Origin of the sequence: Streptomyces agglomeratus (assembly GCF_001746415.1) — a bacterium.
GTDB lineage: Bacteria > Actinomycetota > Actinomycetes > Streptomycetales > Streptomycetaceae > Streptomyces > Streptomyces agglomeratus.
Genome location: NZ_MEHJ01000001.1, coordinates 4,197,187 through 4,287,500, shown reverse-complemented (window position 1 = coordinate 4,287,500; position 90,314 = coordinate 4,197,187). Strand labels below are relative to the sequence as shown.

General features: G+C 72.0%; 79 protein-coding genes, 11 tRNA genes, 1 other RNA gene, 3 pseudogenes and 1 riboswitch (1 of these 95 running past the window's edge). Of the genes and pseudogenes, 42 read left to right on the top strand and 52 right to left on the bottom strand.

Features of this window, described 5'->3' with window-relative positions; genetic code table 11:
* Both AS594_RS18645 and AS594_RS18640 read left to right on the top strand, forming a co-directional pair.
* Nucleotides 1-973: the 3' portion of an MFS transporter gene (locus AS594_RS18645; protein ID WP_069928118.1), read on the top strand. 320 nt of this gene lie to the left of the window's left edge; 973 of the gene's 1,293 nt are visible here — the last part of the coding sequence; the start codon falls outside the window, past its left edge; the stop codon is at nucleotides 971-973.
* A gap of 129 nt (nucleotides 974-1,102) precedes the next feature.
* Entirely contained in the window at nucleotides 1,103-2,539 is a 1,437-nt protein-coding gene (locus AS594_RS18640; protein ID WP_079144626.1) for an IS1380 family transposase, read from the top strand.
* A 154-nt stretch (nucleotides 2,540-2,693) separates the two neighbouring features.
* Here AS594_RS18640 and AS594_RS18635 read toward each other — a convergent pair whose 3' ends face one another.
* Together AS594_RS18635 and AS594_RS18630 are read right to left on the bottom strand one after the other, a co-directional pair.
* The gene (locus AS594_RS18635; RefSeq protein WP_069928117.1) at nucleotides 2,694-4,370 is read right to left on the bottom strand and encodes an ATP-binding SpoIIE family protein phosphatase; all 1,677 of its coding nucleotides are present in this window, start codon (nucleotides 4,368-4,370) and stop codon (nucleotides 2,694-2,696) included.
* 176 nt (nucleotides 4,371-4,546) lie between these two features.
* The gene (locus AS594_RS18630) at nucleotides 4,547-5,887 is read right to left on the bottom strand and encodes an NAD(P)/FAD-dependent oxidoreductase (RefSeq protein ID WP_069932565.1); all 1,341 of its coding nucleotides are present in this window, start codon (nucleotides 5,885-5,887) and stop codon (nucleotides 4,547-4,549) included.
* A 331-nt stretch (nucleotides 5,888-6,218) separates the two neighbouring features.
* On the opposite strand from AS594_RS18630, the gene AS594_RS18625 reads away from it, so the two are divergent.
* Complete coding sequence (locus tag AS594_RS18625) at nucleotides 6,219-7,088, top strand: TetR/AcrR family transcriptional regulator (protein ID WP_069932566.1); 870 nt, start codon at nucleotides 6,219-6,221, stop codon at nucleotides 7,086-7,088.
* Nucleotides 7,089-7,407: 319 nt separating this feature from the next.
* The gene (locus AS594_RS18620) at nucleotides 7,408-9,357 is read left to right on the top strand and encodes a sigma-70 family RNA polymerase sigma factor (protein ID WP_069932567.1); all 1,950 of its coding nucleotides are present in this window, start codon (nucleotides 7,408-7,410) and stop codon (nucleotides 9,355-9,357) included.
* 32 nt (nucleotides 9,358-9,389) lie between these two features.
* Here AS594_RS18620 and AS594_RS18615 read toward each other — a convergent pair whose 3' ends face one another.
* The gene (locus AS594_RS18615) at nucleotides 9,390-11,588 is read right to left on the bottom strand and encodes an asparagine synthase-related protein (RefSeq protein ID WP_069928113.1); all 2,199 of its coding nucleotides are present in this window, start codon (nucleotides 11,586-11,588) and stop codon (nucleotides 9,390-9,392) included.
* 623 nt (nucleotides 11,589-12,211) lie between these two features.
* Here AS594_RS18615 and AS594_RS18610 point away from each other — a divergent pair.
* The 4 genes from AS594_RS18610 (at nucleotide 12,212) to AS594_RS18595 (ending at nucleotide 17,744) form a co-directional block, all read left to right on the top strand.
* Complete coding sequence (locus tag AS594_RS18610; protein WP_069928112.1) at nucleotides 12,212-13,645, top strand: NsdA family TPR-like regulatory protein; 1,434 nt, start codon at nucleotides 12,212-12,214, stop codon at nucleotides 13,643-13,645.
* Between the two features lie 237 nt (nucleotides 13,646-13,882).
* Nucleotides 13,883-15,091, top strand: a complete 1,209-nt coding sequence (gene lhgO, locus AS594_RS18605) for an L-2-hydroxyglutarate oxidase (protein WP_069932568.1) — start codon at nucleotides 13,883-13,885, stop codon at nucleotides 15,089-15,091.
* A 222-nt stretch (nucleotides 15,092-15,313) separates the two neighbouring features.
* Nucleotides 15,314-16,108: a tRNA (guanosine(46)-N7)-methyltransferase TrmB gene (trmB, locus tag AS594_RS18600; RefSeq protein ID WP_069932569.1), complete on the top strand. Its 795-nt coding sequence runs from the start codon at nucleotides 15,314-15,316 to the stop codon at nucleotides 16,106-16,108.
* 187 nt (nucleotides 16,109-16,295) lie between these two features.
* Nucleotides 16,296-17,744: a PrsW family intramembrane metalloprotease gene (locus tag AS594_RS18595; RefSeq protein ID WP_079148165.1), complete on the top strand. Its 1,449-nt coding sequence runs from the start codon at nucleotides 16,296-16,298 to the stop codon at nucleotides 17,742-17,744.
* Nucleotides 17,745-17,865: 121 nt separating this feature from the next.
* Here the strand turns inward: AS594_RS18595 and AS594_RS18590 are convergent, their stop codons facing one another.
* From AS594_RS18590 to AS594_RS18545, 10 genes and pseudogenes are all read right to left on the bottom strand, one after another.
* Entirely contained in the window at nucleotides 17,866-18,963 is a 1,098-nt protein-coding gene (locus AS594_RS18590; RefSeq protein WP_069928110.1) for a M23 family metallopeptidase, read from the bottom strand.
* Nucleotides 18,964-18,974: 11 nt separating this feature from the next.
* A riboswitch (cyclic di-AMP (ydaO/yuaA leader) is annotated at nucleotides 18,975-19,120 on the bottom strand.
* A 375-nt stretch (nucleotides 19,121-19,495) separates the two neighbouring features.
* A pseudogene (locus AS594_RS18585) lies at nucleotides 19,496-20,787 on the bottom strand (PP2C family protein-serine/threonine phosphatase).
* Nucleotides 20,788-20,962: 175 nt separating this feature from the next.
* Nucleotides 20,963-21,036 (bottom strand) — tRNA-Met (locus tag AS594_RS18580).
* Nucleotides 21,037-21,090: 54 nt separating this feature from the next.
* Nucleotides 21,091-21,291, bottom strand: coding sequence for a DUF5988 family protein (locus tag AS594_RS18575; protein ID WP_069932570.1), 201 nt, complete (start codon nucleotides 21,289-21,291; stop codon nucleotides 21,091-21,093).
* A 160-nt stretch (nucleotides 21,292-21,451) separates the two neighbouring features.
* Nucleotides 21,452-21,524 (bottom strand) — tRNA-Lys (locus tag AS594_RS18570).
* A 189-nt stretch (nucleotides 21,525-21,713) separates the two neighbouring features.
* Nucleotides 21,714-23,999: a DEAD/DEAH box helicase gene (locus AS594_RS18565; RefSeq protein ID WP_069932571.1), complete on the bottom strand. Its 2,286-nt coding sequence runs from the start codon at nucleotides 23,997-23,999 to the stop codon at nucleotides 21,714-21,716.
* A gap of 227 nt (nucleotides 24,000-24,226) precedes the next feature.
* A complete protein-coding gene (locus AS594_RS18560; protein ID WP_069932572.1) occupies nucleotides 24,227-24,802 on the bottom strand; it encodes a hypothetical protein in 576 nt (191 codons plus the stop codon).
* 133 nt (nucleotides 24,803-24,935) lie between these two features.
* Nucleotides 24,936-25,298: a fluoride efflux transporter FluC gene (locus AS594_RS18555; RefSeq protein WP_069932573.1), complete on the bottom strand. Its 363-nt coding sequence runs from the start codon at nucleotides 25,296-25,298 to the stop codon at nucleotides 24,936-24,938.
* The gene (locus AS594_RS18550; protein WP_069928105.1) at nucleotides 25,295-25,771 is read right to left on the bottom strand and encodes a fluoride efflux transporter FluC; all 477 of its coding nucleotides are present in this window, start codon (nucleotides 25,769-25,771) and stop codon (nucleotides 25,295-25,297) included. Before AS594_RS18550 ends, AS594_RS18555 begins: the two co-directional genes overlap by 4 nt.
* Complete coding sequence (locus tag AS594_RS18545) at nucleotides 25,768-26,130, bottom strand: metallopeptidase family protein (RefSeq protein ID WP_028815096.1); 363 nt, start codon at nucleotides 26,128-26,130, stop codon at nucleotides 25,768-25,770. The genes AS594_RS18550 and AS594_RS18545 overlap by 4 nt, the downstream gene beginning before the upstream one ends.
* Nucleotides 26,131-26,287: 157 nt before the next feature.
* On the opposite strand from AS594_RS18545, the gene AS594_RS18540 reads away from it, so the two are divergent.
* The 4 genes from AS594_RS18540 (at nucleotide 26,288) to AS594_RS18525 (ending at nucleotide 28,185) form a co-directional block, all read left to right on the top strand.
* Nucleotides 26,288-27,820: a metallophosphoesterase family protein gene (locus AS594_RS18540; protein WP_420877802.1), complete on the top strand. Its 1,533-nt coding sequence runs from the start codon at nucleotides 26,288-26,290 to the stop codon at nucleotides 27,818-27,820.
* 79 nt (nucleotides 27,821-27,899) lie between these two features.
* Nucleotides 27,900-27,972 (top strand) — tRNA-Glu (locus tag AS594_RS18535).
* 39 nt (nucleotides 27,973-28,011) lie between these two features.
* Nucleotides 28,012-28,086, top strand: a tRNA-Asp gene (locus AS594_RS18530).
* A 22-nt stretch (nucleotides 28,087-28,108) separates the two neighbouring features.
* Nucleotides 28,109-28,185, top strand: a tRNA-Phe gene (locus tag AS594_RS18525).
* Between the two features lie 95 nt (nucleotides 28,186-28,280).
* Here AS594_RS18525 and AS594_RS18520 read toward each other — a convergent pair.
* The 3 genes from AS594_RS18520 to AS594_RS18510 form a co-directional block, all read right to left on the bottom strand.
* Nucleotides 28,281-29,117 (bottom strand): cytochrome c biogenesis CcdA family protein, encoded by an 837-nt coding sequence (locus AS594_RS18520; protein ID WP_069932575.1) that lies wholly within the window; start codon nucleotides 29,115-29,117, stop codon nucleotides 28,281-28,283.
* Nucleotides 29,114-29,869 carry a DsbA family protein gene (locus AS594_RS18515; RefSeq protein ID WP_069932576.1) on the bottom strand — a complete coding sequence of 252 codons (756 nt, stop codon included), beginning with the start codon at nucleotides 29,867-29,869 and terminating at the stop codon, nucleotides 29,114-29,116. Before AS594_RS18515 ends, AS594_RS18520 begins: the two co-directional genes overlap by 4 nt.
* 222 nt (nucleotides 29,870-30,091) lie before the next feature.
* Entirely contained in the window at nucleotides 30,092-30,460 is a 369-nt protein-coding gene (locus AS594_RS18510) for a hypothetical protein (protein ID WP_141747170.1), read from the bottom strand.
* A 190-nt stretch (nucleotides 30,461-30,650) separates the two neighbouring features.
* Between AS594_RS18510 and hrpA the strand changes: the two genes are divergently transcribed.
* From hrpA to AS594_RS18495, 3 genes are all read left to right on the top strand, one after another.
* Nucleotides 30,651-34,571 carry an ATP-dependent RNA helicase HrpA gene (hrpA, locus tag AS594_RS18505; RefSeq protein WP_069932578.1) on the top strand — a complete coding sequence of 1,307 codons (3,921 nt, stop codon included), beginning with the start codon at nucleotides 30,651-30,653 and terminating at the stop codon, nucleotides 34,569-34,571.
* Nucleotides 34,572-34,664: 93 nt separating this feature from the next.
* Nucleotides 34,665-34,739 (top strand) — tRNA-Asp (locus AS594_RS18500).
* A gap of 126 nt (nucleotides 34,740-34,865) precedes the next feature.
* Nucleotides 34,866-35,057 carry a DUF6274 family protein gene (locus tag AS594_RS18495; protein WP_069928099.1) on the top strand — a complete coding sequence of 64 codons (192 nt, stop codon included), beginning with the start codon at nucleotides 34,866-34,868 and terminating at the stop codon, nucleotides 35,055-35,057.
* Nucleotides 35,058-35,476: 419 nt separating this feature from the next.
* On the opposite strand, the gene bldC is transcribed toward AS594_RS18495, so the two are convergent.
* Nucleotides 35,477-35,683: a developmental transcriptional regulator BldC gene (bldC, locus tag AS594_RS18490; protein WP_003949541.1), complete on the bottom strand. Its 207-nt coding sequence runs from the start codon at nucleotides 35,681-35,683 to the stop codon at nucleotides 35,477-35,479.
* A gap of 469 nt (nucleotides 35,684-36,152) precedes the next feature.
* On the bottom strand, nucleotides 36,153-37,004 hold the full coding sequence (locus AS594_RS18485; RefSeq protein WP_069932579.1) for a DUF8083 family protein: 852 nt from the start codon (nucleotides 37,002-37,004) through the stop codon (nucleotides 36,153-36,155).
* A gap of 198 nt (nucleotides 37,005-37,202) precedes the next feature.
* Here AS594_RS18485 and AS594_RS18480 point away from each other — a divergent pair, with 198 nt between their 5' ends.
* Nucleotides 37,203-38,285 carry a Leu/Phe/Val dehydrogenase gene (locus AS594_RS18480; RefSeq protein WP_107358086.1) on the top strand — a complete coding sequence of 361 codons (1,083 nt, stop codon included), beginning with the start codon at nucleotides 37,203-37,205 and terminating at the stop codon, nucleotides 38,283-38,285.
* Between the two features lie 310 nt (nucleotides 38,286-38,595).
* Nucleotides 38,596-38,856, top strand: a complete 261-nt coding sequence (locus tag AS594_RS18475; protein WP_069928096.1) for a DUF3073 domain-containing protein — start codon at nucleotides 38,596-38,598, stop codon at nucleotides 38,854-38,856.
* Between the two features lie 86 nt (nucleotides 38,857-38,942).
* On the opposite strand, the gene purM is transcribed toward AS594_RS18475, so the two are convergent.
* Complete coding sequence (gene purM / locus AS594_RS18470) at nucleotides 38,943-40,037, bottom strand: phosphoribosylformylglycinamidine cyclo-ligase (protein WP_069928095.1); 1,095 nt, start codon at nucleotides 40,035-40,037, stop codon at nucleotides 38,943-38,945.
* Nucleotides 40,038-40,072: 35 nt separating this feature from the next.
* Complete coding sequence (gene purF, locus AS594_RS18465) at nucleotides 40,073-41,596, bottom strand: amidophosphoribosyltransferase (RefSeq protein ID WP_069928094.1); 1,524 nt, start codon at nucleotides 41,594-41,596, stop codon at nucleotides 40,073-40,075.
* Nucleotides 41,597-41,711: 115 nt separating this feature from the next.
* Between purF and AS594_RS47935 the strand changes: the two genes are divergently transcribed.
* From AS594_RS47935 to AS594_RS18455, 3 genes are all read left to right on the top strand, one after another.
* Complete coding sequence (locus AS594_RS47935) at nucleotides 41,712-41,804, top strand: putative leader peptide (protein ID WP_369522843.1); 93 nt, start codon at nucleotides 41,712-41,714, stop codon at nucleotides 41,802-41,804.
* 146 nt (nucleotides 41,805-41,950) lie between these two features.
* A complete protein-coding gene (locus AS594_RS18460) occupies nucleotides 41,951-43,384 on the top strand; it encodes a sulfatase family protein (RefSeq protein ID WP_079148166.1) in 1,434 nt (477 codons plus the stop codon).
* A gap of 96 nt (nucleotides 43,385-43,480) precedes the next feature.
* Nucleotides 43,481-44,551, top strand: a complete 1,071-nt coding sequence (locus AS594_RS18455; protein ID WP_069935173.1) for a metallopeptidase domain-containing protein — start codon at nucleotides 43,481-43,483, stop codon at nucleotides 44,549-44,551.
* A gap of 178 nt (nucleotides 44,552-44,729) precedes the next feature.
* Here the strand turns inward: AS594_RS18455 and AS594_RS18450 are convergent, their stop codons facing one another.
* From AS594_RS18450 to purS, 6 genes are all read right to left on the bottom strand, one after another.
* Nucleotides 44,730-45,602, bottom strand: a complete 873-nt coding sequence (locus AS594_RS18450) for an META domain-containing protein (RefSeq protein WP_338120171.1) — start codon at nucleotides 45,600-45,602, stop codon at nucleotides 44,730-44,732.
* A gap of 84 nt (nucleotides 45,603-45,686) precedes the next feature.
* On the bottom strand, nucleotides 45,687-46,487 hold the full coding sequence (locus tag AS594_RS18445) for a putative protein N(5)-glutamine methyltransferase (RefSeq protein ID WP_069932582.1): 801 nt from the start codon (nucleotides 46,485-46,487) through the stop codon (nucleotides 45,687-45,689).
* Between the two features lie 170 nt (nucleotides 46,488-46,657).
* Nucleotides 46,658-47,461 carry a maleylpyruvate isomerase family mycothiol-dependent enzyme gene (locus tag AS594_RS18440; protein ID WP_069932583.1) on the bottom strand — a complete coding sequence of 268 codons (804 nt, stop codon included), beginning with the start codon at nucleotides 47,459-47,461 and terminating at the stop codon, nucleotides 46,658-46,660.
* An 88-nt stretch (nucleotides 47,462-47,549) separates the two neighbouring features.
* Entirely contained in the window at nucleotides 47,550-49,799 is a 2,250-nt protein-coding gene (gene purL / locus AS594_RS18435; protein WP_069932584.1) for a phosphoribosylformylglycinamidine synthase subunit PurL, read from the bottom strand.
* Nucleotides 49,796-50,476: a phosphoribosylformylglycinamidine synthase subunit PurQ gene (purQ, locus tag AS594_RS18430; RefSeq protein ID WP_069928088.1), complete on the bottom strand. Its 681-nt coding sequence runs from the start codon at nucleotides 50,474-50,476 to the stop codon at nucleotides 49,796-49,798. The genes purL and purQ overlap by 4 nt, the downstream gene beginning before the upstream one ends.
* Nucleotides 50,473-50,724 (bottom strand): phosphoribosylformylglycinamidine synthase subunit PurS, encoded by a 252-nt coding sequence (gene purS, locus AS594_RS18425; RefSeq protein ID WP_069928087.1) that lies wholly within the window; start codon nucleotides 50,722-50,724, stop codon nucleotides 50,473-50,475. The genes purQ and purS overlap by 4 nt, the downstream gene beginning before the upstream one ends.
* Nucleotides 50,725-51,048: 324 nt before the next feature.
* Between purS and AS594_RS18420 the strand changes: the two genes are divergently transcribed.
* The 8 genes from AS594_RS18420 to AS594_RS18385 all read left to right on the top strand — a co-directional run bounded on the left by AS594_RS18420 (nucleotide 51,049) and on the right by AS594_RS18385 (nucleotide 55,763).
* The gene (locus tag AS594_RS18420; RefSeq protein ID WP_079144525.1) at nucleotides 51,049-51,366 is read left to right on the top strand and encodes a histone-like nucleoid-structuring protein Lsr2; all 318 of its coding nucleotides are present in this window, start codon (nucleotides 51,049-51,051) and stop codon (nucleotides 51,364-51,366) included.
* A gap of 156 nt (nucleotides 51,367-51,522) precedes the next feature.
* Nucleotides 51,523-51,594, top strand: a tRNA-Gly gene (locus AS594_RS18415).
* A 53-nt stretch (nucleotides 51,595-51,647) separates the two neighbouring features.
* Nucleotides 51,648-51,723, top strand: a tRNA-Gly gene (locus AS594_RS18410).
* A 150-nt stretch (nucleotides 51,724-51,873) separates the two neighbouring features.
* The gene (locus tag AS594_RS18405; protein ID WP_069932585.1) at nucleotides 51,874-52,860 is read left to right on the top strand and encodes an ABC transporter ATP-binding protein; all 987 of its coding nucleotides are present in this window, start codon (nucleotides 51,874-51,876) and stop codon (nucleotides 52,858-52,860) included.
* A complete protein-coding gene (locus AS594_RS18400) occupies nucleotides 52,857-53,624 on the top strand; it encodes an ABC transporter permease (RefSeq protein WP_069932586.1) in 768 nt (255 codons plus the stop codon). Before AS594_RS18405 ends, AS594_RS18400 begins: the two co-directional genes overlap by 4 nt.
* A gap of 43 nt (nucleotides 53,625-53,667) precedes the next feature.
* On the top strand, nucleotides 53,668-54,888 hold the full coding sequence (locus AS594_RS18395; RefSeq protein WP_069932587.1) for a sensor histidine kinase: 1,221 nt from the start codon (nucleotides 53,668-53,670) through the stop codon (nucleotides 54,886-54,888).
* A gap of 131 nt (nucleotides 54,889-55,019) precedes the next feature.
* A complete protein-coding gene (locus tag AS594_RS18390) occupies nucleotides 55,020-55,661 on the top strand; it encodes a response regulator transcription factor (protein WP_069928082.1) in 642 nt (213 codons plus the stop codon).
* Nucleotides 55,662-55,690: 29 nt separating this feature from the next.
* Nucleotides 55,691-55,763: transfer RNA gene (locus AS594_RS18385), tRNA-Gly, on the top strand.
* Nucleotides 55,764-55,809: 46 nt separating this feature from the next.
* Here the strand turns inward: AS594_RS18385 and AS594_RS18380 are convergent.
* The 6 genes and pseudogenes from AS594_RS18380 to ffs all read right to left on the bottom strand — a co-directional run bounded on the left by AS594_RS18380 (nucleotide 55,810) and on the right by ffs (nucleotide 64,313).
* Nucleotides 55,810-56,859, bottom strand: coding sequence for a phosphoribosylaminoimidazolesuccinocarboxamide synthase (locus tag AS594_RS18380; protein ID WP_079148714.1), 1,050 nt, complete (start codon nucleotides 56,857-56,859; stop codon nucleotides 55,810-55,812).
* Nucleotides 56,795-58,302, bottom strand: a pseudogene (locus tag AS594_RS18375) (N,N-dimethylformamidase beta subunit family domain-containing protein). Before AS594_RS18375 ends, AS594_RS18380 begins: the two are co-directional and overlap by 65 nt.
* A gap of 495 nt (nucleotides 58,303-58,797) precedes the next feature.
* A complete protein-coding gene (locus AS594_RS18370) occupies nucleotides 58,798-60,432 on the bottom strand; it encodes a M48 family metalloprotease (RefSeq protein ID WP_069932588.1) in 1,635 nt (544 codons plus the stop codon).
* A 252-nt stretch (nucleotides 60,433-60,684) separates the two neighbouring features.
* Nucleotides 60,685-61,938 carry a phosphoribosylamine--glycine ligase gene (gene purD / locus AS594_RS18365; RefSeq protein ID WP_069932589.1) on the bottom strand — a complete coding sequence of 418 codons (1,254 nt, stop codon included), beginning with the start codon at nucleotides 61,936-61,938 and terminating at the stop codon, nucleotides 60,685-60,687.
* 41 nt (nucleotides 61,939-61,979) lie between these two features.
* The gene (locus AS594_RS18360) at nucleotides 61,980-64,172 is read right to left on the bottom strand and encodes a DNA polymerase III subunit gamma and tau (protein WP_069932590.1); all 2,193 of its coding nucleotides are present in this window, start codon (nucleotides 64,170-64,172) and stop codon (nucleotides 61,980-61,982) included.
* Nucleotides 64,173-64,214: 42 nt separating this feature from the next.
* Nucleotides 64,215-64,313, bottom strand: an RNA gene (gene ffs / locus AS594_RS18355) — signal recognition particle sRNA small type.
* Nucleotides 64,314-64,411: 98 nt separating this feature from the next.
* On the opposite strand from ffs, the gene AS594_RS18350 reads away from it, so the two are divergent.
* A tRNA-Ser gene (locus AS594_RS18350) sits at nucleotides 64,412-64,496 on the top strand.
* 110 nt (nucleotides 64,497-64,606) lie between these two features.
* Nucleotides 64,607-65,260 carry a GOLPH3/VPS74 family protein gene (locus AS594_RS18345; RefSeq protein WP_107357919.1) on the top strand — a complete coding sequence of 218 codons (654 nt, stop codon included), beginning with the start codon at nucleotides 64,607-64,609 and terminating at the stop codon, nucleotides 65,258-65,260.
* Nucleotides 65,261-65,397: 137 nt separating this feature from the next.
* Here AS594_RS18345 and AS594_RS18340 read toward each other — a convergent pair whose 3' ends face one another.
* The 15 genes from AS594_RS18340 to AS594_RS18275 form a co-directional block, all read right to left on the bottom strand.
* The gene (locus AS594_RS18340; protein WP_069932591.1) at nucleotides 65,398-65,691 is read right to left on the bottom strand and encodes a hypothetical protein; all 294 of its coding nucleotides are present in this window, start codon (nucleotides 65,689-65,691) and stop codon (nucleotides 65,398-65,400) included.
* A gap of 14 nt (nucleotides 65,692-65,705) precedes the next feature.
* On the bottom strand, nucleotides 65,706-68,330 hold the full coding sequence (gene lanKC / locus AS594_RS18335; RefSeq protein ID WP_069932592.1) for a class III lanthionine synthetase LanKC: 2,625 nt from the start codon (nucleotides 68,328-68,330) through the stop codon (nucleotides 65,706-65,708).
* A 65-nt stretch (nucleotides 68,331-68,395) separates the two neighbouring features.
* Nucleotides 68,396-70,036 (bottom strand): daptide biosynthesis intramembrane metalloprotease, encoded by a 1,641-nt coding sequence (gene mpaP / locus AS594_RS18330; protein WP_069932593.1) that lies wholly within the window; start codon nucleotides 70,034-70,036, stop codon nucleotides 68,396-68,398.
* A 13-nt stretch (nucleotides 70,037-70,049) separates the two neighbouring features.
* Nucleotides 70,050-70,793, bottom strand: a complete 744-nt coding sequence (locus AS594_RS18325; protein WP_069928058.1) for an ABC transporter permease — start codon at nucleotides 70,791-70,793, stop codon at nucleotides 70,050-70,052.
* The gene (locus tag AS594_RS18320) at nucleotides 70,786-71,598 is read right to left on the bottom strand and encodes an ABC transporter ATP-binding protein (protein ID WP_069932594.1); all 813 of its coding nucleotides are present in this window, start codon (nucleotides 71,596-71,598) and stop codon (nucleotides 70,786-70,788) included. Before AS594_RS18320 ends, AS594_RS18325 begins: the two co-directional genes overlap by 8 nt.
* Nucleotides 71,595-71,804 (bottom strand): hypothetical protein, encoded by a 210-nt coding sequence (locus AS594_RS18315; protein ID WP_069928057.1) that lies wholly within the window; start codon nucleotides 71,802-71,804, stop codon nucleotides 71,595-71,597. Before AS594_RS18315 ends, AS594_RS18320 begins: the two co-directional genes overlap by 4 nt.
* 135 nt (nucleotides 71,805-71,939) lie before the next feature.
* Complete coding sequence (locus AS594_RS44710) at nucleotides 71,940-72,107, bottom strand: daptide-type RiPP (RefSeq protein WP_167368030.1); 168 nt, start codon at nucleotides 72,105-72,107, stop codon at nucleotides 71,940-71,942.
* A gap of 114 nt (nucleotides 72,108-72,221) precedes the next feature.
* On the bottom strand, nucleotides 72,222-72,419 hold the full coding sequence (locus tag AS594_RS18310; RefSeq protein ID WP_069928056.1) for a daptide-type RiPP: 198 nt from the start codon (nucleotides 72,417-72,419) through the stop codon (nucleotides 72,222-72,224).
* A gap of 73 nt (nucleotides 72,420-72,492) precedes the next feature.
* Nucleotides 72,493-72,690 (bottom strand): daptide-type RiPP, encoded by a 198-nt coding sequence (locus AS594_RS18305; RefSeq protein WP_069930594.1) that lies wholly within the window; start codon nucleotides 72,688-72,690, stop codon nucleotides 72,493-72,495.
* Between the two features lie 109 nt (nucleotides 72,691-72,799).
* Entirely contained in the window at nucleotides 72,800-74,014 is a 1,215-nt protein-coding gene (gene mpaC / locus AS594_RS18300; RefSeq protein WP_069932595.1) for a daptide-type RiPP biosynthesis dehydogenase, read from the bottom strand.
* The gene (mpaD, locus tag AS594_RS18295) at nucleotides 74,011-75,321 is read right to left on the bottom strand and encodes a daptide-type RiPP biosynthesis aminotransferase (RefSeq protein ID WP_069932596.1); all 1,311 of its coding nucleotides are present in this window, start codon (nucleotides 75,319-75,321) and stop codon (nucleotides 74,011-74,013) included. Before mpaD ends, mpaC begins: the two co-directional genes overlap by 4 nt.
* A complete protein-coding gene (gene mpaM, locus AS594_RS18290) occupies nucleotides 75,318-76,175 on the bottom strand; it encodes a daptide-type RiPP biosynthesis methyltransferase (protein WP_240509045.1) in 858 nt (285 codons plus the stop codon). Before mpaM ends, mpaD begins: the two co-directional genes overlap by 4 nt.
* A 5-nt stretch (nucleotides 76,176-76,180) precedes the next feature.
* The gene (mpaB, locus tag AS594_RS18285) at nucleotides 76,181-77,323 is read right to left on the bottom strand and encodes a daptide biosynthesis RiPP recognition protein (protein ID WP_069932598.1); all 1,143 of its coding nucleotides are present in this window, start codon (nucleotides 77,321-77,323) and stop codon (nucleotides 76,181-76,183) included.
* A gap of 265 nt (nucleotides 77,324-77,588) precedes the next feature.
* Complete coding sequence (locus AS594_RS18280) at nucleotides 77,589-78,566, bottom strand: LLM class flavin-dependent oxidoreductase (protein WP_069932599.1); 978 nt, start codon at nucleotides 78,564-78,566, stop codon at nucleotides 77,589-77,591.
* Between the two features lie 65 nt (nucleotides 78,567-78,631).
* The gene (locus tag AS594_RS18275) at nucleotides 78,632-79,015 is read right to left on the bottom strand and encodes a hypothetical protein (protein ID WP_069932600.1); all 384 of its coding nucleotides are present in this window, start codon (nucleotides 79,013-79,015) and stop codon (nucleotides 78,632-78,634) included.
* A 259-nt stretch (nucleotides 79,016-79,274) separates the two neighbouring features.
* On the opposite strand from AS594_RS18275, the gene AS594_RS18270 reads away from it, so the two are divergent.
* The gene (locus tag AS594_RS18270; RefSeq protein ID WP_141743756.1) at nucleotides 79,275-80,288 is read left to right on the top strand and encodes a helix-turn-helix transcriptional regulator; all 1,014 of its coding nucleotides are present in this window, start codon (nucleotides 79,275-79,277) and stop codon (nucleotides 80,286-80,288) included.
* Between the two features lie 48 nt (nucleotides 80,289-80,336).
* Here AS594_RS18270 and AS594_RS18265 read toward each other — a convergent pair whose 3' ends face one another.
* From AS594_RS18265 to AS594_RS18250, 4 genes are all read right to left on the bottom strand, one after another.
* Complete coding sequence (locus AS594_RS18265; RefSeq protein WP_079144530.1) at nucleotides 80,337-80,894, bottom strand: GNAT family N-acetyltransferase; 558 nt, start codon at nucleotides 80,892-80,894, stop codon at nucleotides 80,337-80,339.
* Nucleotides 80,891-81,448: a helix-turn-helix domain-containing protein gene (locus AS594_RS18260; protein ID WP_069928050.1), complete on the bottom strand. Its 558-nt coding sequence runs from the start codon at nucleotides 81,446-81,448 to the stop codon at nucleotides 80,891-80,893. Before AS594_RS18260 ends, AS594_RS18265 begins: the two co-directional genes overlap by 4 nt.
* A 120-nt stretch (nucleotides 81,449-81,568) precedes the next feature.
* Nucleotides 81,569-81,814, bottom strand: a complete 246-nt coding sequence (locus tag AS594_RS18255) for a hypothetical protein (RefSeq protein WP_069928049.1) — start codon at nucleotides 81,812-81,814, stop codon at nucleotides 81,569-81,571.
* Between the two features lie 113 nt (nucleotides 81,815-81,927).
* Nucleotides 81,928-82,443 carry a hypothetical protein gene (locus AS594_RS18250; RefSeq protein WP_079144531.1) on the bottom strand — a complete coding sequence of 172 codons (516 nt, stop codon included), beginning with the start codon at nucleotides 82,441-82,443 and terminating at the stop codon, nucleotides 81,928-81,930.
* A 237-nt stretch (nucleotides 82,444-82,680) separates the two neighbouring features.
* Between AS594_RS18250 and abc-f the strand changes: the two genes are divergently transcribed.
* The 4 genes from abc-f to AS594_RS18230 all read left to right on the top strand — a co-directional run bounded on the left by abc-f (nucleotide 82,681) and on the right by AS594_RS18230 (nucleotide 86,174).
* Nucleotides 82,681-84,315, top strand: coding sequence for a ribosomal protection-like ABC-F family protein (gene abc-f / locus AS594_RS18245; RefSeq protein WP_069932601.1), 1,635 nt, complete (start codon nucleotides 82,681-82,683; stop codon nucleotides 84,313-84,315).
* A 10-nt stretch (nucleotides 84,316-84,325) separates the two neighbouring features.
* Nucleotides 84,326-84,916, top strand: coding sequence for an HhH-GPD-type base excision DNA repair protein (locus AS594_RS18240; protein ID WP_069928047.1), 591 nt, complete (start codon nucleotides 84,326-84,328; stop codon nucleotides 84,914-84,916).
* A 199-nt stretch (nucleotides 84,917-85,115) separates the two neighbouring features.
* The gene (locus AS594_RS18235) at nucleotides 85,116-85,418 is read left to right on the top strand and encodes a type II toxin-antitoxin system VapB family antitoxin (protein ID WP_069928046.1); all 303 of its coding nucleotides are present in this window, start codon (nucleotides 85,116-85,118) and stop codon (nucleotides 85,416-85,418) included.
* A gap of 123 nt (nucleotides 85,419-85,541) precedes the next feature.
* Nucleotides 85,542-86,174, top strand: a complete 633-nt coding sequence (locus tag AS594_RS18230; RefSeq protein WP_069932602.1) for a LytR C-terminal domain-containing protein — start codon at nucleotides 85,542-85,544, stop codon at nucleotides 86,172-86,174.
* A gap of 13 nt (nucleotides 86,175-86,187) precedes the next feature.
* Here the strand turns inward: AS594_RS18230 and upp are convergent, their stop codons facing one another.
* On the bottom strand, nucleotides 86,188-86,823 hold the full coding sequence (gene upp / locus AS594_RS18225) for a uracil phosphoribosyltransferase (protein WP_069928044.1): 636 nt from the start codon (nucleotides 86,821-86,823) through the stop codon (nucleotides 86,188-86,190).
* Nucleotides 86,824-86,931: 108 nt separating this feature from the next.
* On the opposite strand from upp, the gene AS594_RS18220 reads away from it, so the two are divergent.
* From AS594_RS18220 to AS594_RS18195, 7 genes and pseudogenes are all read left to right on the top strand, one after another.
* Nucleotides 86,932-87,129, top strand: a complete 198-nt coding sequence (locus AS594_RS18220; RefSeq protein ID WP_176733114.1) for a hypothetical protein — start codon at nucleotides 86,932-86,934, stop codon at nucleotides 87,127-87,129.
* Between the two features lie 184 nt (nucleotides 87,130-87,313).
* Complete coding sequence (locus AS594_RS18215; protein WP_069928042.1) at nucleotides 87,314-87,871, top strand: tRNA adenosine deaminase-associated protein; 558 nt, start codon at nucleotides 87,314-87,316, stop codon at nucleotides 87,869-87,871.
* Nucleotides 87,872-87,945: 74 nt separating this feature from the next.
* Nucleotides 87,946-88,374 carry a tRNA adenosine(34) deaminase TadA gene (gene tadA / locus AS594_RS18210; RefSeq protein WP_079148456.1) on the top strand — a complete coding sequence of 143 codons (429 nt, stop codon included), beginning with the start codon at nucleotides 87,946-87,948 and terminating at the stop codon, nucleotides 88,372-88,374.
* A 129-nt stretch (nucleotides 88,375-88,503) separates the two neighbouring features.
* A tRNA-Ser gene (locus AS594_RS18205) sits at nucleotides 88,504-88,590 on the top strand.
* Nucleotides 88,591-88,684: 94 nt separating this feature from the next.
* Nucleotides 88,685-88,849 (top strand): hypothetical protein, encoded by a 165-nt coding sequence (locus AS594_RS44705; protein ID WP_167368029.1) that lies wholly within the window; start codon nucleotides 88,685-88,687, stop codon nucleotides 88,847-88,849.
* A gap of 9 nt (nucleotides 88,850-88,858) precedes the next feature.
* The gene (locus AS594_RS18200) at nucleotides 88,859-89,152 is read left to right on the top strand and encodes a Dabb family protein (RefSeq protein ID WP_069932603.1); all 294 of its coding nucleotides are present in this window, start codon (nucleotides 88,859-88,861) and stop codon (nucleotides 89,150-89,152) included.
* Between the two features lie 180 nt (nucleotides 89,153-89,332).
* Nucleotides 89,333-90,191 (top strand): annotated as a pseudogene (locus AS594_RS18195) (RNA polymerase sigma factor SigF).
* The last annotated feature ends 123 nt before the right edge of the window (nucleotides 90,192-90,314 follow it).

Here is a 90,314-nt window from a genome sequence, read left to right as displayed (position 1 = left end):
CGCCGGTACAGCGGTCGTCCAGCCGGCACTCGCCACGATGATCGTGTGGTGCTCGACGCCCGCCACCCGTACGCGGGCCTTCGCTATGCAGTTCTTCCTCGCCAACCTCGGCCTCGGCATCGGCGGGCTCATCGGCGGTCAACTCGTCGACGAGAGCCGGCCCGGCAGCTTCCTGCTCCTCTTCGCCATCGAGGCCGTGATGTTCCTGGTGCTCGCCGGAATCGGCGCGAGTGTCCGGCTGCCGCGCGCCCCTGTCATCCCCGGCGCCATGCCGCAGGACGACGCCGCTCCCAAGGGCGGACTGCGGGCGCTGCTCAGGCACCGGGCGATGGTGCAGCTGTGCGGGCTCGGGTTCGTACTCTTCTTCGCCTGCTACGGGCAGTTCGAGTCGGGGCTCGCCGCGTACGGCACCGAGGCGGCCGGGATCCAGCCGTCCACGCTCGGCATTGCGCTCGCGGCGAACACCGCCGTCATCGTGCTCGCACAGTTCGTGGTGCTGCGGCTGGTCGAGCGCCACCGGCGTTCACGCGTCATCGCGCTCGTCGGGCTGATCTGGACCGTCGCGTGGATCGTGGCGGGTTACGCCGGGCTCGGGCACGGCAGCCAGACGATGGCCACGGCCGCGTTCGTGTCGACGTACGCGCTGTTCGGGCTCGGCGAGGCGATGCTGTCGCCGACCGTCGCGCCGCTGGTGGCCGACCTGGCGCCGGAGTCGATGATCGGGCAGTACAACTCGGCCTTCGCGCTGGTGAAGCAGCTCGCCCTGGCCGTCGGGCCGGCGGTGGGCGGGCCGATGGGCGCGTCGCTGCACGCGCCGTACATCCTCACCTTCGTCCTCTTCTCGCTGGGCATCAGCGTGCTGGCGCTGCGGCTCGGCAAGCAGCTGACCCCGGCGCAGGACAAGCCGCTTCCGGCCAGGTCGCGGGTCGTCGCCTCCGGGGCGCCCCAGAAGGATCTCGCTCCGGCCGGCTGAGCCGTCAGAGCGTCGGCAGCGCGGCGGCAGGGCTTAGCCTCGCCGTTTCGGTTGGGGTGCGGCTGAGGGGTTGGGTAGAAGCGCAAAAGTGCCTTCCTGAGCTGGGACGATGGACCTTGTCTAGGGGTTCTGTCGTCGCCAGAGGAAGGCACTTTCTGCGTGAAGGATATCGGTTCACGGCCCCGGCTTGTGGTGTCCACCGACGGGTCGGGGGTGGTCGGGCACGCCGGAGCACGTTTGCTGGCGGACCTCGCCGAAGCGACCAGGCTGACGGCGGCCTATTCCACCGTGCTCCGGCCGCTTCGGCCGCGCGGCACCGGCCATGACCCAGGCCGGATCGCCACCGATCTCGCAGTGATGCTCGCCGACGGCGGCGAGGCGATCGCGGATCTGGCCGTTCTGCGGGACCAGCGCGAGGTGTTCGGACCGGTAGCCTCCACCCCGACGGCTTGGCGGCTGCTGGCCGCCGTCGACGAACGCATACTGGACCGCCTGCGGTCGGCCCGCGCCGCAGCCCGGGAGGTGGCCTGGCTACAGGCCGCCGAGACCCGCACCGCGATACCCGCAGTGAAGGCCGGCGGACGCGAACTGCCCGGCCTGGTCCTGGACCTCGACGCCACGCTGGTCACCTGCCACTCCGAGAAAGACCAGGCCGCACCCACCTACAAAGGCGGCTTCGGGTTCCACCCGTTGCTGTGTTTCCTGGCCAACACCGGCGAGGCGATGTCCGGGCTGCTCCGGCCTGGCAACGCCGGAGCCAACACCGCCGCCGATCACATCACCGTGCTCGACCAGGCCCTCGCGCAGATCCCCGACGCCCACCGGCACGGCACCGACATCCTGGTCCGCACCGACAGCGCGGGCAGCGCAAAGGCGTTCCTCACGCATCTACGCGCCTTGCGTGACAACGGCCTTCACCTGCGTTTCTCGGTCGGATACGCCGTCACCGCACCGGTCCGCCGCGCGATCCGCGCCCTGCCCGAACAGGTCTGGCACCCCGCCCTGGACGCCGACGGGACCCTGCGTGAGTCCGCCGAGGTCGCAGAGCTGACCGGCATGGTCGACCTGAACGGCTACCCGGCCGGCACCCGCATCATCGTGCGCCGCGAACGCCCGCACCCCGGCGCCCAGCTGTCCCTGTTCGACAGTGACGAGGGCCTGCGGCACCAGGTCTTCCTCACCGACACCCCGTACTCCGGCGGCGGCTCGGCCCAGTTCCTGGAGATCCGCCACCGCGGACACGCCACCGTCGAGGACCACATCCGGTGCGGCAAGACCACCGGCTTCGGACGCTTCCCATCCCGCCTGTTCTCCGTCAACGCCGCCTGGCTCGAGCTCAGCCTCGCGGCCATCGACCTTCTGGCCTGGACCCGCGTCCTGCTGCTGGATGGCGAGCTGGCTATCGCCGAACCCAAGAAACTCCGCTACCGGATCCTGCACGTCGCTGCCCGTCTCACCCGCGGCGGCCGTCGCCTCCACCTGCGGATCGCAGCAACCTGGCCCTGGCGACACCAACTCGCCGCCGCCTTCCACCGTCTGGCCGCCCTACCCCGCCCCGCCAACTGACCAGCCGCCCCGGCCACCTACGACACGAAAGACCTTGGAGAACCCGACCAACGCGCCGGGTCCCCACCATGCCCACCGCCCGATACCACCTCGATCGACCCCACAGCGCCACCTCGTCACCCCAAGCGAAACAGCGAGGTTAGGCAGGGCGCCGTCAGGGCGTCGGCAGGGCGAATTCGCACCAGACGGCCTTGCCGCCGCCCGGCGTGCGGCGGCTGCCCCAGGACGAGGCGATCGTCGCGACGATCGAGATACCGCGGCCCGCCTCGTCCACCGGCTCGGCGCGGCGGCGGCGCGGCAGGTGGTCGTCGCCGTCCGTCACCTCGATGATCAGGCGGCGGTCGGTGCGGCGAAGACGCAGGCGCATGGGCGGGGTGCCGTGCTGGAGGGAGTTGGCCACCAGCTCGCTCGCCGCCAGTACGCCCAGGTCGCACAGCTCCACCGGGAAGCGCCACGAGGCGAGGACTCCGGTGGCGAAGGCGCGTGCGCGGGGGGCCGCCTCGATGCCGCCGAGCAGCTCCAGCGCCGCGTTGTGGAACAGCTCCGCGTCCGGTCCGGTGCGCGTGGGGTGCTGGAGGACCAGTACCGCCACGTCGTCGTCGTGGTCGGCGGTGACGCCCAGCGCGCGGATCAAGCGGTCGCAGACGATCTGCGGGGTTCCGGTGGCGCCGGACAGGGCGCGCTCCAGGGCTGCCACGCCCTCGTCGATGTCCTCGCGGCGCCGTTCGACGAGACCGTCCGTATAGAGGACAGCCGTCGAGCCCGGCGGGAGGGCGATCGTGCCCGAGGTGTGCATCCAGCCACCGGTGCCGAGCGGAGGGCCCGTGTGGTCCTCGGCGCGGCGGACCGTGCCGTCCTGGTCGCGGACGAGGATCGGGAGGTGACCGGCGGAGGCGTAGACGAGCCGGCCCTCGTTGGGGTCGTGGACTGCGTACGCGCAGGTGGCGATCTGGCTGGCGTCGATCTCGGCGGCGAGGCCGTCGAGCAGCTGGAGGACCTCGTGGGGCGGGAGGTCGAGGCGGGCGTACGCGCGGACCGCCGTGCGGAGCTGGCCCATGACGGCGGCGGCGCGGACACCGCGGCCCATGACGTCACCGATGACCAGGGCCGTGCGCCCCGCGCCGAGGGTGATGACGTCGTACCAGTCGCCGCCGACCGCCGCGTCCGTGCCGCCCGGCTGGTAGGTGGCGGCGATGCGCAGGTCGTCGGGCTGCTCCAGCTCCTGCGGGAGCAGCGACCGCTGGAGGGTCACGGCCGTCTCGCGCAGGCGGCGCTCGCTGGCGCGCAGGCGCTCGGCGGCTTCCGCGTGGTCGGTGACGTCCGCGGCGAAGACGAGGACGCCGCCCTCACCACCGCCGGCCGCGAGGTCGATCGGCGTGCAGGTGATGGTGTACGAGCCGCCCTTGGGGACCTTGCGGGACTTGACCGTGCGGGGTGTGCCGCTGCGCAGGACCTGGTCCATGAGCGGGAGCAGGCCGAGCTCGTCCAGCTCGGGGAGGGCGACGGCGGCGGGTTCACCGGTCTCGCGGGGGCCGAAGGCGGCGGCATAGGCGTCGTTGACGTACGCGACGCGGTGCTCGGGGCCGTACACCAGGGCTACGAGGGCGGGCAGCCGGCCGAGGATCTCGCGGACGGAGAGGTGGTCGGTCAGGGCCTGCGGGGAGCCCGGGGTGTGCAGGGGTGCGTCGCCCGGCGCGTCCGGGTCGTCCGACCCGTGCTCGGACGGCCGGCCGTACTCAACGCGGGCCGCCGGGACGGAACCGCGGTCGGTCCGCGCTGCGGCGCGGCGCTGCGTTCCGGGGAGACGGGCGCTCCAGCGCGTGAAGTTCACTGACTTTCAAGCCTCATGGTGTCGCGTTGCGTTGTGTGGCGTCGCTGCCGCTGTTGTCTTGTGGGAGCTGGGTCCTGCGGGGAGAAGCTGCCGTCACCGTTACAGAGGGTCACTCCGCGCAGGTGTGGGCCAGCCTATGGTCACACGCCCAGTGTGACCGACCGCACTGACAGTCGTCACTTGTTCTTGGGCGGCTCGCCGCCCGCGGCCAGTTCGAACTCGGCCCGGGGGTGCTCCAGGGAGCCGAGTGAAACGATCTCGCGTTTGAAGAGTCCGGCGAGCGTCCATTCGGCGAGGACACGGGCCTTGCGGTTGAAGGTCGGCACCCGGCTGAGGTGGTACGTGCGGTGCATCAGCCAGGCGGGGTAGCCCTTGAGCTTGCGGCCGTAGACGTGTGCGACGCCCTTGTGGAGGCCGAGCGAGGCGACCGAACCGGCGTACTTGTGCTCGTAGTTCTTGAGCGGTTCGCCGCGCAGGGAGGCGAGGACGTTCTCGGCGAGGACCTTGGCCTGGCGTACGGCGTGCTGGGCGTTGGGCGCGCACTCCCGGCCCTTCTCGTCCGCGGTGAGGTCGGGCACGGCCGCCGCGTCCCCGGCGGCCCAGGCGTGGTCCGTTCCTTCGATCGTGAGCCGGGCGGTGGCGGTGAGGCGGCCGCGTTCGTTCAGCGGCAGGTCGCTCGCGGCGAGAACGGGGTGCGGTTTGACGCCCGCGGTCCACACGACGGTGCGGGTGGGGAAGCGCGAGCCGTCGCTGAGGACGGCCACGCGGTCCGCGCAGGAGTCGAGACGGGTCTCCAGGCGTACGTCGATATTGCGGCTGCGCAGTTCACGGATCGCGTACTTGCCCATTTCCTCGCCGACCTCGGGGAGGATACGTCCCGTCGCTTCGACGAGGATCCACTTCATGTCCTCGGGCTTGACGTTGTGGTAGTAGCGGGCGGCGTAGCGGGCCATGTCCTCCAGCTCGCCGAGCGCCTCCACGCCCGCGTATCCGCCGCCGACGAAGACGAAGGTCAGGGCGGCGTCACGGACGGCCGGGTCGCGGGTGGCGGACGCGATGTCCATCTGCTCGATGACGTGGTTGCGCAGGCCGATGGCCTCTTCGACGGTCTTGAAGCCGATGGCGTAGTCGGCGAGACCGGGGATGGGCAGGGTGCGCGAGACGGAGCCGGGCGCGAGGACGAGTTCGTCGTACGTGATCTCGATGCCGCCGGTGCCCTCCTCCTCGGTGGCGAGGGTCGTGACGGTCGCGGTGCGCTTGGCGTGGTCGATGGACTCGGCCTCGCCGATGACGATCTTGCACTTGTCCAGGACCCGGCGGAGCGGGACCACGACGTGACGCGGGGAGATGGAGCCGGCCGCCGCTTCGGGCAGGAACGGCTGATAAGTCATATAGGGATCAGGAGTCACCACAATGACCTCGGCCTCGCCGCTTCTCAGCTTCCGCTGGAGGTGCAGCGCGGTGTACATCCCGACGTAGCCGCCGCCGACAACGAGAATGCGCGCAGGTTCTGTCACTGTCCCATGACGCAACGGCCGCAGGAGTTTGTCCACAGGCCCGGCAGATTGTGTGACCGGAGGTCATACGTGGCGTGGGGTGCGGCAATCCCTGCCCGGCTCGGAAGGTTCGCAGGTCAGGGCGCGGGGAGGGGGTGGGAACAGTGGCCGAATCAGGAAGGTTTTGGTCGATACTCCGATCGGGCGGGCGCTCCGTGCGGAACTACCCCCTTCTGAATCTACGCGCGCTCAACTATGTTCGTATCTCGTCGGGGCGGCCGGGTCTGCGGTCCCGGCCGACTATCAGGGCGGGGAGTCTCCGGGGGGAGACATCATTACCGGGGGAACGCTGATGCACATTCAGGACTCTCATTGGCAGACAGCCGTCGCATCCGACGGCCACGGGCGCGCGGGTGCGGGAGGCTCTCGCTCCGCGCCGCTGCGTGTGGACGCACAGCGCAATCTTGAGCATGTACTGCGGGCCGCTCGCGAGGTGTTCGGCGAGCTGGGCTACGGGGCGCCGATGGAGGACGTGGCGCGACGGGCCAGGGTCGGGGTCGGGACGGTGTACCGCCGCTTCCCGAGCAAGGACGTACTGGTCCGCCGAATAGCCGAGGAGGAGACCTCCCGGCTGACGGATCAGGCGCGCGCGGCCCTCGGGCAGGAGGACGAGCCGTGGTCCGCTCTGTCCCGTTTCCTGCGTACGTCGGTGGCGTCCGGCGCGGGCCGGCTGCTGCCGCCGCAGGTGCTGCGGGTGGGCGTGGACGCCGGCGAGGCCGACCGTGACGGCGGCGGAGATCCCCAGGGGCAGGGCGAGGTACGGGTGCCGCAGCAGCGGCAGGCCGTGGGTCCGGCGGGGGCGGCTCCGGGTGCGTCCGGTCCGGTTGGGTCTGGTCCGGTCGGGTCCGGTTCGGTCGGGTCGGGTGCGGTCGCGGGTTCTGCGGGACGGGAGCTGCGGCTGGTCGGGCAGCGGCCCGGGGGCGCCGGCTCCGACGTCCTGGAGAGCGACGACGCGGGTGCGTCGGAGCTGCTGGAGGTCGTGGGGCGGCTGGTGGACCGGGCGCGAGCGTCCGGTGAGCTGCGCGGCGACGTGACGGTGGCCGACGTACTGCTGGTGATCGCCACGGCGGCGCCCTCGCTGCCGGACGCGGCCCAGCAGGCGGCGGCTTCGGCCCGGCTGCTGGACATCCTGCTGGAGGGGCTGCGCTCCAGGCCCGCGTAGGTCCGTGGGGCGCTGTACGCGGCATCGTCGCGTACGGCTCTGTGTCGTGCGGCGTTGTGTGTCGTGCGGCCGTGTCCGTCGGCCCGCTTGTCCGCCGTGTGGCGGACGGGCGGGTCTGCCGGTTTCCCGGGGCGCGGGGCTGAGCCGGCCGGCCCGGTGAAGCCCTGGAATCTTCCCCGTTCGGGTGAACAATAGTGCTCCTATACGGAAAAACTCCCCGGATGAGTGGTTGCCCGTTCGGAGCCATGGGCCGTGCTTCGCGCTGTGGGATTCTTGGCCGGTATTTCCGGTCCGAGGATGCTTACGGGGGGCTTCCGCTATGGGTGTTGAGGGGCGCGACGAGCCGCTCGACCGTGTCGGTACGGAGCCCAACGGCTCCACGGACGAAGACCTGGGCGGCACCGTGCTCCCCGGGCCGTGGCCGGCCGTGGAGCGCGACGACTGGAGCGTCCCTTCGCAGCGCGAGGGCAGGGGCGGCGGCAGGAGCCGGAGCGGCGGCCTCCCGTCGCAGACGCCGACGTCCGACGTCGCGCTGGTCCAGCGGATGCGCGGTGGCGACGACAGTGCGTACGAGGAGCTGTTCCGGCGTCACTCCGACGCAGTCCGCCGGTACGCCCGTACCTGTTGCCGCGACGCGCACACCGCCGACGACCTGACGGCCGAGGTCTTCGCCCGCACGCTCCAGGCCGTGCGCGGAGGCTCTGGACCCGAGTACGCCGTACGGGCGTATCTGCTGACCACGGTACGGCGGGTGGCCGCGACCTGGACGAAGACCGCCAGGCGCGAACACCTCGTCGAGGACTTCGCCCTCTTCGCGGCGCAGTCCGCCCGTTCGGCGGACGCGTCGGACGACGACACGCTGGAACTGGGTGCCGACGTACGGGCCATGCACGAGGCCGAGCAGACGCTCGCCATGCAGGCGTTTCGCAGCCTGCCCGAACGCTGGCAGGCCGTGCTGTGGCACACCGCGGTCGAGGAGGAGTCGCCGAGCGAGGTGGCGCCGCTGTTCGGGCTCACCGCCAACGCCACGGCGGTGCTGGCGAGCCGGGCACGGGAGGGCCTCAAGCAGGCTTACCTCCAGGCGCACGTGAGTACGGCGCTGACGGCGGGCGGCGACTGCGCCCGGTACGCCGACCGGCTCGGCGCGTATGCCAGGGGCGGGCTGCGGATGCGGGCCGAGCGCGGGCTGCGCAAGCATCTGGAGGAGTGCGCGAAGTGCCGGGTGGCGGCCGGTGAGCTGAGCGATGTCAACGCCGGGATTCCGGCGCTGCTTCCGGTCGCGGTCATCGGCTGGTTCGCCGCCGGGTACGCGGTCAAGGGCGCCGGCCTGGTGGCGGGCGGTGTCGCGGGCGCGGCCGGTGCGGCCGGCGCGGGGGCCGCCGCGGCGGCCGGCGGGGGTTCGAGTGCGGCCGGGGGCGCGGCGGGAGCGGCCGGGGGCGAGGCGATCGGCGCCCCGGCCAAGATCGCGATCGGTGCGGCGGTGACCGCGGCGGTGGCGGCGGGGGTGGTGTTCGCGCTCGCCGGTGAGGAGGCGAAACCCCGTCCGGAGCCGGTGCCGGTGGCCAAGCCGCCGGTGTCACGGCCCGTCCTGCCGCAGCCGCCGAGCCCGCAGCCGTCCGCGCCGCCGGCCGCGAAGCCGCCCGCGCCCGCGCCGCCGGAGCCGTCCCCCACGCCTCCGCCCGCCCCGAAGCCGACTCCCACGCCGACGCCCACGCCGACGCCCACGAAGGCGGAGCCTTCGCCCGTGCCGAAGCCGCCCGCTCCCGAGCCCCCGCCACCGGAGTCCACGCCGTCCCCGAAGCCGACTCCTCCTCCCGCACCGCCGCCCGCTCCGGTCGTCTATCAGGTCAACACGCTGGAGTACGGGACGTTCGGCGACCACACCGAGCCCGAAGTGCGGCTCGCCGAGAGCAGTTGGCTGTGGCAGCGCTACGGCATGTCGATCGGCGGTGAACGGTACGGGAACGGTGTGACGATGCACGCGAGGTCGTCCGTCACCATCGACCTCAACCGAGCGTGCACCACCTATGACGCGCTGGTCGGCATCGACGACATGACGATGGGGCTGGGAGCGGCACGGTTCTCGCTGTACTGGGACGGGGCGCTGCTGTGGCGGTCGGGGCTGGTGCGGGGCAACGACTCCGCCGTACCGGTGCGGGCGGGCATCGCGGGGCGTGAGTCAATCCGGCTCGTGGTGGAACCGGAGCATCCGCACGAGTCGGTGGCGCTGGCGGACTGGGCCCGGTCGCGGATCAGCTGCGGGGGGTGACACCGCTCCCCAGGCGCCGGAGCGTACTTCTCTCAAAGGGCCCGGCGCTGGGGGACTCCGCCCGCGACCGCGCGTTGACGGGGCGCCGCCGTGCCCGTCCAGCATGTCCCGCGGCGGGAGACGAGGCGGCGCAGCCACAGTTCCGTGGAGACCAGGTCGGCCAGGCCGTCCAGCGGCACCGGCTCGCCCTCTGCCGCCGCGCGCAGGGCCTTGCGTACGACGCGGGCCTCGATCAGGCCCGCGTCGGCCAGCAGCGGTGCGTCGAACAGGGCGATCAGGTCGCCGACCGCGGCACGCAGGCCGGCCCGGGCTGCCGCCGCCGACGAAGCGTGGGACGTGGCGCCCCAGCCCGGCGGCAGGTCCTTGATGCCCGCCCCGGACAGGACCGCGCGCAGGATTGCCGCGCGGGCGCCCGGCTGCACCCGCAGGGCTTCGGGGAGCGCGCGGGAGGCCCGTACGACCTGGTTGTCGAGGAACGGGGCGTGCAGGCGCTGACTGCGTACCTCCGCCGCCTGTTCGAAGACCCGGTGGTCGGCCGCCGCTCGCGCCAGGGCGGCCCGTGCGCGTGCTTCGCCCGGCCTCAGCACCGACGACGGCCTGGTGGCCGACGCCTGGAGGCGAACCGATACTTCAGCCAGAGCCTCCCCGGTCAGCCAGCGCGCCGCGGGCCCCGGTCTCGTCCAAGCGAGGGCGGCGAGCGAGGCGTCGAGGGCGCCGGCCGTTCCGCTGCCCGTACCCCAGGAGCCCGGCTCGTCGAAGCGGCCGTCCATGAGGCGGGCCGCCGCCTCCTCGATGCCCGCGCGGTACGGCGTACGGGCGAGACGCCGTGCGGCGCGGTAGACGGTGAGCGGGACGAGGAGCGAGTGGGCCGAGCCCTCGACCTTGGCGAGGGCGGCGACCGGGCGCAGCAGGTCGCGCCGTCTGCGGTCCATCAGGAGGTCGGCGAGGCGCGCCGGGTGGGCGTCCAGGACCTGGCGGGCTCCGTGCCCCGTGAAGTGGTCGGCGCTGCCCGCCGCGAGGCGCCGGCGGTGGCGCTCGGCCGTGACCAGGGACGGGCCCGGCTCGTCGGTGAGCGGTCCGCTGCCGAGGTCCGCGTACGGCAGGGCTTCCGCTCCGGCGGCGACGACGACGTGGTGCAGACGGGGATTGGCGGCGATCGCCCCGGCCCGCTGCAACTCCGCCTCACCGCCGGGGCCTTCGGCGGTGAGGTCGTTGAAGGTGACGGCGAGCAGCCGCTCCCCCGCGCCCGTGCCGTGGCCAAGGACCGTGCCGGGAAGCCCCGGCAGGCCCGCCGCGAGCAGGGCGAGCGTCGCCGACGCGCTGCCGCCCGAGAGGTCGGCGCCGATGCCGGGGACGGGCGCGCCACGCGCCGCCCGGCGGTCGGCGGGCCCCATGCCTGGGACGGGCCCCGGGTCGGGCGGAGCCGTCTCGGGGGCGTGGCGCGGTGCGGTGAGTCTGGCCCGTACCGCCTCGACGAGGGCCTCGCGGACACCGTCGACGGCCCGCTCCGGGTCGAGTTGGGGCGCGGCCACGGCGAGGGAGGCCACCGGCTCGTACCCCGTGATCTCGCGCGAGCCCTCGCGCAGGACCAGCGCGTGCCCCGGCGGAATGCGCCGCACGCCCGCGTACGGGGTGCCGTCGCGCAACGCCTCCGGTACGTCCGGACAGGCGAGGAGCGCCGCGAGGTGGCCGATGTCGAGCTGTGCCTCGATGAGGTCGGCGAGCGGGAGCGCGGCGGTGGCGTACGCGGTGCCATTGGCCCAGGGCGTATAGAAAACCGGGCGGGCGCCTGCCAGGTCACCGACCACGGTGACCCGGCGGCCGACCTGGACGACGGCGGTGTAGCTGCCGGACCACGCGGTCAGGTGCCGCAGTGCGCCGCCGCGCGCCGCGAAGAGGCCGACGCGCAGTTCTTCGTCGGACGCGCCGCAGCAGCCGAGGACGGCGATGCGGGTGAAGGGGTCGACGCTGAGGGTGCGGACCTCGTCGGGGCGCCAGTCGCCGACGGCCCACAGGGGGTCGGGGTCGCCCCACAGGAGCTGCGAGCCGACGGGGTGCACGGTGAGGGACTCGTGGTCGGACGAATGGCCGGGTGAAGCGGCGGAGGGGGCAGAGGAACGAGCGGAGGAATGGGCGGAAGAAGGAGTCGCGCCGGCCGCGCGCGGCGCGCCGACCGCTCCCACTGTCCCGAAGCTCGCGGCGACACTGCTCCACCCCACCAACCACCGCATCGCCGCCTCCACAGCCTGTGGGCAACCAAACGCACGTACCGAAGCGGCATCGGGAAAGTCCGAGAAGCGGCTTCGGGACCATGCTGCCACGACAACGGCACGCAGGAGGGGCTGAGGAAGGCGTACGGGCAAGTCAATGCGCCCGCCGTGCGCAGGACTTCGGCCGGTTTGGGCGACAGGCGCCATTCAGCCATTCTGCGAGCACGGCGGTACCACGAGCGGTCGAGGGGGAACGCACAGTCCGGGAGGCGCTGTTCGCCTCCCGGACCGGTCCGCCGCCCGCGGGGATGAAGACGGCGGTGTCCCCCAGCCCGCTGGATCCAGTGCAGCGGGCCGACCCACGCGACTCCCATGGAACGGCCGCGGCCGCCGGCCCGACGAGAGCGCAGGGCGGGCGCACGGCCACACACACGGAGCACGGGTGGAGGGCGGCCGTTCGTGTAACTACACGAATCTCGCCATACGGACCACCGCCCCTTAACGGTCGGGAGGCGGCGAACTACGCTGGGTTTACTGATGTTCTGAGCGGGCCGCATATTCCGGCTGGGCTGGCCGCGTGGTTGTGCGGGCGGTACGGCTGGAAATGTCCCCGCCGGACGGCCGTCTGTGTCGAGGGGTGGCGCATGTCCAGGGAGCAACGCGGGCCGAACGAAAAGCTCGGCACGGTTCTCGCCCTCGCGGGAATCAGCAATGCCGGCCTGGCGAGGCGGGTCAATGATCTGGGGTCGCAGCGCGGCCTGACACTTCGCTACGACAAGACGTCGGTGGCCAGGTGGGTGTCGAAGGGCATGGTGCCCCAGGGCGCCGCGCCCCATCTGATCGCCGCCGCCATCGGCGCCAAGCTCGGCCGCCCCGTGCCGCTGCACGAGATCGGCCTGGCGGACGCCGACCCCGCGCCGGAGGTCGGCCTGGCCTTCCCGCGCGACGTATCGGCGGCGGTGCGCTCGGCGACCGAGCTGTACCGGCTGGATCTGGCCGGCCGTCGGGCGGGCAGCGGCGGCATCTGGCAGTCGCTGGCGGGTTCGTTCGCGGTCAGCGCGTACGCCACGCCCGCGTCCCGTTGGCTGATAACACCCGCCGACTCGTCGGTCGCCCGGGACTCCACGGCGTCGGGCGAGTCGGCGGCGGACGCGACACCGCTGCGGGTGGGCCACGCGGATGTGGCCAAGCTGCGGGAGGCGGCGGAGGACGCGCGGCGCTGGGACTCCAAGTACGGCGGTGGGGACTGGCGTTCGTCGATGGTGCCGGAGTGCTTACGGGTTGACGCGGCGCCGCTACTCCTCGGCTCGTACAGCGACGACGTCGGCCGCTCGCTCTTCGGCGCGACCTCCGAACTGACCCGGCTGGCCGGCTGGATGGCCTTCGACACCGGGCAGCAGGAGGCCGCCCAGCGGTACTACATCCAGGCGTTGCGGCTGGCCCGGGCGGCGGCCGACGTGCCGCTGGGCGGCTACATCCTGGCGTCGATGTCGCTCCAGGCGACCTACCGCGGCTTCGCCGACGAGGGTGTGGACCTGGCGCAGGCGGCGCTGGAGCGGAACAGGGGGCTGGCCACCGCCCGCACCATGAGCTTCTTCCGGCTGGTGGAGGCGCGGGCGCACGCGAAGGCGGGCGACGCGCAGGCGGCCGGGGGCGCGCTGAAGGCGGCGGAGGGGTGGCTGGAGCGGGCGCGGGAGGGCGACCCGGACCCGACGTGGCTGGGCTTCTACTCGTACGACAGGTTCGCTGCCGACGCGGCGGAGTGCTACCGCGACCTGAAGGCGCCCCGGCAGGTGCGGCGCTTCACCGAGCAGGCGCTGTCGCGGCCGACGGAGGAGTTCGTACGCTCGCACGGGCTGCGGCTGGTGGTCTCCGCGGTCGCCGAGCTGGAGTCGGGGAACCTCGACGCGGCGTGCGCGGCGGGGACGCGGGCGGTGGAGGTCGCGGGGCGGATCTCGTCGGCGCGGACGACGGAGTACGTACGGGACCTGCTGCACCGGCTGGAGCCGTACGGCGACGAGCCGCGGGTCGCGGAGCTGCGCGAGCGGGCGCGGCCGCTGCTGGTGGCGCCGGCGTAGGGCGTGGGGCTTCGGCGTAGGGCGTGGGGCTTCGGCGTACGGCGTGGGGGCGTCGGCGTACGGCATCCGCGTCAGCGTGGGCGTAGGGCCTCGTGGGGATCGTTCCGCCGCTGGTTTGAAGGCGCTGTCAGTGGGTCAGTGCATCATCGGGAGTCCGGGGGCGCTTCCCCGGAGGACACGAACAGGGACACCGGCTCGGACAGCGACTCGGACTCGGCCGCGGTGGGAGGTGAAGCGATGCCGTACGACTGCGACGTACTCGTCATCGGGGCGGGGATCGTCGGCCTCTCGGCGGCGTACGCCGTCACGCGCTCCGCGCCCGGCACGCGCGTGACGGTGCTGGAGAAGGAGCGGGGCCCCGCCCTGCACCAGACCGGGCGCAACAGCGGCGTGATCCACAGCGGCGTCTACTACCGGCCGGGCTCGCTCAAGGCGCGGTACGCGGTGCGCGGCGCGGCGGAGATGATCAAGTTCTGTGCGGAGCACGACATCGCGCACGAGGTCACGGGCAAGCTGATCGTCGCGACCGGTCGCGAGGAGCTGCCGCGGCTGCACGCGCTGGTGCAGCGCGGGCGGGAGAACGGCATTCCGGTGCGGGAGCTCGGGCCGGCCCAGATCGAGGAATACGAACCGCACGTGCGCGGGCAGGCCGCGATCCAGGTCGCCACCACCGGCGTGTGCGACTTTGGCGCGGTCGCGGGGCAGCTCGCCGAGAGCCTGGTCGCGTCGGGCGCGGAGATCCGGTACGGCGCGGAGGTGACCGCCGTCGACCGGCGGCCGTGGGGTGTGGCGGTGCGTACGGAGGACGGGACGGTGGTGCGGGCGCGGGTCCTGGTGAACTGCGCGGGGCTGCACTGCGACCGGGTGGCGCGGCTGGCGGGCGACGACCCCGGTGTGCGGATCGTTCCGTTCCGTGGTGAGTTCTTCGAGCTCGCGCGCCCGGAGCTGGTGCGCGGTCTGGTCTATCCGGTGCCCGACCCGGCGTTCCCCTTCCTCGGGGTGCACCTCACGCGGGGCATCGACGGCGGCGTACACGTCGGGCCGAACGCGGTGCCGGCGCTCGCGCGGGAGGGGTACGCCTGGTCCGCGATCCGGCCGCGCGAGCTGGCCGGGACGCTCGGCTGGCCGGGGTCCTGGCGGATAGCCCGGCGCCACTGGCGGTACGGGGCGGGAGAGCTGCACCGCTCACTGTCGAAGCGCGCGTTCACCGATGCCGTGCGGCGGCTGCTGCCGGAGGTCACGGAAGCGGACCTGCGGCCGGCGCCGGCGGGAGTGCGGGCGCAGGCGGTGCTGCGGGACGGGACGCTGGTGGACGACTTCCTGATCCAGGAGACCCCCCGCACGATCCACGTGCTGAACGCCCCGTCCCCGGCGGCCACGGCATCGCTCCCGATCGGGAGAGAAGTGGCGCGGCGGGCGCTGGGGGTTCTGGGGTCGGCGGCTTAGAGCGTCCGGGAGAGGGGGCCCTGCGGAGGTGCGGTGCCCTACGGGCCCGCGAGCCCGAGCGCGTGCGTGGTGGGTGGATGGAAGCAGCGGGTGACTCGGAACACAGTCGGGCACCCGCGGGCCCGGTCACCAGAGCCCGGGGCCGGCCGCTTCCGGCCGATCACGCTCCCCGAGGCCGCGGCCCGGCCACCGCGTCCCGGCGCGCCGTAGAATCGGGGCATTGTGTCTGAGTCCTCCAGCGTCCGCCCCGACGCCGCCCCCCACGTCTCCCCGTTCCACCGAGCCAAGGGCGAGCCCCGCTTCCCCGGCGGCCCCGCGCCCGACCCCGCCGGGTCGCACCACGAGCGGCGGATCCGCAGCTTCCAGCCTCGTCGCAGCCGGGTGACCACCGGGCAGGCCGAGGCGCTGGAGCGGCTGTGGCCGCAGTGGGGTCTGGACATCGACGGCCGCCGCGTCCTCGACCTCGACGAACTCTTCGGTGGCCGTGGCCTTCCCGTCGTACTGGAGATCGGCTTCGGGATGGGCGAGGCCACCGCCCGGATGGCCGCCGAGGACCCCGGCACCGGCATCCTCGCGGTCGACGTCCACACCCCCGGTCAGGGCAACCTGCTCGGTCTCGCCGAGCGCGCCGGCCTCACGAACGTCCGCGTCGCGAACGGCGACGCGATCATCCTGCTCCGCGAGATGCTGCCGCCCGCCTCGCTCGCCGGCCTGCGCGTCTACTTCCCCGACCCGTGGCCGAAGAAGCGCCACCACAAGCGGCGGCTGATCCAGCCCGAGTTCCTCGACCTCGTCGCGCCCCGCCTCGCCCCCGGGGCGATCGTGCACTGCGCGACCGACTGGGAGCCGTACGCCGAGCAGATGCTGGAAGTGCTCACCGCGCACCCCGACTTCGAGAACACCGTCCCGGACGGTGGCTACGTGTCCCGGCCCGCCTTCCGGCCGCTCACGCGATTCGAGGGTCAGGGCCTGGACAAGGGGCACGTCGTGCAGGACCTGCTCTTCCGCCGCCGGTAGGCGGTCAGGCCCACGAGCCGGTAGGCGGTCGGGTCCGTAAGCCGGTAGGCGGTCACCGGCCCCGGTGGGCGGTCAGGCCCGTAAGCAGCTCGACGGCCTGTTCGCCGGAGCCGCGCGGGTCTGTCCGCCGCCGGCCGCGCGCACAGGCCCCATCGCCAGTGTCAGTGGCCCTCGTTAGGGTCGACGGGTGTACCAGACGCCTCCGCACACCCGGCAGCACCCGGCGGTCCCGGACTGTGAGCACCAGCCGCAGTTCACCGCCGTACCGCCGCCTGCGCGCTGGCGCTACAAGCCGCGCCGGACCTGGTGGCGCACTAGGGCGGCGCGCGCGGGCGCGGTGGTCACCGTGCTGGCGCTCTGCGCCCTGGTGATCCTGGCGATCGTCCGCGACCAGACCGGCACGCACGGCTTCCTGGTCGGGCTGGGGCTCGCCGTGCTTCCGGTGCCGCTCCTCGTCGCCGCGTTCCGCTGGCTGGACCGGGTGGAGCCCGAACCCTGGCGGAACCTCGTCTTCGCCTTCGCCTGGGGCGCGTTCGCCGCCGCCCTCGTCGCGATCATCGCGAACAGTTTCGCCACCCGCTGGATAGCCACGGCCACCGCCGATCCGGCGGCGGCCGAATCCCTCGGCGCGACGGTGATAGCCCCGGTCGTCGAGGAGAGCGCGAAGGCGGCGGCGATACTGCTGATCTTCCTCTTCCGGAGACGGGACTTCACCGGACTCGTCGACGGGGTGGTGGTCGCCGGGTTCACCGCGACCGGCTTCGCCTTCACCGAGAACATCCTCTACCTCGGCAACGCCTTCGGCGAGGACCAGGACGCGGGCGCCTCCGGCCTCGCCTCGGTGACCGCGGCGACCTTCTTCGTACGCATCGTGATGTCCCCGTTCGCGCACCCCCTGTTCACCGTGCTGACGGGCATGGGCTTCGGCCTCGCCGCGGTCGCGCCGCCCCGCCGGAGGCGGTGGCGGCGCATCGCGCTGCCGCTGCTCGGCCTGGCGCTCGCGATGGCCATGCACGCCCTGTGGAACGGCTCGGCGGTTTTCGGGGGGTACGGCTTCTACCTGGTATACGCGGTCTTCATGGTCCCGGCCTTCGCGCTGGTGACCTGGCTGGCGGTCTGGACGCGCCAGCGTGAGCTGCGCACGATAGCCACCGAGCTGCCCGCCTACGCCGCCGCCGGCTGGCTGCTGGCCACGGAGCCGCTCGCCCTCTCCTCGATGCGGGCCCGTGCGCTGGCGCGCGGCGCGGCGGCCCGTACGTACGGAGGAGCCGCCGGAGGCCGCCCCGGCAGCAGGGCCGCGGGCCGGGCCGCCGCCCGGGCCGTCGCCGAGTACGAGACCTTCGCCACGTCCCTGGCCTTCCTGCGCCACCGCGCCGGTCGCGGCGCACTCGGCCCTGACTTCCCGGCCCGCGAGCAGGAGCTCCTGCACCACCTGTGGCAGCGCAGGGAGGTGGCCGGTCCGGCGCTGGAGTACGCGGCGCGGGCGGCGGGCCGGGTGCGCACTCCACCGCCATGGCCGCCACAGTGGCACCACCCGCCTCCGCAGCCCTCCTGGCAGCCGTACGGGTACGGATACGGGTACGGCCCGCCCCCTCACCAGGAGTACGCCGCGTACAACCCGTACCGGCAGCAGTAGCAGGAGAGCCATGAGCGGTGGCACGCGAAACGGCAGCCCCGGCACCGTGGCCGGGACTGCCGTGTCGTGAATCAGATGTCGGAGCGCGGAGACCTGGACCGGGGACCGGACCGGACTGCCCTCAGACCGAGAGGCCCTTGCCGCGCAGCCACGCGGCCGGGTCGACGCCCGCGCCGTCCGGCGTGTGCACTTCCATGTGCAGGTGCGCCCCGGTGACGTTGCCGGTGGCGCCCACGCGGCCGATGACGTCGCCCGTACCGACCTCGCCGGACGTGACGGTCATCGAGGAGAGGTGGCAGTACCAGATCTCCGTACCGTCCGAGAGCTCCAGGACGATGCGGTAGCCGTACGAACCCGACCAGCCCGCGGACTTGATCGTGCCGCCGTGCACGGCCTTGAGCGGCGTGCCCGTCGGAGCGGCGAAGTCGAGGCCGGTGTGCTGGCCGGAGGACCACATGGCGCCGGCCTGCCCGTACGTGGAGGTGAGCGTGTACGACGAGAGGGGCATCGAGTAGCTGGCGGCCAGCTTGGCGAGGCGCTCCTCCTCCGCCTTGCGCTCGGCCTCTTCCTCCGCCTGGCGCTTCTTCTCCTCGGCCTCGCGCTTCTCCTCGGCCGCCTTGGCCTCCGCCGCGGTCTGCTGCTGCTTCGCCTCGGCGGCGGCCTTCTCGGCGGCCTCCTTCTCGGCGGCCAGCTGCACCTCGGCGTCGGCGGCGGCCTGCTGCTGCTCGGCCTGCTGGAGGATGCGGGCGCGCAGGGCCTCGCCCGCGTCGGTGGTGCCCTGCCGCGCGTCGGCGGTGGTGACGCCGGCGGTGGTGAGCGGGGCGGCGGCGACGACCGCCTCACCCGTACCGGAGCCCGAATCCGAGGCGGATTCGGCGTCGTCGGACATCAAAGTGCCGACACCGGGTAGTGACTTGGCGTCGGGAAGCGAGTCCGCTATCGCGTCCGGAAGGGAGATCGAGATGGCCGGCTTGTCCTGGGCGGTGGCTATGCCTCCCGCGCCGACCGCGGCGATGACGCCGACGCCGAGAACGGTGGAGCTGCGACCGAGACCGCCGCGCTGCTTGGCGACTCGGTGACGACCGCGTACGGGCCGGACGGATTCCTCAGTCGGATTCCATTCTTCCCAGGCACCTTCCCCGCCGACGTACGTCTCGCTGTCGTGGGGCACCCCTTGAGGGGGCAGGGTGGCATGGGGCGCGGTCCTGTTTGACGCCACGGAGGCGTGCTCCTTTCCTTCCTTCTCGCCTACCGGGTTAGCTGACGGGTTCGGAGCAGGAAGGTCTCCTACGGGCCTCTTCGCGGACGAAGCGGCCCGATTCACCCCAAGGAACGTGGTTCCCCGGTTCCCTTGCGGAATTCGGCGCGTGCGCACGGTGCCGTCTCTTGCGACGACTGGGATGACCGCGCTGCGTTATCGAACGTTAATAGACACCGGCTCCGGTTTCCAAGCTGTTCCAACTGATCGTTAAGGGCCTTGGCCTGAACCAATCAGGACACAAACGGGCACAGCCGTACGAGTTGACCGCCCCTCAGGAAACATCCGTCTCATGACGGTTCGTCAATTGTTATGCGCAGGGGCATCTCGCGATCACCCACGGTCATGAGGCAGGTCGGACGGCTGACTTCGGCCCCATGGAGCCCCGCCTGCGCCGAACTCACCGCCGTACTGACCTGACTCGACGCTTCCGTCCCCGACGGCCAACACCTGCTCGCCCTCACCCTCGCCCTCGACGAGCGCGCGGTCGCCTTCACGGCTCCGCACGGCCGGAGCCCGCACTGGTCCGGCCGGCCACAAGACCTGCCCGCCTGACCAGGCTTACGGTCCTGCGGCGGTCCTGCTGCCCGTGTGCGGGCCGCCCGACCGCCAGCAGGGCCATGTCGTCCGTGGCGGCCCCCGACGTGTGCAGCCGTACGTCGGCCACCAGCGCCTCCAGCAGCTCGTCCGGGCAGGGGAAGATCCGGCCGCGCAGCCGCACGGCCGGATCGTAGAAGACACCGGAGGCGTTCCTGGCCTCGGACAGGCCGTCCGTGTAGAGCAGCAGCGTAGCGTGGCGCCCGGCGGGAACGCGTACTCCTGCGCCCGGTCCGGCCAGGCGCCCAGCTCGCCCATCCCCAGCGGCAGCGCGGCGTCGGCCGGCACGATCCGGGCCAGGTCGCCGTCGACGTACAGCAGCAGCGGTTCCGGATGGCCCCGGTTGACCAGCCGCACGACGCCCTCGCCGCGCGGGATCTCGGCCAGTACGGCCGTCGTGAAGCCCTCGAAGGCGTCCAGGCCGTCCCGCCGCGCGCCCTCCCGCGTGAGTGCCCGCTCCAGCCGCTGCGCGACCGCTTCCAGCGTGCGCTCCTGCTCGGCCGCCTCCCGGAACGCCCCGACGACGACGGCCACCGCCTCCACCGCGCCGAGCCCCTTCCCCCGTACGTCGCCGACCACCAGCCGCACCCCGGACGGCGTGTCCTGTACGGCGAAGAGGTCGCCGCCGATGAAGGCGTCCGCCTGAGCGGCCTCGTACCGCGCGGCGACGTGCAGTCTGGCGATCCGGTCGGCGGGTACGGGGAGAACGGCGCGCTGGGCCGCCTCGGCGATGGTGCGGGCGGAGGCGAGCCGACGGCCGCTGCGGCGTACGACGCGGTTGATGACGAGCGCGAGGAGCGCCACCGTGACCATCGTGATCAGCTCGGTCACGGACTCCACGTGCGTCGAGGTGCCGTTGTAGAGATGCAGCCCCACGACGGCGGCGGTTGCGACACCACCGGTCACCAGCGTGTTCAGGGGCGAGAAGAGCGGCGCGGCGATCAGCGGTGCGGCGGCGAAGAGCGGCGAGGCGGTGAAGTTCGGCGGCGTGGTGACGTCGAAGACGCACCCGCCGAAGATCAGCAGGGCGGGCAGCGCCCGGACGAACCGCGAGGCCGTGCCCGCGCCGCGCCCGCCGTCCGCTCCGCATCGCTTCCCCACCAGTGGTCTCCTGCCCGCCGCCACGCACCCGGCCGCGGACGGTACCGCGCCCAGCCCAGGCTGGCCGCAGCCGTGCCGCACGGCCATCGGAGACCGGCCGAATGGGGGACGGGGGCGGGGGACGGGCGGAACGGGGTGGACGGACCGCACGGACGACGGGCGGTCCGCGCGGGGGGCGGGCGGAGGGCGGCGCTTCCCCGGCCCCGCACACGACGAAGGCCCGGATCTCTTCCGAGATCCGGGCCTTCGTTTTCTTCTTCAGTAGCGGGGACAGGATTTGAACCTGCGACCTCTGGGTTATGAGCCCAGCGAGCTACCGAGCTGCTCCACCCCGCGTCGTTGAACCCAACTGTACGCCATTGGGGAGGGGCCCTCGACCACTTGTCGTGGTCACTCGGCGATCTCGGTCCGTTCCCACCACTCGTACACCGTCACACGGCCCTGGTCGGTGTCCTGATGCTTCGTCGTGACCTTGAAGTGTTCGTAACCGCCGCGGTGCGGGATCTTCAGTTCCTGCCCGGGCGGCGTGATCCGAACGATCCGCTCGGGCAGATCGTCCGGACCGCCCTCAAGAAGCGCCTTTTCAGTCATGGCCCCAGTCTTGCCACACACCGCCGCCCGCGCACGTCGGCACCGCGGCCCGCGCACTTCGGCACCGCCGCCCGCGAACACGAAAACGCCCCGACCGGAGAAGCCCGGACGGGGCGTTGACGTGCGGTTCGGCCGGGATGTCCCGGACGCCCCGCGTCGGTAGGCCGTGTGGGACTCGAACCCACAACCAACGGATTAAAAGTCCGCTGCTCTGCCAATTGAGCTAACGGCCCTCAACGGATCACCCCCGAGCATAGCCGCAGCGAGCCCGGCATCCGATCGGGTATCGGTAGCCGGGCTCGTCGGAACCGGCCGGGAGCCCGGAACAGGCCCCGTGCAGTCCTGAAATGAAAGCGGGCCCGTTCGTGGAGAACGGGCCCGCTTCTCAGGTCAGCGGATCAGGCCGCCGAGCTGATCAGTTGTCAGCTGCGCTTCCAGCGCGGCTTGTCGTCACGGCGGCCGAACGAGCCGGTCGCGGTGCCGGTGCCGGTGCTGCCGCCGCCGCGGTGGTCGTCGCGACGGCCCTGCGGGCGGTCGTGGCCACCGGTGCGGAAGCCGCCGCCGGCCGGACGGTCGTCACGACGGTCGCGGTTGAACGGACGGTCGGCGCCGCCGGAGCGGAAGCCGCCACCGGTGGCCGGACGGTCGTCACGGCGCTGGAAGCCGCCACGGTCGCCGCCACCGCGGTTGTCGTCACGACGGTCGTTGTCGCGGCGGAAGCCACCGCCACGGTTGTCGTCACGACGCTCGAACGGACGGCCACCACGGTCGCCACCGGCCGGACGGTCGTCACGACGCTGGAAACCGCCGCGCTCGCCGCCACCACGGTTGTCGTCGCGGCGGAAGCCGCCACCACGGTTGTCGTCACGACGCTCGAACGGACGGCCACCACGGTCGCCACCGGCCGGACGGTCGTCACGACGCTGGAAACCGCCGCGCTCGCCGCCACGGTCGTCACGACGGAAGCCGCCGCGCTCGCCACCACGGTCGCCGCCACGGAAGCCGCCACGGTCACCACCGCGGTCGCCGCCACGGTCGTCACGACGCTGGAAGTTGCCGCGGTCGTCGCGGCGCTCCGGCGCCTGGGCCACTACAGCGGCAGCGGCCTCGGCTGCGGCCAGCTCGGCCTCGGCGGCCTTCGCCGCCTCCGCCACGGCCTCGTCCGGGTCCTCGCCGCGCTCACGCGCCGCACGGGCGACCAGACGGTCGGCCTCCTCGCGCAGCTCGGTCGCACGGCGCTGGACGCGCTCCAGCTCACGGGTGAGCTCCTTGGCCTCGCGCTCCGCCTGCTTGGCGGCGTTGTTCGCGGAGTCGGCCTGGACCTCGGTGAGCGAACGGGCGCCGGTGATCTCGGCGACCTCCGGCTCGAACGCGCCCGCACCGCCGACGATGTGACGCGAGGCGTCGACGCCCGCGTCCTCCATCAGGCGGAAGATCTGGCGGCGCTGGTGCGGCAGCGACAGGGAGACGACGACACCGGACTTGCCGGCGCGGGCGGTACGGCCCGAGCGGTGCAGGTAGTCCTTGTGGTCACCGGCCGGGTCCACGTTGAGCACCAGGTCGATGCCGTCGACGTGGATACCGCGAGCGGCGACGTCGGTGGCGACCAGGGCGTTGACGTAGCCCTTCTTGAAGTCCTCGAGGACGCGGGTACGGGCGCCCTGCGTCATGCCGCCGTGCAGTGCGTCGGCCTTGACGCCCGAGTCCTGGAGCTGCTCGGCGATACGGTCGGCGCCCAGCTGCGTACGGACGAAGATGATCGTGCGGCCCTTGCGGGCGGCGATCGCGGCCGTGACCGGCGCCTTGTCCTTCGGCTTCACGACGAGGACGTGGTGGGTCATGGTCGAGACGTTGCCCTGGGCGCTGTCGACCTCGTGCGTGACCGGGTTGGTCAGGTAGCGCTTGACCAGCGTGCTGATCTCGTTCTCCATGGTGGCGGAGAAGAGCATCCGCTGGCCGCCGCCGGGAATCTGGTCGAGCAGCTCGGTGACCTCGGGCAGGAAGCCCAGGTCGGACATCTGGTCGGCCTCGTCGAGGACGGCGACCTGGACGTTCGCGAGCGACGCGGCGCCTCGGTTGAGGAGGTCGCGCAGTCGGCCCGGGGTGGCGACGAGGACGTCGACGCCGCGCTCCAGGGCGTAGATCTGGTTGCTCATGGACGTACCGCCGCAGACGACCTTCATCTTCAGGCCGAGTACGTCGCCGTACGGCTGAAGCGCGTCCGCGACCTGCATCGCGAGCTCACGCGTCGGCGTCAGGATGATCGCGCGGGGCTTCTTCTTCTCGGTGTGACCGCCGGCCAGCGAAGCCAGGGTCGGCAGACCGAAAGAGAGCGTCTTGCCGGAGCCGGTGCGGCCACGGCCGAGGATGTCCTTGCCGGCCAGGGCGTCCGGGATGGTCGCGGCCTGGATCGGGAAGGGGGCGGTGACGCCGTTCTGCGCGAGCTTGCGGACGATGCCGTCCGGCAGGCCCAGGGAAGCGAAGGTCACAGTCGGCTCGGCGTCGGCGTCGGCGTCGGCCTCAGCGGCCTCGTCCGCCTCTGCCTCGACGGCCTCGATCTCGTCGTCGAGCTCGGCGATCTCGATGATCTCGGCGGTGATGTCGGCGGGCGCCTCGGTGGCCTCGACGACGGCGGCGGTCTCTACGACCTCGACGACCGTCTCGGTGTTCTCGGGCATGGCGGTGCGGTCAGTGCTGGAAATGGACATACGAAATGCGAAACCTCTCGGAGTCTCGGCACGCGCCCAAACTCCGTGAAATCGCAAATCAATCGCAAATTCGACCGCCTCAGTGCGGTCAGTCACGGTAAGGGAGAGTACGCGCCACGGGGCGCTCCAGGTCCTCGTTCTTTACGAGAACTCAACGGCGCCGGGCAATGGGATCAAACGATCTATAACCATACGCACCCTCCCCCCCATCTGGCAAACCGGGGTCCCTAAACCGGCCCCACCTGCGGTGATGCCGCCGGCTCACGTTCCATCTCCCGCCGTTCACCCATCGCCGCCGTCTGCGTGTCCACCGCCGGCGACGCCGAGGGCGGCGGCGGTGTCGGCTCCGTTTCGGACGGCTCGGGGGGCGGCGGCTCCGTGACCGGCGGCGGCTCGGGCGGCTCCGGGGAATGCGTCGGCGCCGGGGTGTCCTGCGTCGGCGTCGGCACCCCGGGGCGCGGCTCGGGCGGGGTGCCGCCGGCCCGGGGCGGGGCCTGGCCGCTCTTGGAGGGCGCGGCCGAGACGCCCGGCGACGCGCCCGGGCTCTTCGACGGTCCGGCCTTTTCGGCCTTGTCGTCGCCGGCCGCCTTCCGGCCGCCCTCTCGCCCTTCCGCCGCCCGTCCGCCCGTACGCCCGATTCCCGTGCCGGAGTGCGCCTTCCCGCCGTCGGGCTCCGCCGCCGCCGCGCCCTGCCTGCCCGCCGAACGGGACGGCTCCGGCCTGCCTCCCTCGTCGCTCACGCTCATGCAGCCCGCCGACGCCGCGACCGCGAGGACGGCAGCGGCCAATCTGACTGGGACCAATCGGGCAGGCTGGGGCAACTGGCGCACGGGCGGCACCTCCGGGGCACGGGGGGCGGGATTTCACTGTCCAACTCCCTTTGGCCCACAAGGGACACGCAAGGGGACGGCCGGAGGACACGCCCGGACGGGCCCGCTAGCCCGCCAGCGCCCGCCCGATCCCGGACCCCGCGACGACCGCGCCGAGCCCCACCAGCAGCGAAGCGCCCACGTTGGCCGCCGCGAGGAGCCTCCGGCCGCGCTCGGCCAGCCGCAGCGTCTCGTAGCTGAAGGTCGAGTACGTCGACAGGGCCCCGCACAGCCCGGTTCCGAGCAGCGCGTACGTGGCCGAGGACACCAGCGCCCCCGTGAGCACCCCCAGCACCAGACTCGCGCCCGCGTTGACCACGAACGTGCCCCACGGGAACACCGCTTCGTGCCGCGCCTGCACCGCACGGTCCGTCAGATACCGCAGGGGCGCCCCGACGGCCGCCCCCACCGCCACCAGCAGCCAGGTCACCGGGCCGCCTCGCCGCGCGCCACGGCCGCCCGCGTCACCGCCACCCCTGCCCACACCGCGCCCAGCGCCCCCACGAGCGTCCCGGCGGCGTACGCCGCGGCGGTGAGCGCCTCACCCCGCTCCAGCAGCCGCACGACATCCGCCGCGTAGGTCGAGAACGTGGTGAAGCCACCGAGCACGCCGACCCCGAGGAACGGCCGCACCAGCGCATGCCCGCGGCCCTGCTCGCCCACCAGCACCATCAGTACGCCGATCAGCGCGCAGCCCAGCACATTGACCCCGAAGGTCGTCCAGACGCTCCCCGGCCACAGCACCGCCGCTCCGTACCGGCCAAGCGCCCCCAGCACACCGCCCGCCGAGACCGCGCCGAGCACCCGCCACTTGGCGCGGCCGGCGGTCTCGGCACGCTGCGCGGGCACGTGCAGATCGACATCGGGGTCGACCGCCCGCTCCGCGCCGGCCCCTCCGCTCACCCGTACCCCAGCGCGTGCAGCCTCTCGTCGTCGATTCCGAAGTGGTGCGCCACCTCGTGGACGACGGTGATCTCCGTCTCCGCGACGACGTCCTCCCGGGATTCGCACATCCGCAGCGTCGGCCCCCGGTAGATCGTGATCCGGTCCGGCAGCACCCCGGCGTACCACTCGCCACGGTCCGTCAGCGGGGTTCCCTCGTACAGCCCGAGCAGGTCGGGGCCGTGGTCGGGATCGTCCGTCGCCGGTTCGTCCTCCACGAACACCGCGACGTTGTCCATCAGCCGCGTCAGCTCCGGCGGGATCCTGTCCAGCGCCTCGGCGACCAGTTCCTCGAACTCCTCACGCGTCATCTCCAGCACCCCGCCATTGTCACGTAAATCCGTGCGACGGGGAGGGCTGAGCCCCGGTGAGCATGGGTCCCCGCCCGCATGGGCATACGGGACCAATGGCCAGCGCCCCTCTCCGTGCCCGCCGACCCGGCCGCCGACCCGAATGCACAACCGAATGCCCACCAGCATGCTGAACCGACTTCGAGCGCACTACCGCTCCCGCCGCCCCGCCCCCGCCGGCACCCTCGTCCCCGGCCCGCATCCCTACGCGCGGACGCTCGGCCTCGCCGCGGTGGTCCTGTGCGGCGCCTGGCTGGGACTGCTGATCGTCGGCAGTGTCCGGGCTCCGGTCGGCCCGATGGACACGACCATGACGCTCCGCGCGTCCGCCGCCGGCGGCACCAAGATCAACGTCTCCCCGCTGGGCGCCCTGGAACTCGACACCCACACCGCGCCTCTGCGCCTCGACGTGGACGTCGACCAGCTCGACCCGGTCCGCTCCCAGGCCCTCGTCGAACACCCCGAGCGCCTGTCCGGCCTCCAGGACGAGGTCACCGAGGACGTCGCCGCCGGCGCCACCGAGCTGGCCGTACGCTCCTGCGTCGCCGTCGTCTCGGGCGCCACCGCGCTCGGCCTCGCCGTGTACCGCCGCCCGCGCCGCGCTCTCGCGGCGGGCAACCTGGCGCTCGCCCTGCTGGCGGCCTCGGGCATCAGCGCGTACGCCACCTGGAACCCCAAGTCGGTCCTGGAGCCGAAGTTCTCCGGGCTCCTCTCCTCCGCGCCCTCGGTGGTCGGCAACGCCCGCAGCATCGTCAGCGAGTTCGACGTCTACCAGAAGGAGCTGGCGCGCCTGGTCACGAACGTGACGAAGCTCTACGACGCCACCTCGACGCTCCCCACCTACCAGCCGGACCCGGCGACGATGCGCGTCCTGCACGTCTCGGACATCCACCTCAACCCGGCGTCGTGGCACATCATCGGCTCGCTCGTCGAGCAGTACGACATCGACGTGATCATCGACTCCGGCGACACGATGGACCACGGCACCGCCGCCGAGAACGGCTTCCTGGACCCGATCCCGGACCTCGGCGCCCCGTACGTCTGGGTGCGCGGCAACCACGACTCGCTCGCCACCCAGCGCTACCTCGAACGGCTCAAGGGCGTCCACGTGCTCGACGAGGGCGAGGCGGTCACGGTGGCGGGCCTGCGCGTGGCGGGCACCGGCGACCCGCAGTTCACCCCGGACCGCTCGGTCGCGGCGCAGGGCGACCCGGCCGAGCGCATGGCCGGCATCCGCCTCGCCTCGGCCCTGCGCGACCAGCGCCGCGCCGGGACGCCGGTCGACATCGCGGTGGCGCACAACCCGGTCGCGGCGCGCGAGACGGACGGCACGGTCCCGCTCGTACTGGCAGGTCATGTCCACAACCGCAAGACCGAGGTCCTCGACCGGGGCACCCGCCTCAAGATCGAGGGATCGACAGGCGGCGGCGGTCTGCGGGCGCTCCAGAACGACGAGCCGGAGAAGGTACGTACGTCCGTGCTCTATCTGGACCGTTCGACCAAGCGGCTCCAGGCCTGGGACGAGGTCACGCTGGGCGGCCTGGGACTGACGACGGCCGAGGTCAGCCGCCACCTCCCGGAGGAGAACAGGCCCGGTGCGCCCGGCTCTCCGACGCCCTCTCCATCCCCGTCCGCCCCCTCCGCCTCACACGCCCCGTAAACCGTTTTGGCGATCGGTCCCGCCATCCCATATGCTTCTCACGTCCCCGACGCGCTGCAAAGCGCCCAGGCGGGCTCTAGCCCTCATCGTCTAGTGGCCCAGGACGCCGCCCTTTCAAGGCGGTAGCACGGGTTCGAATCCCGTTGGGGGCACGCACAACCGTGTGCGAGACTTGTTCTCGCACCACGCTTGGTCCTGTGGAGCAGTTTGGAGTGCTCGCCACCCTGTCAAGGTGGAGGCCGCGGGTTCAAATCCCGTCAGGACCGCTGCGGATCGAGAGATCCGAGTGGCTGGGTAGCTCAGTTGGTACGAGCGATCGCCTGAAAAGCGATAGGTCGCCGGTTCGATCCCGGCCCCAGCCACCACTTCGAAAACCCCCGTCCGGTGGACGGGGGTTTTTGCGTAACCCCGGCTCCAGGCTCACCTCGAAGGCCCCGTCCCATGGACGGGGCCTTTCGTGCTACCCCTCCTCCACCGGGGTCTTCCGGCGGCGGGCGCGCAGAGTCAGGGTCACCGCCACCACGGCCACCACTCCCGTCAGCAGCACCGCGTCCGACACCGTCGCGCCGAGCCCGCTCACCCACTCCTCGACGGCGAACGAGTCGTCCACGTCCAGCAGCCCCGGCAGGGCCGTCGTGCCGTCGAACACCAGGAACAGCGTGCCCAGCGCGACGAAGAAGAGGCCGCACAGCAGGGAGGTGGTGTGCAGCTCGAAACGCCCCGCCCGCAGCGCCCGCCCCCGCAGCCACCGCCGCTTCCCCAGCTCGAACCGCTCCCAGAGCAGCGCCAGCAGGAACAGCGGAACAGCCATGCCCAACGCGTAGACGGCCAGCAGCAGTCCGCCGTACACCGGACTGCCACTCACGGCCGCGACCGTCAGGACGCTGCCGAGGATGGGCCCCGCGCAGAAGCCGGCCAGCCCGTAGACGGCGCCGAGCGCGTACACGGAGACCGCCGTCGTGGGCCTGATGCGGCCGGACAGGGCGGCGATACTGCGGGGCGCGAAGCCCATGCCGAGGATCTGCGCGACGCCGAGCGCGACGATCAGCCAGCCGCCGGCGAGGACGAGCTGGTCCCGGTGTCCGTAGAAGAGCCGTCCGGCGTACGAACCGGCCGCGCCCAGCGGCACGAGGGTGGACGCGAGTCCGGCGTAGAAGATGCCGGTCCGGGCCATCAGCCGGGAGGTCGAGTCGATCGAGTACGCGAAGAAGGCGGGGAGCAGCAGCGCGCTGCACGGGCTGAGCAGGGCGAGCAGCCCTCCGAGGAAGGCGGCGAGGTACCCGATGTCGGCGCTCACTGCCCCGCCTTCGCGTCCTTCGGGTCCTTCGGTGCCTTCGCCGCCCGCACCGCCGCCTCGATGGCCGCGGTGAAGGTCCCGGCGGGCTGGGCGCCGGCGATCGGCCTGCCGTTGACGAGGAACGACGGGGTGGACGTCGCACCGAGCTGGTACGCCTCCTCCTGGTCCTTCTTCACCGCCTCCGCGGCGACGTCGCTGCCGGTGTCGCGGCCGAAGCGCGTGAGGTCCTTGACCCCGGCTTCCTCGGCCAGCGCCCTGAGCTGCGCGTCGCCGAAGCCCTTCTCCTTGGCGCCCTCGGCGTAGGCGGCCGCGTGGAACTGCCAGAAGCGGCCCTGCTGCCCGGCCGCCCAGGCCGCGCGGGCCGCCGCGTCGGACTCCTTGCCGAAGATCGGGAAGTTGCGCCACTCGATGCGCAGGGTCCCTTCGTCGACGTACTTCTTCACCAGGGCGGGCTCGGTGTCCCTGGCGAACTTTCCGCAGTAGCCGCACTTGAAGTCGGCGTACTCGATCATCACGACGGGCGCGTCGGCCCGCCCCTGCGCGAGCGGGTCCTTGGCGTCGCGCCGGGCGAGCTTCGCGAGTTCGGGGTAGACGCCGGCCTGCGGATCGGCGGAGACCTCAGCGGAGACGGGCGGGCCGGCGTCGCCCGGCTTGGTGGCGGTGTACGAGACGACGCCGAGCAGGACGGCCGCAGCGGCGACGGCCGCGCCGATGGCGACAGCCCTGGGACGGGAGGTACGGGAGGAGCTCATGGGTGTTCGGTACTCCTGGATGGAATGCGGGACGTGGACGTGGGCCGGGGTGGGCGGGGCATTTGTCCCCCACCCGACCCTTCCCGAACCGGGACTCCGCCCCGGGCCGCGGTCCTCGAACGCCGGACGGGCCGAGAAACGGCAGACCTCCGGCGCGGCGGAGCCGCGAAGTGGCACAGCGGGAAGGGGCGGGGCGTGGAACGGGCCCGCCGAGGCGGCGGTCTACACCCGCAGGATCGAGAGGTCCATCGGCGTCGGTGGGGCGACCGGCGGTGTCCAGTGGCCGGGGGCGGGATCCGGGACCACGGCGGCGGCGCCCCAGGAGCCGGCCCCGGCCCTGGCGTCGTGCAGGGCGGGCAGCAGCTCGTGCGCCGACCCGCCCCGCCCCGGCGCCGCGGGAACGCTGCCCACTCCGTCCCGGCCGGGCTCACGGCAACCGGGCTCCCGCTCCCCGGCGGAGGGAGCGGCTTCCGGCGCCGCGACCGCCCCGGCCGCGACCGGAGCCTCCGAGGCACGCACGCCCCCGGCCCCCGGGTCCGTACACAGCAGCAGCACAGCCACCGCAAGCAGCATCCCCAGCAGCGCGCTCACGGTCGCCGCACCGCGACGCCGTCGGCTGGCCGGGGGCCTGACCTGGGGCATTGGCTCTGGATCTCCTGTCCGGGGAACGTCCCGCCCAGCGTAAAGGCTCCCGCGCAGCGGCCCTCACCCCCGCCGCACCCCCGCCGCGGCCGAAATCGGTTCGCCAGTCCCGACCGGCGGGTGAGATCCTGAATCAGGTATGTCTACTTCCTTCGCCGACCTCCAGACCGTGCTCGGAGGGCTGCCGCTCCGCGACGCCCACCGGCTCGGCCGCCGTCTCGACGGCGCCCGTCGCATCCGCAAGCCCGAGGCCCGCCAGGCCGTACTGGACGAAATCGCCGCCGAGGCGGAGAAGTCCGCCGCCCGCCTGGCGCAGCGTGCTGCCCGGATGCCCGAGATCACGTATCCGGAGTCGTTGCCGGTCAGCCAGCGCAAGGACGACATCGCCGAGGCGATACGCGACCACCAGGTCGTGATCGTCGCGGGCGAGACCGGCTCCGGCAAGACGACGCAGATCCCCAAGATCTGCATGGAGCTCGGCCGTGGTGTGAAGGGCATGATCGGCCACACCCAGCCCCGCCGCATCGCCGCCCGCACCGTCGCCGAACGCATCGCGGACGAGCTGAAGACGCCGCTGGGCGAGGCGGTCGGCTGGAAGGTCCGGTTCACCGATCAGGTCAATCCGGACGCGACCTTCGTCAAGCTGATGACGGACGGCATCCTGCTCGCCGAGATCCAGACGGACCGCGAGCTGCGCGCGTACGACACGATCATCATCGACGAGGCCCACGAGCGGTCGCTCAACATCGACTTCCTGCTGGGATACCTCGCCCAGCTGCTGCCCAGGCGCCCCGATCTCAAGGTGGTCATCACCTCCGCGACCATCGACCCCGAGCGCTTCTCCCGCCACTTCGGCGAGGCGCCGATCGTCGAGGTCAGCGGCCGTACGTACCCCGTCGAGGTCCGCTACCGGCCCCTCCTCGAAGACGACAGCGACGACTCCGACCGCGACCAGATCACCGCGATCGCCGACGCGGTGGACGAGCTCCAGGCCGAGGGGCCGGGTGACATCCTGGTCTTCCTGTCCGGCGAGCGGGAGATCCGCGACACCGCCGACGCGCTCAACAAGAAGAACCTCCGTCACACCGAGGTCCTCCCCCTCTACGCCCGCCTGTCGCACGCCGAGCAGCACCGCGTCTTCCAGCGCCACACCGGCCGGCGGATCGTGCTGGCCACCAACGTCGCGGAAACCTCTCTCACCGTCCCGGGCATCAAGTACGTGATCGATCCGGGCACCGCCCGCATCTCCCGCTACAGCCACCGCACCAAGGTCCAGCGCCTGCCGATCGAGCGGATCAGCCAGGCCAGCGCCAACCAGCGCAAAGGCCGTTGCGGCCGTACGTCCGACGGCATCTGCATCCGGCTGTACGCCGAGGACGACTTCCTCACCCGGCCCGAGTTCACCGACGCCGAGATCCTGCGGACGAACCTCGCCTCCGTCATCCTCCAGATGACCGCGGCCGGCCTCGGCGAGATCGAGAAGTTCCCCTTCATCGACCCGCCGGACCACCGCAACATCCGCGACGGCGTCCAGCTCCTCCAGGAGCTCGGCGCGCTGGACCCCGGCGAGAAGGATCCCAAGAAGCGGCTCACCGAGCAGGGCCGCAAACTCGCGCAGCTCCCCGTCGACCCCCGCCTGGCCCGCATGGTCCTGGAGGCGGAAAAGAACGGCTGCGTGCGCGAGGTGATGGTGATCGCCTCCGCGCTCTCCATCCAGGACCCGCGCGAGCGCCCCTCCGAGAAGCAGCAGCAGGCGGACCAGCAGCACGCCCGCTTCAAGGACGAGACGTCCGACTTCCTCGCCTTCCTCAACCTCTGGCGGTACGTCCGGGAGCAGCAGAAGGAGCGCGGCTCCTCCAGCTTCCGCCGGATGTGCAAGTCGGAGTATCTGAACTTCCTGCGCATTCGCGAATGGCAGGACATCTACACCCAGCTGCGCTCGGTCGCCAAGCAGATGGGGATACACGTCAACGAGGACGACGCGCCCGAGCTGTCCGTGCACCAGTCGCTGCTGGCCGGCCTGCTCTCCCACATCGGGCTGAAGGACACCGAGAAGAACGAGTACCTCGGGGCCCGCAGCGCGAAGTTCGCGATCTTCCCCGGCTCGGCGCTGTTCAAGAAGCAGCCCCGCTTCATCATGTCCGCCGAGCTGGTCGAAACGTCACGCCTGTGGGCGCGGGTCAACGCGAGGATCGAGCCGGAGTGGATCGAGCCGCTCGCCCAGCACCTCATCAAGCGCACGTACAGCGAGCCGCACTGGGAGAAGGACCAGGCCGCAGTGATGGCGTACGAGAGGGTCACGCTGTACGGCGTCCCGATCGTCGCCCAGCGCAAGGTCAACTACGGCCGGATCGACCCGGAGACCAGCCGCGATCTTTTCATTCGCAACGCTCTGGTCGAGGGTGACTGGCGTACGCACCACAAGTTCTACGCGGACAACCGCAAGCTCCTCACCGAGGTCGAGGAGCTGGAGCACCGCGCCCGCCGCCGCGACATCCTCGTGGACGACGAGACACTCTTCGACTTCTACGACAAGCGCGTCCCCGAACACGTCGTCTCGGGCGCGCACTTCGACTCGTGGTGGAAGCACAAGAAGCGCGAGGAGCCCGAACTTCTCGACTTCGAGCGCGAGATGCTCATCAACGAGAAGGCCGGGGAGGTCACGAAGGACGACTACCCGGACTCCTGGCGGCAGGGGAAGCTCAAGTTCCGGGTGACGTACCAGTTCGAGCCGGGCGCGGACGCGGACGGCGTGACCGTCCACATCCCGCTCCAGGTGCTCAACCAGGTCACGTCCGACGGCTTCGACTGGCAGATCCCGGGCCTGCGCGCGGACGTGGTCACCGAGCTGATCCGCTCCCTGCCGAAGCCGGTCCGCCGCCACTACGTCCCGGCGCCGGACTACGCGCGCAAGTTCCTGGAGCGCGCGGTGCCGTTGCAGGAGCCGCTGCCGCTCACGCTCGCCCGCGAGCTGAAGCGGATGGTCGGCGTCCCGGTCGAGGCGGACGACTTCGACCTCTCGCGCGTCCCGGACCACTTGAAGATCACGTTCCGGATCGTCGACGAGCGGCGCAGGAACCTCGCCGAGGACAAGGACCTGGAGGCGCTGCGGCTGAAGCTGCGCCCCAAGGCCCGCCAGGCGCTCTCCAAGGCCGCCGCGGCGACCGCGGGGCCGTCGGGCGAGTCGATCGAACGTACGGGCCTCACGGACTGGACCGTGGGCACGCTCAGCCGCGTCTTCGAGACGCGCAGGGCCGGACAGCCCGTACGGGCCTATCCGGCGCTCGTGGACGAGGGCGAGAGCGTCGCCGTACGGCTCTTCGACACGGAGGCGGAGCAGCAGCAGGCGATGTGGCGGGGCACGCGCCGGCTCATCCTGCTGAACATCCCGGTCAATCCGGCGAAGTTCGCCTCGGACAAGCTCAGCAATCAGCAGAAACTCGCCCTTTCGCGCAATCCGCACGGCTCGATCCAGGCCCTCTTCGAGGACTGCGCGACCGCTGCCGCCGACAAGCTGATCGCGGACCACGGCGGGCCGGCCTGGGACGAGGAATCGTTCCGGAAGCTGTACGACAAGGTCCGCGCCGACCTCGTGGACGCGACCGTACGCACGGTGAACCAGGTCCAGCAGATCCTGGCCGCCTGGCAGGCGTGCGAGCGCCGCCTGAAGGCCACGAACAGCCTGACCCTGATCAACAACGTCGCCGACGTACGCGACCAGCTCGCGGCCCTCGTGCCGCCGGGCTTCGTGACGAAGACGGGGCTGCGCCGGCTGCCCGATCTGATGCGCTATCTCGTCGCGGTCGACCGCAGGCTCCAGCAGATGCCCACGGCCGTCCAGCGCGACACCACGCGCATGCAGAAGGTCCACGAGATGCAGGACGAGTACGCCTGGCTGCTGGAGCAGCTGCCGAAGGGCAGGCCCGTACCGCAGGAAGTCCTGGACATCCGCTGGATGATCGAGGAGCTGCGGGTGAGCTACTTCGCGCACGCCCTGGGAACGTCCCGGCCGGTCTCCGACAAGCGGATCGTGGCGGCGATCGACGCCGCGGCGCCGTAACTCCTCCGTCGCCTTGAGTGAGTTCGCCCGCACCCCCTGACCTGCTGTACAGTCTGTCTTCGCAGCGCAACGCAGTACGGCGCGGCAAAGCAAGGTCCTGTGGAGCAGTTTGGAGTGCTCGCCACCCTGTCAAGGTGGAGGCCGCGGGTTCAAATCCCGTCAGGACCGCACGATACGAAGTAGCAGAAGGCCCGGATCCGTTTGGATCCGGGCCTTCTTGCGTCTTGACTGCGCCTTCCGCCACCAGTACCCAGGCATCAGGGCACCGGGGGGCCCGCACCGGGGAGGTGACGCATGGCGCCATCAACGGCCAGGCACGAGACGCGCGCACTGCTGCGTGCCCATCTGGCGGCCTCTACGGGCTACCGCCACTTCACGCGGCACTGTCCCATCTGCCATCGGCTCCTGCGGCTCGCCATGGAGCCCGAGCCGGAACCCCGGGAGGAGCCGGAGGCCGGTGAGGACGAGAGCCCGCCGGCTGTGTGACACCCCGGCTCTATCGCCGTCAGCCCTGGAATGCACAAGAGTTGTGGTGTGTGACGGGTGTCACCCAACGAGTTTTGGGAACCGGAGGACTTACACCCTCCCTACAACCGCCCAATTTAATATGTGCAATTGCACCCCTCCGGGGAGGCTCTCGCGAGGCGGTCGGAGGGGCCCCGCAAAGCCGGCGTCCCGCAGGTCAGAGGGGCTGTGAGCAGGGCGGCGGGAGCGCTCGGCGGGCACCCGGAAGCGGGCATAAAAAGATCGCGCTGGACCCGGCGGAGTCCAGCGCGATCAACGACGCACCCGTTCTGCATGGATGTGGCGCCTGTTGGGGCAGACGCCTGTCGTGTGGTGCTCAGGTGGGCGTCCGGGTTGGGGGACCCGGAGGAATGCCCGGTAAAGCGGGGTTATGCGGTTGTTCAGGCCTCGCTGCGCTGCTGCGGAATGCCCGCAAGCAGTGCGCGGACCTCAGCCTCGCGGTAACGCCGGTGTCCACCAAGCGTGCGGATGGACGTGAGCTTGCCTGCCTTGGCCCAGCGCGTAACCGTCTTCGGGTCCACGCGGAACATCGTGGCAACCTCAGCCGGGGTCAGCAGCGGCTCGGCGTCAGGGGTGCGAGCGGTCATGAGCGGCCTCCTCGGGAGAACCGAACCATCACGGTTCTTTCCTCTAAATTCTGCACCTTGACCCGCGTTGCCCGAAATGGCGGACGCGGGCCGAGTCGGTTATAGGACGAACGGCTTGTCCTCGGCACTACAACTACACCATCCGTCCAGCCACGTCGGCCAAACCGATGGAATTGCCCTCCCAGGTGTTCATCAGCGACGAAGCCGATGGACCATGCCATAGCGGACAGTCACGTCACAGTGACGATCAGTCACAGAGCGATCAGGAGCCACCAGACCCCCCATAGCGCGCAATACCGAGCTAATCCGCCCTTACTTGGACGGAAGGAGCCCTCACCGGACTCCTTGTCCTATTTTGGCATGAGGATGGGCGATGGGCGCAAGAGCCCGCTTAGTGCTGTCCGTCACGCTTGAGGCAAAGGCCCGGATCAGGACCTACGTCCCGGCCGCCGGAGCCGCCCGAATGCTCTCAGTTCGCGAACTGGCGCTCGCGCACCACCCGCCACCGCTCCGTGAGCCGTCCGTACGCCTCCCCGGCCGCCGCGCCGTCCCCCGCCCGCAACGCCGCGATCCCCTCGGCCACATCCGCGGCGGAGCGGTCCTCGGCCAGATGTTCCTCCGGAAGTACGTACACCAAGCCGCCGTAGTCCAGCTCGACCAGTGAACGCGGGTGGAATTCCTCCAGCCAGCGCCCCACGTCGACCAGGCCGTCGACGAGCGGCCCTCCGGCCTCCGCGTCCAGGTGCTCCCGCAGCGCCTTGAGCGTCCGCGCCACCCGCCGCCTCGCCTGGGCCATCGGCGTCCGGTAGCGCAGTACGGGCGCGGACTCACCCTCGGCCTTCGCGTACTCCCGTTCCTCATCCGCGAAGAGCGCGAACCAGCGCAGCGGCACGTGCCAGGCCGAGCTCCTGATCCACGGCCGCGCGTCCGGGTTGCGCTCCAGCCACCGCTCGTAGTCCGCGGCCGCCTGCCGGCGCACCAGCGGCGGCAGCGCCGCGTCCAGCAGCGGCTCCGGGAAGAGGTCGGGCAGCTCCTCCAGCGCCAGCCAGCCGCGCAGCCGCGTCCGCCAGGGACATACGCACACCACTCCGTCCACTTCGGTCACGAACGCGTCGCCGCTCTCGTGCACCGGCACCGGGACGGGCGGGGTGGGCAGCAAGTCCGCCAGCGATCGCCTCAGTTCGTCCTGCGCGGTGGGGAGCCGCTCGCGCTTGGCGTACCGCGCCCAGTGACCCCGTTCGGGTTCGGGGAAGGCCGCCAGCGGTTCGTACACCCGCACATAGGAGACGTACGGGACGATCACCGATGACTCCTGGGCCACGCCTGCTCCTCACTCGGACCGGAAAGAACCTCAAAGAACCGGCACGAAACCGGAAAGAAATCGTCCCACGCGTACTCCGCCAGGGGGTGATCCCCGGCACTGCCGCGCGCAGGCGGCCCGCCAGGTCTTACTCTCTTGCCCATCAGCCCTCCCCACCCGCAGGAGGGCGAAGCCGCCTCGTACTTGGGAGTCACCACCGTGACCGACGCAACCGACGGCGTCCTGCACACCCTGTTCCGATCGGAACAGGGCGGCCACGAGCAAGTCGTGCTGTGCCAGGACCGTGCCTCCGGCCTCAAGGCCGTCATCGCCATCCACTCCACCGCCCTGGGCCCGGCCCTCGGCGGTACGCGCTTCTACCCGTACGCGACCGAGGAAGAGGCCGTCGCCGACGCGCTGAACCTGGCGCGCGGCATGTCGTACAAGAACGCCATGGCCGGACTCGACCACGGCGGCGGCAAGGCCGTGATCATCGGCGACCCCGAGACGCTCAAGAGCGAGGAACTGCTCCTCGCGTACGGCCGGTTCGTGAACTCCCTCGGCGGCCGTTACGTGACCGCCTGCGACGTCGGCACGTACGTCGCCGACATGGACGTCGTCGCCCGTGAGACCCGCTGGGCCACCGGCCGCTCCCCGGAGAACGGCGGCGCGGGCGACTCCTCCGTGCTGACCGCCTTCGGTGTCTTCCAGGGCATGCGGGCCTCGGCCCAGCACCTCTGGGGCGACCCGACCCTGCGCGGCCGCAAGGTCGGCATCGCGGGCGTCGGCAAGGTCGGCCACCACCTCGTCGAGCACCTCCTGTCGGACGGCGCCGAGGTCGTGATCACGGACGTCCGGGAGGAGTCGGTACGCCGCATCACCGACCGCCACCCGAACGTCACGGTCGTCGCGGACACCGAGGCGCTGATCCGCGTCGAGGGCCTCGACATCTACGCCCCGTGCGCGCTCGGCGGCGCCCTGAACGACGAGAGCGTTCCGGTGCTCACGGCGAAGGTGGTGTGCGGCGCGGCCAACAACCAGCTCGCGCACCCGGGCGTCGAGAAGGACCTCGCGGACCGCGGGATCCTCTACGCGCCCGACTACGTGGTGAACGCCGGCGGCGTGATCCAGGTGGCGGACGAGCTGCGCGGCTTCGACTTCGACCGGTGCAAGGTGCAGGCCGCGAAGATCTTCGACACCACGCTGGCAATATTCGCACGTGCGAAGACGGACGGCATTCCGCCGGCCGCTGCGGCCGACCGGATCGCGGAGCAGAGGATGGCGGAGGCGCGCCGGAGCTGACACGGAGGTTCGCGGGCCGGTCTCCGGGAAGGGGCCGGCCCGCCGTCGGTGGGACATGAGGAGACATGACTCACCCCCGTCGGCGGGTCGGCCCTCCGGAAGAGGTTAAAATCGCAGTTGACCAGCGAGGACGGGGCTCCTCGAGGGTTCTGTGCCGAGGCGTTGCATGCGGGCGGCGTACCGTATGGCCCCGGAAGCAGGTACCGTTGATGCCCTACGGACCGGTCTCTCCGAGGGGAGTCCGTTCCGAACCATGAACGCGTGTCAAGACTCTGGGGCCGTCGAGCCCCGTCACCGAGGGGGTCGAGCCATGGGGCGCGGCCGGGCAAAGGCCAAGCAGACTAAGGTCGCCCGCCAGCTGAAGTACAGCAGCGGCGGGACTGACCTGTCGCGTCTGGCCAACGAGCTGGGCGCTTCGACGACTTCGCAACAGCCGCCTAATGGCGAGCCGTTCGAGGACGACGACGAGGAAGACGACCCGTACGCACAGTACGCGGCTCAGTACAACGATGACGAGGACGAGGACTCGACCGAAGAGTCCGGCCCTTCGGCACATCGTCGCGGCGCTTGACGTCCGTACACCTCGAACAGGCATTACACACGTAACCCGGTCCTGGGGCCTCGGCCCCGGACCGGGTTCTGTGCTACCACCGGCGACTACTTGGCGTAGTCGCCCGTAAGCGTCGCGCCCGTGGCGCGGTCTCCGCGCTCGGTGATCTCTCCGGCGACCCAGGCCGCCACGCCCCGGTCCGCGAGGGTCTCCAGGGCCACGTCCACCGACTCACCGGGGACCACGGCCATCATGCCGACGCCCATGTTGAGAGTCTTCTCCAGTTCGAGCCGCTCGACCTGACCGGCCTTGCCGACGAGATCGAACACCGCGCCGGGGGTCCAGGTGGCGCGGTCGACCGTCGCGTGCAGGCCGTCCGGGATCACGCGGGCCAGGTTGTTGGCAAGACCGCCGCCCGTGATGTGGCTGAAAGCGTGCACCTCGGTGGTGCGGGTGAGGGCCAGGCAGTCCAGCGAGTAGATCTTGGTGGGCTCCAGAAGCTCCTCGCCGAGCGTGCGGCCGAACTCCTCGACCTCGCGGTCCAGCGACCAGCCGGCGCGGTCGAAGACCACGTGGCGCACCAGCGAGTACCCGTTCGAGTGAAGACCGGAGGACGCCATGGCGATCACCGCGTCCCCCTTACGGATACGGTCCGCGCCCAGCAGCCGGTCGTACTCCACAACGCCCGTACCGGCGCCGGCGACGTCGAAGTCGTCCTCGCCCAGCAGGCCCGGGTGCTCGGCCGTCTCGCCGCCGACCAGGGCGCAGCCGGCGAGGACACAGCCTTCGGCGATGCCCTTCACGATGGCCGCGACACGCTCGGGGTGAACCTTGCCGACACAGATGTAGTCGGTCATGAAGAGCGGCTCGGCGCCGCAGACGACCAGGTCGTCGACGACCATGCCGACGAGGTCGTGGCCGATCGTGTCGTACACGCCCATCTTGCGGGCGAGGTCGACCTTCGTACCGACACCGTCGGTGGCGGAGGCGAGCAGCGGCCGCTCGTAGCGCTTGAGCGCGGAGGCGTCGAAGAGACCGGCGAAGCCGCCCAGGCCACCGAGGACCTCGGGGCGCTGCGTCTTCTTCACCCACTCCTTCATCAGCTCTACGGCGCGGTCGCCTGCCTCGATGTCGACGCCCGCGGCCGCGTAGCTGGCACCTTCGCCCGCGTGCGCAGCACGCCCAACAGATTCAGCAGACATGAGTTGTAGATCTTTCGTGTCGTGAAAGGGGGGCGTTACGGGCGACGGAGCGCCTCGGCCGCGGCGCTCGCCGGGCCGGCCGCGAGCTCGGTCTCCAGAAGCTGCTTACCGAGCAGCTCGGGGTCCGGGAGCTCCATCGGATACTCGCCGTCGAAGCAGGCGCGGCACAGGTTCGCCTTGGGAATGGTGGTCGACTCGATCATCCCGTCGATGGAGATGTACGAGAGCGAGTCGGCGCCCAGGGACTTGCCGATCTCGTCGATCGTCATGCCGTTGGCGATGAGCTCCGCGCGGGTCGCGAAGTCGATCCCGAAGAAGCAGGGCCACTTCACCGGCGGGGAGGAGATCCGGATGTGGATCTCGGCGGCGCCGGCCTCGCGGAGCATCTTGACCAGGGCGCGCTGGGTGTTGCCGCGGACGATCGAGTCGTCGACGACCACCAGGCGCTTGCCGCGGATGACTTCCTTGAGCGGGTTGAGCTTCAGGCGGATACCGAGCTGGCGGATCGTCTGCGACGGCTGGATGAAGGTCCGGCCGACGTACGCGTTCTTGACGAGGCCCGAGCCGTACGGAATTCCGCTGGCCTCCGCGTAGCCGATGGCCGCGGGGGTGCCGGACTCGGGCGTAGCTATCACCAGGTCGGCCTCGACCGGGGCTTCCTTGGCCAGTTTCCGGCCCATCTCGACACGCGAGAGATAGACGTTGCGGCCGGCGATGTCCGTGTCCGGGCGCGCCAGGTAGACGTACTCGAAGACGCAGCCCTTGGGCTTCGCTTCCGCGAATCGGGAGGTGCGCAGACCGTTCTCGTCGATGGCGAGCATCTCGCCCGGCTCGACCTCACGGACGTACGCGGCGCCGCAGATGTCGAGGGCGGCGGACTCGGAGGCCACCACCCAGCCGCGCTCCAGCCGGCCGAGGACCAGCGGGCGGATGCCCTGCGGGTCGCGGGCGGCGTAGAGCGTCCCCTCGTCCATGAAGACGAGGGAGAAGGCGCCCATGACCTCGGGGAGGATCTTGGCGGCGGCTTCCTCGATCGTGAGGGGCTTGCCGTCGTCGTCCGTCTGGCCGGCCAGCAGGGCTGTGACCAGGTCGGTGTCGTTGGTCGCGGCGACCTGGGTCGCGCGGCCGTTCTCCTTGGGCAGGGCGGCGACCATCTCGGCGAGCTGCGCCGTGTTGACCAGGTTGCCGTTGTGACCCAGGGCGATCGAGCCGTGCGCGGTGGCACGGAACGTCGGCTGCGCGTTCTCCCACACCGAGGCTCCGGTGGTGGAGTAGCGGGCATGACCGACCGCGATGTGGCCCTGGAGGGAGCCGAGGGAAGTTTCGTCGAAGACCTGCGAGACCAGTCCCATGTCCTTGAAGACCAGGATCTGGGACCCGTTGCTCACTGCGATGCCCGCGGACTCCTGTCCACGGTGCTGCAAGGCATACAGTCCGAAATAGGTGAGCTTGGCGACCTCTTCGCCGGGAGCCCAGACACCGAAGACGCCGCAAGCGTCCTGGGGGCCTTTCTCACCGGGGAGCAGGTCGTGGTTGAGTCGTCCATCACCACGAGGCACACCACCGAGTGTAGGCGAGATCGACCACTGGTCCGAATTGGGGATACGGGCGGCCGCCCCTCCCCGGCACCCTGCGCTTGACAGGTACGTGGTGGCTCCGTCAGGCTCCCGCCTCATGCAGCCCCTCGGTGACTTCTCCGTCACGCTTGTGGAGCGCCGCCACGTCGACCTGGTCCGTGTCGCGAGCGCCATCTGTCGCTGCGCGTAGGCGCGCGCACCGCCGCGCCCCGTAGTTCACCTCTCCTTTCCCCGGTGCCTCCGCGCACCGCTCCCCGCCACGGCCCGGCCCTGGCCGCGCGCTGATCCGCGCCGCCACGGGGCCCGGCCGGTGTGCCCTTCATCACTGGAGACCCTGTGACCTCGCACGACCAGAAGCTGTCCCGGCGCGCCTTCGGGGGCGTCGTCGGCGCGGGCGCCGCGGCCGTCGGCCTCTCGGCCGGGCCGGCGCTCGCCGCCCCTGGCACGGGCTCTGCCGCCGCCGGTGCCACCGCCGAGCGGCCGTTCCGGGCCGCCGCCGAGCGGCGCTCCCGGCGGCCCAACATCCTGTTCATCCTGGGCGACGACCTGGGCTGGGCCGACCTGTCCTCGTACGGATCACCTCACATCCGTACACCGCACCTCGACCGGCTCGCCCGCCAGGGGGTCCGGTTCACCGACGGGTACTCCGGCTCCGCGACCTGCTCCCCGACCCGCTTCAGCCTCTACACCGGGCGCTTCCCCGGCCGTACGAAGGGCGGGCTCGCCGAACCGATCGCGGACCGGTCGGTGGGTCTGGAGCCGACGCACCCCACGCTCGCCTCGCTGCTGAAGGGCGCCGGGTACGCGACCGCGCTGATCGGCAAGTGGCACTGCGGGTATCTGCCGGACTACAGCCCGACGCGGTCGGGCTGGGACGAGTTCTTCGGCAACTTCGGGGGCGCGCTGGAGTACTACTCGAAGCTGGGTCCCGGCGGGGAGTACGACCTCTACGAGGGCGACGCCCAGTACAAGGACCTGCGCTACTACACGCGGATCCTGACCGAGCGGGTGAGCGAGTACGTACAGCGCGAGCACGACAAGCCGTGGCTGCTGAACCTGAACTTCACCACCCCGCACTGGCCCTGGATCGCCGACGGCGACGAGGAGCGGAGCGCGGAGATCGTCCGCCGGATCAAGGCGGGCGACCGCGGGGCGCTGTGGCACCAGGACGGCGGCTCGGTCGAGAAGTACAAGGAGATGGTCGAGGACCTGGACCGGTCGGTCGGTGAGGTGCTGGGGGCGCTGAAACGGTCGGGGCAGGAGAAGGACACCCTGGTCTTCTTCGCGAGCGACAACGGCGGCGAACGCTTCTCGTACAACTGGCCCCTGTCCGGCAACAAGTCCTCCCTGAAGGAGGGCGGCATACGGGTGCCGACCCTCGTGCGCTGGCCTGCCAGGATCGACGGCGGCCAGGTCAGCGACGTGCCGGTGTTCACGCCTGACTGGACGGCGACGCTGCTGGAGCTGGGCGGCGCGCGCCCCGATCCGGCGTACCCGCTGGACGGCGCGAGTCTCGCCGGGTACCTGCTGCGCGGTGAACGGGCGCCGCGGCGGGACCTGTTCTGGCGCGTACGGGGTGAACGGGCGCTGCGGCGGGGCGAGTGGAAGTACTACCGGGGCCCCGGCGGCAAGGACCAGCTGTTCCGGCTCACCGAGGACGCGCGCGAACAGGCGGACAAGGCGTCGGCCGAGCCCGGCCGGCTGGCCGCGCTGCGGGCCGCCTGGGAACGGACGGACGCGGGGCTGCTGCCGTACTCGGCCGTGTCCTGAGGGGTGTTGGGGGAGATGTCGTGGTTTAGCGGACGTCGCGCGTGATCACGATCTCCTCCCCCACTGTTTTCGCTTCGCGGCGGAAGGAACCCCCACATGCAGTCGACCTCCCGAGTCCGTCTGTCGGCCCTCGCCTGCGGCGTCGTGCTGGCGTCGGCGGCGCTCCCCGCCGCGACGCACGCCGCCCAGGCGCCCGCCGGCCGGCGCACCGTGCAGGTCGTGATGGTGGACTTCAGCGACAGCGGGTTCGCCGACGCCGCCAAGCTCAAGTCGACTCTGGAGGACACGTACTACGGGAAGGACGGTTCCCTGATCTCGTACTACGACGAGATCACCCGCGGCAGAACGACCTTCGCCCCCGCCGGCGCCGACCAGGTGATCGGACCGCTCACGCTCCCCATGGCCGCCGCGTGCGACAGCGGCCGGATCGCGGACGAGGCGCAGAAGGCGCTGGCGGGGAAGGGCGTCGGGGAGAGCGCGTACGACCATGTCTCGATCGTCTTCCCGAACGAGAAGGCCAAGTGCGCGTACGCCGGCCTCGGCACGGTCGGCGGCGGGAAGACGTGGATGCCGTCCCAGCACTTCTCGATCGACGCGCTGGTCCACGAGTTCGGCCACAACCTCGGCTACCACCACCAGAAGCGGCTGCGCTGTGCGGACGGTGACCTGGGCGCCGGCTGCAAGGAGGACGGCGACAGCCACAAGTCGGTCATGGGCGGCGGACATGCGGCGGCCGGTCTGTCGGCGGCGGAGCTGATCCACAACAAGTGGCTCACGGGCGACGAACTCACCGACGTGAGCGCGTCCGGTACGTACACGCTCCGCCCGCTGCACGGCGGCGGCACCGGCGTGCGCGCGCTGCGGGTCCCGCTCGGCGACAAGGACAAGCTCGTCGTGGAGCTGCGGGCGCGGGCGGGCTCGCTCGACGGCGCGATCCAGGGCGTCCACGCCTACCGGGTCTCCGGGGGCGACTACACGAGGTCGGAACTGATCGATCCGACGCCGGGCGAGGGCAAGGCGGCGGACGCCGACGCGTTCAAGGCCGGTACGGAACTGAGTGACACCGCGCGCAAGGTGTCGGTGAAGGTCGTGACGGCGGGCGACGCGGAGGCGACGGTCGCCGTCAGCCTGCCGGGGGCGGCGGGCGGCCCGGCCCCAGCGGGGTGACGGGGTACCGGCGGGGGCGGGGGACGCTTCCTCCGCCCCCGCCCCGCGCCCGCTCCCGTGACCACTGGGCCGCACGACCACCCGTGACCACTTGGCCGCACCGCCACCCGTGACTGTGCGACCGCTCCGCCCCCTTGACCGCTCGCCCGGCCGGCTCCGGGGGCGCGGCTGCCATGGGCTACCTGGCGATCGCCATCGCGTCCAGCCCCTTGCCGTCCGCCCCGGTGAGGGACAGGGCGCGCTCACGGATCTCGTACTCCGCCTTGCCGTCGAGGATCTTTAGCAGCGCGTCCTCGGTGTCCATCACCGCCGGCGGGCACAGCTTCCGGGTCGTAGCGATCTTGGAGAACGTGATGGTGGAGCCCGAGACCTTCGCCTTGCCCGAGACGTTGTTGCAGCCGAGGTTTCCGCCCACGGAACCGTCCTCGCCGAAGAACAGCTTCGCCTTCGCCGCCGCGTCCTCGGGCAGCGAGGTCGCGGTGTCGCCGTCGCGCAGCGACTCCACGCGCCACTCGGTGCCGAGCAGCCGCGCCGCGGGTTCGGGCTTGGTCTCGGACAGGGCGACGATGTCGCCGTCGGCCGTGGTCAGCGTCATCCTGTCGTCCGTGATCTTGGCCTTGAGCTCACCCTTGAACGTGCGCTGAAGCTGCTGCTCGAAGTGCGCGACGGTCTTCGGACAGCCCATCTCGGTGGTCTGGGCCGGGCCCACGGTGACCGTGTCGCCCTTGACCTTCACATCGGCGCCGAAGTGGTTGCAGCCGGTGTTGCCCTTGGCCCGGCCCTTCTCGTCGATCCGGACCGTGGCCTTCTCGGGCGCCGGCGTCTTCTTCCCGTCGACGGTGACGCTGTCCACGGTCCAGTCGATGCCGGAGACCTGGAGGTCCGGCTTTACGGTGCCGTCACCTCCGGCGCCGGGGCCGGACTCCGTGCCGCACGCGGCCAGGGTCAGCAGGGCCAGGACGGTGACGGCGCCGGTGAGGGGGCCGGAGATGCGGGTGTGCGACGTATCCATGGCGATGGGACGGATCGAGTGGGGTTTCTGGTTCCACATCTCTGTTCCCGTGCCCCTTCGCCTGTTCCCGCGCACCTCGCCCTCCGCATTCCCGTCAGCCTTCCCCCCCGCACCGCATTCCCGTCAGCCCTCCCCCGGAGCGTCCTTCCTCCCGATGACGACGGTGGCGTACAGCTCCTCGGAGGTGACGACCTGCGGGAGCAGACCGTCCCGGGCGACCGTCTCGACGGCCCGCGGTGCCTGGCGTTCACTCGTCTCGAACAGCAGGTGACCGCCCGGCGCCAGCCACTGCGCCGCCTCCGCCGTCACCCGCCGCAGTACGTCGAGCCCGTCCGCCCCGCCGTCGAGCGCGACCCGCGCCTCGTGGATGCGCGCCTCCGGGGGCAGCAGCTCTATCTCGCCGGTCGGTACGTACGGCACATTGGCGAGCAGTACGTCGATACGTCCGCGCAGCGCGGCGGGCAGCGGCGCGTAGAGGTCGCCCTCGTAGACCTGCCCGCCAACGGCGGTGACGTTGCGCCGGGCGCACCGCACGGCGGCGGGGTCCACATCGGCGGCGTACAACTCGACCCGCTCCAGGGCCCCGGCCAGCGCCGCGCCGAGCGCTCCGGAGCCGCAGCACAGGTCGACGACCACCGCACGGGGCGGCGCGAGGGCCACGGCCCGCTCGACCAGGAACTCGGTGCGGCGGCGCGGAACGAAGACCCCGGGGTCCACCGCGACGCGGCGGCCCAGGAACTCGGCCCAGCCGAGGACGTGTTCGAGGGGCAGGCCGACGACGCGGCGGTCCACCATCGCGGAAAGGTGCGCGGCGTCGCGGGCGGTGGAAAGGAGCAGTTCCGCCTCGTCCTCGGCGAATACACAGCCGGCGGCCCGAAGCCTGGTGACGATGACGGAAGGGGACAGCGAGGAGCAGAGGGACATGGGAAACCCTTTCGGGACGCCGATGGGCGCTCCCTCGGTCCCCTATGCCCGGTGGACCGCGCGGTCGCGAGATGAGAGCACCCGACCTGATACAGCGGTAATGGGTCTCACCTCCTTGGTGCGTACGTCCTGCGTTGGCGTCGGCCACACTACATGATCAACTTCTGCCGTCAGCCGAGAACGGGCAACAACCCGGCCAGGTGCGCCCGTTCGCCACTGGCGCTGACCTTCGCGTCGTCGACCGCCGTGTCCCAGTCCGTACGCCCCGTGGCGAGGCGGATCCAGGTGAGCGGATCGGTCTCGACGACGTTGGGCGGGGTGCCGCGCGTGTGGCGGGGACCCTCCACGCACTGCACGACGGCGTACGGCGGGACGCGCACCTCGACCGAACCGCCGGGCGCCTTCGCCGCGAGGGCGTCGGCGAGCAGGCGCGTGCAGGCGGCGAGGGCCTGACGGTCGTACGGGACGGCGAGGCCGGCGGCGTGGTTCAGGTCGTCGGTGTGGACGATCAGTTCGACGGTACGGGTGACGAGGTAGTCGTCGAGCCGCATGGCACCGACGCGGGTCGCCAGCAGCCGCTCGCCGGGCGCGGCGGGCAGCAGTTCGGCGAGCCGGTCGCGGGTCCGCCCGTACAGCTCACCGAGGTCGGGAGAGGACGCGGCGAGCGCCTTCGTGGCGTCGGAGATCGGCCCGGCGTGTGCGGCGGTCGCGAACGGCCACTGCTGGAGGGTGACTTCCTGCGCGGGCGGCGCGGCCTGTTCGAGACAGCGGCTGACGGCGCCCACCGCGAGGGCGATGTGTGCGGCCAGCTCCCGGACCGTCCAGTCCCCGAGGTGCGTGGGAAGCGCGAGCTGCGCGGGCGTCAGATCGCGTACGGCGTCCTGTACGTTGCCGAACTGCGCCAGGACCGCGGCGCGGGTCCTCGCCGGGTCGTAACGGCGCGGGCGCGGGCGCTTCGGGGCGGCGGATGGCATAGCCCGAGATTAGCGCGGGGGCACCGTCCCCGGGCTCGGCCCCGGCCAACTGACTGACCGGGGCCGAGATGATCGTTCGGGGAGCCGCTCAGGCGAAGAGGACCGGCAGCGTCGCCTCGTGCGCGGTGCGCAGCTCGCTCAGCGGGATGCCGAACTCGCCCTGCACCTCGATCTCGTCGCCGTCCACGACACCGATCCGGGTCGCGGGAAGACCGCGAGCCCCGCACATGTCGGTGAAGCGGAGCTCCTCGCTGCGCGGCACGGACACGACCGCCCGGCCCGCCGACTCGGAGAAGAGGAACACGAACGCGTCCAGCCCGTCCGGCACGACCAGCCGCGCGCCCTTCCCGCCCCGCAGGCAGGACTCGGTGACCGCCTGGATCAGGCCGCCGTCGCTCAGGTCGTGCGCGGCGTCGATCATGCCGTCGCGCGAGGCCGAGATCAGGATCTCGCCGAGCAGCTTCTCCCGGTCCAGGTCGACCTTCGGCGGCATGCCGCCGAGGTGGTCGTGGATCACCTGGGACCAGGCCGAGCCGCCCAGTTCCTCGTGCGTGTCGCCGAGCAGGTAGAGGAGCTGGCCCTCTTCCGCGAAGGCGACGGGCGTACGCCGGGTCACGTCGTCGATCACGCCGAGCACCGCGACGACGGGCGTCGGGTGGATGGCGGTCTCGCCGGTCTGGTTGTAGAGCGAGACGTTGCCGCCGGTCACCGGCGTACCGAGCTGGAGGCAGCCGTCCGCGAGACCGCGCGTGGCCTCCGCGAACTGCCACATGACGTCCGGGTCCTCGGGGGAGCCGAAGTTCAGGCAGTCGGAGATCGCGAGCGGCTTGGCGCCGGACGCGGCGACGTTGCGGTACGACTCGGCCAGCGCGAGCTGCGCGCCCGTGTACGGGTCGAGCTTCGCGTACCGGCCGTTGCCGTCGGTCGCCATGGCGACGCCCAGGTTCGTCTTCTCGTCGATCCGCACCATGCCGGCGTCCTCGGGCATGGCGAGCACCGTGTTGCCCTGCACGAACCGGTCGTACTGGTCGGTGATCCACGACTTCGACGCCTGGTTCGGCGACGAGACGAGCTTCAGGACCTGCTCGCGCAGCTCCGCCGCGTTCGCCGGGCGCGCCAGCTTGTTCGCGTCGTCGGCCTGGAGCGCGTCCTGCCACGCGGGCCGGGCGTACGGCCGGTTGTAGACCGGGCCCTCGTGGGCCACGGTGCGCGGCGGTACGTCGACGATCTGCTCGCCGTGCCAGAAGATCTCCAGCTGCGAACCGTCGGTCACCTCACCGATGACGGTGGCGATGACGTCCCACTTCTCGCAGATCTCCATGAACCGGTCGACCTTGTCCGGCTCGACGATCGCGCACATGCGCTCCTGCGACTCGCTCATGAGGATTTCCTCGGGCGAGAGGGAGGAGTCGCGCAGCGGAACGGTGTCCAGCTCCACCCGCATGCCGCCGGAACCGGCCGAGGCCAGCTCGGAGGTCGCGCAGGACAGGCCCGCGCCGCCGAGGTCCTGGATGCCCGCGACGAGCTGCTCGCGGAAGATCTCCAGGGTGCACTCGATGAGGAGCTTCTCCTGGAACGGGTCACCGACCTGAACGGCCGGACGCTTCGCGGGACCCGTCGACTCGAAGGTCTCCGAGGCCAGCACCGACACGCCGCCGATGCCGTCGCCGCCCGTGCGGGCGCCGTACAGGACGACCTTGTTGCCGGGACCGCTCGCCTTCGCGAGGTGGATGTCCTCGTGCTTCATGACGCCGATGCAGCCGGCGTTGACCAGCGGGTTGCCCTGGTAGCACTCGTCGAAGACGACCTCGCCGCCGATGTTCGGCAGGCCCAGGCAGTTGCCGTAGCCGCCGATGCCCGCGACGACGCCGGGCAGCACGCGCCGGGTGTCGGGGTGGTCGGCCGCGCCGAAGCGCAGCGGGTCGACGACCGCGACCGGGCGGGCGCCCATGGCGAGGATGTCGCGGACGATGCCGCCGACACCCGTGGCCGCGCCCTGGTAGGGCTCGATGTACGAGGGGTGGTTGTGCGACTCGACCTTGAAGGTCACGGCGTAGCCCTGGCCGACGTCGACGACGCCCGCGTTCTCGCCGATGCCGACGAGCATGGCGTCGTTCTCGGGGACCTTCTCGCCGAACTGCTTCAGGTGGACCTTGCTGCTCTTGTACGAGCAGTGCTCGGACCACATGACGCTGTACATGGCGAGCTCGGCGCCGGTCGGGCGGCGGCCGAGGATCTCCCGGATGCGCGCGTACTCGTCCTCCTTGAGGCCGAGTTCCTTCCAGGGCTGCTCCGCCTCTGGGGTCTGTGAGGCGTGCTTGACGGTGTCCAGAGTCATGCGTTGACCAGCTTCTTCAGGATCGAGGTGAAGAATCCGAGGCCGTCGGTACGTCCCGTGCCGACCAGCGGCTCCACGGCGTGCTCCGGGTGCGGCATCAGCCCGACGACGTTGCCGGCGGCGTTGGTGATGCCGGCGATGTCGCGGAGCGAGCCGTTCGGGTTGACGTCGAGGTAGCGGAAGGCGACGCGGCCCTCCGCCTCCAGCTCGTCGAGCACGCGCTCCTCGGCGACGTAACGGCCGTCCATGTTCTTGAGCGGGATGTGGATCTCCTGCCCGGCGGTGTAGTCCGCCGTCCAGGCCGTCCCGCTCGTCTCCACGCGCAGCTTCTGCTCGCGGCAGATGAAGTGCAGGTGGTTGTTCTGGAGCATCCCGCCGGGCAGCAGGTGCGCCTCGGTGAGGATCTGGAATCCGTTGCAGATGCCGAGGACCGGAAGACCGGCCTTCGCCTGCTCGATGATCGTCTCCATCACCGGCGAGAAGCGGGCGATGGCTCCGGCCCGCAGGTAGTCGCCGTAGGAGAAGCCTCCCGCGAGCACGACCGCGTCGACCTGCTTGAGGTCCTTGTCGCGGTGCCACAGCGAGACCGGCTCGGCGCCCGCGGTCCGGACGGCGCGGAGGCTGTCCTTGTCGTCGAGCGTTCCCGGAAAGGTGACGACTCCGATACGAGCGGTCACTTCGGCTCCTCCACCTTCACGGTGAAGTCCTCGATGACGGTGTTGGCGAGGAACGTTTCGGCCATCTCGTTGATGCGAGCGAGGGCGGCGTCATCGACCGGCCCCTCGACCTCGAGCTCGAAACGCTTTCCCTGACGGACGTCCGCGATTCCCTCGAAGCCGAGACGGGGCAGTGCACGCTGCACCGCCTGTCCCTGCGGGTCGAGGATCTCGGGCTTGAGCATGACGTCGACTACGACGCGTGCCACTGGCACTCCCGGTGGTGGTGTGGTGCGAAGGCGGTTCCATCAGCGTACCCGCCCAGAAATTCTACGCGCATAGATATAGGCTGACGTGGATCACGTTCCGGTATCGGAGGCGACAACCGGGGAAAAATTCACGGAAAAACAGCCGTCTCCGATTGCGGAAGGACACGCGGACGGAATTAACTGGGCTTCACCATGCAATGCCTCTCGCTGTACAAAGGAATAGCGAGAAAAACAACATTGCCCAGAATCAGCCGGAAGGCCGGCATCACCGCATGTCAGACGCGCTGTCCGACGCGGTAGTGCCGCAGGAAAGGACCGATATCCGTGGCTCAGCGCGTAGTGGTCACGCTCTCCGACGACATCGACGGCGGGGAAGCAGCGGAAACGGTCAGCTTCGGCCTGGACGGGAAGTCGTACGAGATCGACCTGAATCCCGCCAATGCAAAGAAACTGCGCACCGCGCTGGAACCGTTCGTCGAGGCTGCCCGAAAGCACTCGAAGTCGGGCAAGGTCTACCGCCACACCGCCGTGGCACCCGACCCGGCGGCGGTGCGCGCCTGGGCGCGCTCGCACCAGATGGACGTGCCGGCCCGCGGCCGCATCCCGAAGAAGGTCTACGAAGCCTTCGCGGAGGCGTCCTGAACGGCCGGGCGGAGGTGGGCCGGTGCCCGGACCGGAAGGGTTCGGGCACGCTCGGCAGGCCCCGGGAGCAGCCGACTTGCGTTCCACCCCGGGTGATCGGCTAGAGTCTGGAGCACGCCGAGGGGCAAGGCCGAAGGGCCGGTCCCCGAGCAGCGTGCGGGTGTAGTTCAGTAGTAGAACACCCCCCTTCCAGGGGGGAGGCGCAGTGTGCAATTCCTGTCACCCGCTCTACATCGCTTACCTACCACTTCGGTGTGTCGGGTACAGTGGTGGCACCAAATGCGGACGTGGCTCAGTTGGTAGAGCATCACCTTGCCAAGGTGAGGGTCGCGAGTTCGAATCTCGTCGTCCGCTCCATGAGTACGAAGGCCCCGGTCATCACGACCGGGGCCTTCGTCGTACGTCCTGGGTCCGGTGTTCCCGTCCCACCGCCGATCTGACATTTGTCATGTGCAGTGATGACAACGCGCACTGCCGGTGGCCGTGGTCCGGCGGAAGCCTTGTGGCATGACCAGTAACGAGTACGTGATCGACGCCGAGGGGCTCCGGCGTACCTACAGTGGCGGCTTCGAGGCCGTCCGTTCGCTCTCCTTCTCCGTGGCGCGCGGCGAACTCTTCGCGCTGCTCGGCACCAACGGCGCCGGCAAGACCTCGACCATGGAACTCCTGGAGGGCCTCGCCCGGCCCAGCGGCGGCAGCGTCCGGGTGCTCGGACACGACCCGTACGCCGAACGCGCCAAGGTGCGGCCCCGGGTCGGCGTCATGCTCCAGGAAGGCGGTTTCCCGTCCGAGCTGACCGTGCGCGAGACCGTCCGGATGTGGGCGGGCTGCACCAGCGGGGCGCGGCCGGTGGGCGAGGCGCTGGATCTGGTGGGGCTGGGGAAGCGGCAGAGCGTACGGGTGAAACAGCTGTCCGGCGGCGAACGGCGGCGGCTGGACCTGGCCACGGCGCTGCTCGGACGGCCCGAGGTCCTCTTCCTCGACGAGCCGACCACGGGGCTCGACGCCGAGGGGCGGCGCGAGACGTGGCAGCTGGTGCGGGAGCTGCGCGACGGAGGGACGACCGTGCTGCTGACCACGCACTACCTGGAGGAAGCGGAGGAGCTGGCCGACCGGCTGGCGATCCTGCACGAGGGGCGGATCGCCGCCGAGGGGCGGGTGGCCGAGGTGGTGGCGGAGTACCCGTCGCAGATCTCCTTCGAGCTGCCGGACGGTTACCACCTGGGAGACCTGCCGCCGCTGGGGCCGCTGGGCGTCACGGGGCACGAACTGGCGGGGCGCACGGCCAGGTTGTTCACCGAACACCTTCAGCGGACCGCCACGGGGCTGCTGATGTGGGCGGAGGCGGCGGGGCTGGAGCTGCGCGGGCTCGATGTGCGGTCGGCTTCGCTGGAGGAGGCGTTCCTCAGCATTGCCCGGGATGCCGGGAAGGACGGGCAGGACGGGCAGGACGACCGGAACGACAAGGTGGAAGAGGGGGTGGCGGCACGATGAGTACCGCTGTCACAGGACGTATGGCGGCTCTGACGCGGGCCGAACTGACCCTGCTCGTACGCCACAAGGCGGTACTCCTCACGGCGCTGGTGGTTCCGGTGGCCATGACGTACTCGATGCGGCCGGTCGTCGAGGACCTGGACCTCGCAGAGGCGGGGCTCTCGCTGGGGGAGGCGATGATGCCGATGGCCGTGGCGTTCGTCCTGCTCTTCGGGGTGTACTCGGCGCTGGTCACGGTCTACGTGGTGCGCCGCGAGGAGCTCGTACTGAAGCGGCTGCGCACGGGGGAGCTGAGCGACGCCGAGATCCTGGCCGGCACGGCCGCCGCCACGCTGGTGGCCGGGCTGGCGCAGTGCGTGGTGCTGATGGTCGCGGGCGCGGCGGTGCTGGGGATGGACATGCCGGCCGATCCGGTGTGGGTGGTGGCCGGTGTGCTGCTGGGGCTGGTGGTCACGAGCGGGATGGCGGCCCTGACCACGGTGTTCACCCGGTCCGCCGAGGGAGCCCAGATCACGATCATGCCGCTGATGCTGATCTCGCTGGTGGGCTCCGGCGTCGTCGTGCCGCTTGAGCTGCTGCCGGACAGAGTGGCCTCGGTGCTGGAGCTGCTGCCGCTGTCGCCGGTGGTGGAGCTCGTGCGGGGCGGCTGGAGTGGGCAGTTGGGCGTGTACGAGGCGCTGGGGTCGGTCGGCACGGCGGTGGCGTGGACCGTACTGTCAGTGGTCGCGGTGCGGCGGTGGTTCCGGTGGGAACCGCGGCGGTAACGGACGGGGGCGGGGCGGTGGCGCCGGGAATCGGGGGACGGGGATGAAGGGGTTCTGGGGCAAGCGCACTCAGGCGGGGAAGCTCGACCTGTACATGCGGGTGCTGCTGTATGTGCTGCCGTGGCTCATGTCCCTCGGCATGCTCACGCCACTCACACAGGAGCTCGGCCACGACTCCGATTCCGTCGCCCTCGCCCGCGGGCTGATCGCCCTCACCGTGGCTCAGTGCGCCGTCGCTATGCACACCATCCACCACGGGCTCGCGCACTACATCGAGGGGGCGCCGACCCCGTGGCGTTCGGCCCTGGCCTCGCTGGCGCTGGGCGGCGCTTCGGCGGGGTTCGTCCTGGCCCTCCGGGCGACCGACGGAGTTCGGGACGACGGCTCGGCTCTGGTGGGGATACTCCCGTACACCCTGCTCACGACGGCCATGTCGACGTACATGCTGTCGACCCTGCGGCGCCTGGTGCTCGGGACGTCGGTGGTCGCGGTGCTGATCGCCGGGGCGCTCGCCGCCACCGGCGCGCCCGCGTCGGCGGCGGTGGCCGGGGCGGTGGTCGTGGTCGTCATAGGGCTGATCGCGCTGATCACCACGCGGTCGTCGGCCTGGTTCATGGCGGTCATCCGCGAGCTGGACAAGGCCCGTGACGTGTCGGCGCGGCTCGCGGTGGCCGAGGAGCGGCTGCGTTTCGGACGGGACATGCACGACGTTATGGGCCGCAATCTCGCCGTCATCGCGCTCAAGAGCGAGCTGGCGGTGCAGCTGGCGCGGCGCGGCCGGCCGGAGGCCGCCGACCAGATGGCCGAGGTGCAGCGGATCGCCCAGGAGTCGCAGCGCGAGGTGCGTGAGCTCGTACGGGGCTACCGTGCGGCGGATCTGCCCGCCGAACTGGAAGGGGCACGGGGCGTGCTGAGTGCGGCGGGCATCGCGTGCCGGATGGAGCGGGAGGCCGGGGTGCAGCTTCCGGCCGGCGTGCAGTCGGCGCTCGGGTGGGTCGTACGGGAGGCGACGACCAATGTGCTGCGGCACGGGGACGCCCGCAACTGCACGGTGCGGCTGACGGCGGACGGGGAGCGGGCGGTGCTGGTCGTGGAGAACGACGGTGCGGGTGAGGTGAGCGCCTCGGCGACTCCCGGGTCGGGGATCGCGGGGCTCCGGGAGCGGCTGAGCGCGGTCGGCGGGACGCTGCGGGCGGGGCCGGCCGCGGGCGGGCGGTTCCGGCTCACGGCCGAGGTGCCGCTGGTACGGGAGGTGCTGCGGTGAGCGGTACCGGGGCGGGTAACACTGGTGCGGGAGGTGCCGGAGTGGGTGGCGGTGCGGTGGGTGGTGCCGGTGTGGGGGGTGCCGGAGTGGGTGGCGGTGCGGTGGACGGTGCTGGGTCGGGTGGTCGTGCCGTGGGTGGGGATGAGGGGCGCGGGTCCGGCGGAAGGCCGGTTCGGGTGCTGCTCGCCGACGACGAGCATCTGATCCGGGGAGCCCTCGCCGCGCTCCTCGGGCTGGAGGACGACCTCGTCGTCGTCGCCCAGGCGGCCACCGGCCCCGAGGCGATAGCGATGGCGCGGGCGCACCGGCCGGACGTCGCCGTCCTTGATCTCCAGATGCCGGGCGCCGACGGTGTGAGTGTGGCCACAACCCTGCGGGCCGAGCTGCCCGGCTGCCGCTGCATGATCGTGACCAGCCACGGGCGGCCCGGCCACCTGAAACGGGCGCTCGCGGCGGGGGTGCGGGCCTTCGTGCCGAAGACCGTCAGCGCGCAGCGGCTGGCCGAGCTGATCCGGAGCGTACGGGACGGAAACCGTTACGTGGACCCGGAGTTGGCGGCCGACGCGATCTCCGCCGGGGACTCGCCGCTGACCGCGCGCGAGGCGGAAGTGCTGGAGCTGGCGGCGGACGGGGCGCCCGTCGCGGAGATCGCCGAGCGGGCCGCGCTGTCGCCCGGGACGGTCCGGAACTACCTGTCCTCGGCCGCCTCGAAACTGGGTGCGGAAAATCGTCATGCCGCGGTGCGCCTCGCACGCGAGCGAGGTTGGGTATAGTTGGCAACGCACACGGCAACACAGTGCATGCGGACGTAGCTCAGTTGGTAGAGCGCAACCTTGCCAAGGTTGAGGTCGCCAGTTCGAACCTGGTCGTCCGCTCAGAGTCAGAAGGCCCCGGTCACCACGACCGGGGCCTTCTGCGTTGCTACGACCACGTGGTGCCGGTGAGGAGTTCGTACGCCTCCAGGTACTTCGCCCGGGTGGCGTCGACGATCTCCTGCGGAAGCGCGGGCGGCGGCAGTTCCGCCTTGCGGTCCCAGCCGGAGGCCGGCGAGGTCAGCCAGTCGCGGACGTACTGCTTGTCGTACGAGGGCTGTGCGTGGCCCGGCTCCCAGGTGGCGGCGGGCCAGAAACGCGAGGAATCCGGGGTCAGCACCTCGTCGGCGATGATCAGCTCGTCGCCGTCGAAGCCGAACTCGAACTTCGTGTCGGCGAGGACGATGCCCCGGTCGCGGGCGATGTCGCGGGCCCGGCTGTAGATGGCGAGGGTCATCTGGCGCAGCTGGGCGGCGGTCTCGGCGCCGACCTGGCGGGCCACTTCCTCGTAGCTGACGTTCTCGTCGTGGTCGCCGACCGCCGCCTTCGTGGCGGGCGTGAAGATCGGGGCCGGCAGCTCGGAGCCGTCGGTCAGGCCCTCGGGGAGGGCGAGGCCGCAGACGGTCCTTGATTCCTTGTACTCCACGAGGCCCGAACCGGTGAGGTAGCCGCGGGCCACGCACTCGACCGGCACCATCCGCAGGGACTTGCAGATGAGCGTACGGCCGGCCCAGTCGGCCGGGGCGCCGTCGGGAAGGTCGGTGGAGATCACGTGGTTCGGGGCGAGGTCCGCGAGCTGGTCGAACCACCAGAGCGAGAGCTGGGTGAGCACCCGGCCCTTGTCGGGGATCTCGGTGGGCAGTACCCAGTCGTACGCGGAGATGCGGTCGCTGGCGACCATCACGAGGTCGCCGGCCTCGTTCTGGTAGAGGTCACGCACCTTGCCCGTGTGGAGGTGGGTCAGGCCCGGCAGCTGGAGCGGCTCGGGCTTTTCTACGAATCCGGACACGGTTCCTCCGCGTAGGTTGATCCAGGAACGCTTCCGATTCTCCCGTATGCGGAGCGCGGGTGTCGGGGCGGGGGCGGTGCGTCGGTCAGTCGCGTTTGCAGATGCGGTCCAGGAGGTTCGCCGTCGCGCGCTGGATGCGCGGGTCCACATGGCCGGGGCGGTCCAGCGCTGGCGACCAGGCGAAGGTGCCGGAGGCGAAGACCAGGGCGCCGCTGGGGGCGCGGTAGAGCGAGGTCTCCTGGTGGCGGCGGTGGCCCTCGCTGTCCTCGTACGGGGAATGGGCGAGCAGGATCCGTTCCTGGTGCTCGGGAGCTGCGTGCGGGGGAAGTAGCGGTCGGCCTCGCCCGCCACCAGGCCCTCGATCTCGTCGTTCTCGTGGGCGCCGGTCGCGTCCCACAGCCAGTGGTCCGCGTTGCGTACGACCAGGGGCCTGGGCTCCGGGACCCTTCCGGCGTACTGGATTCCCAGGAGCTGCTGCTCGGGGCGGTCGATCTCGCGCCACAGGGCGGCCTTGCCGGGGGCTCGGCGCTTGCGACAGGTGAGGAGGCGGTCGGCGGTGCCGGACGCGGAGGGGGCGAGCTCGACCTGCCAGTACATCGTGTTCGCCGAGAGGAAGACGAGTGAGGTGCCGGATTCGCGTGCGAGTTCCGTGGTGCGGCGCATGGGGGCCGACCAGTACTCGTCGTGGCCCGGGAACACCAGGCCCCGGTAGCGGGTCGGGTCGATGCGGCCGGCGTGCAGGTCGCGGGCGTCCGCGTACGCCAGGTCGTAGCCGTAGCGCTCGGCCCAGCGGATGAAGTCGTACGCGTGGCCCACGTGCAGTGGGAGGCCCGCGCCCGCGTACGGGCGGTCGAAGGAGACCGTCATGGCCGCCTGCTCCTCGCCCAGGAGCCGGCCCATGCTGTCCCACGCGTGGTACAGGCTGGCGCCGGTGCGGCCGTCCTCCGGGTAGAGGTTGTACGCCTGCCACGTGATGTCCGGGAGGAGCAGGAGCAGGTCGGCCGGGTGGCTGTCGCGGACCGTGAAGGGGATGTGCGAGCGGTAGCCGTCGGCAGTGGTCAGCACGGCCACGTACGCCCCGATGCTCCAGAAGTCCGGGATCTGGAGGCGCCAGGACAGCCACCAGTGGTGGCAGGAGACCGTGCGGTCGGCGGTGAGCGGGGCCGGCTGGACGATGCCGGACAGGCGGGGGCTGGTGGTGATCTTCGCCGCGCCGTCGCCGCCGTAGTGGCCGATCCGGTAGATGTCCACGGAGAACTGCTGGGGCGGGTCCACCGTGATGTGGAAGTCGATCGCCTCGCCGGGGGCGGCCGCGCCGGGTGACGCGAAGCCTTTGATCTGCTGCCGTACGTCGTCGGCGGTGCGGGGGCCGCCGGTGGAAGCGGAGCGGGGCTGCGGGAGGCGGGCTCCGGTGACGGGGTCGCGGTGGTCGGCGCCTTCCGTGGGCTCGGCGTACCAGGGGATGACCTGGCCGCTGTCGCTGAAGTAGTGCTCGCTGCCGCGCAGCCAGGGCAGGGGGCCCTGCCCGAACGGGTCCGACACGGCATGGGCGAGCGCGCCCGATTCCCAGCGCCGGATAAACTCGTCCCCCATGCCGCTTCCCTCCCTCTAGCCCCCGAGACAACTGTGATGCGTCACTTGTCAGCTACTGGCCCCCAGCACATCACATAACGCACGCACTCCGTCACCGTTCGTCGCGAATTGACGTTAACGGAACCTCAGCCTCCGGTACGAGGGTGTCGTGGTAAGGGGGTGGTGAGGGAGCGCGGGCGGGGCGCGACGGGGGCGCGGGGGCGGGGGCTGGGGCCTTCGGTGCGGTGGCTTCGGGGTCGGTGCCGTGGAGTGCGGCAGGGCCGAGTGGTCCGGGGCTTCGGGGTCGGTGCCGCGTCCTCCCGGCACCGTGGAGTGCATCGCGGGGGCTTCGGGGCAGAGGCGCTGGGGTCGGTGCCGCGTCGGGGCGTCTCCTCGGGTGCCGAACCTTCGGGCAGCGCTGCGGTGTGTTCGCGGTCGTTGCGTTCGACACCCTGCGGGGAGCGCCCCGACACGGCCCCTCCCGGCACCGTGGAGTGCGGTGGGTCTGTGCCGGGGTCAGACCAGGCGGACTGTTTTTTCCGGGCGTACTCCTACTGAGGCCAGCCAGGAGCGCAGTGGTGTCGCGTCGCCGTCCTCCACGAGGGTCAGGACCGGGGAGCCGAGGTCCGCGCGCTTTTCGCCGTCCACCAGGAGCGTGGGGCCGTCGAGCCAGTCCAGGCCCGGGGTCGCGCCGGCCGTGTCCACCGCGGCGCAGCAGACCATCGCGGTGACGTGGTCGGCCAGCAGGTCGCGGCCCGTTCTGGGCGGGACCAGGGGCAGGAGCGGGAGGGGGCCGGTGTCCCCGTCGGCGTCGACGCCCAGGGGGGCGGGCGGCGGGGCCGCGGCCTCTTCCCGGGCCACCTCGGCGCCGATCGCGGCGGCCAGTGTCTCCGCCGCGGGGTTGTCGGGGGGCGTGGCGGCCGACAGGTGGTCCATTACCCGGGTGAGGGTGGGGGCCGTGGCGCGGCGTACGCCCATGGTGTCCAGGACGCGGTGCAGGCGGGCGGCGTCCGCGCGCCACTTACGGTCCACGACCTCTTCCGGGTAATGGCTCCAGTCCACCGGTGACCAGTCCGGTCCCGGCTCGGCGGGGCCGCCGTGGAACAGGCGGGCGGCGAGGAGCGACGCGGCCTCGTCCACCGTGCCCGGCTCTTCGAGCAGATCGCACGCCGGACGCTCGCCCAGACGGGAGGCGAAACCCTCGGCCAGGCGGTCGCGGCGCGAGAGTTCGGTGAGCGCCGAGACGACGCCCGCGTCCAGGCGGGAGGGCCAGCGGCCCATCCGCCAGGCGGGCAGCGCGACCCGGGTCAGGAGCCGGTCCCAGCCAGCGTACGCCAGGCCGACCTGCTCCTGGGCGACGATCCGCAGGCCGTAGTCGACGGTCTGCGCGCGGTCGGAAGCGGCGGCGGCCACGCCGCGCTCCATCTCGGCCGCGTGGACGCGGCAGCTCCGCAGGAGAAGCCGGGAGACCCGGCCGACGAAACCGAGGAGGACACGGCGCAGCAGGCTCTGCCCCGGGGCCGCCGCGACCGCGACCGCCGCGTCCAGGCCGCGTACGAAGCGGCGGGCGGCGGCTATGTCGGGGTGCGCGGAGGGGCCCGTACCGGCGACGACCGGGGCGAGCACCGCGCGCAGCTCGGCGACCCGCATCCACCACAGGAAAGGCGACCCGATGACGAGCACGGGGGCCTCCGTGGACCTGCGGCGCCGGGGGGTCTCGCCCGGTATCGACGCCGCCGGGTGCGTACGGTCCTCCAGCCAGCTGTCGCAGTCCGGGGTGAGCGCTATCGCGGACGGCACCGGGACCTCCAGGCGGTCCGCCAGGTCGCGCACGAGCCGGTAGAGGTCCGGCGCCGACTGTTCGGCGACCTCCACCGTCGGACTCGTGGCGGGTCTCGCCCGTACGATCACGGCCCCCACGGCGGCGGCCGCCAGCAGCGCCACCACCGCGACCGCACTCGTCACCCAGCGCGCGGTGTCCCAGCCCCCGCCGACCGCGTGACCCGTCGCGCCGCCCACGAGCAGGACGACGGCGACGGCCGCGGGAAGCAGGGCGACGGCCAGCGCCGTGCTGCGGATGTGCAGCACGGCGAGAGCCCTGGAACGCGCGGACCGCGCGCCCTTCTCCACACCCATACCGGTACCGGACACGGCCGGACGTCACCCCCTTCGCCCTGCGACGGCTTTGCTCACTCCCCCACTGTGGCACCCGTCACTGACATCGCAATGTCGGTGGGCCAAGTGCCGGAACGCTTGCGCCGCACCCTAGTTGGGGGTTCGGCGGCCGTCAGCCGGATGGACCAGCGGTCACCCGATGGAATGGCTTTGGGGAAAGCTGCTGACTTGGTCGGCAACAGGAGAGGGCGCGGTGGCCCGGGTGAGTGGAGTGGGCGCAGTGGGTGGTCAGGACCCCGCTGCCGCCTTCTGGGCGATGTCCGTGCGGTGCTGGGAGCCGTCCAGGCGGATCCGGGAGACGGCCTTGTACGCGCGCTCGCGGGCCTGGGTGAGGTCCTTGCCGGTCGCTGTCACGGACAGCACCCGGCCGCCCGCGCTCACGATCGCGTCGCCCTCGCGCCGCGTGCCGGCGTGCAGGACGTACGCATGGGGCGCATCCTGGGCCGCGACCTCGCCGAGGCCCTCGATCGGGTCCCCCGTGCGCGGCGTTTCCGGGTAGTTGTGCGAGGCGATGACGACCGTCACGGCGGCGTCGTCGCGCCAGGTCAGCGGCGGCTCGACGTCGAGAGTGCCGTTGGCGGAGTGCAGCAGGACGCTCGCCAGCGGGGTCTTGAGACGGGCCAGGACCACCTGGGTCTCCGGGTCGCCGAAACGGGCGTTGAACTCGATGACCCGTACGCCGCGCGAGGTGATCGCCAGACCCGCGTACAGCAGCCCCGAGAAGGGAGTGCCGCGGCGGCGGAGCTCGTCCACGGTCGGCTGGAGGACGGTCGCCATGACCTCGTCGACCAGCTTGGGGTCGGCCCACGGGAGCGGGGAGTACGCGCCCATGCCGCCGGTGTTCGGGCCCTCGTCGCCGTCGAGCGCGCGCTTGAAGTCCTGCGCGGGCTGGAGCGGGAGGACGGTCACACCGTCGGTGATCGCGAAGAGGGAGACCTCGGGGCCGTCGAGGAACTCCTCGATGACCACGCGGTCGCAGGCGAGCGCGTGGTCGCGGGCCGCCGCGAGGTCGTCGGTCACGACGACGCCCTTGCCGGCGGCGAGACCGTCGTCCTTCACGACGTACGGCGCGCCGAAGGCGTCCAGTGCCGTGTCGATCTCTTCGGGGGTGGTGCAGACGTAGCTGCGGGCGGTGGGAACGTTCGCCGCGGCCATCACGTCCTTGGCGAACGCCTTGGAGCCCTCCAGCTGGGCGGCCTCCTTGGACGGGCCGAAGCACGGGATACCGGCCGCGCGCACGGCGTCGGCGACGCCCGCGACGAGCGGCGCCTCCGGGCCGACGACGACGAGGCCGGCGCCGAGCTCGCCGGCGAGGCGGGCCACGGCGGCGCCGTCGAGGGCGTCGACCGGGTGCAGCTCGGCCACCTCGGCGATGCCGGCGTTGCCGGGGGCGCAGTACAGCGCGGTGACGTCGGGATCGAGGGACAGAGAGCGGCACAGGGCGTGTTCGCGGGCGCCGCCGCCGATGACGAGGACCTTCACGGTGTGCAGCCTAGCCCGCGCGCCGCGCTCCCCCCGCCGGGCTACTCGTTCGTGAACTCCTCGACGACCGTCGCGCCCAGTTCCCGCACGATCAGGTCATGACCGGAGAGGGCCGAGTCGACGAGGTCCGGGTCGTCCTCTTCCGGTACGTCGTCCTCGATCGCCATGGGCGGCGGCGCGGGTGCGGGCGGGGGCGCCGAGTCCATGGCGTACGAGCTGCCCGGAGCCCCTTCGGGGGCCGGCCGCTGCGGGCCCGGGGACTGCGGGCCGGTGTGGGCCGGGGCAGGCTGGGGCTGCGGGGCGGGCTGGGCCGGTCGCGGTGCCGGGGCAGGGGGCCGGCCGCCGAAACCGCCTCCACCCGCGGCGCCACCACCGCCGAAGCCGCCTCCCGCACCGGGGGGCTGCGCGCCTCCGCCGCCTGCGCCGCCGGACGGGTCGACAACCGACTCGATCTTCCACTGCACGTTGAAGGACTCGGCCAGCGCCTGCTTCAGCACGTCCTCGCTGCCGCTGCTCGCGAAGTTGTCGCGGGCGCCGGCGTTGATGAACGCGATCTGGAGCGTGGTCCCGTCGAAGCCGCTGACCTGGGCGTTCTGGCTGAGCAGGATCCAGGTGAAGCGGCGCCGGTTCTTGACGGCCTCCAGAATGCCCGGCCACATGTTCTGCACTTGTACGGCGCCCTGCACGGCCTGCTGCGAGACGGCGGGCGCGGCAGCAGCCGGAGCGGCGGGGGCCGACGGCGCCGCTGCGGGCGGCGCGGGCTGCGGTTCGGGCCGGCCCTGGCCCGGGGCGGAGGCGGTGGGCCACCCGCCGGGCCGGCGCCCCCCGGCGTCCTGCCCGGCGGCACCGGCGCCGCCGGAACCGGGCCACGCACCGGGGCGCTGACCGCCCTCGGGGGCGGCCGGCCCGGCCACGGGCGCCAGCGGTGCGGGCGCCGCTGCGGGGACGGGCGCGGGCACCACGGGGGCGGGGGCCGGTGCGGCCGCCGCAGCCGCGGGCGCCCCGTGCGCCTCGGCGCCCGGTACATATCCCATCGCCGGACCGGGGGCGGCGGCCGCGGCCATGAAGGCGCCGCCGCCGTTGCGCTCCAGGCGGTCCAGCCGCGCCTGGAAGGAACGCTCGTCGTCGAAGGCGGCGGGCAGCAGCACGCGGGCGCAGATCAGCTCCAGCTGGAGCCGGGGCGACGTCGCCCCGCGCATCTCCGTGAGGCCGGTGTTGACCAGGTCGGCGGCGCGGCTCAGCTCCGCGGCGCCGAAGACCGAAGCCTGGGCCTGCATGCGCTCCACGACATCCGCCGGCGCGTCGATCAGGCCCTTCTCGCGGGCGTCGGGCACGGCGGCGAGGATCACCAGGTCGCGCAGCCGCTCCAGCAGGTCGGCCACGAACCGCCGGGGGTCGTTGCCGCCCTCGATGACCTGGTCGACGACCTCGAACGCGGCCGCCCCGTCCCCGGCCGCGAAGGCGTCCACGACCGAGTCGAGCAGGGAGCTCTCGGTGTACCCCAGGAGCGCGGTCGCCATGGCATATGTCACACCGTCGTCGGCCGCGCCGGCGAGGAGCTGGTCCATCACGGACATCGAGTCACGGACGGATCCGGCCCCGGACCGTACGACGAGGGGCAGTACGCCGTCCTCGACCGGGATGCCCTCCTTGCCGCACACCTCGCCGAGGTACTCGCGCAGGGTGCCCGGCGGCACCAGGCGGAACGGGTAGTGGTGCGTACGCGAACGGATCGTGCCGATGACCTTCTCGGGCTCCGTCGTCGCGAAGATGAACTTCAGGTGCTCCGGGGGCTCCTCGACCACCTTCAGCAGGGCGTTGAAGCCCGCCGGGGTGACCATGTGCGCCTCGTCGATGATGTAGATCTTGTAGCGGCTGCTCGCCGGGCCGAAGAACGCCTTTTCCCGCAGGTCACGGGCGTCGTCCACGCCACCGTGCGAAGCGGCGTCGATCTCGATGACGTCGATCGAACCCCGGCCGTTCCTGGCCAGGTCGACGCAGGACTGGCACTCGCCGCACGGGTTCGGAGTGGGACCCTGCTCACAGTTCAGACAGCGGGCGAGGATGCGGGCGCTGGTCGTCTTTCCACAGCCCCGCGGCCCGCTGAACAGGTACGCGTGATTGACCCGGTTGTTACGCAGGGCCTGCTGCAAGGGGGCAGTGACATGCTCCTGCCCGATGACCTCGGCGAACGACTCGGGACGGTAGCGGCGGTAGAGCGCAAGGGACGACACGTATACGAGGTTATCGGGACCCACCGACAACCGGCCCCGCCCAACGCAAGCGCCCCCCACGCACCCGCCAGAGCCCACTTACCCTTGCTGCCTTCCGGCCCTGGGGGAGTTCGGTGAGATAGCGCCACGTGAGGGGCTGGCCCCCACCCTAGCGGATCGCCCCCCGGGAAAACGAGCCCGGCCCCCACCACGCGGAACGCGTTCGCGAGCACTCCTCAACGTCTTGTATTGTTTGCGGCGGAGGATTCGCCTAGTGGCCTAGGGCGCACGCTTGGAAAGCGTGTTGGGGGCAACCCCTCACGAGTTCGAATCTCGTATCCTCCGCACTTGCCCGTCAGGGCAGACGAAGGCCCCGACCGGGAAACCGGCCGGGGCCTTCGTCGTTGAGCGAGGACCGTCGCTCAGCGGTAACGACTCGGGGATGGGGAACAGCTGTGGACAGCACGCTCGGGGAACAGGTCATGCTCCTCTCGCTGGAGGACGACACGGGTGCCGGCCAGGAGCCGATGAGGACGGGGCTGGCGGTGGCGGGGGCCGCGCTGGTGGAGCTGGCGCTCCTGGGGCGTATCGCCGTGGTGGGCAAGGACATCGTGGTGCGGGACGCGGCACCGGTCGGGGAGCCCGCCGTGGATCCGGTGCTCGCGGCCCTCGCCGGGCGGGAGAAGCCCCGCAAGGCGCGCGACTGGGTCGAGCTGCTCCAGAAGGACGCGGTGAACGCGGCGCGTGGGCGGCTGCTGGAGCGGGGCCTCGTGCGCGAGGAGAGGAAGCGGGTCTGGGGGATCTTCCCGACCCGCCGCTACCCGGAGGCCGACGGGAGCGTGGAGCGCGAGCTGCGGGACACGCTGGAGGCGGTGGTCCACGGCGGCGCCGAGCCCGACGAGCGGACGGTGGCGCTGCTGGGGCTGCTGCACGGCGCGGGGCTCCAGGAGCTTGCGTTCCCCGAGGCGGAGAAGAAGGCGCTCGACCGGCGCCTGACCGAGCTGGCGCAGGGGCAGTGGTCGGTTCCCCTGGTGCGGGACGCCGTGCGGGCGGTGCAGGCCGCCACCACCGCGACGATCGCCGCCGTGACGGCCGTCACCCTCACCTGAAAGTCACCCTCATTTGAAGTCACCCCGGCCTGAAGTCACCCCCGCCTGACCCGGCAGGCGCGGCGGGCCCGGCAGGCGCGGCGGGCCCGACCGGTGTGACTGCCGGGTGCCGGGCGCGGCGGGACCGCCCGGCGGCCTCAGACCGAGGTCGCCGGGCGGGGTACGCGCTCGTCGCAGGAGGCGGTACGCCGCCAGGCGCGCAGGCCCGGGTCGGCCAGTGCCCGGTCCACCAGCGAGCGGACCTCGGCGGCGCTCGCCCGGCCGCCCGTGCTGACCCGCAGACAGACCTTCTGGCCGGGGTACGTCGGGGCGTACCGCCACTGGGGCGGCAGCAGGGCGATCAGGCGGACCGCGGCCAGCTCGGGTGCTCCCGCCCCGCCGTCGTCCCTTGGAACGATTAATACGTGGTCGTGGGCGTTCGGGGCAGTCATGTCGGTCTCCCTGGTCAGCGGGCGGTGCCGGCGAGGAGCCGTACGGGCGGGCGTACGGCGGCGCGGGGTTCCGGCGGGGCGGGCCGGGAAGCGGGGAGGGCGGCGAAGAAGGGCAGGCACGGCCTGGCGGCCAGTGCGGCGTCCACGGTGAGCAGTACGCCGCACGCGCCGGTGCCGAGGTCGGCCGACAGCCGCAGCGTCTGGTCGCCGAGGAACGTCAGGTGTCCCTGGTGCGGGATGGCGTGCCAGCCGAAACCGGCCAGGTGGGCGCGGATCGCGCGCTCCGTGTCCTGGCTGCCGTCGTCGAGGTGCGTCAGGGCCGCGAGCGTACCGGCCCGGCCGTTGAACAGGCCACTCTGGTGGGCGAATTCGGGCTGGAGTTCCCGTCGCACGGTGTCGCGTACGGCGGCCAGTTCCGGGTCGGGCCGGTGCGCGAGGAAGTCGTGCAGCACCATGCCCAGGCCGGCGCTTCCCGCGCCCAGGTGCGGGCGGGCCCAGGGGGCGCCCTCCGGCGCCTCCTCGTACGGCAGCCGGCCGGTCTCCGCCAGGTCGCGCCGCAGGGCGGACTCGGCGGCGGTCAGGTAGGCGCCGTCCAGGGTGCGTTCGTACATCCGCAGCAGGAACAGGGCCTCACCGGAGCCGCCGTGCAGCAGGCCGGGGAGCCGCTTGCCGGGGGTGTCGGCGTGCGGGCGGGAGATGACGCGGGCGGCTGTCGCGGCCGCCTCGTCCAGCAGACCGCGCTCACCGGTGCGGTCCGCGAAGTGCAGCAGCGTCAGCCCCAGGCCCGACAGGCCCGCGTGCAGGCTGTCGTCCAGCTCCTCCCGCGGCAGCGCGAGGGCCCGGTCCAGTACGCCGAGGGCCTCCGCCGGGCGGCCGAGCCGGTCCAGCGCGTACGCGATGCCCGCCAGCCCGTGGTGGAATCCGGGCTGCGGGTCCGGCGCGGTGCGGACCGCGGCCGTCAGCCACTCGACGTGCTCCCCGGGGACGGTGGTCCCGGTCTCGGCGAGGGCCCACAGCACGCCGGCCGCGCCGTTGGCGAACCCCAGTCCGCCGCCCGGGGTGGTGAACTGCTCGACGTCTCCGGGGAAGAGCCGGTCCGTACGGTGCGGGGTCGCCGAGGCGAGGACGGCGGCCGCGATGCGCTCGCGGGTCTCCGGCCAGTTCCCGGCGTCGGGCGCGGCCCACACCACGTCGGTGGCGCGCCGGGCGCCGGCGGGCGGGGCGGAGGTGTGGCCCAGCTCGCGGCGGACCTGGTCGGCGAAGCCCGGCGGTACGGGGAAACGGTCGGTGATCAGCTCCAGGAGCTGGTCGGTCTTCTCGGGCGCCCAGGGCATCACCACCGTCAGCGGGAGGAAGACGGACAGCCGCAGGCAGCCCAGCGCGTAGCGGTCGACCGCGGTGCCGCTCCAGCCCGCCGGGGCCCGGAAGCCGGGCGCTCCGATGGCCTGGGCGGTGTCGTCGGCGGCCTCGCTGGCGGTCTCCATGTCGATGAAGGCCACCGTGCCGTCCGGACGGACGAGGATGTTGTTGGGGTGCAGGTCGCCGAAGACCACACCGCGGCCGTGCATGGCCCGTACGGTCTCGTCCACCTGGTCGAGGATGTCCAGCGCCCAGCGGGTGTACGCCGCGGTGTCCTGCGCGGTGACGCTCCCGGCGCCGCCCACGACCGGGTTGCACATGGCGCTCTCCTTGGCCAGGGACGCGCCTTCGACGTACTCCCGGGCGAGGAACCAGTGCTCGCTGCCCTTGCGGAAGTCGAGGGCGCGCGGGACGGCCGGCAGTCCGGCCAGCGTGGTCAGCGCCCAGTGTTCGCGGGCGAGCCGGGTCACCGCGTCGGTGCCGTCCTCGTCCAGCCCGGCCAGCGGGCGGGCCTCCTTGAGCAGTACCTCGGAACCGTTGTGCAGGTGGGTGGCGCGGTACACGCCGCCGCCGTTGGAGAAGTGCAGGGCCTTGGTGGCACGGAACGGGAAGTCGCGCAGCGTGCCCGCGCCGCGCGCCGCCAGCGCCTCCTGGAGGCACGCGGGCAGGGTGACCCAGCCCGGCGGCCGGAAGGAGGGGCCGCGTACGTCGGGGACGAGCCGGCCGTCGGGGTCCTCGATGCAGTGGACCAGCTCGCCGGAGGGGGCGCGGCCCATGCGGGCCACGAAACCGCCGTAGCGGACGTACAGCGGACCCAAGCGCCAGCGCAGGTCGCTGAGGATGTACGGGCCGCTCTCCCCGTCCAGCAGTTCGCCCAGTTCGGCCAGGACCACCGCGAGCTGCTCGTCGTTCAGCGGGTAGAGCGCCATGAACTTGCCGCTGCTGCCCCGGTCGCCGTACTTGCTGTTGCGGCGGTGCAGGAGCGTGGAGCTGCGGATGAACTTGAACATCAGGCCCTGCTCGAAGCAGTACGAGCGGACCGTCTCCAGGACGCGCTCGGCGTTGTCCGGACCGGCCGAGACGTGGATCTTCCAGCCCTGCGCGGGCAGTTCGTGGTCCGGCGGGGTCAGGACCACCCACTCCGCGAGGTCGCCCTGCGTCCAGCCGGGCGGCGGCGGGGCGAGGACCGCCGCGAAGTCCTGGTCGGCGGTGGCGCCCGTGTCGGGAACGTCGTAGTACGGCGTGCCCACCGGGCAGTGGTGCAGGTAGCGAAGGTCCATGGTCTCGGGTCTCTTCCCGCTCGGGATGCGTCAGGGGCCGGGGGGTGCGGGGCGGCGGGCCGCCGTCAGCGCCACACCGGGGCGATGTACTTGGTGAGGACCCAGTCCCACAGCGGACGGGTCCCGGCGTCGATCCGGGCGGTGCCCGTGCGGTCCTCGGGGGCCTCGCCGACGCTCAGGGGGTAGGCCAGTACGGGCGACGGAAGGGCGTCCGTACGGACCGGGAGGAAAGCCGAGATCGATGCCGTGGACTCGGCCGGGCCGGCGGCGGCGACCGTCGCCGAGCCCGTCTGCCGGCGGGTCATCAGGCCGGAGGTGATGAGCTCGACCGTGGCGCCCTCCCGGATCAGCGACCGGTCGGCGCTGGTCGGCAGGACCAGCTCGGTGCGCCCGTCGGCCCGCGTGACGTACCCGCCGGAGACGGCCAGGGGCAGCTGTACGAGCAGGGCGGCGGCGGTGGCCGCGCCCGCCACCACGGCGGTGACGGCGACGGTGCGCCACGGACGGCCGCCGGCGGCGCGGGCCTCCCGGCAGGCACGGACGTAGCCCGCGCCCAGCCGGTAGAGCAGGTAGCCGACGCCCAGGAAGAGCATCCAGGCGCCGACGGGGCCGAGCCGCTGGAGCAGGTCCGACCACAGGGCGAGGGCCCCGGCGACGATGTAGAGCGGGAAGGCGGCGCAGGCCAGGCCGTACGGGACCGACCAGGAGCGGCCGGGCAGTTCACGCTCGTACCGGCCGCCGAACAGGACGCGGGTCAGCCAGCGGCGGCCGTCGGTCATCGCCCTGTCCCGCAGGTGGGGAATGTCCAGGTGGCTCATGAGAGCGATGTAGCCGTCGAGCTTGACCAGCGGGAGGAGGTTGACCAGTCCGGAGACGTACGTCGTCAGGGCCAGCACCAGCAGGGCGTCGCGCAGGGTCGTGGGGCCGAGGAACAGGGCGGTGAGCGCGGCGGAACCGGCGATCACGGTCTGCGTCGTGATGCCGGCCAGGGCCACCCTGACGCGCTGGTGGGGGTGCGGAAGCCGCCAGCCGTCCGACACGTCGCAGAAGAAGGCGGGCGAGAGGTAGAAGAGCATCACGCCCATCCGGCTGGGGCGCCCGCCGTAGTAGGTCAGGACCGCGCCGTGGCCGATCTCGTGGACGACCGTGGTGGCGAGTACGCCGGCGACGACCCCGAGGTACGCGGCCAGCGGCAGCGGCCGGCCGAGCGCGCCGGTGAGGGCCGGGGCCAGCAGCGCGAGGGCGAGGATGCCGCCGACGGCGACGGCCGCGGCGACGACCGCCATCGCCCGGTTCGCGAGCGCCGAGATGACGGGCACCAGCCGGGCCAGCACCCGTTCGGGCCGGACCACCGTGAACTGGACGGTCAGCGGAGGCACGAACCGCACCCAGGACGCCTTGCGGCGGCGCGGCCGCCCGTCGTCGAGCAGCTTGCTGCCCGCGAGCCTGCGTACGGCGGTGTCCACGTGGCCGGAGGTCCAGGGCGGGCCCAGGACCTGCGCCAGCTCGGCGTGGTCGCGGGTGCCGTCCAGGGTGCGGATCAGCCGGGCGAGGTCGGGGGCGACCCGGAAGTGCTGGTGGTGGCCGCGCTGGACGACCCAGGGGGCACCGTCCTCGACGGGCTCGTGCACCGCGACGTCGGGGGCGGTGCGGGGCCGGTCGATGAGGGCGGTGTCGCCGCCGGCGGGTGCTGTCTTGGTGGGCATGTCGGGCCTTACCTCACGTAACGTCGCGGGTGAACAGCAGCTTGCGGGCGGCGAACCCGGCCGCGGTCAGCCAGCCGCCGATGACGAGCAGGGCGACCGGGACGGAGAGCAGGTCGGGCTTGGCGTCCCGGTAGACCGAGCTCATGGCGATGGTCAGCAGGAACTTGGCGACGTCCGGGGCGAGTTGCTGCACTCCGGGGTCCACCAGCAGGGTGAGGGCCATCAGCAGCACGACCGTCGCCGTCTGGTGCCGCACGATCCAGCCGAGGAACGCGCCCCAGGCCGCCGCCAGCACGTTGCAGGCGAGGACGCCGAGCGCGATGAGGGTGGTCTCGGTGGTCCACTCGGGGCTGTGGCCGAAGTGGTTGAGGGTCGCGTACGCGCAGAGGGCCGCCAGGGCGGCCGCCAGCAGCCCGTACAGGACTCCCGAGAGCGTGGCGACGGTCAGTTTGGCCGCGAAGAGGCGGCCGCGGGTGCCACTGAGGAGGACCGAGCGCGTGATGGAGCCGCTCGCGTACTCACGGGTGACGAGCAGGGCGCCGAACAGCGACGAGAAGAGGAACGTCATCATCCAGGCCCGCACCACGTCGTCGGTGACGGCGGACGGTGAGGCCGCTCCGGTGGTGATGGCAGCGTCGCCCTGGGAGGCGAAGCCGAAGCCGGAGGTCAGGCTCATCAGTACGCCGAGGCCCGCGAGGATCCACCAGGTGCGGCCGGTGGTGGCCTTGCGCCACTCGGCGGTGATCAGGTCACGCATGGGTGAGGCTCCCCTCGGGCTTCGATCCCGGCTTCGCTTCGGGATTCGCTTCGGGCCGGGGTCCGGTCGCTCCGGAAGCCGCGTCGGTTCCGGGCGCCTCTCCGGCCAGTGCGAAGAAGCGGTCTTCGAGGCGGTGGGCGCCGTTGCCGGTGAGGTCGGCGAGCGTGCCGGCGTACCGCAGGGTGCGCTGGACGACCACCACGTCGTCGACGGTCTGCTCGACCTCGGCGAGAAGGTGGCTGGAGACCAGGACGGTGCGGCCCTCGGCCGCGAGGGCGCGCAGGGTCTCGCGGAGCTGTCGGATGCCGTCCGGGTCGAGGCCGTTGGCCGGCTCGTCGAGGATCAGCAGTTCGGGGTCGGGAAGGAGGGCGGTGGCCAGGCCGAGGCGCTGGCGCATGCCCGTCGAGTACCCCTTGACCGGGCGGTCGGCCGCCTCGGACAGGCCGACGAGGCCGAGGACTTCGTCGGTCCTGCGGGCCGGCAGGCCCAGGGTGGCGGACCAGATGTCCAGTTCCCGGCGGCCGGTGGCGCCGGGGACCGAGCCCAGGCCGTCCATGCAGACGCCCACGCGGTGCGCGGCGCGCGGAAGTTGCGCGTACGGGCTGCCGAAGACGGTGGCCGAGCCGGAGGTCGGGGCAGCGAGTCCGAGGAGCATCCGCAGGGTGGTGGTCTTGCCGGCCCCGTTGCGCCCGAGCAGCCCGGTGACACGGCCCGGCCGGACCTCGAACGTGAGGTCCTCCACGGCCGTGACCCCGCCGAAGCTCTTGGTCAGGTTCCGGAAGGCGACGACCGGGCCGGCGCTCATCGGCGGGCCGACCGGAGCTGGGCGCCGAACACTCCCGCGCACACCAGCAGACCGGCCACCAGCACGGCGGTGACGGCGACGCGAGCGGTGCCGTCGAGCGCGATCAGGGCGAGGGACGTGGCGATGACCAGGAAGGCGGCGGCGAGGGCGGTCCTGCCGCCGGCGCGGGACGGGTTCGAGGGGGGCGGGGAGGCCGGCTGCGGCATGAGTGTCTCCAGTTCCGGAAGTCCGGGTGCTGCTGTGCGGGGTGGGGGGAAGTGGGGCCGCGCCCGGCCGGGTGTCGTCACCCGGCCGGGACGCGGAGCGCCGTCAGGGGCGGAGCGCCAGGTGGCGCGGCGCCGTCAGGTGGCGATGGCGGCGGAGGCGATGGCCGCACCGCTGATCGCGGCGCCGGCGGTGAAGCCGGTCCAGAAGCCCGGGGCCTCCATGGCCTCCAGCTCCTGCATGTTCAGCTCCAGCGCGTCGGTGCCGTCCTGGGTGCCCTGGAAGGCGGGGGTGAGGTGCTCCATGAGAGTTCCTTACGTCGATGAGATGCGGTGAGGTACTGCGGTACTGCCTGTGGTGCGGTACTGCCTGTGGTGCGGTGGTGCGGTACTGCCTGTGGTGCGGTTCGGCGGGCCGGATCAGGTGATGATCGCGGCGGAGGCGACGTAGCTCAGGTAGCCCGCGGCCGAGGTGCCGACGACACCGGCGCTGACACCGGCCGCCGTCCACCAGCCCGGCGCCTCCATGGCCTCGAGCTCCTGCATGCCGAGCTCCAGCTCCGCCGGGAACGCGCCCTGCGCGCCCAGCTCCTGGCCGGACTTGTAGATGTTCTCCATGGTCAATTTCCTTTGCTGTGGGAGAAGTCGATGGGTTGTGCGGTGGTGAGGTACCGCTTGTGGTGCGGCCGGATCAGGTGATGATCGCGGCGGAGGCGACGTAGCTCAGGTAGCCCGCGGCCGAGGTGCCGACGACGCCCGCGCTGACACCGGCCGCCGTCCACCAGCCCGGCGCCTCCATGGCCTCGAGCTCCTGCATGCCGAGCTCCAGCTCCGCCGGGAACGCGCCCTGCGCGCCCAGCTCCTGGCCGGACTTGAAAACGTCCTGCATGGTCATCTCCTGTGTTGTCGTGGGCTTCGTGAGCCCCGTGACGCGTGTGTGTTTCTCTGCCGCGCCGGAGGACCGATCCGTCCGGCGCGGAAGTCTGTGGTGGCGGCCGTCAGGCCGCGGTGGGCATCCGCACGGGCACCGGCGGGGACGCCACCGCGTCCCCGAGGAGCCGGCGGATGTCGTCGGCCCGCAGGCCGCCGAGCATCGGCAGCCCCGCACCCCAGGCCCGTACGATCCGAGCCGTGATCGCGTCCAGCCGGCCGGCGTCCGCCGCTGTCCGGCTGTCGATCAGCCAGTGCCCAGCCAGCGCGGCGACTCCGTCGGCCGGGTCGGCGGGCAGTACGCCGGGGGCGGTCGCCCGCAGCCCGGCCCACAGCCGGCGCAGCCGCGGCGCGGAGCCGAGCCGTTCGTCCCCGTCGAGCACGGCCCGCCACAGCGCCGGCAGCAGGGCCGCCACGGCGGTGACCTTGCGGATGCCCAGCGCGTGGGACAGTTCGTTGGCGACCAGCCAGCCCTTGACCGCGAAGGGCGGCCGGCCCAGGTTCAGCCAGTCGGCGTGGCCCAGCCCGCTGAGCCGGGCGATGTCGCCGCGGACCCGCTCGTCGGGCTGCCGCCCGGCCAGCCGGTCCTCGCGCACCCGGTGCCCCAGCGTGGTCAGCAGCCCGGCGACCGTCTCGGCCAGCGCGTCCTCGACGGGCAGGTCCCGGTGGTCCCCGACGTACGGGCTGACCACCCGGAACAGCGCCTCGAGGACGCCCTCCGCGAGCAGCTCGTCCGGCAGCGTCGCCGTGGCGGCGGGGTCCATCAGGGCCGCGTCGGGCCGCAGTGCCCCGCCCATGACCAGCCGCTTGCCGTCCCCGTGCGCCAGGCAGGCCACGTGGCTCAGCTCGGACCCGGTGCCCACCGTGGTGGGTACGGCCACCAGCGGCACGCTCCGCGCCGTCCAGCGCGGCAGCACGACGAGTCCGCTGCGCTGCGGGCCGGTCAGCACCCCGCCCGCCTCGGGTACGGCGTGCTGCAGCGCGGCGAGTTTGGCCTGGTCGAGCAGGGTGCCGCCGCCGATCCCGATCACCAGGTCGGTGCCGTCGAGCCGGCTCGCGAGGGCGGCGATCGAGTGGGCGTCGCCGGGGCCGTCCAGTACGACCGTGTCGGTGTCGAGGCGGGAGCGGCCCAGGCGGTCGGTCACCGTACGCGTGATGGCGGCGTCGGCGACGGCCGCGTCGGCGAGGAGGGTGACGCGGTGGCCGCGGAAGTCCTCCAGCCAGGTGGTGAGTCCGTCACCGCCGTGCAGCAGCCGGGTGGGCCCGGACCAGCTCAGGCTCATCGCGCCGACCCCGCCAGTGCCGCCGGGGTGACGGCGTCGAGGCCGGTCCGTACGCAGCCGAGCAGTTCGTCCAGGTCGGCCTCGGTGTAGGTGAGGGCCGGGAAGAGCTGGACGCCGTGGACACCGGGGTGGACGATCGCTCCCGCCGCGCGGACGGCCGCGACCAGCGCGGGCACCTCGGCCTGCGGGAACGGCTCTCCGTCGGGGGTACGCAGCCGGATCGAGCGGAAGCAGCCGGCCCCGGTGGAACCGGTCACCAGGTCGTGGGAGGCGGCCAGTGCGGCGAGACGCTCGTCGAGCAGCGCGGACAGCCGGTGGGACAGGCCCACCGCGTCCAGCCGGCGCATCTCGGCCAGGGTGGCCAGGATGGTGGCGCAGGTGACGGGGGTCCCGGCCTGCGTCTCGCCGTGACTGAGCACCGCGTCGGCCTCGTCGAAGACCCCGGCGACCTGCCGGGACGCGAGTACGGCGGCGGCCGCGCTGGTGCCGTTGGTCAGCCCCTTGGACGCGATGAGCAGGTCCGGCCGGGCGGGCCAGCGCTCGGTGGCGAAGAAGTCGCCCGTACGGCAGAACCCGGTGGCCACCTCGTCGGCGACCAGCAGGAAGCCGTGCTCCTCGCGCAGGGCGAGCAGGGTGGCGAGATAGTCGTCGGTCAGCGGGACGGCTCCGCTGCCGAGGACCGGTTCGACGACGACGGCTGCGATCTGCGCCCCCTGCCGGGCGAGCAGCGTCACCAGTTCGGCCGGGTCGTTGGGCGTGACGTGACGGACCAGGCGCTGGTCGACGCCGTACACCTGCTGGCCGAGGTCGTCTCCGGTGAGTGCGAAGCCGCCGAAGGTCAGGCCGTGGTAGCCGCCGCGCAGCCCCACCACGATCTTGCGGCGGCCCTCGCCGCGCAGGGCGTGGTACTGCCGGGCCAGCTTCATCACGAGGTCGTTGGCGGCGCCGCCGCTGGTGGAGAAGAGGACGCGGCCGTAGTGCTCGGCGCCGGCCAGCTCGACGAGTTCGTCCGCCGCCCGCCGGGCGTAGGTGTTCTCGTACCGGAAGACGCTCAGGTAGGAGGCGTCGGTCAGGGCTTCGGCCGCCGCCCGGGCGATGGCGCGGTTGCCGTAACCGATGTTCGTGTTCCACAACCCGCTCGATCCGTCGAGGAGTTCACGGCCGTCGGCGAACCGGACCCGGACGCCTTCGGCGGAGACCGCGCACAGGTCGGGGCGGCCGTGGTCCGAGGGGGCGAGCAGGGAGGGCCACAGGGCCTGTGCGGTGCGGACGGCGTCGGCCGTGCCGTTCGTGCTCGTGCGGCTCATCGCAGGGCCTCCGCTTCCAGCAGTACGTCGTGGTGGCGCTCGCCGGCGCCGGTCAGGGGGATACGGGAGCGGACGGCGAATCCGGCCCGGGCCAGCTCGTCCTCCAGTACGGCGACGGGCAGGACGTTGATGGACGTCACGCACACGGGGACGGGTCCGGCGCCGGGCTCAGCCGGGAAGACGGTGACCGTACGGGTGCCGGAGCCGTCCACCCAGTGCTCGAACATCCGGTACGCGCGTCCGCTCGGGGCGGCGTGCAGCAGCTCCGCCTCGGCCGGCCCGTCGTCGTCCGGGTCGAGGTCCACCGTGGACAGGAGGAACCGGCCGCCGGGCTCCAGATGGTCGCGGACCGCCCGGTACAGGCCGGCCCGGCCGTCGGCGTCCAGCAGGGAGACGGTGGTGGTGCCCAGGACGACGACCGCGTACCGGCGGCCGAGCGAGAAGTCGCTCATGTCGGCCCGTACGGTGTCGCACCGGCCGCGCAGCGAGGCGGGCGCCTCGTCCAGGCGGGCGTGCAGCAGCCGCAGCATGTCCGGGGACAGTTCGAGGGCGGTGACCGGCCGGCCCGCCGCGAGCAGCGGGAACGTCAGCCGGCCGGAGCCGGCCGCCAGGTCGAGCACCGGGCCGGGGAACGGCCTGATGGCGGCGAGGAGTTCGCGGATTTCGAGGGTGTTGCCACCGGCGAGGTCGTGGTAGACCTCGGAGCCGGTCGCGTCGTACATGTCGCACAGCACGGCGCGGTCGCCGAGTTCGGCGAGCAGTTCACCGGCCCGTCCGGGCACGAGCCGCGCGGCGGGTGCCGTCGCGGGTGCCATGGGGAGTGTCGTCGCGGCTGTCGTGAACGTCGTGGTCACCGGGGTCACCGCCCTGCCGGTACGGAGGCGGCGGCGACAGCCCCGACGGAGTCCAGCGGCACGCCCGCCCCGGTGAAGAACCGGTCGACCGCCGCCAGGTGCTCCTCATCGGCGAACTCGGCCGCGGCGGGCCGCGATCCCAGGACCAGCAGCGCCTCGGCCGCCTGCGCGGCCTTCCGCTCCAGCTGGAACAGCCTGCGGCCGGCGCCCGGCCCGTGCCCGGAATCGGTGCTGTGGGCGCTGTGGGCGCTGTAGAGGAAGGAAGCGTCCTCGTTCCACAGCAGGAGCGGTACGTCGCTTCCCGTGTCCGCGCCGGGCACCGCCTCCAGGGCGGGCAGCATCCGGCCGCCGAACCCGGAGACGCGCAGCCGGTCGAGGCCACGGGCCCGCAGGTCGCGCAGGCCGTCGACGGCGGCCAGGTACCGGCCGAGCCAGGGGCGGGCGGCGAGGGCGGCGGAGCGTACTTCCTCCGGCAGCACCAGCCCGAGGGCAACCGGACAGGGCTGCGCGGACTCCTCGTTGTACCGCCGCCAGTTCTCCTCCAGGACGGTGAACGCGTCGCCCGGCTCGCCGAGGCGACGGCCCGTGGGAGAGGTGGAGACGCCGCCGTCGGCCGCGACGTGCAGCCGCAGCAGCGGACCGTCGCCGGACGGTCCCGCGCCCAGGGCGGGGAGATCGGCGAGCTGCATGACGGGGTGCGTGAGGAAGTCGGCGAACACTCCGTCGTGCCGCGCCCGGTCGGCGTCGTCGAGGAAAGCCTCGAAGTCGCTTTCGTCGGCGACCCGCAGCAGCGTGGGGCCGACCACCGACATGTACGCGCTGACGCCGTAGCTCTGCACCTGGAGGTAGAAGTCGGAGCCGATCGAGCCCTCACCGCCGGGCTCGCCGAACGAACCCTCGTACCCGATCACGGCCGGTCCCGCGTCCGGACCGGTACCCGCCTCCGTACCCGGGTGACCGGGGACGAAGACGGTGGCGCCGGGGCCGGCGAGGCCCGCCGCGAGTACGGCGTCGAGGTGTCCCGGGTCCTCCAGGACCACGGTGGCGGCGCCGCGCCGTGATCCGGGTGCGGACTCGGAGCCGGTGGAACCGGCCGTAGCCGGCCTCCCCGTGCCCCACTGCATCAGGTGTCTCTTGGTGGCACTCATGGGATTCCTCCTCTCATGCCGCGATCACGGCGTGGGGTGATGACGTTCGGTGGCCGGCGGGCGCGGTGTCGCGCCGGGGCTGCCCGTGGCGGTCCGGCCGCCGGGCGGGCGGTTCACGATGTGGGGTGGGTGTCGTACGGGCGCATGCCGAACCGGGCGTCGGCGCACCGCGCGAAGAGTGGAAGGGTCGTGGGGGTACGGGTCCGTCGCGGGAGCGGTACGGAGCCGTCGTACGGGTACGGCGGGTCGGTCGCGGCCCGCCGGCTCAGCTCACGCCGAGCGCGGCCAGCAGGGTCTTGAGTTCGGCCATGGCGGCCTGCGGACCGAAGAGGTTGGCGACTCCGGTCAGGTTGAGCACGACCTCGTCGACGCCCGCCCGTTCGTACCGCGCCAGCTTCTCCGTCAGCGCGTCGAGGTCGCCGCTGAGGAACGCGTCGCCGTCGACCAGCGCCTTGGCGCGGGCGAGCGGCTCCTCGTCACGCGCCTCGATGCCGGAGCGCCGCAGCATGTCCTGGTAGTGCGGGGCCTGGAGGTGTGCCGCGTTGCTCGCCAGCGCCAGCTCCGCGGGCTCGCGTTCGGGCCTGGTCAGCGCGAGCGGCACCATGGCGGCCACCCTGGGCACCGGGCGGCCGGCGGTGGCGGCGCCTTCGCGCAGGGCGGGCATGATCTGCTCGGCCAGGTAGTCGGCCGACGCCAGCCAGGTGATGGCGACGTCCGCGAGTTCCCCCGCGACCCTGGCCATTCCCGGCCGCAGTACGCCGAGTCCCAGTTCCACCTGGGGCGCCGGGTAGGGGGCGAGCCGGCCGTGGCAGGAGAAGTACTCTCCGCCGGCCGCCGCCACCTCCTCCTCGGAAGCTCCCGTCAGCAGCCCCCGTACGACACCCAGGTACTCCCGGGCCGCCGTCAGCGGACTGCGGTAGGGGGAGCCGAGCAGACTGCGCTGGAGCGACGTACCGCCCGGCCCGTACCCGGCCACCACCGGCTGCCCCGTCAGCATCGCCAGCGACCTGGCCTGGAGCGCCGCCTCGTACGGATGCCGCAGCGGCATCAGCGTCACCCCGAGCCCTACCGGTACCCGGAACCCGGCACCCGCCACGTGGGCGAAGGTCTGGTGCGGTTCCAGGATTAGGGACTGGCCCTGCCACAGCCGCCGCGCCCCGGTCCACTGGACGAGTGCCGCGTACGGGAGGACCTGCTCGGGCCTGCGGGGTACGAAGGGGATGAGGACCGAGTACGCGGTCATGGCTCGCTCCTGGTTCGGGTTGCCTGGTGGTCGGGCGGGTCGGTGGGCCGGGCGGGGTGGGGCGGTCAGGCCCAGTCGAACGTGTTCAGGCCGCCGGGGAAGCCGGTGCCGGGCTTGATGACGACATGGCCGCCGGGCTTGAAGATCCCCGCGCCCGGCCCGGTCGCCCGCACCTTGCAGGTGCCGCCGATGTAGAGGATGCAGCGGTCCTGCGCCGCTTCCCCGGCCGTGGAACCGGCCTCGTCCGCCGTGACGCTCCCGGAGCCCGCGCCGCCCGCCGTGGAACTCTCGGCGGCCGTCGTGATCTGCGGGCGCTCCACGGGCTGCGCGTCGGCCGCCGATGCCGCCGGCGCTCCGACGGTCAGGAGAGCGCCGAGTCCAAGTGCGGCGGCGAGAGCGGCGCGGGCGGTCAGCGTGCGGGTCTGCGTACGAAACTGGTTTCCGGTCATGGTGCGGTGTCCCCCTGGTGTGCGGTGCGTCGTTTCCGACAAGGAGAAGACTGCCAACCCGGCGGGCACTTCGGGGCGGTGGAAGCGTGCAGCTTGCTGCACCGCCGACCGCAGCTTGCTGCACGGGGACGGTGCAACCCACGGCCCGGAGCGCCGCGTTCCACGGAAGGCGCGAAACGGCCGTATCAAGACAACCGCTGTACGATCGGGGCGGACGGCCGCCGCTCGCCGGGGCGGTGGCGCCAGCACTGGGGGAGTCGTGCAGCGGGGAACTCTGGCGTATCTGGGCGTGAGCGACGAGGACGAGCGGTGCTACCGCGCGTTGCTGCGGCTGACCGAGGCGACGGCCGGTGAGCTGGCCGACGAACTGGGTACCGGCCCGCAGCAGACGGCCGCCGCCCTCGAACGTCTTCTGACCCGGGACCTGGCCGAGCCGTCCGTGGACGGCAGGAGCCGCCCCGCCCCGCCGGCCAAGGCCGTGCAGCGGCTCATCGAGCAGCAGGTGCACGAACTGCGCCAGGAGCTCGAACGGGTGGTGGTCGAGGAGGACGTGGTCGAATCGCTGCTGAACGAGCGCGCGACCGCTCGTCCCGCCCCGGGGCTGAGCGCCCCCGACCGTCCGGCGATCGAGCGCATCGAGGGCCTGGAGCAGATCCGGGCCCACATCGACGAACTCACCTTCTACACGCGCAGCGAGGGCCTGACCACCCAGCCGCACGGCACCCTGACCGCCGAGAGCATCGCCGCCTCGCGCCCGCTGGACACCCGCATCCTGCGCCGGGGCGTCCGGATGCGGACCATCATGGGCGCCGCCGCCGCCGGTGACCCGCCGACGCTGGCCTACCTCTCGGAACTCGTCGCGGCCGGCGCCGAGATACGGATCTCCGACCGCCCGCTGGAACGCCTGCTCGTCTTCGACCGCACCGCCGCCCTCACCCCGATCGACCCCACCGCCTCGGTGCAGGGCGCGCTGCTCGTCCGGGAGCCGGGGCTGGTGGCCAACCTCGTCTCCCTCTTCGAGCGCATGTGGAACGACGCCACCGACATCCGCGACCTGCTGGGGCACACCTCCGACCCCGGCGCGCAGCTCACCGACGTGGAGCGCAGGATCCTGTCCACCATGTACCAGGTGGACAAGGACGAGTCGGGGGCACGGGAGGTCGGCCTCTCCGTGCGCACGTACCGCAAGTACATCGCCGACCTCATGCACCGGCTCGGCGCCGCGAACCGCTTCCAGGCGGCGCTCCTGGCCCGCGACCGCGGCTGGATCTGAGGGCCGGGAGCCGGGTGGCCGGGGCCGGGTGGCCTGACGGCCGGTCTTCTACGTCGTGCGAGGCGTCGGGTCGAGGCGCTTGAAGTAGAAGCTGCAATCCTTCGGGGTGCCGGCCGGATCGCCCGCGTACCCGGGTACGACGCCGTAGCGGGTCCAGCCCGCCGCGCGGTAGAGGTACTCGGCGGGGCTGCCGGTCTCGGTGTCCAGCAGCAGGAGCGTGGCACCCGCGTCGGCGGCGGCCTCTTCGGCGGCGGCCAGCAGGGCGCGGCCCAGGCCCTGTCCGCGCGCGTCCCGGTGGACCATGAGCTTGACCAGTTCGGCGCGGTGCCGGCTGTTGGGCTTGGGCCCGCGGGCGAGTCCGAAGGTGCCGGTGATGCCGCCGCCCGGACCGCGGGCGGCCCACACGGCGAGGCTGCCGTCGTCCACCGCGGGCTGCTGCGCGGTCCACCACGCCGCGGCTTCCTCGTACGGGAAGGGGGCGAGGAAGCCGACGGACGCGTTGCCGTCGACCGCGTCCACGAGGACGCGGGCCAGGTCCGGCACACTGTCGCGGAACTCGCCGGCGGTCAGCCGGGTGATGACGGGCGTCCGGGTCGCGGCGGTCACGGCAGGACCACCACGACCGCGTAGCGGACCGGGTCCGGGCCCGGGCAGTGGAACCGGGAATCGCCCCAGAGGCGGAAGCGCAGGCAGTCCCCGGCGCGGATTTCGTGGACAGCGCCGCCCGCCGTGACCTCCAGTACGCCCTCCAGCACCCAGATGTGCTGTTCGATGCCCGGCACGGGTGGCCCGTCGTACGTGATGTCCGCGCCCGGCCGCAGCGCCCCCTCGACGATCTCGCCCCGCAGGCCGGGGTGCGGCGGGGACACCGACCGCCGGGTGAAGCCCGATTCCTCGTCGCGCCACACCAACTGGCGCTCGGCGCGCACCAGTTGTGGAGGCTCGGACTCGACCTCGGCCAGCAGTTGCGACATCGTCCGCCCGTACGCGGCGCACAGGCTCCCCAGCAGGGCCGCCGTCGGGCTGATCTCCGCACGTTCCAGCCGGGAAAGGGTCGACCGGCTGATGTCCGTACGCCGCGCCAGCTCGTCCAGCGACCAGCCGCGCTCGGTGCGCAGCTCCGCGAGCCGGTGGGCCAGACGATCGTCGACTGTTCTCATATCAGAGAAGTTATCTCAGATACGAAACGAGCGCGATCGCTACGGCCGGCTCCCCCGCCCAATCGCTACGGCCGGCTCCCCTGCCACGAGTCCCCCTCACGAGTCCCCATCACCAATCCCTCACGACGGTCTCTCGGCCGCCGGTATGCGGGCCGGGAAGAGGTCGAAGCGGCCGGTGCGCGCCGCGAGCGTCAGCTCGGCGGTCGCGGCGGCCAGGACCTCGGCGAGCAGCACCGGTTCGGGGCCGGGGCGGCTTCCCCCGGTCCGTTCGCAGGGGCCGCACAGCGTCATCGCCAGCACGGCCCGCCACCTGCCGCGCGGGACACCGCACGCGTCGCACACGTCGTTCTCGTCGTAAGAGACCATGACCCCCACCCGCGAACTGCCCTGTTTTACGGCCGACTTCGGCATCGTTCCACGGGGGTACGACAATCATGCCCGCCGACCGCCGCCTCCGGCCGCCACCTCCGACCGCCGCGTCAGAAGTCGTCGCACGTCGCGGTCGCGAACCTGCCGGTGGCCGTGGCGGTCCTGGGCGCGTTCTCGTCGACCGTCACGGAACAGGTGGCGGTGCCGCCGGAGGCGCCGGTGACGACGGTCAGCGAGCCGCCCTTCACCAGGCCGGTGGTCTCGACTTCCTCCCGCCAGGGGAGCCGGGCGTCGGTCACGGTGGTGGACGAGGCGTCACCCTCCCGCCAGGTCGTGTACCTGATGGTGACGTCCCTGGCGTCGCCCGTCACGGCGTACCTCACCGTCACGGTCCGGGTCGACTCCTCGTCCACCACCGTGGTGACCGTGGCGATGACGGCGATGCAGCCGCCGGCGAACAGGAGCACCAGGCCGAGCAGCACCCACGGCCAGATCCGGCGCTTTCGAGGAGGCATCGGGGGCGTCGGCGGGTAACCGGCCCAGGCGGGCGGCGGCGGGCCGCCGCCCGGTGGCCGGGGGCCCCACCGCGGGTCGCCGGGCGGTGGCGGGGGTGGTGCGTCGGACATGCGGCTCGTCCTTCCGGGTCGGTCACCCGAATCCGGCCGGTCGCGCGGATTCGCCTCGGTACCTTCATCGCCTTCGTCGCCCTTCGATCATTGGCCGGGTCCGCTCCGTCCGCCCACGGGCTTGAGCCGGCGGGATGGCGAGACGAAACGTCTTGCGGGGCGGCGGGCAGGCGTTTATCTTCTTAGCGAGACGAACCGTTCCGTCTCGCAACCCTGCTGAAGAAGAAAGGCTCCCTCTTGCTCCGATCCGGCACCCGGCTCGCCCTGTCCGACGTCACCCTGCGGTACGACGACCACGTCGTCCTCGACCGCGTCTCCCTCACCGTCCGGCCCGGCGAGAAAGCCGGCGTCGTCGGCGACAACGGGTCCGGCAAGTCCACACTGCTCCGCCTCCTCGCCGGCCTCCAGAAGCCCGACAACGGCACCGTCACCCTCACCGCCCACGGCGGCGTCGGTCACCTCGCCCAGACCCTCGACCTGCCGCCCACCGCGCCCGTCGGCGCCGCCGTCGATCTCGCCCTCGCCGAACTGCGGGCGCTGGAGCGGCGCATGAGGCAGGCCGAGGCGGGGCTCGGCGACGCCGGCCCGGCCGGGCTCTCGGCGTACGCCGCCCTCGTGGCGGAGTTCGAGGCGCGCGGCGGCCACGACGCCGACCGCCGCGTCGACATCACCCTGCGCAGGCTCGGCGAACGCACCCCGTTCGACCGCGCCCGTCCCCTCGGCACGCTCTCCGGCGGCCAGCGCTCACGGCTCGCGCTCGCCGCCACGCTGGCCGCCGCGCCGGAGGTGCTGCTGCTCGACGAACCGACCAACGACCTCGACGACGAGGCCGTCGGCTGGCTGGAGGAACACCTGCGCGCCCATCGCGGCACGGTGGTCGCGGTCACCCACGACCGGACGTTCCTCGACCGCGTCACCACGACCGTGCTGGAGGTGGACCAGGACCTGCGGACGGTACGCCGCTACGGCAACGGTTACGCCGGTTTCCTCACCGCCAAGGCCGCCGCCCGTGCCCGCTGGGCCAGGGAGTACGAGCAGTGGCGCGCCGAGGTGGCCCGGCGATCCGCCCTCGCCGAGACGAACACCGTTCTGCTCTCCGCCATCCCCCGCAAGGCACCGGCCTCCTTCAGCGGCGCCGGCGCCTTCCGGGCCAGGTCCCGCGCGCACGGCGCGATGAGCCGCATCCGCAGCGCCCGCGAGCACCTGAACCGGCTGACCGAGCGCCCGATGCCGCCGCCCCCCCGTCCGCTGCGCTTCTCGGCCCGCATCGACGGCGGGGCGGCGGACGGGACGACCGGGGCACGGCTCGACGGCGTACGCGTGCCGGGGCGCCTGCGCGTCGGCTCGCTGCGCTTCGAGCCGGGTGAGCGCGTGCTGGTCACCGGGCCCAACGGCGCCGGCAAGTCGACGCTGCTCCAGGTCCTCGCGGGCGAGCTGAAACCCGTCAGCGGCACGGCCACCCGGCCCCCGCGCACCGGCTTCCTGCGCCAGGACACCTTCCGTACGGCCCCCGGCGGCGACAGCCGTACGGTCCTGGAGGCGTTCGGACCGGCCGACCGCGCCCACGAGCTGCTCTCCCTGGGCCTGTTCCGCGAGGCCGACCTGGCGAAGCCCGTACGCGCCCTGTCCACCGGCGGCCGCCGCAAGCTCGAACTGGCCCGGCTCGTCACGAACCCCGTGGACCTGCTGCTCCTCGACGAACCGACGAACCACCTCGCTCCGGCCCTGGTCGAAGAGATCGAAGCGGCCCTGGCCGGCTACGCGGGCACGCTGGTGATCGTCACGCACGACCGGCGGATGCGGCGCTCGTTCACGGGCACCCGGCTGGACATGGCGGGCGGTGAGGTGTGCGAAGCCGGCCCGGGTGCGTGATCATCGGAGGATGAGCCCCGACATCCGTCTCGCCCAGCAACCGGAGGCCGACGAACTGCTCGGCCGCAGCCCGCTCGCCGACCTGATCGGCATGCTGCTCGACCAGCAGGTCCCGATGGAGTGGGCGTTCGCCGGCCCGTACACGATCGCCCAGCGGCTCGGCGCCGACGATCTCGACGCGCACGAGATCGCGGCGTACGACCCCGACGCCTTCGCGGAGCTCCTGTCGGCCAAGCCCGCCGTGCACCGCTACCCGGGGTCCATGGCCAAGCGCGTGCAGCAGCTCTGCCAGTACCTGGTCGACGAGTACGACGGCGACGCGACCGCGATCTGGCGCGACGTCGAAACCGGCAGGGAACTGCTGGCCCGGCTGAACGCGCTGCCCGGCTTCGGCAAGCAGAAGTCGCAGATCTTCCTGGCCCTGCTGGGCAAGCAGCTCGGCGTACGCCCGGAGGGCTGGCGGGAGGCGGCGGGGTCGTACGGCGACGAGGGCGCGTTCCGCTCGGCGGCGGACATCACGGGCCCGGAGTCCCTCGCGAAGGTCCGCGCGTTCAAGCAGCAGACGAAGGCGGCGGCGAAGAAGAAGGCTCCGGCGAAGTAGCCCGCAGGCGCGGCGCGCTGGGGGCGTACTCCGTACGGGGGAAGCCCGCCCGGCCCGCTTTTTCCGTCATCAGGACCGCTCCACATCACCGGAGGGGTTAGTTCCGCTCATGATTTGGTCCCGTTCTGGCGACGAATACGCCCTTTGCACCCCGTCCTCATGGCTGCGCCCGGAGCCGCTTGCCCGGTAGGCTTTCCGTGTGATCTTCAAGCGCATCGGAAACGGCCGGCCGTATCCCGACCACGGCCGGGAAAGCACCCGGCAGTGGGCGGATGTCGCGCCGCGCCCGGTCCGCCTCGATCAGCTCGTGACCACCAAGGGTCAGCTGGATCTCGAGACACTGCTGGCCGAGGACTCGACGTTCTACGGCGACCTCTTCGCCCACGTCGTGAAGTGGCAGGGCGACCTGTACCTGGAGGACGGACTGCACCGCGCGGTCCGCGCCGCGCTCCAGCAGCGCCAAGTGCTGCACGCGCGTGTCCTCGAACTCGACCGCACCTGAGACACGCCGGCCCGGCCGCACCACCGCCCGAACGGACGTCGCATTGGGCCTTATGGGTTGGCCTGACCCGGTGTCATTGATCATTTAGTAGGCATCGTCACCGAGGCGCACTACGCTGCGCCCATGAGCATGCTGACACCCCCCGGCATGGGCGGAAAGTACCGCATTACGGGCGACAAGTACCCCCGCATGCGACGCCCCCGGAACCGGCGCAGGACCAGCGTCGCGATGGTGGCCTCCCTCGTGGCCCTCGGTCTGGCCGGCTGGGGGACGCTGGAGCTCATCGACGTCTTCACCGGTGGCACGAAGAAGACCTCGGCCGCGGAACGCGGCAAGGACTGCACGAAGGCCGCCGCGCCTTCCGCTCCCGCGCGCAGCGCCACCCTGCTGAAGCCCGCCAAGATCAAGGTCAACGTCTACAACGCGACCAAGCGCGGCGGTCTGGCCAAGGAGACCGCCGACGAGCTGAAGAAGCGCGGCTTCACCGTCGGGAAGGTCGGCAACGCGCCGCCGGAGTACGACAAGAAGGTCAAGGGCCCCGGCATGGTGCTGGGCGCGCCCAAGTCGGTCTCCGAGGTGCTTCCCGTACTGGGTACGCAGCTCAGGGGCGCCGTGCAGAAGGCCGACACCCGCAAGGGCAAGGACGTGGACCTGATCCTGGGCACGGCGTTCAAGTCGCTGACGACGAAGAAGGACGCGGACAAGGCCCTGGCCGCTCTGGCCAGGCCCGCGCCCGCGCCCTCCAAGAAGTGCTGAGTACGCCCGACTGCTAGCCGGCGGTCCCGTACATCCGGTCGCCCGCGTCGCCGAGCCCCGGCACGATGTAGCCGTGCTCGTTGAGCCGCTCGTCGACCGAGGCGGTGACCACGGTGACCGGTGTGCCGGCGAGCTCGCGCTCCATGACCTCGACGCCCTCGGGCGCCGCGAGCAGCACGACCGCCGTGACATCGTCCGCGCCGCGCTTGATCAGCTCACGGATCGCCGCGACCAGGGTGCCACCGGTGGCGAGCATCGGGTCGAGGACGTACACCTGACGGCCGGAGAGGTCCTCCGGCATCCGCGTGGCGTACGTCTCCGCCTGGAGCGTCTCCTCGTTGCGGATCATTCCGAGGAAGCCGACCTCGGCGGTCGGCAGCAGCCGCACCATGCCGTCCAGCATGCCCAGACCGGCCCGCAGGATCGGTACGACCAGGGGGCGGGGGTGGGACAGCTTCACGCCCGTCGTCGCCGTCACCGGGGTCTGGATGTCGACCTGTTCGGTGCGCACGTCCCGGGTGGCCTCGTACGCGAGCAGGGTGACCAGCTCGTCGGCGAGGCGCCGGAAGGTCGCAGAGTCGGTGCGCTTGTCGCGCAGCGTGGTGAGTTTGTGCGCCACCAGCGGGTGGTCGACGACGTGGATCCGCATGACGTCAACAGTAACCGGGCATACGGGCCCGCTCGCGCTGGCATCAACACGCCGGCCGGGGGAAGGTGGGGTGGGGGGGGCAGACTCGGGCTTGGGGTGGTGTGGCCGATGCCGGACGAGGACCAGGAGCGGGAACAGGACCAGGAACGGCGGGAAGGCACCGGGGAGGCCGACCGCAGGCGGCGGCGCGCCCAGTTCCTGCGCGAACTCAACGAGGCGAAGGCACTGCGCGAGCGGGTACAGCCGCGCCGGGCCCGGGCGGCGCGGATGCGGCAGCAGATGCGGATGCGTACCTTCCGCTGGTAGGGGCGTTCTCGCAGGACTGGTACACGACGCAAGAGCGGAAGACCTCTCGCGGAACGCTTTCTTCTGCCACGATTCCGAGTGGGCGGGGCTCGGAGCTGCGAAACGGTTTCTCCCCACCTCAGGCACACCCTCCGGCCGGGAGGAACTCCAACCGGCACTTCTCAAGACCAGTGGGAGAGTCACGGTGTACTTCGCCGCACTGCTCGCGCGCACCGAAGACGGGTGGAAAGCGAGCGACACGGAGCTCGACGACGTGGAAACCCTGTCCGACCTGACCGATCTGGCCCGCGAGGCCACGGTCGACGACGACACGGTGATCGTCTTCATCGAGCAGGAAGACGCATGGTTCGGCCTCGTCCGGGTGGACGGCGAGGAGGACCCGCGCATCTATGTCTCCGACGCGGCCGCGGCCGCCCGTTCCTCGTACGGGGAGATCCTGCTCACCGACGAACTGCTCGGCCGGGACCCCGAGGACCTGGACGCCCTGGAGGAGCTCGTCGACCTCGACGGCACCGAGGACGGTGAACCGGACGCGGAAACCATCAACGGGAACGACGAAAACGACGAGGAGGAGATCACGGCGGACGACGGCGGCGTCGTACCGGCGGGTCCGGTCGGGGAAACGGGGATCCTCGCGGACCTCGGCCTCTCCGACAAGGACCTGCTGGCGCTCGGCACGGACGCCCTTGTGGAGATCGCCGACGCGCTGGGGGCCGCCGACGTACTGGAGACCGTCCAGTAGTGAACCCCGCGGTGACAGAGGAACAGCAACCGGACCCCGGACCGGACCCGGTCCGGGACCGGTGGCGGGCGCCCATGCGCCTTGCCCTGGACGAGGCGGCGCGGGCGGCGGAGGCCGGCGATGTGCCGGTCGGCGCCGTCCTGCTGGCTCCCGACGGCTCGCTGCTCGCGGCGGGACACAACGAGCGCGAGGCCACGGGTGATCCGACGGCGCACGCCGAGGTGCTGGCCATCCGCAGGGCGGCGCGCGAGCTCGGCGAGTGGCGGCTGACGGGCTGCACGCTCGTCGTCACCCTGGAACCCTGCACGATGTGCGCGGGAGCACTCGTGCAGTCCCGGGTGGAGCGGGTGGTCTACGGAGCGCTCGACGAGAAGGCGGGCGCCGCCGGCTCGCTCTGGGACGTCGTACGGGACCGGAGGCTGAACCACCGGCCCGAAGTGATCCACGGTGTCCTCGAAAGGGAGTGTTCGGCGCAGCTGACGGCCTTCTTCAGGGACCGCTGACGGTCTCCTTCTCCGCAGGACCGCCGAGGGACCTCTGAGGGACCTCTGAGGGACTGCTGACGGCTCTCCGGAGGGAACGCCGGGGAACCGATTTCGGAGCACGGCCCGGTGTGGGCTAAGCTCTCTCTCGGTAGCGTGTCCGAGTGGCCTAAGGAGCACGCCTCGAAAGCGTGTGATGGTGCAAGCTATCCGTGGGTTCAAATCCCACCGCTACCGCTCAGAACGAGAGCCCCGACTCCCCGAGTCGGGGCTCTCGTGTTGTGCGGTTAGACTCACGCGACTCACGGGACCGGCAGGGGAGGCCGCACAGATGGTGCAAACGAAGAAGATAGCGCTGTACATGCTCGTCGTCTTCGTGCTGTACACGATCATCACGTCCCCCGAGCGGGCGGCCGATCTGGTCCAGATAGGCTTCGAGGGCGTGTCCAGTGCCGCCCAGGGCGTCGGCGAGTTCATGTCCCAGCTGATCCAGTAGGAGTACCCCTTGATCCGCCATCTGGTCCTCTTCAAGCTCAACGAGGGTGTCGAGCGGGACGAGCCCTGCGTCCTCGCCGGCGTGAAGGCGTTCGAGGAGCTCGACGGTGTCGTCCCCGAACTGGAGTTCTGGGAGTGCGCCTGGAACATCACCGACCGGCCCATCGCGTACGACTTCGCCATCAACTCGGCGGTCGCGGACCGCGAGGCACTGAAGCGGTACATCGAGCACCCGGCCCACCAGGCGGCCGCCGGTCAGTGGCGTGAATTCGCCACGTGGGTGATCGCCGACTACGAGTTCTGAGACCCCGCGCCAGCAGGCCCCGCACCGTTCAGGTGTGGGGTTTTTGCATGTTTACATCCCCACTTGGTGTCAACACGGAGTTATGCGGTGCTTGCACACAGTGCACATGTCTTGTGATGCTATGACCGCTTTTGACGGATGAGTTGACCGTGGTTGACCGAGAGAAGGGGTGGCGTGACCGTGCCGGCCAGTACAGCGCCTCAAGCACCACCCCAGCAGCTCCAACCACTCCCTCCCGAGACCGCCCCGACCCCCGGCGGGAAGCACCCCCAAAAGCCGCGGCGCGGACACCAGGGCCCTCACGCAGGTGCTGTTCGCCGAGCTGAAGGAGCTGGCCCCGGGTACGCCCGAGCACAACCGCGTGCGCGGGGTGCTCATCGAGGCGAACCTGCCCCTGGTCCGGTACGCCGCCGCCCGGTTCCGCAGCCGCAACGAGCCCATGGAGGACGTCGTACAGGTCGGAACGATCGGGCTGATCAACGCGATCGACCGGTTCGACCCCGACCGCGGCGTGCAGTTCCCCACCTTCGCGATGCCGACCGTCGTGGGCGAGATCAAGCGGTACTTCCGCGACAACGTCAGAACCGTCCACGTGCCCCGGCGGCTGCACGAACTGTGGGTGCAGGTCAGCGGGGCCACCGAGGACCTCACGACGGCCCACGGACGCTCTCCCACGACCGCCGAGATTGCCGAGCGCCTGCGCATCCCCGAGGACGAGGTACTGGCGTGCATCGAGGCGGGGCGCTCGTACCACGCGACCTCGCTGGAGGCCGCCCAGGAGGGTGACGGGCTGCCGGGGCTGCTCGACCGGCTCGGTTACGAGGACCCGGCACTGGCCGGCGTCGAACACCGCGACCTCGTGCGGCACCTGCTCGTACAGCTGCCCGAGCGCGAGCAGCGGATTTTGCTGCTCCGGTACTACAACAATCTGACGCAGTCCCAGATCAGTGCCGAACTGGGCGTCTCGCAGATGCATGTGTCAAGACTTCTGGCGAGGAGCTTCGCCCGCCTCAGATCCGCAAATCGAATCGAGGCGTAACCGGATCGGGTAGTACCCGTCGAATGGCCGAAAAGCCGCACACCCCCCTTTTCCTGCGCAGATTTGTCGACTTGGCGCTACAGCGTGTTGCCGACATGTGACATTCTGCTGGAACCGCGTTTG

Bases quoted from the DNA above. Each gene is read 5' to 3' on its own strand.
- AS594_RS18625 (WP_069932566.1), top strand. From the start codon at position 6,219: ATGCACATTCAGGACTCTCATTGGCAGACAGCCGTCGCATCCGACGGC.
- AS594_RS18620 (WP_069932567.1), top strand. From the start codon at position 7,408: ATGGGTGTTGAGGGGCGCGACGAGCCGCTCGACCGTGTCGGTACGGAG.
- AS594_RS18615 (WP_069928113.1), bottom strand. From the start codon at position 11,588: ATGCGGTGGTTGGTGGGGTGGAGCAGTGTCGCCGCGAGCTTCGGGACA.
- AS594_RS18610 (WP_069928112.1), top strand. From the start codon at position 12,212: ATGTCCAGGGAGCAACGCGGGCCGAACGAAAAGCTCGGCACGGTTCTC.
- lhgO (WP_069932568.1), top strand. From the start codon at position 13,883: ATGCCGTACGACTGCGACGTACTCGTCATCGGGGCGGGGATCGTCGGC.
- AS594_RS18575 (WP_069932570.1), bottom strand. From the start codon at position 21,291: ATGACTGAAAAGGCGCTTCTTGAGGGCGGTCCGGACGATCTGCCCGAG.
- AS594_RS18565 (WP_069932571.1), bottom strand. From the start codon at position 23,999: ATGTCCATTTCCAGCACTGACCGCACCGCCATGCCCGAGAACACCGAG.
- AS594_RS18540 (WP_420877802.1), top strand. From the start codon at position 26,288: ATGCTGAACCGACTTCGAGCGCACTACCGCTCCCGCCGCCCCGCCCCC.
- AS594_RS18515 (WP_069932576.1), bottom strand. From the start codon at position 29,869: ATGAGCTCCTCCCGTACCTCCCGTCCCAGGGCTGTCGCCATCGGCGCG.
- hrpA (WP_069932578.1), top strand. From the start codon at position 30,651: ATGTCTACTTCCTTCGCCGACCTCCAGACCGTGCTCGGAGGGCTGCCG.
- AS594_RS18495 (WP_069928099.1), top strand. From the start codon at position 34,866: ATGGCGCCATCAACGGCCAGGCACGAGACGCGCGCACTGCTGCGTGCC.
- bldC (WP_003949541.1), bottom strand. From the start codon at position 35,683: ATGACCGCTCGCACCCCTGACGCCGAGCCGCTGCTGACCCCGGCTGAG.
- AS594_RS18475 (WP_069928096.1), top strand. From the start codon at position 38,596: ATGGGGCGCGGCCGGGCAAAGGCCAAGCAGACTAAGGTCGCCCGCCAG.
- purM (WP_069928095.1), bottom strand. From the start codon at position 40,037: ATGTCTGCTGAATCTGTTGGGCGTGCTGCGCACGCGGGCGAAGGTGCC.
- AS594_RS47935 (WP_369522843.1), top strand. From the start codon at position 41,712: ATGCAGCCCCTCGGTGACTTCTCCGTCACGCTTGTGGAGCGCCGCCAC.
- AS594_RS18455 (WP_069935173.1), top strand. From the start codon at position 43,481: ATGCAGTCGACCTCCCGAGTCCGTCTGTCGGCCCTCGCCTGCGGCGTC.
- AS594_RS18450 (WP_338120171.1), bottom strand. From the start codon at position 45,602: ATGTGGAACCAGAAACCCCACTCGATCCGTCCCATCGCCATGGATACG.
- AS594_RS18445 (WP_069932582.1), bottom strand. From the start codon at position 46,487: ATGTCCCTCTGCTCCTCGCTGTCCCCTTCCGTCATCGTCACCAGGCTT.
- AS594_RS18440 (WP_069932583.1), bottom strand. From the start codon at position 47,461: ATGCCATCCGCCGCCCCGAAGCGCCCGCGCCCGCGCCGTTACGACCCG.
- purL (WP_069932584.1), bottom strand. From the start codon at position 49,799: ATGACTCTGGACACCGTCAAGCACGCCTCACAGACCCCAGAGGCGGAG.
- AS594_RS18405 (WP_069932585.1), top strand. From the start codon at position 51,874: ATGACCAGTAACGAGTACGTGATCGACGCCGAGGGGCTCCGGCGTACC.
- AS594_RS18400 (WP_069932586.1), top strand. From the start codon at position 52,857: ATGAGTACCGCTGTCACAGGACGTATGGCGGCTCTGACGCGGGCCGAA.
- AS594_RS18395 (WP_069932587.1), top strand. From the start codon at position 53,668: ATGAAGGGGTTCTGGGGCAAGCGCACTCAGGCGGGGAAGCTCGACCTG.
- AS594_RS18380 (WP_079148714.1), bottom strand. From the start codon at position 56,859: ATGTGGACCCGCGCATCCAGCGCGCGACGGCGAACCTCCTGGACCGCA.
- AS594_RS18340 (WP_069932591.1), bottom strand. From the start codon at position 65,691: ATGACTGCCCCGAACGCCCACGACCACGTATTAATCGTTCCAAGGGAC.
- lanKC (WP_069932592.1), bottom strand. From the start codon at position 68,330: ATGGACCTTCGCTACCTGCACCACTGCCCGGTGGGCACGCCGTACTAC.
- mpaP (WP_069932593.1), bottom strand. From the start codon at position 70,036: ATGCCCACCAAGACAGCACCCGCCGGCGGCGACACCGCCCTCATCGAC.
- AS594_RS18325 (WP_069928058.1), bottom strand. From the start codon at position 70,793: ATGCGTGACCTGATCACCGCCGAGTGGCGCAAGGCCACCACCGGCCGC.
- AS594_RS18320 (WP_069932594.1), bottom strand. From the start codon at position 71,598: ATGAGCGCCGGCCCGGTCGTCGCCTTCCGGAACCTGACCAAGAGCTTC.
- AS594_RS18315 (WP_069928057.1), bottom strand. From the start codon at position 71,804: ATGCCGCAGCCGGCCTCCCCGCCCCCCTCGAACCCGTCCCGCGCCGGC.
- AS594_RS44710 (WP_167368030.1), bottom strand. From the start codon at position 72,107: ATGGAGCACCTCACCCCCGCCTTCCAGGGCACCCAGGACGGCACCGAC.
- AS594_RS18310 (WP_069928056.1), bottom strand. From the start codon at position 72,419: ATGGAGAACATCTACAAGTCCGGCCAGGAGCTGGGCGCGCAGGGCGCG.
- AS594_RS18305 (WP_069930594.1), bottom strand. From the start codon at position 72,690: ATGCAGGACGTTTTCAAGTCCGGCCAGGAGCTGGGCGCGCAGGGCGCG.
- mpaC (WP_069932595.1), bottom strand. From the start codon at position 74,014: ATGAGCCTGAGCTGGTCCGGGCCCACCCGGCTGCTGCACGGCGGTGAC.
- mpaD (WP_069932596.1), bottom strand. From the start codon at position 75,321: ATGAGCCGCACGAGCACGAACGGCACGGCCGACGCCGTCCGCACCGCA.
- mpaB (WP_069932598.1), bottom strand. From the start codon at position 77,323: ATGAGTGCCACCAAGAGACACCTGATGCAGTGGGGCACGGGGAGGCCG.
- AS594_RS18280 (WP_069932599.1), bottom strand. From the start codon at position 78,566: ATGACCGCGTACTCGGTCCTCATCCCCTTCGTACCCCGCAGGCCCGAG.
- AS594_RS18275 (WP_069932600.1), bottom strand. From the start codon at position 79,015: ATGACCGGAAACCAGTTTCGTACGCAGACCCGCACGCTGACCGCCCGC.
- AS594_RS18260 (WP_069928050.1), bottom strand. From the start codon at position 81,448: ATGAGAACAGTCGACGATCGTCTGGCCCACCGGCTCGCGGAGCTGCGC.
- AS594_RS18255 (WP_069928049.1), bottom strand. From the start codon at position 81,814: ATGGTCTCTTACGACGAGAACGACGTGTGCGACGCGTGCGGTGTCCCG.
- AS594_RS18250 (WP_079144531.1), bottom strand. From the start codon at position 82,443: ATGTCCGACGCACCACCCCCGCCACCGCCCGGCGACCCGCGGTGGGGC.
- AS594_RS18240 (WP_069928047.1), top strand. From the start codon at position 84,326: ATGAGCCCCGACATCCGTCTCGCCCAGCAACCGGAGGCCGACGAACTG.
- AS594_RS18230 (WP_069932602.1), top strand. From the start codon at position 85,542: ATGAGCATGCTGACACCCCCCGGCATGGGCGGAAAGTACCGCATTACG.
- upp (WP_069928044.1), bottom strand. From the start codon at position 86,823: ATGCGGATCCACGTCGTCGACCACCCGCTGGTGGCGCACAAACTCACC.
- AS594_RS18220 (WP_176733114.1), top strand. From the start codon at position 86,932: ATGCCGGACGAGGACCAGGAGCGGGAACAGGACCAGGAACGGCGGGAA.
- tadA (WP_079148456.1), top strand. From the start codon at position 87,946: ATGCGCCTTGCCCTGGACGAGGCGGCGCGGGCGGCGGAGGCCGGCGAT.
- AS594_RS44705 (WP_167368029.1), top strand. From the start codon at position 88,685: ATGGTGCAAACGAAGAAGATAGCGCTGTACATGCTCGTCGTCTTCGTG.